We start from the raw sequence: 109775 nt of genomic DNA on the forward strand, positions 1-109775 counted from the left end.
AGCCGCCAGGTGCGGGTCGGTTTCTTCCGCTCCTACGTGGTGTTGTGGGGCACGCTGCGTTCGCTCTGGCGCGACAGCCGGGAGGTACTGCTCTTCCTCGTGGCGAGTGCCGTCTTCCGCGACGGGCTCGCCGGCGTCTTCACCTTCGGCGCGATCATCGCCGCGCAGGTGTTCGGCTTCAGCTCGACGCAGGTCTTGTACTTCGCGGTGGCGGCGAACGTGGTGGCGGGGGTGAGCACGTTCGTCGCGGGCCGCTTCGACGATCGGTTCGGCCCGAGGCGCGTCATCGTCATCTCACTGATCGGACTCATCGTGCTCGGCGGGGCCGTCCTCTTCATCGGGACGTCGCAGGGCGCCTTCTGGATCACCGGCCTCGGCCTGTGCGCCTTCGTCGGCCCCGTCCAATCGGCGAGCCGGTCCTTCCTCGCCCGCGTCGCTCCTGAGGGGCGCGAGGGTGAGATCTTCGGTCTGTACGCCACGACGGGTCGCGCCGTGTCGTTCCTCGCTCCCGGGCTGTTCGCCCTGTTCGTGGGCATCACGGGCGACACGCGTCTCGGCATCCTGGGCATCGTGCTGATCCTCGGCGCGGGGCTGCTGCTGCTCATCCCGGTGAAGGCGAAGCCGGCCGTCATCGTCTGATCCGCCGGGAGAACGACGTCAGTCGCGCGGCCAGGAGTCGGCGAATTTCGCCAGCAGACGCGCGAACTCCACCCGCTCGGCGTCGGTGAAGGATTCGAGCGCGGAGCGCACGGCATCCCGTCGACGTCCGCGGAAACCGGATACGAGCCCCTCCCCCTCGGGGGTGAGCCGCACACGCGTGCGGCGGGCGTCGTCGGGGTCGGGCTCGCGCACGACCAGTCCCATCTGCGCCGCCTGCTGCACGAGTCGCGATGCGCGGGGTTGATCGACGCCGACGGCTTCGCCGATCTCGCTGACGGACAGCGACCCGGATGCCGCGATCAACGCGTCGAGCATGCGCAGCCGCGCGGGGCCTCCGAAGCGCCCGTGCGCGGGATCGGCGACCCACGGCGGAGCGCCCCGCCCCCACGGTCCCCCGTGTCCGCCGCCGTGTTCACCGTGCGGGTGGTGGTGGCCGTCGCCCGCGAAAGGCGGCCGCGGTCGGCGTCCACGCAGGCGCCCGAGGGCGGCGGCGATCTCGTCGGCGGGGTCGGTGGACATGGGGAGATTTTACATGTCGCTTGACAAGCATCCGGAATACATGTCACAGTACATTCGTTGTCACATGACATGCAATGGCGGATCGACCGCCGACGAAAGGACCCCTCCATGAACACCCCCACCCCCTCAGATCCCCGCAGCCTCGCCCACCGCCTCACGACGGTCGGCCACGCGCTGCACCACCGCCTGTTCGCACAGCTGCGCGACAGCGACCTGCACCCGAAGACCGTGATGGTCCTCTCCGTGATCGACGGGCGCCTCGACGCCCCGTGGATCAGCGACCGCATCGCCCGCGGCGGAAAGCGCATCAGCGCCCTCGCCGACCAGGGATGGATCGCCCCCGCCGGCGACGGCTGGACGCTCACCGACGAGGGTCGTCAGATCCTCGATCGAGTGGATGCCGACCGCCAGGCGCTTCTCTCCCAGGTCCCGGCCGACGAGATCGAGCGCCTGAACACCGCTCTCGACGCGATCTCCGCCACCCTCGGGCTCGACGAGGACACCGAGACGGCAGGCCCGCGGGGACCCCGCGGGTTCGGCTTCGGTCCCGGCCCGTTCGGCCCCGGCTCGGGCCGCGGATTCGGCCCCGGCATGCGCGGCGGCCCCCGCTTCGGCGGCGGCGAGCGCGACCACCGACGCGGTGACGGCGGCAACGCCCACCACGGCTTCGGACCCCGGCACGGCGGACACACCGACGGGCACCGGCCCGACGGCGACCACGCAGCCGCGGACGGCTCCGGCGCGCACGGCGAGCACCGCCACGGCCACCCCGGCCATCGGCACGAGCGCGGACATCGCGCAGCGGAGCGCGCCTACGAGCGCGGTTTCGACGCCGGATTCATCCGTGGGCGCGAGTCCGCGGCATCCGAGTGATCATCGAGAACACGACGCGGCGGGACCTCCCTCGGGAGCCCGCCGCGTCGTCGTTTCGTCAGCGTCCCGCGGACCCCGCGTCGGTCGAACCGACGTCGGTACGGTGGAAGTTCAGCGCCGACCGCGAGGCCGTCGGTCCGCGCTGTCCCTGGTAGCGGTTGCCGTAGGGGCCGGAGCCGTAGGGGTTCTCGGCCGGCGAGGTGAGCCGGAAGTAGCAGACCTGCCCGATCTTCATGCCGGGCCACAGCTTGATCGGCAGCGTCGCGACGTTCGACAGCTCCAGGGTGACGTGGCCCGAGAAGCCCGGGTCGATGAAGCCCGCGGTGGAGTGCGTGAGCAGCCCCAGGCGCCCGAGCGACGACTTGCCCTCGAGCCGCGCGGCGACGTCGTCGGGCAGGCTCACGCGCTCGAACGTCGATCCGAGCGCGAACTCCCCCGGGTGAAGGATGAACGGCTCGTCGGGCTCGACCTCGATGAGGCGGGTGAGTTCGGGCTGGTCCTCGGCCGGGTCGATGAAGGGGTACTTGTGGTTGTCGAACAACCGGAAGTACCGGTCGAGGCGCACGTCGACGCTCGAGGGCTGGACCATGGCCGGGTCGAAGGGCTCGAGGCCGAGGCGCTTCGCGTCGAGTTCGGCCCGGATATCGCGATCGGAGAGCAGCACGGCCCCAGCCTAGGGGCGGGGCCCGCGCCGGTGCTGCCTGTTTCACCCCGTTCGCCCGGGTGGGCCGCGTCGACGGGGTTCGTCTCGCGTGTGGTGCGCGAGGACGTATCCGTTCGCCGAGAACGCACGCCCTCGCACGCAAAGGAACGCGCACTCGACGAACGGGTGCGGTTTCGCCGGTGGATGCGGTCTCGGGGCGGATGCCGAGGGATGCCGCGCGGACGCTGTTATGCTGGCCGGGTCGCCGCAAGGCGCACGGGGCTGTAGTTCAATGGCAGAACTTCTGCTTCCCAAGCAGATAGCGCGGGTTCGATTCCCGTCAGCCCCTCAAAGGTCCGGTTCATCGCCTTGGCGATGGAACGGACCTTTTGTGTGGGTGCCGTAGGAACCGAACCCGCAGCGGGTGGGCCCACGCCGCCAGAGGCTCCGCGCGCTGCGCAGCGGCGCGTGGAGAGGCGGTGGGGACGATTCCCGTCAGCCCCTCAAAAGCCCTCACGGGTGGCCATCGGCCGCCCGGGAGGGCTTTCGTGTTGCCGTGAAGCGAACCCTTGGGTGGGCCCGCGTCGACAGAGACGAGGCGGCCGCGCCGCCGCGCGTCAACCCCTCCCGGCCACGTCGCCGCGACCCGCCAGGGTGGGGACCGACGAAGGGGGACGTCATGACAGAGATATCGGAAGATCGAACGGATGCCGCGGGGATCGAGAGGCCGGGACTGCCGTTCTGGGTGAAGGCGCTCGGGTGGCTGCAGGTCGTCGCGATCGCGCTCATCGTGGTGGCATTCATCGCCCTGCAGGTCGTGCAGGCGCAGTCCACCGGTGTGAATTACACCGCTGCGGCGCTGGCGATCATCTTCGCCCTTCCTCTGCTGGTCGTGTGGCAGCAGCCCGTCCTCGCGGCCGTGGTCGCGATCGTGCTCGTCATCGGAGCGGCATTCGGTGTCCGCTTCCGCCGCGGTCGGATGAGCGTGGGCGAGGCGATCTGGGGTTACGCGCTGCTGGCGTGGACGCTGTTCTGGGTCGCGATGTGCGTTCTGGGCGCCTCCAGGATCTTCGGCAGCGTGATGGGCTGAGGCCCGAGGCCGTGGCATCCGGTCGGGGATTCTCCACAGGGCGAAGCGCCGAAAACGACCCGCCGCTCCGCGGAGTTACGCGCGTGTAGTTTCGAACACGTTAACGAATGACGGGCTTATCCACACCTGTTTGCACAGGCGGTGCCGGTTTCCACACACACTTTCCACAAAGTTATCCACAGCTGTGGAGACGACTGTTCGCCGGTGTGCACGACTCGGATGTGCCGCGCCTACCGCATGGGAATCGTGAGGATCCTCGCGGGGCGGATCCGGTGGGCGCACCATCGTTGCGTGCGATCGAACACCGGCTCCCCCTCTCACGTCAGCGGCACCTGGGGCTCGTACGAGCGTCGGCTGAGCGGACACGGGCTCGTCGTCGAGCATCTGCGGGTCCTCCCCCCGAACGGCACCCCCGAGGAGCGCCTCGCCTGGAACGCCGCCGTCATCTGGCCCACCATCGGCTTCTTCTGCGGGATCGCCGCAGCCGTCGTCGTGCACCACGCCGCCTCCGTCTCGGGGAGCGTGGCGTTCGGCGCGGCCGTGTGGCTCGGACCGTGGGCGTGGCTGGTGTGGAGGAGCCGACCGTTCGCGCGTCGCGTGCGCGAGTCCTGGCAGATCAGCGGCGCGGGAGCATGGATGACCGACGCCTCACCGCTGCGCGATCACGCGGAACGACTGGACGAGGCCGGGCGATGGACTGCCGTCACGGGGAGCCGCGCGCACCTGATGCTCACGTGGGGCGACGTCTACACGGCGCTGTCGCCCGCGCCAAGGCGCACTCCCGCCACTCTCGTGGAGCACATGACCGCAGGGCGTCCGGCGGGATCCTGACTCGTGCCGGCCGTCACGTGCGCAGGTGCGAGGCGCCGTTCAGATCGAGGATCGTTCCCGACGCCCACTGCGAGCCGGGCGCGCTGAGGTACACCACGGCATCCGCCACCTCTTCGGGCGTGGCCACACGACCGAAGGGACTTTGATCCCGGATGCCGTCGCCCTCCGCCCCGGTCAGCTTCTGCTGCTGCCGGTCGGTGCCGACGAAGCCGGGGGCGACGCTCGTGACCGCGATGCCGTGGGGCGCGAGGGCGACGGCGAGGGACTGGCCCATCGCGTGCAGGCCCGCCTTCGCCGCACCGTAGGCGGGGAACTCCGGCTCGCCGCGGAAGGCGCCGCGCGAGCCGACGTTCACGATCGACCCCGGCAGGCCCCGCTCGATCAGCGATCGCGCGACGAGGAAGGCCATGTTCGCGGGGGCGTGCAGGTCGACGTCGACCATCCGCTCCCATGTGCGATGCCAGGTGGCGTAGTCGACGGTCGCGATCGGGTGCGAGGTCTCGGGGCTCGGGGCGATCGCGGCGTTGTTCACCAGGACGTCGATGCGTCCGAACGCCGTGAGGACGTCGCCGACCACGCGCTCCGCCGTCGCCGGGTCGGATAGGTCGCCGCCGACGAGCATGTGCCCGTCTCCGGGGAGCAGGGCGAGTGTCTCTTCGGCGGCGGCGCGGTCGTGGCCGTAGTGGACGGCGACGCGGTCGCCGCGCGCGGCGAGGGCGACGGCGATGGCTCGGCCGATCCCGCGCGAGGCGCCGGTGACGAGGGAGTGCAGCATGCCTCCATCCTCTCGGTACCAGCGTCCGGGCGGCACCGCGAAACGGCGGGCCGCCCGAACTGTCCGGGGCTCACGCACCGGGGCGATGAACCGGTCGCGTCCGGTGCGGAGGACCCACGCTACGTCCGAGCGCGGGAGCGGGGGTGGGCTTGACGAGCTCCCCCGCGGGGTGCGGGGGGCGATGGTCGCGAGGACGCGGCCCGGCGAGGGGCGAGCCGCTCAGGCGCGGGTGAACCCGTCGAGGTCGGGGTCCCAGAACGCGTCGGGGTTGGCGTCATCGCTCGGCTGCTCGACGGCGATGGCCGGCGCCTGGGGGAAGCGCTTGTGCTGACGGAGTTCTTCCGCCGCCCACGAGAAGTCGGGCTCCTCACCCGTCCAGTCGGCCGGAGCGCTGAGGACGTCGTTGCCGACGCCGATGACGAGCTCGGCCTCTTCCGCGCCGCCGTCGGTGACGATCGGGATGCTCACGGCCTCCGCCTGCCCTTCGGCGGCGATCGACGCCGTCAGTTGAACCAGAGCCTCCGCCACGTCGTCGGTCGTGGTCACGGTCTCACCGGCATAGGTCACACTGCGCATTCAGCGATGATCTCCTCTCGAGCGCGTCGGCGGGGGCCGGTTGCCGTGGGGCGCCCGCTCCGATAGGGCGCGCGTGTCGGGGGTCCGCGCTAAGGTCCGGTGAGCCGTCGGAAAGGACCGCGATCATGCCTGAAGCCCCCGAACTGATCGTCGACGACGCCGCACGGTGGCGGTCGTGGCTCAACACCCACGAAGACACCAGCGACGGCGTATGGCTGGTGCTCGCCAAGAAGGGCACGACCGCGCCCACGTCCCTCACCTACGCCCAGGCCCTCGACGAGGCCCTCTGCAGCGGGTGGATCGACGGGCGGAAGCAGTCTCGGGATGCCGCCACCTTCCGGCAGCACTTCACCCCGCGCCGCGCCCGCTCGATGTGGTCGAAACGCAACGTCGATCACGTGGCACGCCTCACCGACGAGGGGCGCATGCGCCCGCGCGGGGCCGAAGAGATCGCCCGCGCCCATGCCGACGGCCGCTGGGAGCGCGCGTACGAGGGCTCCGCGGCGATCGAGGTGCCGGCCGATCTGCGCGCGGCGCTCGACGCCGTCCCCGACGCGGCGCGCGCTTTCGACGCCCTGACGAAGGCGGAGCGCTACTCCGTCCTGCACCCCGTGGTCACGGCGGCGACGCCGGCCACCCGTGCGGCGCGCATCGCACGCCACGTCGAACGCCTCTCCGCAGAATCGGTTCCCCTGACCCCCGAGCAGTGATCGCCGCCGAGAATGGGGTCATGCGTGCGCGACGACTCCTCGGCCTGGTCGCCGCGGCATCCCTCCTCCTCGTCTTCTCGGGGTGCGCGGCCCCGACCGCGGCACCGGCCCCCGCCGCGACCGGCCCGGTCGTGTCGTTCTACGGCGATTCGTACACGCGGGGCACGGGTGCGAGCGCCAACGACAAGCGCTGGTCGACGATCATCTCGGCCGAGCGCGGGTGGCAGGAGATCAACCGCAGCGAGAACGGCCTGGGGTTCGTCAATCGCCGCGCCTCGATGGGGCCGGGCCTCGACGACATCCCCGCCCAGGTCATCGCCGACGATCCCGACCTCGTCTTCGTCACGATGGGCCTGAACGACAACTTCAGCTACGACCGCGCGGCCGACCGCATCCGCGAGACGATCGACAGCGACCTCGAGCGCTTGCGCGAGGGCGTGCCCGACGCGCGCATCGTCGTCGTCGAGCCCTTCTGGTACACCGCGGACCGCCCGGCGTCGGTCGACGTCATCGCGGGGTGGGTCGAAGACGCCGCCGCGCGGATCGACGCCGACCACATCGCGGGGGCCAGCCACTGGCTCGACGGTCACTACGCCGATTCGACCGACAGCTGGATGGCCGCCGACGGCTTGCACCCGAACGACACCGGGTATGCGTACATGGCGGAGCGGATGGATGCCGCGCTCCGCGCCCTCGACCCCCCGCTATGACGACGGGGCGCGTCGGGGTCGACGGCCGAGCGCCCAGACCGCTGTGGCCGCGAGCAGGAGCAGGGCCAGGATGCCGACCACGTGCAGGACGAGAGAGGCGAGACCCCGCTCGGGCAGAAGGAAGCCGTAGGGCACCCATCCGTCGGTCGCGCCGCGCGCGAGGACGACCGCGACCCACGCCAGGGGGTACGGCAGCACCCACCAGAGGTGGCGCCACGCGAGTCGGGGACGATCGGGAGCCGTGGCGATGTCGACGACGACGAGCAGCGGGAAGACGAGGTGCAGCACCGCGCTCACCCACGGTGGGGCCGATCCCGTCCCCGGGACGAGACCGTTGTAGACGACGGCGACCACGATGAGGCAGGCCGCCCCGATCGCCCACGCGAGAGCGAGCCCGACGGGCACGGTTCGATCCGCCGCGCCCCGGGCACCCACGGCGATCAGCACGAGCGCCGTCAGACTGCTCGTCTGATTGGTGAAGTATCCGAAGAAGTCGAAGAAGCCGGGGTCGTCCGCCGCGATGCGCAGCCCGTAGGCGAAGAGCACGACCCCGAGCACGCCCACGCCAGCGACGATGCGGGCGACGGAGCGGACGCGTCGGCGAGAGCCCGCGGGGTGGGAGGTCACCCCGCGACGCTACCGCGCCCGACCCGTGGAGGCCCCTGCGTCAGTCGTCGCTCGCCGTGCGCGCGCGGAACCACACGGTGAGTTCGCGCACGGCGCGGATGCTCGCGTCCTCGTCGTCGGCCTCGAGGTCGTCGAAGGTGTCGCGGAAGCCCTCGGGAGCGGGGGTGGCGGGGATGCCGATCGGCTCGTACCCCATCGTCCACTCAGTGAATCGACGGTCGTCGATGTGCTCCGTGAGCAGCACGCGGACATCGGTATGGCGCGGGTCGCGACGGATCTTCGTCATGAGCTCGTCCACGGCATCCTGCGGCCCTTCGAGTACCTGGAAGAAGCGCCCGCGACGGTACAGCAGCATGCCGGTGAGGTCGTGCTCGTGATTCGAGCGGCGGCTCTGCGCGAGCAGGTCGTGCAACCGGTCGTCGTCGAACGGCTCGGCGGCCGCGCTGACGTACGAGATGGAGACGAGGTCGGAGCTCATGAGGCCTTCCCGCCGTCGATCGATCGCGGCGCGGGGACCCGCACCTCGCGAAGGGTGATCTCGGCGTCCTGCGGGGGCTGGTCGTTGGTCACGGCGGCCATGGCGGCGGTGAGCGCGTCGAAGCGGCCGACGAGGCGCGAACGACCGTCGTACGCGAGGAATGCGCCGCCGGCCTGGCGGTCGATGTACCCCAGGAACACACCGTTCCTGCTGCCGACATGGAAGCCGTCTTCGACGCGAGCCCACACGACTCCGGCGCCGGGGCGGTCGTGAGACACCATGGTCGCCCCTCTCTCTACCCGGGATGGAAACGGGCGAGAGCGACCGTACCCGGACCCCCCGACATGCGGCCGCCCTTGACAGATCGCTCGCCGCGAGAGACCCGACCGCACGCGCTCCGACTCAGCCGAGAGCGAGAAGGATCTGCGCGGGGTCGTCGGTGCCGCTCGCCTCGACGATCCGGCCGCGCTCGAGGCGGTACATGGCGAAAGACGCGATGTTCACCCGCCGACGGGTCGGGCTCACATGGCCGAACGAACCCGTGTGCGCTCCCCCGCCCCGCAGGTGCACCGCCAGACGGTCGTCCTCGACGACCAGCTGGATGCGCTTCCACTGCCAATCCGGGAAGCCGTGCCACAGTTCGGCGAGGTCGGCGATCCAGGCCTCCGCCCCCGCGGGAAGGTGCGCACGACGCACGGCCGGGTGCAGCAGCCCGCGGACCGCTTCGAGGTCGTGGCGGTTGAGCGCCTCGAGGTAGTCGGCGAACCACTCGCGCGTCTCCCAGACCTCCACTCCCCCATTATCGGACGGGATGCCACGGTCCCGGCCCGTTCGCGCAGAGCCCTGGGCGATGTCGGCGCCCGACGGTAGCGTGAGGCGTCGATGCGGAAGCCGGGGCCGGCGTCCGGAGCGGAGGAGGGACGATGACGTCACGAACGGCGCTGATCGTGCGCGGCGGGTGGGACGGCCACCACCCCGTCGAGACGAGTGAGATGTTCCTGCCGTTCCTGCGGAGCAACGGCTTCGAGGTGCGGGTCGAGGAGTCCCCCCGCATCTACGCCGACGCCGACGTCATGAGCGGTGTCGACCTCGTCGTCCAGGCCGTGACGATGAGCGAGGCCGACGCCGAGAGCATCGCAGGTCTCCGCGCGGCGGTGGCCGCGGGCACGGGTCTGGCCGGGTGGCACGGCGGCATCGTCGACTCCTACCGCCACGACGCCGCGTACCTGCAGCTGGTGGGCGGGCAGTTCGCCGCACACCCCCGGAAAGACCCGGGGGACCGCGCCGATCCTGCGACCGACGCCTTCGTCGAGCACCTCATCGAGATCACCGACCTCGGGCGCGCGCACGAGATCACGAGCGGGATCGACGCCTTTCCCCTCGTCACCGAGCAGTACTGGGTGCTGCACGACGACCTGAACGACGTGCTGGCCACGACCACGCACCCGGTGCGCGACGACGAGCCGTGGCACCGCCCGGTCGTCTCGCCCGCGGTCTGGACGCGCGAATGGGGGCGGGGGCGCGTCTTCGTCGCGACGCCCGGTCACGACCCCGGCGTTCTGACCGACCCGCACGTGCGGACCATCATCGAGAGGGGACTGCTGTGGACGAGCCGACGCGCATCGGGCTGATCGGCCTCGGGGTCATCAGCGACCAATACCTGCGCACCCTGAGGGATCATCCCGCCGTCCGGATCGTCGCCGTCGCCGACCTGCGCGCCGATCGCGCGACCGAGGTCGCCGAGGCGCTCCCCTCGGCCCGCGCGCTCGGCGTCGACGCGCTGCTCGCCGCGGACGACGTCGACGTGGTCGTCAACCTCACCGTCCCCGCCGCGCACGCCGAGATCGCTCGCGCCGCGATCGCCGCGGGCAAGGGCGTGTTCGGCGAGAAGCCGCTGGCCACGACGTTCGCCGACGCGGAGCGCGTGATGGCGGATTCCACGGCCGCCGGCGTCGCCGTCGGGAGCGCCCCCGACACGGTGCTCGGCACGGGGGTGCAGACGGCCCGGGCGGCCATCGAGAGCGGCCTCATCGGTCGGCCGACGGCGGCCACCGCGACCTGGGTCTCGCCGGGCCATGAGCACTGGCATCCGAATCCCGACTTCTACTACCGCGAGGGCGGAGGGCCGCACTTCGACATGGGGCCGTACTACCTGACCTCTCTCGTGCACCTGCTCGGCCCGGTCGTGTCGGTCAGCGGAGAAGTGTCCCGTGGCCGCACTGAACGCGAGATCGGGTCGGGGCCGCGCGCGGGCGAGCGCATTCCCGTCGAGGTCGACACCCACGTCACCGGCACCCTCCGGCACGCCAGCGGTGCCCTGTCGAGTGTGACGTTCAGCTTCGACGCGGGCGGGACCACGGCCGCGCCGATCGAGGTGCACGGCGAAGCCGGGTCGCTGGCCGTCCCCGACCCGAACGACTTCGACGGCGAGGTGCGTCATCACGCCGTCGGCTCGGACGGGTGGGTCGCCCTGCCGGTGAGCGCGGGGTACATGGGGGCGGGACGAGGGGTCGGCCTCGTCGACATGGTGCGGGGCCACGGGCGGGCGAGCGGCGAGATCGCCCTGCACGTCACCGAGATCGTGACGGCGCTCCCGCTGTCGGCGCGTGAGGGCCGACGGATCGACCTGCGCACGACGCCCGCCATTCCACCGCTCGTCCCACTGACGCCGACGGAGCAGTGGCGCTGAGAGTTATCACACCGACCCGCGGTCGCGCCGCCCCCTCGGCGACCGCCGCTCCGCGTGGAACCGTGAGGGCATGGCATCCCCCCTCGCCCTGCTCCGAGATGACTCGCTCGCTCTTCTGATCCGTGGTTACGGCTTCGGCTCGCACCTGTGGCGTCGGGCCGACCGCGGTGCCCGCGCCGTGCCGTTCCGCCTGCTCGGGCGCGAGGCGCTGTTCGTGCGCGGCGAGGAAGGTGTGGACCTCTTCTATGACGAGTCGCGCATCCGTCGCCACGGCGCCATGCCCGCCTTCATCCAGGAGTCGCTCTTCGGCCACGGCTCGGTGCACAGCCTCGACGGCGCCGAGCACCGCCACCGCAAGGCGACCTTCGTCGACGTGCTGTACGACGACGCCGAGGTGCAGCGCCTGCTCCCCGAGCTCGACCGGCAGTGGCAGGGCGAACTCGACGCCTGGGTCACCGGCGGCGAACGTTCGGCGTACGACGCGGCGGTGGGCGCCCTCGGCCGGTCGATCATGCGCTGGGCCGGCATCCCCGGCACCGCGTCGGCGCAGACCCGCTGGGCGAAGCGCCAGGCGCAGATCGTCGACGGCTTCGGTGTCCCCTACTCCCCCGAGTTCGCGCTCGCGCTCATCAACCGCCGGTGGTCCGACCGTCACGCTGCCGAGCTCATCGACGCGGTTCGCGCCGGCACCCTGCGCCCCGCCGAGAACACGGCCCTGCACGCGTGGGCGCACCACCGCGACCAGGACGGCGAACTCCTCCCCGCGAAGACCGCGGGGATCGAGCTCCAGAACAGCTTCCGGCCCATGATCGCCGTCTCGCGTTTCGTCGCCTTCGCCGCGAAAGAACTGCACGACCGCCCCGAGTGGCGCGAGCGCATCGCCGCCGAGACGACCAAACGCGGGACCCACGTCGGCGGAGAGCTCTCCACGGCTTTCGCGCAGGAGATCCGCCGCACCGCCCCCTTCGTGCCGATGCTGCCCGCGTGGGCCGAGACCGACATCGAGCTCGACGGTCAGCGAGTGCCGGCGGGCGGCCGGGTCGTGCTCGACATCCTCGGCACCGACACCGACACCCGCGAGTGGGAGCGTCCCTCCGATTTCGCCCCCGAGCGCTTCGTCGGCGTCGACGACTACGAGGCCATCCGCGCGTTCGTCCCCCACGGCGGCGCCGACGTCCGCACCGGCCACCGCTGCCCCGGAGAGAAGCTCGCGATCGCCGGGCTCGCGGCATCCATCGCCGTCCTCAGCGACCCGCGCATCCGCATCAGCGGCCGCGGGCTCGACGTGAACAGGCGGCGGATGCCGACCAAGCCGCGCTCGGGTGGACGCGTGCGCCGCGCGGACGCGCCGTCGTCGTGCCCGTTCCACTTCGGTCGTTCCGCGCGCTGACGCGGTGGCCGGGGGCGCTGACGCCGTCCCTCACCGCGCCGCGACGTCACCGCGACAGGCGGATGCCACGGGAACAGGGCCATCCGAGCCGGATCGTCCTGTTCCGGCGACATGCCCGGTTCCGGTGACACGGGCCAGGAAGCGCCGACAGCCGTCGGTCGCCTCCGGATCACTCCTCGCGGGGGCCCGCGGTTTGCGCATCGGTCGCCGACAACACCTCGGAGGCGATGCGGAAGGCCGAATTGGCCGCCGGCACGCCGGAGTAGATCGCCGACTGCAGGATGACCTCGCGGATCTCCTCGACGCTCAGCCCGTTGCGTAGCGCCGCGCGCAGGTGCATCGCGAGCTCCTCGTGGTGACCGTGCGCGATGAGCGAGCTCAGCACCGCGATCGAGCGCGAGCGACGGTCGAGGCCGGGCCGTGACCACACGTCTCCCCACGCGACGCGCGTGATGAAGTCCTGCCAGTCGGCGGTGAGGTCAGTGGTCGCGGCGATCGAGCGCTCGACGTGCGCGTCGCCCAGCACGGCGCGGCGCACGGTCATGCCCTGATCGTGGCGTTCCTGATCGGTGGGCATCAGGCGTCCTTTCGGGAAGACGTCGCCGTCGAGACGGAGGCGAAGAGCGACCGCAGCAGAGCCGCCACGGCCTCGGGTTGTTCGGCCGGGGGAAGATGGCCGGCGTCGTCGACGCGCGCGACGCTGCCGCGCGGCACGCCCTCGGCGATCTGGACGGCCATGGGCTCGGGGGCGACCTGGTCGAAGACTCCCCAGACGGCGAGCACCGGCACCGCGATCTCGCGCAGCGTCGCGCGCACGTCGTACGCGGCGAGCGCCTCGCAGCAGCGGGCGTAGCTGTCGTCGTCGGCGTCCTGCAGTGCGTGCAGCAGGCGGCCGCTCAGCTCGGGGCGGCGCGCCATCGACTCCGGCGCGAACCAGCGCTGGGCCGAGCCGACGATGAGGCTCGAGGTGCTCTGCGACCGCGCCTGGGCGGCCCGCTCGTGCCACGACGCGGGCGCGCCGAGGACGGCTCCGGATGCCACGATAGCGGCGCCCCGCAGGCGGGTGCCGTGACGCCGCGCGAGCTCGAGGCCCGTCGCCCCGCCGAGGGACACCCCGGCGTACAGGAACGTGTCATCGGGGACGGCGGCGGCCACGGCATCCGCGAGATCGGCGACGGTGAACGCCTCGCGTGCGATCGGCCCGGCTCCGTGCCCGGGGAGGTCCCACGCGGCGACGCGGTAATCGTCGGCAAGCAGGGGCACGACGTCGTCCCACAGGATGGTCGAGGTGCCGAGCGAGGGCCCGAGCACGACGAGGGGCGCGTCGGCGGGACCCACGGGTGCGGTCAGCGAGATGAGGCTCATGCGTCGGCTCCTTCGTCGTGCGCGGTGCCTCCGCCGGCGTGGCGGGTGCCGCGGGCGAGGCGAGGGGCGAGGCCGACGTAGGCGGCCGGATCGAGCAGCGCGTCGACGTCGAGGTCGGCCGCCTCGGGCAGCGCCCGCAGGCGCGGGGCGAGGTCGTCGTCGCCGTCGAGCAGGGCCGCGAAGCGCTCGGCGCCGATGAGGGGCACGAGCACGCCCCGCAGACGCTCGCTGACGAGGCGCCCTCCGGTCAGAGCGGCGTTGGCTGCCGCGGCCCCGGCATCGACGCGCAGGTGAGCGAGCAACGACGACCCGTGCGCGGCGGCGCCGACCGCGAGGCGCAGCAGCTCACGCAGCGTCGGCCACTCGGCGTGCCAGGCGCCGTCGGGGCGCTCGTCGACCGCGAGGGCCGAGGCCAGGTGCAGGGTCGCGCCCAGCTGGGGCGCGCGCAGAGCGGCCGAGCGGATGAGCACCGCCTCGGCGGGGTTCTGCTTCTGGGGCATGGCCGACGATTCGCCGCCCACGCCCTCTGCCACCTCGCCGATCTCGGTGCGGCTGAGGGTCGCGACGTCGGCGGCCATCTTGCCGAGCGCGTCGATCGCCTGCACGAGGGCGTCGCCGATCTCGGTCACGGGCCAGCGCGTCACGTGCCAGGGGGCGTCGGGGACGTCGAGCTCGAGCACCCGGGCGAAGGCCGCGGGCAAGGCGTCAGCGGCATCCGTCGATCCCGTGATCTCGACGAACGAGGCGAGCGTCCCGCCCGCACCCGCGAGCTGCGCGGGGAAGACCAGGACGTCGAGTCGCACGACCGCCCGTTCGAGACCGCGCGCCCAGGTCGCGGCGCGCGCCCCGATCGTGGTGGGCACGGCGTGCTGGGTGAGCGTGCGGGCGGCGGCCACCTCGTCGGCGTGCGCGGTGGCGAGCTGTCGCGCCCAGACCGCCGCATTCGCGACCGAGCGTCGCGTCTGCTCGACCGCGCGCTGCGCGACCACCATGAGCGCGGTGTCGAGCACGTCTTGACTCGTCGTCCCGCGGTGGATCCACCCGCGGTGCTCCGCCGGCACCTGGGCCTGGAGCGCGCCCACGAGGGGGATCACCGGGTTGCCCCCGGCGACGGCGTCGCGCACGAGGGCGTCGACGTCGAGCACGCGCGTGGACGCGCCGCCCTTCTCGTCGATGCCGAAGACGTGGTCGATGTCGGCTCGCGCCTCGCGGGGGGCGACCCCGACGGCGACGTACGCCGCGACCAGGGCGCACTCGACGCGGATCATCGTCGCCAGCACGAACTCGTCCGACAGCAGGGCGTCGTGCCCGACGCTCACCGGCGAGAGCAGCCCGAGGTCGATGCGCGGCAGCGGTTCAGAAGGCAAGGAACACCGTCTCGTTCTCGCCCTGCAACCGGATGTCGTGCGACAGGTACCCGTCGGGCGTCCGGGTCGCGACGAGGCTAGCGCGCTCCTCCGACGTGAGGGCGGACAGCAGCGGATCGGCGGCGAGAGCGTCGCCGTCGGCCGGCGAATAGATGCGGGTGTGCAGCTTGTCGGGCAGGCCGCGGGCGAACACGATCGCGGCGAAGAACCCCGCCCGACCCCGGATGCCGCCCGGCTCGCGCGTCCAGAACGAGTAGCGCCCCTCGTCGTCGGTGAAGGCGCGTCCGAACCCGGTGAAGGTGTGGTCGTCACGGCGGAACGCGCCCCGCGCGCGGGGCACCGAGCCGTCGGCATCCGCCCCGAAGATCTCCACGAGGGCGTCGGGGATCGGCGCTCCCGCACCGTCGTACACGGTGCCCGAGACCACGATCGCACCCGGCGAGTGCGGGAACACCACCTCGTGCTGCTTCGGGTACTCCAGCCCGTACGCGAAGAACGGTCCGACCGTCTGACCGGGGGTGGCGCGGTGCGTCTTGGCGGGAATCACTCGTCGCCCTCCTGCTCGAAGGAGGTCGCATCCGGCCCGTCGACCACGATGTCGAAGCGGTACCCCGTCGCCCACTCGGGCGAGGTGAGGTCGTGGTCGTAGACGCCCACGAGGGCGTCGCGGTCCTTCTGGCGGTGGATGGAGTTGTAGATCGGGTCGAGCGCGAACAGCGGGTCGCCCGGGAAGTACATCTGCGTCACCAGCCGCTGCGTGAACGACGACCCGAACACCGAGAAGTGGATGTGTGCCGGACGCCACGCGTTGCGGTGGTTCTTCCACGGGTACGGGCCGGGCTTGATGGTCGTGAAGCGGTACTCGCCGTTCTCGTTCGTGATCGCGCGGCCGGCTCCGGTGAAGTTCGGGTCGAGGGGCGCGGGGTGCTGGTCGCGCTGGTGGATGTAACGGCCGGCCGAGTTCGCCTGCCAGATCTCGATGAGCTGGTTCGCCACCGGGCGCCCCCACGAGTCGAGCAGCCGGCCCTGCACCGTCATGCGCTCGCCCAGCGGTTCCCCCGCGTGCTGCAGGGTGAGGTCCGACTCGATCGCCGCGACGTCGCGCTGCCCGAACGCGGGCGAGAACAGCTCGATGGTCTCGGGATCGACGAGCTTCGGATTCTTGGTCGGATGCCGCAGCACGCTCGACCGATAGGCCGGAAAGTCGTGGGCGGTCGCGGCGACGCGCTCGCCCGCGGCGTCGAGGGCGTCGAGCTCGGCGTGGCGGGCGTGGATCTCGCGGACGATCCCGTCCTGCGTCGCCTGGTCGGGAGCGGCCAGCAGCGATTCGGGGGCCGCGGCGGGGGCGTTCGTCATGGGGTCTCCTTCGACCCCTCCATGCTCCGCCACCCTCTCGCCTCGCGGCGAGACGTTCCCGCTGAATGGGAGTCGTGCCATCCTGGACGCGTGGCGAACTCCCCCTCCGGCGATTCGGTGACCGACCGCCTCGTGCGCATCCTCGAGACCTTCACCCCCACGCGCACCGCGCAGACCACAGCCGACATCGGCCGCCGGGCGGGTCTGCCGAGCTCGTCGGCGCACCGGATCGTGAACGAGCTGGTGGATGCCGGCTTGCTCGAGCGCGACGACGAGCGCCGCGTCCGCGTCGGGATGCGCCTGTGGGAACTCGCGACCCGGTCCTCGCACGCGCTGCGCCTGCGCCAAGCGGCGCTGCCGTACATGGAACGCGTGCAACAGCGCGTGCGCGAGCACACCCAGCTCGCGATCCTCGAGCAGGATGAGGCGCTGTTCCTCGAGCGGCTCAGCGCCCCCGACTCCGGCGCGAACATCACCCGCGTCGCCGGGCGCCTTCCCCTGCACGCCTCGTCGTCGGGGCTCGTGCTGCTCGCCTTCGCCCCGCGCGACCTGCAGGAGCGCGTGCTCGCCGGCCCCCTGGCGCGGGTCACGGCCGATACGATCGTCGACCCCGCAGCACTGCGCCGCACCCTCGCCGAGATCCGCACGCTCGGTCGGGTCGTGGCCCCCGGCTACGTCGACGAGGTCTCCACCGGCGTCGCGGTGCCCGTGCGCGACGAGACCGGAGCGGTCATCGCCGCGCTGTCGGCCGTGCTCCCGCGCGACGCCGAGACACAGTTCGCCCTCGTCGAGCTGCACCGCGCCGCCCGCGACACCGAGCGCGCTCTCGGCTTCCGCCGCTGACCCGCCCACTTCCGTGCCTCCCTCGCGTGAGGGGTCAACACGTGTCGCCTGGGGCGCGTCCAGGCGACAGGAACCGACCCCTCACGCGCAGCGCGCGGGTTCCTGATCAACGGGAATGTGGCGACGAGGAGCGCGGGCGGCGCGCACCATCGACACAGCCACCGTCGAAGGAGACGCCATGACCACCACCGTCCGCACCCGCGTCGCCATCGTCGGCGCCGGCCCCGCGGGGCTCCTGCTCTCGCATCTGCTCGACGAGGCCGGCATCGCCTCGGTCGTCATCGACCAGCGCTCGCGCGACGAGATCGAGAGCACCATCCGCGCCGGAATTCTCGAGCAGGGCACCGTCGAACTGCTCGACACCCTCGGCGAGCACTCGCGCGCGCGCACCGTGGGCCACCGTCACGACGGCATCGAGCTGCGCTTCGAGGGAGAGGGCCACCGCATCGACTTCGCGGCATCCGTCGGCCGTGCCGTGTGGCTGTATCCGCAGCACGAGGTGCTGAAAGACCTGATCGCCGCGCGCCTCGCGGCGGGGCAGGACCTGCGTTTCGGCGTCACCGCCGAGGGCATCGCGGATGCCGAGACCTCGACCCCTCGCGTGATCGCGCGCGACGCCGACGGGCGGCCGTTCGAGATCGAGGCGGAGTTCGTCGTCGGCTCCGACGGGTCGCGCAGCGTCGCCCGGGCCGCCGTGTCGGGATCGCGCCAGGGCGGGTACTTCCGCGAGTACCCGTTCGCGTGGTTCGGCATCCTGTGCGAGGCCCCGCCGAGCGCCGACGAGCTCATCTACAGCAACTCCCGCGACGGCTTCGCCCTGGTCAGCCAGCGCTCCGACACCGTGCAGCGCATGTACTTCCAGTGCGACCCCGACACCGACACCGCGGCCTTCAGCGAGGCGCAGCTGTGGGACGAACTGCAGAAACGCGTGCCCGGAACGACGCTGAAGCAGGGGCCGATCTTCCAGCGCGACGTGCTGCGCTTCCGCAGTTTCGTGGCACATGAGCTGCGTCGCGGCCGCGTCGCCCTCGTGGGAGACGCAGCGCACACCGTGCCCCCGACCGGCGCGAAGGGCATGAACCTCGCGATCGCCGACGTGCGCCTGCTCGCCGACGCCCTGCGGCGCCTGCTACTCGAGGGCGACGAGCGCGGCCTCGACGCCTACCCCGAGAAGGCCCTGCGGCGCATCTGGAAGGCGCAGCACTTCTCGTGGTGGATGACGAGCCTGCTGCACCTGGCTCCGGATGCCACCGACTTCGACCGCCGACGCCAGGTCGGCGAACTGCGCACCGTCGTGGAATCGGAGCACGGCCGCGCCTCCGTCGCCGAGGCCTACTGCGGCTGGCCCTTCACCGACTGACCCGCCGGCTCAGTCCTTCTTGTCGCGCGGCTTCGGGAAGGGGCTCGGCACCACCGGCACCGTGCCCGTGTACCCCTCGCGCTCGGCCGCCAGCTCCGCGATGCGCTTGCGGCACGCGAACCACCCGATCGTGATGGCGATGCTCGCGATGACGGCCACGAGCAGGGTCGCGGGCGAGTCGATGAACACCAGCACGAGCACGATGGCGAGGAACAGCAGCGTCGCGTAGCCGGTGTACGGCGCCCAGAACAGTCGGAAGGCCGGGCGCACCAGCTCGCCGCGGTCGGTGAGGCGCTTGAACTTCATCTGGCAGAGCATGATGGTCGCCCACGTGACCAGGATGCCGACGGCGGCGACGTTCAGCACGGTCTCGAACGCGTCGCTCGGTGCCACGAAGTTGATCACGACACCGAAGAGGGCCACGAACGCGGTGATCGCGATGCCGCCGTACGGCACGCCCGCCTTGTTCATGCGCGCGGCGAACTTCGGCGCCGAGCCCGCGACCGCCATCGAGCGCAGGATGCGGCCGGTGGAGTACAGCCCCGCGTTCAGCGACGACAGCGCGGCGGTCAGCACGACGAGGTTCATGATCACGTCGACGCCGGGAACGCCGATCGAGGCGAAGAAGGTCACGAAGGGGCTCTCGTCCTTCGAGTACGCGGTGAAGGGCAGCAGGAGCGACAGCAAAAGCACCGAGCCGACGTAGAAGACCGCGACGCGGAAGATCACCGAGTTGATCGCGCGGGGCATGACCTTCTCGGGGTTCTTGGTCTCGCCGGCGGCGGTGCCGACCAGTTCGATCGAGGCGTACGCGAACACCACGCCCTGCATGAGGATGATGGCGGGCAGGATGCCGTTGGGGAAGAAACCGCCGTTGTCGGCGATCAGCGAGAACCCGGTGGGCGCACCCGTGGGGGTGCCGAACACGACGAAGTAGATGCCGACGAGCAGGAACGCCACGAGGGCGGCGACCTTGATGAGCGCGAACCAGAACTCCAGCTCGCCGAACACCTTCACCGAGACAAGGTTGACGGCGAGGACCGTCACGAGGGCGGCGAGCGCCCACACCCACTGCGGGACGGCGCCGATCCACGGCACGTACTTGCCGAAGAAGTTCATGTAGAGCGCGGCGGCGGTGATGTCGACCATGGTGGTCGTGGCCCAGTTGATCCAGTAGAACCAGCCCGAGACGAACGCGGCCTTCTCACCGAAGAACTCGCGCGCGTACGACACGAACGACCCCGACGTGGGGCGGTGCAGGACGAGCTCGCCGAGCGCGCGGAGGATGAAGAACGCGAACAGCCCGCAGACGGCGTAGGAGAGCACGATCGCGGGGCCGGCCTGCGCGAGGCGGCCGCCGGCGCCGAGGAACAGGCCCGTTCCGATCGCACCGCCGATCGCGATCATCTGCACCTGACGCGACGTCAGGCGCTTGTGGTACCCGTCGTCCTCGAGCTGCACGGTCGAGGTGGTGCGGGGCGGCTCTGCGGCGTCGCTCGAGCGGGGGGAGGAGTCGGTCACGTACCCATCGTGCGAATTGCGCAGCGTCTGTCCAGCAAGCGCGCCGCAGTGTCGGCATCCCGCATCGGATGCCGTGCCCCCACGCGAGCGCTCAGAGCCAGTGCTTGCGCTTGAACGCGAACCACAGTCCGATCGAGGTGGCGGCCATCAGGGCGAGGGCCATGGGGTACCCGAAGGTCCAATCGAGCTCGGGCATGTTCTTGAAGTTCATGCCGTAGATGCCCCCCACGAGGGACGGCGCGAACAGGATGGCCGCCCACCCCGAGATCTTCTTGACCTCTTCGTTCTGCTTCAGCGAGGTCTCGGTCTGTCGCTGGGTCACCAGCGTCGCGTTGACGGTGAGGGCGTTGTCGAGGATCGCCCGGAGCGCCGTGAGCTTCTCGCACTGTCGCAGGACGTGATCGAGCACGTCGCGCAGCGAGCGCTGCAGCTCGAGGTCCACGCCGTACTTGTCGGCCCCGCGCAGCAGGGCTTCGAGCATGTCGCGCAGGGGTTCGGTCGCCCGCTGGAAGTGGATGACCTCGCGCGCGAGCTCGTAGATGCGCTGCGTGAGATCCGCGCCGCCCTCGCCGAACAGCTGGTCCTCGATCTCGTCGACGTCGTTCTGCAAGCCGCGGGCCACGGGGTCGTACTGGTCGACGACCTCGTCGAGGATCGCGTAGAGCACCGCCTCGGGGCCGCGCGCGAGCAGGTCGGGGTTCTTCTCGAGTCTCCGCCGCACTTGCGAGAGGTCGGGCACCTCGGCGTGACGCACCGTCACGACGTAGTCGGGGCCGATGAAGACGTGGAGCTCGCCGAACTCCACCGTCTCGGTCTCGTCGATGTAGCGCGCGGGTCGGAGCACCGCGAAGAGGTTGCCCCCGTAGCGCTCGAGCTTCGCGCGCTGGTGGCCGGCGAGCGCGTCCTCGACGGCGAGCGGGTGCAGCGAGAACTCGGCGGCGACGCGCTCGAGCTCCTCGGGCGAGGGCCGCAACAGGCCGATCCACGCCATTCCGCCGTGGGCCTCCATGTACTCGAAGGTCTGGTCGAGGCTGGCCGGGTTCTCGATGCGGTGACCGTCGACGTACACGGCGCTGTCGATGATGGGCATGTGTCCGTTGTACCCCGGATGCCTATGCGCCCGGGCCCCGTCGCGCCGACCCTCACGAAGTCCTTACGGGGTCACTTCTTCGGGTCGTTGCCCCAGTTCATGAGCGAGTACCGCCAGTCGGTGTCGGTGATGTCGCCCTTGGGCTTCTGTGCGCTGTGCCGTTTGACGTAGCCGACGACCTTGCGCATGTGCGCGTAGTCGTCGTCGGTGAGGTCGGCCTTCTTCTTCTCGAGGATGCGCACGATGTGCCGCCCGCTCTCGTGCCCGGTCGACTCCCCGCCGTCCTTCTTCTGGCCGACGGACTTCGACTCGTCGGTGTCGAGCCACTTCTTCAGCTCGCTCGCGGTCATGTTGACCGCCTCATCGAAGTCCTTCTTGGTCTGATCGTCGTCGCTCATCCGGTCATCCTCGCCACCGCCCGGGTGCGCGAGAGACCCCTTGCGGAGTCGCCGGGGTCATGGCATCCGCTCAGCCGATCGGCTCGCTGAGGGGTTCTTCGGTGTCCGGTCCCGGATGCCGTGCCCCGGCGCTGCGGCGGGCGGCGGCGAGCACGGCGCCGATGCTGGCCGTGATCACCAGGGCGATTCCGACGAGCTCGAGCCACGACAGGTGCTGACCGAGCAGCAGGAACCCGGCGATCGAGGCGGTGGCCGGGCCGAGGCTCATCAGGATCGCGAAGGCCGACGCCGCCAGACGGCGGAGGGCGACGAGCTCCAGGGCGTAAGGGATGGTCGACGACAGCAGGGCGACCGCGGCGCCGAGGGCGAGGATGTCGGGGCGGAAGAGGGCCGATCCGGCCTGGGCGATGCCGAACGGCAGGGCGATGACGGCCCCCACGGCCATCGCGAGCGCGAGGCCGTCGAGTCGCGGGAACTCCCGACCCACCCGCGCGGAGGCGAGGATGTACAGGGCCCAGCTCACCGCCGCGCCCAAGGCGAAGAGCACGCCGAGGGCGTCGAGGCGGTCCCACCCTCCGGCTCCGAGGGCGACGACGCCGCAGAGCGCGAGTCCGGCCCACACCCAGCGGGCGACACCCGTCGCGGTGAGGATCGACAGGGTGAGGGGCCCGAGCACCTCGATGGTCACGGTCACGCCCAGCGGCAGCCGCTCCAGTGCGAGGTAGAACAGTCCGTTCATGGATGCCAGCACCACGCCGAATCCGACCACGGAGCGCCACGCGGAGCCCGTATGACCGCGCAGACGCGGGCGGGCGATGATGAGCAGCAGGACGGCCGAGAAGAGCAGCCGCAGCATGACGATGCCGAGCGGCCCGGTCTCGGGGAACAGCATCACGGCGAACGACGCGCCGACCTCCTGGCACGCCAGTCCGACGAGCACGAGCGAGGCGGCCGACCCCTGCCCGCCGCGCGCGGTCATCGCGAGGTCATCCGGCGGGAGGAGCGCAGATGGCGTTGCCAGCGATGTTGTCGCGCATCTGCTCGGCGGTCCACGGCAGCCCCGCCTGCGGAGCCGTCTGCCCCTGGGCGGCCGGAGCCTTCGACGCGATCGCCGCGAGCTCCCAGGCCAACCACGCGCCGGTGGTCTTGTTGCCGCCGGAGTTGTTCAGCACGACCGCGATGGACATCCCCGTCGTCGGGTCGGCGAAGGCGCCGACCAGGTACCCCGGGGCCGATCCGTACTGGCCGACGAGCGATCCCGCCTGGAAGGCGCCGCCCGCGGCGGTGAACCACGTGGGCTGATCGCCGCCGACGGGGACGGGGGCGGCGAATCGGTCGTTCCCGGCCGGCAGGAGCGCACCCGTGGCGAGCGCCTGCGCGTACCGCCCCATATCGGTGATGTTCGTCACGGCTCCCGCCGCGGCGCCGCCGTAGCTCGAGGACATGTCGGTGTAATCGCCCGGGTCGGTGCAGTTCCAGGCGCCCTCGGCGTTCTGCTGCGACCAGTAGCCCGAGAGCGAGGCCGCTGCGGGATCGGCCGGGGCGGGGTCGGGGAGTCCGGTCGCGCCGAGGCCCAGGGGCTCGGTGACGCGGTCGGCGATGAGCTGGGAGAGCGGCTCGTTGGCGATGCGCTCGGCGGCGAGACCCGCGAGCACGTAGTCGGTCGCCGAGTCGGAGAAGGCCACACCGGGGGCGTTGGTCCGGGGGCTTGCGATGCCGTAGGTCATGAGCTCGCGCGGGTTCCACACGCGCTCGGGGTTCTTCGCCACCTGGCCGTCGAGCACCGAGGTGTAGGACGCGAGGCCCGAGGTGCCGTCGCAGAGCTGACGGAGCGTGATGTCCTCGTACCCGGGGAGGTTGCTGACCCAGTTGGTGACGGGATCGCTCATCGACGCCTTGCCGTCCGCGGCCAGGCGGTAGAGCACGTCGCACGTCATCGCGCCGGTGACATCGCCCGCGCGGAATGCGAGGTCCGTGGTGACCTCTGCGCCGCCGGGTCCCTGGGTTCCCATGCCCGACACCCACGTGCCGCTCCACGGCGCCCAGACGCCCACGATCGCGCCGGTGGAGCCCGTCGCGGTCATGGCGGCGGTCACGGCGTTCTGCAGTTCGGTCACCGTCGCCTCGGGCAGCGGCGCGTCGACCTGCGCGGGGACGTTGACCGACACCGAGCCTTCCGGCGTGCAGCCGCTCAGGATGACGGCGAGCACGCTCGCGCCCGCGATCGCGATGGCCGCGGAACGACGCCATGCCCGCATGTGAAACCCCCAGCACTTCCGCGCGCGACGAAGCGCCCGCTCCGAAGATTCAAACACACGGCACCTGAACGAAAGGGCCGCTTGCGCTCCCGTTACCGTCACGTCTGCATCACGACGCGGCCGACGCCGAGCGAGCTCGGAGGGAAATAGGGGTTAGGGGAACCTAACTCTGTGCGTAAGATGGCCGCATGAACGCCGTCGTCCCGTTCTCGACAGCTCTGCGCGAGCGTTCCAGCGACGCGCACTCGCCCAGCGAGTGCGACGGTTTCATGACCGACCTGCTCACGGGGGCCGGCACGCGCGACGACTACATCGCCCTCATCGCCCAGCACTGGTTCATCTACGCGGCCCTCGAAGAGGCGGCGACCCGCATGCGGACCGATCCCGTGGCATCCGTGTTCCTCCAGGGCCGACTCTCGCGCCTTCCCGCTCTCGAGGCCGACCTGGCCTTCTTGATCGGTGCCGACTGGCGCGAGCGCATCGCCCCTCTTCCCACGACGCAGGCCTACGTGTCGCGCATCCGCCGCGTGGCCGCCACCTGGCCCGGCGGTTTCGTCGCCCACCACTACACCCGCCTGCTCGGCGATCTGTCGGGCGGTCCGTCGATCGGCCGCCTGATGCGGCGCCGGTTCGGTTTCGAGACCAACGGCATCGGCTTCCTGCTGTTCGGCGACATCGCCGATCCCAAAGCGTTCAAGACCGTCTATCGCGAACAGCTCGACGCCGCGCCGTGGGACGACCGCGAGAAGGAGCGGGTGATCGCCGAGGTGCTCGTTGCGTACCGCTTCACCACGGAGCTGTTCGCCGACCTCACCCGCGCGAAGGCCCACGAGGTCGCGTGAGGCTCACGCTTTCGCGGCGTCCTGCCGCGAGAGCCACGCCTGCTTCATGAAGCGTCGGACGTCCTCGTCGACCCGGATGTCGCTCGGCTTGAGCGGCCGCGTGAGGTAGAGGCCGTCGAGCGAGGTCAGGCGGCTGAGGGCGACGTAGGTCTGCCCCGGGGCGAAGGCCCCCGCTCCGAGGTCGACGACCGCCCGGTCGTAGGTCTTGCCCTGCGACTTGTGGATCGTCACGGCCCACGCCAGGCGCAGCGGGAACTGGGTGAACTCCGCGACGATCTCGCGCGAGAGGTTCTTGGTCCCCGGGTCGTACGCGTAGCGGTACCTCTCCCACACGGCCGGCTCGACATCGTGCTGGATGCCGTCGACCTCGACGCGCACGCTGTCGCCGGCGATGCGGGTCACGGTGCCGATCGTGCCGTTGACCCAGCGCGGGGCCTCGCCGAACTGCGCGCCGTCGTTGCGCAGGAACATCACCTGCGCGCCGACCTTGAGCGTGAGCTCCATCTCGGCCGGATAGTTCGCCTCGCCGCGCCCGAAGTCGCCCGAGATCTCGGCGTTCGCGGTCTGCGTGCGGCCGATGAGCTCGTCGAGGTGCTTGCGGTTGATCGTGTTGACGCGGTCGTTGCGGGTCGCGAGCGTGATGATCGGGTGCTCGCCGTCGGCCGGATGCGGGGGTGTGCGCGCACCCGCGGTGTTGAGCACCCCGGCCATCTCGGCGGTGACCCGGCCGTACCGCACGGCGTTCAGCAGCTGTTTGAACCCGGGGTCGGACTGCCGGTGGATCTCGACGAGCTCGTTCACGTGGAGGTCGGCACCGTGGCGGCCGATGTCGATGAGACCGTCGCTGGCGGCCTCGCCCGACCACACCTTCGCGTCGAAGAACCAGAACGAGCGGTAGTGATCGCGGATGTAGCGCGCCTCGTCCCCTCGCGGCGGCACGGGCGCCAGCTGGTACGGGTCGCCGAACATGACGATCTGAGTGCCGCCGAACGGCTCCGACCGTCGCCCGCGGGCCTGGCGGAGCGAGCGGTCGATGGCATCCATCAGGTCGGCATTGACCATCGAGATCTCGTCGATCACGAGGGTGTCGATGGCGTTCAGGATCTTGCGCGTGGCGTCGTTCTGGTCGATGTCGCCGTTCGCGATGAGCCCGATCGGCAGGCGGAACAGCGAGTGGATCGTCTGTCCCTCGACGTTGAGCGCGGCCACCCCCGTGGGCGCGCAGACCGCGATCTGCTTCTTGGTGTTCCACGCCAGGTGCTGCAGGAGGGTCGATTTGCCCGTGCCCGCGCGCCCGGTGACGAAGACGTGCTCGCGGGTGTCCTCGATCAGCCGGAACAGCGCCTGCTGCTCGGCGGAAAGGGGCGGCGTGGTCACCGGCCCATGCTAGTTCGCGCAGGTCGCCTCGGACGGCGAGCTGGGGACGGGCCCGCCCATCGGCTCGGTGTGGACGAGCAGCCACCGCGCCTCCCCCGATAGCACGTCGGCGACGTGGCTGCGGAAGCGCGGGCACTCGGTGATGTCGTGCGAGCGGCAGCGCAGGGCGTGCTCGGTCATGGCGCGGGCCTGGGCGATGTCGGCCGCACGTCGATCCAACTCCGCGACGTGCTCCTCGAGCACGCGATGCCGATCGGGGGCTCCGTCGTCGAGCAGCACCCGGATCTGGTCGAGCGAGAGCCCCGCGGCCTTGTTCCGCAGGATCACCGCGATCCGCACGCTGGCGCCCTCGGTGTAGCGGCGTCGGCCCGCGGCATCCCGAGCCGGATCCAGAAGTCCCGCGTCCTCCCAGTGCCGCAGAACATGCGTCTCGAGACCGAACCGCGCCGCCGCCTCGCCGATCGACTCGCCGTCCTTCGCCGCGCTTGACTTCATGTCGACATGAAGTCACAGGATGGACGAGAACGCAAACGGAAGGAGCTCATCGTGTACGACGCGATCATCATCGGAGGCGGCCCCGCGGGCCTGCAGGCGGGCCTCACCCTCGGGCGTATGCACCGCCGGACCCTGCTGCTCGACTCGGGCGACTACCGCAACGGCACCGTGCGCCACGCGCACAACCTGCTGACGAACGACGGGCGCGACCCCGCCGAGCTCCGCCGCCTCGGCCGGGAGGAGATCGCCGCCTACCCCGACGTCGAGATCCGGGATGCCACCGTCTCGGCCGTCGCACGAGAGACCGACGTCCTGACCGTCACGGTGGGCGACGAGATCCTCCGCGCCCACGCCGTCATCCTCGCCACGGGGGTCGCCGACCGGCTGCCCGACATCCCCGGCCTCGCCGAGCAGTGGGGCGACCGCGTCGCCAACTGCCCGTTCTGCCACGGTCACGAGTTCGCCGGTCGACCGGTGGCGATCGTCAATGGCAGCGCCCACGCCGCAGTCCTCGGACGCATGCTCGAGCCCGTGGCATCCGAAGTCCATCTCATCGATCCCGCCGACGTCGTCCGCGTCACCGGGACGACCGACGGGCTCGCGCTCGAGCGCGCCGACGGCTCGGTGCTCGAGGTCGCCGGGGCGTTCGTCGCCCCGACGTGGAGCTCGCGTGCCGGCTTCGTCGAGGGGCTCGGCGTGGAGCTGCAGGAGTCGGGGGCCGTGCGCACCGATCCCTTCGGGCGCACGAGCATCGAGAACGTCTACGCGGTGGGCGATCTGGCTCACCCCGATCACCTGCCGGGACCCCTGTTCTCGCTCGCGGCGGCCATCGCCGGCGGTCAGCTGGCGGCTGTCGCGGTCGTGCAGTCGCTCGTCATGGATTGACGCGCGCGGCGCCTCCACAGGAGCTTTTCCTACACTGGAGGCGTGGACACCGCAGGCGGGGGCCCCGCGACGCCCGAAGGCGTTCGCGGCGCGCGCGCACGCCCCGCGGCCACGATCACCGGAATCGTCCTGGTCGGCGTGCTGCTGATCGCCGCGCTCGGGGCGGGAGCCGCCTCGCTGTACCGCGAGTTCTACAGCCCCCGCGCCTTCGTCCAGCACTACCTCGAGCTCCTGCAGGAGCGCCGCACGGCGGAGGCTCTCGCGGTTCCGGGCGTAGCCGTCGACTCCGCCGAGCTGCAGTCGGCGGGCCTGCCGGCCACGGCATCCGAGGCGTTGCTGCGTCCCGATGCCCTGACGTCCTTGACGGATGCCGAGATCACCGGCGAGAGCGCCGACGGCGACGAGACGCAGGTCACGGTCTCGTACACCGCGGGCGGGTACGCCGGAAAGACGACCTTCTCGGTGCAGCACGACACGAACGAGGGCCTGCTCCCCCGGTGGCGGTTCGCCCGCAGCCCGCTGTCGGTGATGAAGCTCACGGTCGAGGGATCGATGCGATTCGCCGTGAACGGGTTCGAGGTCGACAAGCGACAGGTCTCGGTCGACGGGGCCGACGTCGATCCCACGGCCGCTGTCCCGCTCCTGGTGTTCTCGCCGGGGCTCTACTCGGTCGACGTCGACACGGCGATCTCGGCGACCCCCGGTGTCGCCGTGCTCGCCGATGCGCCGCTGGCCGGCATCCCGGTCGACGTGCAGGCGCAGCCGACCGACGAGTTCATCTCGGTCGTGCAGTCGCGCGTCGAGGACTTCTTGACCACCTGCGCCCAGCAGAAGGTGCTGCAACCCACCGGCTGCCCCTTCGGTTTCACGGTGCGCAACCGCATCGACGACGCGCCCACCTGGTCGATCGTGCAGCAACCCGAGGTGACCGTGGTCCCCGACGGCGCCGGGTGGCGCATCCCCTCGGCGAAGGCCGTCGCGCACATCGTCGTCGACATCCGCTCGATCTTCGACGGCAGCGTCCGCACGGTCGAAGAAGACGTCGCGTTCCGCGTCGACGGCGAGATCACGGTCCTGCCGGACGGCACCGCCTCGATCCTCGTCGGCGGATCGTCCGACTGAGTCCCGCGCGTCCCGCCTAGTTGCCGCGGGATGCGACCCGGGCGTCGCGCTCGGCGAGGCGAGCGAGCTCTTCGTTGTACGCGTCGAGCTCGAGATCGCCGACGCGGTCGACGTGACGGTCGCGGCGGCGCTGCTGACGCTCGTCGCTCCGGCTCCACTGGATGGCCACCGCGATCGCCAGGATGAGCGTGGGGATCTCGCCGACCGACCAGGCCACACCGCCGCCGACGTACTGGTCTTGAAGGGGTGTCGCCCCCCAGGTCCTGCCCATCGCGCCGAACCACTCCGCGACCATCAGACCCGAGTTCATCATGATCGCGATGCCGAAGAAGGCGTGCATCGCCATGATCGCGATGAGCACGAGCAGGCGCATGGGGTAGGGCAGGCGGTACGGAACGGGATCGATGCCGATGAGGCTCAGCACGAAGAGGTAGCCCGTCACCAGGAAGTGCGCGACCATCCAGATGTGCCCGACGTGGTCGTACAGCGACCAGCGGAACAGGTCGGTGTAGTAGAACGCCCAGAGCGAGCCGATGAACAGGCCCGCCGCCACGTAGGGGTTGGTCAGCACCTTCGCGACCGGGTTGTGCACCGCCCAGAGGATCCACTCGCGGCCGCCGCGCGTCCCGTCGGTGCGCTTGCGGATGGCGCGCGCCGCGAGCGAGACCGGGGCCCCCGCCACGAGCATGAGCGGGATCGCCATCGACAGCAGCATGTGGCCGATCATGTGCATGCTGAACAGGTAGTCCTGGTACACGTTGATCGGACCGGACGTGACCCAGAACACGCTCAGCATGCCGAGGGCCCACAGCACCGTACGGGAGATCGGCCACGAGTCGCCGCGGCGGAGCAGACGCCAGACGCCGGCGAGGTAGAAGAAGATCCCGAACGCGACCACGAGGGTCCAGAGCAGATCCACGTCCCACGCGGTGAACCAGCGCTCGATGGTCAGATCGGGAGGCAGCGGCGCGCCGGTCAGCACCTCGGCCGGGGTCTGTCCCACCAGCGGGGGCTGCACCGGCGGGGGTGTCCGCGCGAGGGCTGCGGCGACACCGCTGGCGATGCCCATGAACGCCAGCTCGAGGGTGATGACGCCCCAGAAGCGGCGGGAGCCGGGCTCGTCGGCCATGCGCGAGATCAGTCGACGGCGGTACCAGGCGCCCAGGACGCCCATGGCGATCAGCGCGCCCACCTTGACGAGCACGAGGACGCCGTAGGCCGACCAGAGGTTCTGGAGGCCCAGGAGGCCGATCGAAGCGCGGACGGTTCCCGAGATCGCGACGACGATGAAGGCGACGAGGGCGATCGACGAGTAGCGCAGGAGCGCGGTCTGCAGGTGCCCGCGCGACATCGCGGGGCGGACGACCACCAGCAGGATCAGCCCGCCGAGCCACACGGCCGCGGCCATGATGTGCAGGACGAGCGAGGTCACGGCCGCGTTGTGGCTGGCTTCTTCGCCCGCGTGGCCCTGCGTGCCCATGGGGATGAGCGAGGCGAGGGCGAGGATCGCGACGACGAGCGTGGGGATCCACGAGCGGACGGCGAAGGTGAGCACGGTCAGCACGGCGCCGGCGATGGTGGTGATCAGCCACGCCTGCCCGATCGAGCTCTCGACGAGGAAGCGTCCGAGCTGCTGCCCGAACACCGCGTCGAGCGTCGGCTTCGCATTCAGGACGTTGAGGAAGGTCAGATACCCCGTGGTGGCCGCCGAGACGGTGAACACGGCGGCGCCGATGGATGCCGTGTCCAGGGCGATCTCGAAGGGTCGCTCCCCCGCCGTCAGGGCGAACAGCGCCAGGACCAGCGAACCGACCATCGTGGCGGCGGCGAGGTTGACGACGACGGTGGCGATCGGCAAGCCCCACCGGACGACCGGGCCGGGGTCGGCGAGCTGCGTGGGAGCCGCTCCGCCTCCGTACGCGAGCCCCACCGCGACGGCGATCAGCGAGACCACGACCAGGATGACGGGTCCCGCGACGCGGAGCAGGCGGGGATTCACCCCCTCAGCCTACGTCGCGAGAGAACCACAGAGGGGGGATGCCGTGTGGCATCCCCCCTCTGTCGTTCGACGTCGTCTTACTTGACGGCGGCCTTCAGCTTGGAGCCCGCGGTCACCTTGACGCGCTTGCCGGCGGGGATCGAGATCTCCTCGCCCGTCTGGGGGTTGCGGCCCGTGCGAGCCGACGTCGCGACCTGCTCGAAGGCGATCCAACCGGGGATCGAAACCTTGCTGCCCTTGGCGACCGCCTCGGAGACGGTGGAGAAGAGGGAGTCGAGCACGCCCGACACGGCGGACTGGCTCTGCCCGGTCGCGCTGGCGATGCTCGCGACGAGCTCGGTCTTGGTGATGGACTTGTCAGCCATGTGGTTGTCCTCCAGGCGACGACGTAGGTCGCCTCTCGTTACGCGGACGAGGGGGGAATCCTCCTCGGTGGTCGGGAGACCGCCTCGACAGTATCAACCGAACCGCGGAATTACGGGGATTCTGACGGATTTCGACCCATTCTCGACCGGCGTGTCGTGCGACCTATGGGACGCATGAGGCGGATGGGTCGGGTGAGCCCGCCCGCGTCACCGCGCAGCTCCGGGCCCGGAGTCGAGAGTCCGCGCTCGTCCGAGCGTGCCCCGTCGCCGGCCGTCCGCGACGGCGCGACACGCTGTCACGCGTTGTTGACAGCATGCCCCGCTCACGCGCTCGGCGAGACCCACCCGAAGTACATTCGGCCGGATTGCGCTCCGCGCGCACTCCACCCGCTGGGCAGCGACGAAGGGGGAGAGATGCCAGGTTCACCCGCCTCGATGGAGGCACGCGCCATACTCCGCGCGGCCGCCACGACGACGGCCCTGCGATTGCTGCCCGGTCACGGAGTCCCCGCACCCCGCCACCTCGCACTGCTCTCGGAGGCGGAGCTTCCCGAGCCGCCCGCGGTCTGGACCGACTCCACGGCTCTGCCGCTGGCAGCCCTCCTGGCCGCCCGTGCCCGCCGCGACGCCCTCACCGAGGGCACGGCCGCCCTCTCCCGCTACTTCGACGAGGTCCGCCTGCGGCGACCGGCCACGCTGTCGTCCGGCGCGCGGTCCCAGTTGTACGCCTCCGCCGGCGAGTACGGCACCGCCATCGGCTGGCCGCAGGTGGGCGCACGCTTCGGAGTCGAGGCCCTCCTGTTCGCCGACACCGACGCGACCAGGTACCGGGCGCTGTCGGTGAGCGCCCTGGGACACGCACTTAACGGCGAATACCTCACGGCCGAAAGCGCCCGAGCCGAGGCCGCCGAGCTGTTCACGGCTCGGGAATGGGCTGCCGCCGACATCTCCCCCCTGCTTCAGCTCGCCGAGGCTCTCATCGCCGCCGCCGATCTGAACGTCTCGCGACTGCGGGGTGTGGCGGTGACGATGCGATGCGCGCATCCGGACGACCCCTACGCGGGGTACGCGGCACGCGTCGTCGAGGTGATGGCGATGGTATTGGACCGTGACCTGGGCACCGGCCGCGCCGAATGTCAACGACTCCTGCACGGCAGCCGCCGACTCAGCAGCCAACGCATGGTCCGGCATCTCCTCGTCTGCATGCTCGCCGACATCCTCGTCGCGCAGGGCGAACACCGTGAGGCGTTGACCACGCTGGATCCCTTCGAGTCCCCCGAGGGTCACGGCTTCTGTTTCGCGATGCAGCGGACCGGCGCGTTGCTCGGGCTCGGCCGCGAGCGCGAGCTGCTGCTCGAGACCGACGCCTGCGTCGCACCCGGATCGAACCATTGCCTGCGCACCCTGACCCCCGCCCTGGTGAGACGGGCGCTGGCACAGAACCGGCTGGGTTACACCCGGCGGGCACGCCAGAGCATGCAGGCGGCCCTGCATCTGATCGTGCGCACCGGCTCCTCGGCGACGCCGTTCCTCGCTCTGCCGCACGACGAGACCCGGGCGCTGATGGACGCCGTGGCCGACGATGACACCGTGCTCGCCGCGGCCCTCCCGCACCTGCAGGCGACACTCGCGCGCGTCGCCACGTCCGGCTGCGACGCCCACTCGCCGGTCGCGGCGGCTCGTCTCACCCCGACCGAGAGGGCGACGGCCGACCTGTTGCGGCAGTCGCTGAGCCTCGTCGAGATCGCTCGCGAGCGCGGTGTCTCGCTCAACACTGTCAAGAGCCAGGTGCGCTCGATCTACCAGAAACTGGGCGTGCGCGGTCGGACCGACGCCGTCGAGATGCTCGCCGCCCTCGACAAATGAGCGTCGTGCAGCGCCGCGCTCCGGACCCTGATGGAGCCGCCGCCGATCGACGCCGTCAACGACGAGAGGCGAGGGCCCCGCTGGGGCCCCCGCCTCTCGTACGGTGTCTGGTACTTACCAGGACGACTTGGTCACACCGGGCAGCTCGCCACGGTGGGCCATGTCACGGAAGCGGACGCGCGAGACGCCGAACTTCGTGAGGACACCACGGGGGCGGCCGTCGATGACGTCGCGGCTGCGCACGCGCGCGGGCGACGCGTTGCGGGGGAGCTTCTGCAGACCCACGCGGGCGGCCTCGCGGGCCTCGTCGGTCGCGTTGGGGTCGACCAGGGTCTTCTTCAGCTCGGCGCGCTTCGCGGCGTAGCGCTCGACGACGACCTTGCGCTGCTCGTTGCGCGCGATCTTGCTCTTCTTAGCCATGTGCTTAGCGCTCCTCTCGGAAGTCGACGTGCTTACGGACCACGGGGTCGTACTTCTTGAGCACGATGCGGTCGGGGTTGTTGCGGCGGTTCTTGCGCGTCACGTAGGTGTATCCCGTGCCGGCGGTCGAACGCAGCTTGATGATCGGACGAACGTCCTGAGCCTTCTTCGCCATTACAGCTTCACGCCCTTCGCCTGCAGGTCACGGACGACGGACTCGATGCCGCGAGCGTCGATGACCTTGATGCCCTTCGCCGAAACGTTGAGCTTGATGTTGCGACCCAGCGACGGAACGAAGTAGGTCTTCTTCTGCACGTTCGGGTCGAAGCGGCGCTTCGTCCGGCGGTGCGAGTGCGAGATGTTGTGACCGAAGCCGGGAACCGCTCCAGTCACCTGGCACACTGCTGCCATGGTGATGTCTCCTTCTGTACCGTGACACCGGACGGTGTCACCCAAGATCCCTTGTCTGCACCCCGTTCGAGCACGGCGGAAGGCCGGGATCGAGAGGAGGGATGCGAACTGCGTGCTGGAGTGCGCGCAGACAAGGGGTCAGTCTAGCACGGCGTGTCGCCTTGACCTGATCCGGTCATCGAACGCGAGGGCCCCGAGCCTGTCGAGGGAGCGGGAGCTTCGACGGGCTCAACCCCCTCACGCCCCACCCGCCTCCGCCGCACCCCGGCCCCACCGGAACGCCGAGACCGTGGCATCCCCCTCGATCCAGAAGCGCCACGGGAACGCGTCGGTGCCGGCGATACCCGCGACCCCCACGCGCGGCCCCGTCGCCACGACCGGCGGCGGCGCCTCGGGCAGGAGCAGCCGCGCTCGAGCCCCGGCCCGCTCCGCGCCGGTGACCGCGTCGATGCCGTCGTGGATCGGATGCCGAAGACCCACCGCGTCGCCGAATCGTCCGGGACCGCGAGCGAGATCCCGCGACGCCCGCACCGCCCCGCGGCGCTCGAGCCGCCGCCGCTCGGCGATCTCTGCCCCCTCGACGATCTCGCCGCCGCGCAGCAGGACTCCGCCCGCGACACCCTCGGGGCCGCACACGACGTTCACGCACGAATGGATGCCGTGACTCAAGTAGACGTACAGGTGCCCCGGCTCCCCCCACATCGTGGCGTTGCGCGCCGTCGGCCCCATGCGGGCGTGCGAACCCGGATCGGGCTGCTCTCCGGTGCCGAGGCCGTGGTACGCCTCGACCTCGGTGAGCCGGGCCACGACCCGTTCTCCGCCGACCTCGGTCTCGAGCAGGGCGCCCAGCAGCCGGGGAGCGACCTCGACCGGCAGATCGACGAGGTCGGCGCGGGTCGCGGGGCGCATCACTGCGGGGGCACCTGGCACCACGACAGGTCGAAGCCCTGCAGCGCGACGATCTCCTGGCCGGTGTCGACCTCGACGAGGTGGGTGAGCAGGCGCTGCGGAAGGGGCAGCTGGTAGCGGTCGAAGGGGTTGTCGACCGCGCGCGGCGCGACCAGCACCGCGGCGTAGCGCCCGCTCGGCGACACGCAGGTCTGCAGCACGGTGTCGGAGCCCGGCACGCTCAGCAGCTGGCGGACGGTGCCGTCGGTGTCGACGTGCGAGACGATCGTCGATCGCGAGACCCCGTCGGAGCTGATGTCGGCGAACGAACGGATCGTCCCCGCCCCCGCCCCGGGCATCGGCGTCGCCCGTCCCGCCATCCCCGGCGGGTCGACGGGCTCGACGAGCCCCTGCTCTGAGCCGTCGGTCAGATCGATCTCGCGGATGCCCTCGAGCCTCTCGACGATCGCGACCGAAGAACCGCGGGCGATGCCGTCGATCGACACGGCGCTGCCGAGGGGCGCGGCGTTGCCGCCCTGCGCGTCGGTCAGGAGCAGGCGGGAGTCGAAGGTGAGCACCAGCATGCTGTCGGTGTCGGGCACGAAGCGATAGTCGGCGATGCGCACGTCGCCGCCGTTCAGCCCCACCTCGACGGGCGGGGAGTCGTCGGCCGCCGACGCCGTGAACAGGCGGCTCTCGCGACCTCCGGCGGCGCCCAGGTCGGCATCCGAGAAGGTGAATCCGATGCGCTCCCCCCGGTCGGCCGACTGCAGATTGGTCACGTACCCGGGGCCGGGGAGGGCGATGTCGCGCTGATTCTTGCCGTCGGGGTCGGTCACGATCACGCGCGGGGTGTCACCGTCGCGCACCGAGATGACGAGGTGGTTGGCGGTGGCGCGGAAGTCCTCGATGTGCGGGTTCACGAACACCGGGAGCCCCGCCTGACCCTGCAGGTCGGTGCGGAAGATCGTGTCGCCCTCGGGAGTGCCGCGCTGCATCAGGTAGGCCTGCAGCGGAGGGGTGCGGAAGGTCTCGGTGAGCGTCGAGGCCGGACCCGCGCCCAGGCCGTTCACCCCGTTGACGGTGATGCGGTAGTCGGTGTCGTCGCGCAACGGCAGCGTGAAACGCACGCCGACGCTGCGCCCCGAGGTGTCGACCGTGAACGGCGTCGCCGGGTCGACCTCGACCTGCGAGGGGTCGACCTTCTGCAGCGACTGCGTCGTGGTGAGGATCACGCGCGACCCGGATGCCGCGACGGCCGCGGCGGGATCGACCTGCACGTCCGTGACGCGTGGCCCCTGCGCCACCGCGACCACTCCGCCGAGGCCGCCGACGACCACGAGACCGACGAGGACGGCCGCGAACGCGATCGCGAATCCACGCCCGCGCCGGCGGCGGGCGCGCGAACGGCGGGAGTCGCCGCCGCGACGGGAGTCAGTACTCATACGGGTCCGAGGGCTCGTCGATCGCGGCGACCTGATCGGCGTGCACCGCGAGCTTGCCGTCTCCGCTCGAGCGCACCGTCCCGGTGACGGTCACCCACTGGCCGGTCGAGGGGGCACCGGTCGTCGCGGCGATGGGCAGACGCGCGGTCTGCGCATCGATCACGCAGTGCGTGATCACGAGCCGGGTGAGATCGAAGCTCGAGCCGTCGTTCGCCGGGGTGATGAACCCGGTGAGGGTGACGGGCTTGCCGTCGAAGGTCTCGGGGTTGGTGGCGTGCGCGAACACCGCCGACCAGTCGCCGATGCCGAACGTGGAGGTGTCGCCCGAGGCGGCCAGGGTCACCGCGTCGGAGCCGGCGAACAACGGAGGCGCACCCACGTCGCGCGACACCGCCAGCTCGGTCGACAGCGAGGCCGCGGGGGTCAGCAGCACGGCGATCACCGCCCCCGAGGCCAACACGCCTCCGGTGAAGGCGGCGATCCCACCGGGTGTCAGGCGCGGGCGGGCCGCCAGGTGGTCGTTCGCGACGTGATCGTGCTCATCGAGCGGGTCGGCGTGCGCGTGGTCGGCGTGAGCGAACGCCTCGCGGCGGGCGGAGGCCGCGGCGGGGGAATGCCCGTGCTCGTGGTCGTGGCCGTGATCGGCCTCGGCTCCGAGCGGCAGGGCGAACGAGGCGATCGCGCCGATCAGCGCGACGAAGGCCATGCCGACGGCGAACCACGCCGAATCAGGGTTGATGTACAGCGCCATCCGCCCGGTCGCCCACAGCGTGATCGTCGTGATCGACAGGCACGCGGTCAGGCCCACCCCGAGCCAGCGCGTGGCGAGAGCACCCGTTCTAGACAAGGAGGTTCACCACCGTTCCGAGCGTGAAGGCGAAGAGCACGACGACCACCGTCATGCCCACGAGGACCCGTGACGAGAAGGTCGTGCGCAGCAGCGCCATCATCTTGAGGTCGATGATCGGCCCCACCACGAGGAAGGCCACGATCGAGCCGGGCGTGAAGGTCGAGGCGAACGACAACGCGAAGAACGCGTCGACGTTCGAGCAGAGCGAGACCACGATCGCGAGCGCCATCATCGCGGCGATCGACAGCGCGGGGTCGGATCCGATCGCCAGCAGGGCGCTGCGTGGCACGAGCACCTGCACGGCCCCCGCGAGGAGCGAACCGATGATGAGCGCCGGCATGACCGAGCGCAGCTCGACGACGAACTGGGCCAGGGTGCGCCGGCCGCGGTCGCCGCGCTCCTGGACGACGATCTCGCACGTCTCGAGGAAGCGCTCGGTGAGCAGCTTGTCGGGATCGGGATGCCGGCTGTACAGCCAGCCGATGAGGTTGGCGACCAGGTACCCGCCGATCAGACGCGCCACCAGGATGCCGTCGCTGAAGCCGAAGGCGGCGTGAGTGCTGATGATGACGATCGGATTGACGATGGGAGCGGCGACCAGGAAGGTCAGCGTGTCGCTCACCCCGAAACCGCGCATCAGCAGACCGCGGGCGAAGGGCACGTTGCCGCACTCGCAGACCGGGATGAACATGCCCAGCAGCGACAGGACGGCCCGGCGCGCCCACGGCGCGCGGGGCATCCATCTCTCGATCGCCCCCGGGGGCACCCAGACCTGCACGATGATCGACAGCACGACGCCGAGGACCACGAACGGCAGCGACTCGATCAGCACGCTGAGCGCGAGCGTGAGCCCGTCCTGCGCGCGGGTCGGGAGCGATTGCGCGAAGAACGTGGGGGCGAAGGCGTCCACGAGGAACAACGCCGTGACCACGACGACACCCAGGCCGACCGCGACGAGGGTGCGGGAGGCGCCCGAGCGTTGCGGCGGGGGTGCCGTGGTGCGACTACTCGTCGCCACGCTCACGAGCCCGGGCGTGGGCGCAATCGGTGCAGATGCCGAAGATGTCGACCACGTGCTCGGCCTCGCTGAAGCCGTGCTGCGCGGCGGTGCGCTGCGCCCACTCTTCGACGTCGGTCGCTGCGATCTCGACCGCCTTGCCGCACGAACGGCAGATCAGGTGGTGGTGGTGACCGCGCGTCTCGCAGGCGCGGAACAGGTTCTCGCCGTCGGGGCTCTGCAGGGAGTCGGCATCGCCGCGGGCCGCGAGACCCGCGAGGGTGCGGTAGACGGTCGCGAGGCCGATGCCGGTGTTCTCGTCGCGCAGGGTCGCGTGCAGCGACTGGGCGCTGACGAAGCCGGGAGCTCCGGACAGAGCCTCCCGCACGCGTTCGCGCTGCCACGTGTTGCGCTGGACCATGGCCGCGAGTCTAGCGAGGGGATCGGTGAATCGGCTGGGCGCGGGGCGGGTGCGCCCCGCGGGTGAATCTGCGGGTGAAATCCGACCGGGAGGGTGGAGTGCGTCTCACGGCACTCGTTAACATGCCGCTCATGGATTCACGGGGGCGGATCTCGATGAGTGGCGATGCACTCACTGACGTGGCGCGTCGGGTGGACGGAGTTCGATACCAGGCTCCGAGCGGGGTCTCGACACCCCCATCGGTGCACGACGACGATCTGGCGCGAGCGGGGAGCGACGCCGCCGACGCGCTGCGACTGTCGTTGAACGCACGGCGTGCCGATCTCGAGACCCTCGCCACGGGTGTGCGACAGACCGTGGCGCTGTGGCAGGAGCACGAACGAGCGATGGTGTCGCTTCTCGACGGCATCGACGCGAGCCTCGGCGATGCGAGCCCGACGGCGGGTCCGCGGTGAGGTCTCCGGTCGGGCCCCACCGCGCCGAACTCGGAGACACCGACGATCCGACAGCGCTCGTGCCCGGCGACCCGGGGGCGTTGTTCGCATGTGCGCAGCAGTATCGCGACGCGGCGTCGGGGTGCGAGCGAGCCGCGAACGAGCTGGCCGGGTTACGTCAGGTCGACGGGTGGGAGGGCGAGAGCGCGGGTGCCTTCGCCCAACGCGTCACCAACATGGTCACGGCGTGGGACGACCTCGCCGAGAAGATGGGCGCCGCCGCCGGGGCGTGGGAGCAGTACGCGACCGTGCTGGGGTGGGGGCAGCAGAAGGCGGGCGATGCGATCGCCATGTTCGCGCACGCCGCTGCCCTGACCGCTGCGGCGGCCGCGGAAGCGCCGGCGCCGCTCGGGCCGCGCGGCGACACGGGACCGGGTACACGCGCGTTTCCCGACCCCGGTTCAGGCCCGCGGAGCGATGCGCGGGCGCTGCTCGCGTACGCGCGCGAATCGGTCGATGGGGGAAATCCCCATGGGCGATACTTCGATGGTTTATTCAGAAATCCAGATGGAACATACAGCGCATTAGAGGTTAAGAGCGGAACGGGCGGCCTTACCAGGGAACAGAGACTCTTCGATGGCCTTATAAACGGCGGATCCCCGGCGCGGGCGATCCTGAATGGGCAGGAGATCTCGATCGTCAGAGTGTTCACGCGAACCGTGGATTAGGAGAAGGTCATGCAGTTCGGGTATCACTTCACCCCAGGGATCTACTCGGATCTACCTGGCACCGCCAAAGAGAACCAAGCATTTATTCACCGATTGACATCCTTACTCGGAACGGAACATCGCTCCACTCTCTCCATGTGGGCCATCCCAGATTCCGCCGATTTCTCACGAGTAAGGACCCCCAATCTTCCCGGGACCTTCCTTCAAGCCGCAGGCACCGCCGAAGCGATGACGATCGAATGGCGTCGTCTCGACGACGACGGCGAGGAACGCCTCTACGTCCTCGGCCACGGCGGCCCCCGGAACGGGGAACCCACAGTCCGGATTGAGTTCAACGACGGCCAGAACCACACCCTGGTCTACCCCGACGAAGTCTTCGACGCCACCGAGGCCGGCGACATCTTCTTCGCCTATTTCCACACCGAGCGCGTTCCCGCTAGCTACGCGCTCCGCCTGTTCGACCTCGACGCTCCGTTCGAAGACCAACGCGGGAGCGCGAACTGACGGTCGTTGGCCTCTCGCGGGCGTCGCGCGTGACGGAACCCGCACCGCGTGGCATCCCCGAGGAACCCCCTCAGACCGCCCGGGTCGTGCGATCGCGGCGGGCGCCGACCAGGCGGCAGACGAGGTAGATCGCGAACGAGATGGTCGTGATGTAGGGGCTCACCGGCAGCGTTCCGGCGACTGCGAGCAGCACTCCGCCCACGGCCGAGACGAAGCCGAACAGCGCGGCCAGCAGCGGCACCGAGAGGGGACCGGATGCCACGCGCATGGCCGCCGCGGCGGGCGTGACCAACAGCGCCATCACCAGCAGTGCGCCGATGATGTGCACCGCCACGGCGACGATCAGGCCGAGCAGCAGCATGAATGCCAGCGACACGGCGGTGGTGGGCACTCCGCGTGCGGCCGCCGACTGCGGGTCGAGGGAGTCGAAGCGCAGCGGGCGCCAGATGAGCAGCAGGGCGACCAGCACCGCGACGCCGATCACCACGAGCCACCCGAGCTGCTCGCTCTGCACCGACACGATCTGTCCGGTCAGCAGGCTGAAGCGCGTCGCGCTGCGCCCGTTGTAGAGCGAAAGGCACAGGATGCCGACACCCAGGCCGAACGGCATGAGCACGCCGATGATCGAGTTGCGATCGCGCGCGCGGGCGCCCAGCACCCCGATCAGTGCGGCCGCGATAAGGGAGCCCACGATCGAGCCCGACACGACGTCGACGCCGATGAGCAGGGCCACCGCGGCGCCGGCGAACGACAGCTCGCTGATCCCGTGCACGGCGAAGGCCATGTCGCGCTGCATGACGAAGACACCGATGAGGCCGCCCACCAGGCCCAGGACCGCACCCGCGTAGACGGAGTTCTGCACCAGCTCGAGGATCGCGCCGTACTGGCTCACCCCGCCGAAGAGGGCGGTGCCGACGTCGGACCAGTTCATGCGTCGTCCTCGTCGTGGTGATGGTGGTGGGCGTCCTCGGCATCCGGGGCTCCGACGACGATGAGCTGGTCGCCGGCGCGGACGACGAACACGGGGGCGCCGTACAGGGCCGAGAGGGTCGCGGTCGTGAGCACCTCGTCGGGAGTCCCGAGGGTGAAGCGCCCGTTGGCGATGTAGAGGATGCGGTCGACGCGCGACAGCACGGGATTGATGTCGTGGGTGACCAGCAGCACGGCGGCGTCGCGCTCGCGACGGTGGCGGTCGATGAGTCGCACGACGGCTTGCTGGTTGGCGAGGTCGAGGCTCGTCAGCGGCTCGTCGCAGAGCAGGAGGGCGGGGTCGTCGGCGAGGGCTTGGCCCACGCGCAGTCGCTGCTGCTCTCCGCCGGAGAGGAGCCCCACGGGGCGGTCGCCGAACGCGGTGGCCCCCACCGCCTCGAGCAGTTCGTCGATGCGCGCGCGATCCTTCTTGCGCGACAGGGGCAGGCCGAGTCGGTGCCCGTCGACCCCGAGACCGATGATGTCGCGGCCGCGGAGGGGCGTCTCGCGCGGCAGGGGGCGCTGCTGGGGGATGTAGCCGATGCGGCGGTTGCCGGCGCGGCGCACCGGGGCTCCGAGCGCCTCGATCGATCCCCCGCTGAGGCGTTCGAGCCCGAGGATCGCGCGCAGCAGCGTGGTCTTGCCCGAGCCGCTGGGTCCGAGCACGGCGACGAGCTCGCCGGGCTCGACCTCGAGGTCGAGCCCGGCCCAGAGCTCCCGGCCCCCTCTTTCGAGGGCGGCTCCGCGGATGCGCAGCGGTGCGGTCGCGCTCACGCCGCCAGCGCGTCGGACAGCGCCGTGATGTTGCTCTGCATCCACGAGATGTAAGTCTGTCCCTCGGGGAGCGTTTCCGTGAACTCGATCACGGGGATGTTCTTGGACTTCGCTTCGTTCTGCACCTGTGTGACCTCGGCGCCGCCGGTCTGCGGGTTGACGATCATGACGGTGATCTGACCCGAGTCCAACAGCTGGAGCGACTCGAGCAGGGTCGCGGGCGGGACGTCCTGGCCCTCTTCGACCGCCTCGCTGAACTCGTTGGGGGTCGCGTTGTCGAGGCCCGCGGTGGTGGTCAGGTACACCGGCACCGGCTCTGTCACGAAGATCTTCTTGCCGGCATCCTTCGCCTTGATCGCGTCGAGGGAGTCCTCGAGACCGGCGATCTGCTGGGTGAAGGCCTCGGCGTTGGCGTTGAAGTCGGCGACGTGGTCGGGCGCGATCTTGCCCAGTTCGTCGGCGATGGCCTCGGTGAGGTCTTCGATGGTGTGGGGGTCGTACCAGACGTGCTCGTTGAAGCCCTCGATGTGGTCGTGACCGTCGCCCTCGGCGTGCGCGTGATCGTCGGCGCTCTCGCTCGGGGCGGGGCTCGCGTCGTCGTCGGAGTGATCCTTCGACCCGGGGTAGTCGTGGTTGTACTCCACGGCGGTGAGCACGGGAGCCGACGTGCCGCTGGCCTGGATGAGGGACTCCATGAACGCGTCGTAACCGGCGCCGTTCTCGATCACGAGACCGGCGTTCTTCAGCGTCAGCTGGTCTTGCGCGCTCGCCTCGTACTCGTGCGGGTCCTGGCTGGGCGAGGTGATGATCGAGGCCACGTCGACGTACTCGCCGCCGACCGCCTGGGCGATCGAGCCGTAGACGTCGGTGGATGCCACGACCTTGACCTTTCCGGACGAGTCCGACGAAGCGGGCGAGGCGGTGCCTCCGGCGCAGCCGGCGAGCGCGAGAACGGAGACGGCCCCGAGGACGACGGGGGCGAGAATGCGGCGGGTCATAGGGAAACCGTATCGCCGTTGATAATCGTTCTCAAACTCAGGGTGTACCGCATACGAGGTTCTCAGGATCCGGCATCCTGCCGATCTGTCCTCCCCTCACGGGTGCGGTCGCCCGATTGTCGACGGCGGACCCGGGTCGGGATCTCTTTACTGGGATCCATGACCGACCACGACCTCCCCGTCATCGCGCACTGGATCGACGGCGCCGAGAGCGCCCCGACGGGCGGACGCACCGCCCCCGTCTACAACCCCGCCACCGGCGCGGTGCAGGCGCACGTCGCCCTGGCCGGCGAGGCCGACATCCAGGCCGCGATCGCCTCGGCCAGCCGCGGCTTCGCCGAGTGGAGCGGCTCCTCCATCGCGAAGCGCCAGAGCGTGCTGTTCGCGTTCCGCGAGCTGTTGAACGCGCGCAAGGGCGAGCTGGCCGAGATCCTCACCGCCGAGCACGGCAAGGTGCTCTCCGACGCGATGGGCGAGATCGCCCGCGGCCAGGAGGTCGTTGAGCTCGCGACCGGCTTCCCGCACCTCATCAAGGGCGCCTACAGCGAGAACGCCTCCAGCGGCGTCGACGTGTACTCGCTCAAGCAGCCGCTCGGCGTCGTCGGCATCATCAGCCCCTTCAACTTCCCCGCCATGGTGCCGATGTGGTTCTTCCCTATCGCCCTCGCCGCCGGCAACGCCGTCGTGCTGAAGCCGAGCGAGAAGGATCCCTCCGCCTCGCTCTGGCTCGCGCGCCTGTGGAAGGAGGCGGGCCTTCCCGCCGGCGCCTTCACCGTGCTGCAGGGCGACAAGGTCGCCGTCGACGGACTGCTCGAGGCCCCCGAGGTGCAGTCGATCTCGTTCGTCGGCTCCACCCCCATCGCGCAGTACATCTACGAGACCGCGTCGAAGAACGGCAAGCGCGTGCAGGCCCTGGGCGGCGCGAAGAACCACATGCTGGTGCTGCCCGACGCCGACCTCGACCTCGTGGCCGACTCCGCCGTCAACGCCGGCTTCGGCGCCGCGGGCGAGCGGTGCATGGCCGTCTCGGTCGTGCTGGCCGTCGAGCCGGTCGCCGACGAGCTGATCGCCAAGGTCACCGAGCGGATCACGAAGCTCCGCATCGGTAACGGAGCGGATGCCGACGAGCCCGACATGGGCCCCCTCATCTCGGGCGCGCACCGCGAGAAGGTGGCCTCGTACGTCGACATCGCCGAGGCCGACGGCGCGACCATCGTCGTCGACGGCCGCGGATTCTCGGTCGACGGGCACGAGGAGGGCTTCTTCTTCGGCCCCACCCTGCTCGACGAGGTGCCGACCACCTCGCGCGCCTACACCGAGGAGATCTTCGGCCCCGTGCTCTCGGTCGTGCGCGTGAAGACGTACGAAGAGGGCCTCGCCCTCATCAACGGCGGCGAGTTCGGCAACGGCACGGCGATCTTCACCAACGACGGCGGAGCCGCCCGCCGCTTCCAGCACGAGGTGCAGGTCGGCATGATCGGCATCAACGTGCCCATCCCCGTGCCGGTGGCGTACCACTCGTTCGGCGGGTGGAAGAAGAGCCTGTTCGGCGACGCGAAAGCCTACGGCGTGCACGGCTTCGACTTCTTCACCCGCGAGAAGGCCGTCACCAGCCGCTGGCTCGACCCCGCCACCCACGGCGGCATCAACCTCGGCTTCCCCCAGAACAGCTGAGTCGTCGGCACCGGATGCCGCGCCCCCGGGCTCCCCGCGAGCCTGGGGTCGCGGCATCCGTCGTTCCGTCCCGCGCTTCGCGTGAGGGGTCAAGAAGCGTCGCCTGGCGCGCGCCGAAGCGACAGAAGGTGACCCCTCACGCGCGGGCGGGAGGACCCGCCAGCTCCAGTGCGGCCCACAGCTCGGCGCGCGCGGCGAAGCTCGACAGGTCGAGCTCGAGCACCTGCTCGAGCTGCGCCATGCGCGCCCTCAGGGTGTGGCGATGGATGCCGAGGCTCCGCGCCGCGGGATCCCAGGCGCCGTTGGCGTCGAGCCACACCCGCGCCGACTCACGCATGCGTTCTTGCTCGGCGGCCGGCAGTGCCTCGAGGGGCTGCAGAAGGGAGCGCGCGAGCACCTCGCCGCCGCGTTCGCGCAGCGCGCCCATCAGGCCGCGGCCGGCCAGGTCGTCGTAGGCGCGGAGGGTGCCCGCCTCGGCGTCGTGAGCCGCGTGCACGGCACGGCGCAGGTTCTCGGCGAGATCGTCGCCCGCGTCGTGGCGCGCCGTTCCGACGTGAAGACCCCGCCGCTCGACGAGGGCCGCGAGCGCCGACGCCGCTCCGTCTGCCGCGAGCACGATGACGTCGTCGCCGCGCTCGGCCGAGAACATGCGGGCGGGGTCGCTCGAGACGAGGTCGAGCTCGTCGTGCAGTCCCGGAAATGCTGCCGCCCCGCGCACGACCCCGACGAGGTACGGCGCCGCGGGAAGACCCCCGAGCGCCGACGCGGCCACGCGCCGCGCCGTGTCGCCGTGTCCGTCGACGAGCAGGTCGATGACGCCCGCACGCACGCCGCGCAGGGCCGACTGCAGTCCGCGCTGCTGCTCGAGCGCGATGCTCGCGAGCGCCACCACCGAGGCCACGAGATCCCGGCCCGCGGGGTCGAGCGGCTCGGGTCCGCCTACCGCGAGCACGCCGCGCAGTCGCCCGCTCTGCCCGATCGTCTGGACCAGCGCGTGGCCGGCCGAGGGCACGACGAGGCTCGCAGCGGTCCGCCGTTCGAGCAGGCGCCGCACGTCGCGGCCGACCTCGGCCTCGACCTCGGCCGGCGCCCCGCGCAGGCCCGGAGACGACAGGCGACCGCCGACCGCGTCGTACAGCTCGACCCAGGCGTCGAGAAGGCGCGAGAGGGTGGCGAGGATCTCACGCAGGCCGTCCTCGCGCACCGCGGCACGCGCCACCGCGCGCTGGGCGTCGAGCAGCCACGACAGGCGCGCGGCACCCTCGGCGGCGATGATGTCGGCGACGAAGCGGATGATCCGGATGAACGGCGCGCGATCGGCGATCTCGACGATCGGCAGGTCGGCGCCCTCACCCGCGCGCACCACGGCCTCGGGCACGCGGTCGTGGATGATGTCGGTCGCGAAGCCGAGGCCCGCCACCCCGAGCTCACGGAGGCGACGGCAGTAGGCCAGCGCCTCATCGGCATCCGGATCCGGAGAGAACTGCGCCCCGTTGGTCAGAAGCAGGTTGCCGGCCTCCAGGTACGGGGTCGGATCGGGCAGGTCGGAGCTGTGCACCCACGACAGGGGCCGGTCGAGCGCGTCGTCGTCGAGTCGGGTCAGCACGCGCAGGGGGAACGACGGGTCGTCGAGGAGGGTGCGGAGCGTCGCGGGCATGGCGGGCCAAACTGTCGATCGTCCGTCGAGATTACCGACAGATCGGCGCTCCCCGGCACGGCGCGACGCTTTCACACTGGAGGCATGCCGACACCCCTCTCGACTCCCCGCAACGCCGAGATCAGCGACCGCGACCGCACGAGCGTCTTCCACTCGTGGTCGGCGCAGGGCTCGCTCGCACCGCTCCCCCTCGCCGGGGGCTCGGGAGTGGAGGTCTGGGATGCCGACGGCCGACGCTACCTCGACTTCTCGAGCATGCTCGTCAACGTCAACATCGGGCACCAGCATCCGCGGGTCGTCGCCGCGATCCAGGAGCAGGCGGCGCAGCTGACCACGGTCGCTCCCGCACACGCGAACGAGACGCGCGCGCACGCGGCCGAGCTCATCCTCGAGCGGACCCCCGAGGGGTTCTCGAAGGTCTTCTTCACCAATGGCGGGGCGGATGCCAACGAGAACGCCATCCGCATGGCCCGCCTGACCACGGGTCGCGACAAGATCGTGTCGCACTACCGCTCGTACCACGGCAACACCGGGTCGGCGATCGTGGCGACCGGCGACTGGCGCCGTATGCCGAACGAGTACTCGCGCGGGCACGTGCACGTGTTCGGCCCCTACCTCTACCGCTCGGAGTTCTGGGCCGAGACCCCCGAACAGGAGTGCGAGCGCGCCCTCCGCCACCTCGAGCGCACCGTGCAGGCCGAGGGCCCCGACACGATCGCGGCGTTCCTGTTCGAGACGATCCCCGGCACCGCGGGCGTGCTCGTACCCCCGCCCCGATACCTCGAGGGCGTCCGCGCGATCGCCGACCGCTACGGCATCCTGCTGATCCTCGACGAGGTCATGGCCGGCTTCGCCCGCACGGGTGAGTGGTTCGCGTTCGATGCGTTCGACGTGCGGCCCGACCTCATCACTTTCGCGAAGGGCGTGAACTCGGGCTACGTCCCCGTGGGTGGAGTGGCGATCTCGGATGCCGTGGCCTCAGTATTCGACGAACGCGTCTTCCCCGGTGGCTTGACGTACTCGGGTCACCCGCTCGCCGCGGCATCCATCGTCGCCGCTCAGCAGGCGATGGCCGACGAGGGCGTGATCGAGAACGCTCGCCGCATCGGCGAGGAGGTCATCGGCCCGCGTCTGCGCCAGCTGGCCGAGGACTCGCCGCTCGTCGGCGAGGTGCGCGGTCGCGGCGTGTTCTGGGCCGTTGAGCTCGTCGCCGACCAGGCCACGCGCGAGCCTCTGGCCGCCGCACGCATCGGCGCGATCAAGGCCGCGATGCTCGAGAAGGGCGTGCTCGGCTTCACCGCCGACAACCGCGTGCACGTGGTGCCGCCCGCCGTGATCGGCGATGCCGACGCCCACCGCGGCCTCGACGTGCTGGTCGAGGTTCTGCAGGCCGAGGCCGCGCGCGCCTGACGCCCCGCGGGTCAGGCGGCGGCGGTCTTCTCGCTGTAGTCGTAGAAGCCGCGGCCCGACTTCACGCCCAGGTGGCCGGCATCCACGTAGCTCTTCAACAGCTCGCGCGGACCCTCGGGCAGGTGCGGGTTCTCGTCGGCGTAGTGCTGCTCGATGTCGAGCACGACGTCGAGGCCGACCTGGTCCATCATCTGGAACGGGCCCGCCGGGGCGCCGGAGTTGACCCGCCACATCGCGTCGACGTCTTCGGGGGTCGAGACGCCGTCGGCGACGACCGCGAGGGCCTCGCGCTTGATGGCGGCCCAGATGCGGTTGAAGATGAAGCCGGTCGACTCCTGGCGGGCGACGAACGGGAAGACCCCGAAGTTCGGGAGCTGCTCCTGCAGGAAGGCGATGACCTCCGACGCGGTCTGTCCGTCGCTCATGAGGTCGACCGCATTCTGCTGCGGCGGCATGTAGAAGTGCATGTTGAGCACGCGCTCGGGCGCCGAGACCTCGTCGATCATCAGGCGCGACGCGAACGACGACGAGTTGCTGGCGAGGATGGCGTCCGCCGGCGCGAGGCGGTCGAGGTCGCCGAACACCGACGTCTTCAGCTCGATGCGCTCCGGCACGGCCTCGACGACGAGCCAGGCGTTCGAGACGGCGGATGCCAACTCGTCGGCGCCCTGCACGGTTCCGGCGACGGCCCCCTCACGGGCTGCCACCACCGAGGGCAGCGCCTGTTCGACGTAGGCGACGGCGGCGGAGCGCACGGCATCCGCGAGATCGAAGATGCGCACGTCGGCCCCTCCGCTGGCGAACATCAGCGCGATGCGACGACCGAGCGTGCCACCCCCGATCACGGTGACGGGTCGGGTGGCGATGTTCTGGGGCAGCTGGACGCTCATGTCGTTTCCTCTCGTGGAGCAGAGGGTCGCCTTGCGGATGCGAATCTCTCGATACACACTGTACTCAATACACTTCGTACTGAACAGGTGATGACCGATGAACCCCCTCGAGATCCTCCGCCGCGGCACCACGCCGCTGACCGCCCCCGTCTACCCGCTGCGGGCCACGCGCTTCCTGAACCGCGAGTACTTCAACGTCGTCTATCGAACGGATGCCGAGGCGTTGCGCGCCGTGGTTCCGGAGCCGCTCGAGATCGACGAGCCGCTCGTGCGCTTCGAGGTCATGAAGATGGGCGAGGTCGACGGCTACGGCCCCTACGTCGAGTCGGGACAGGCGATCCCCGTCACCCTCGACGGCGAGCGCGGCGAGTACCTGCACGCGATGTACCTCGACAACTTCGCCGCCACCGTGTCGGGGCGAGAGCTCAGCGCCTACCCGAAGGTGACCGGAACCCCCGACCTGCGCGTCGACCAGGGCGCCCTCGTCGGCACCCTCGATCGCGGCGGCGAGCGCGTGGCCACGGCCACCATGGGCTACAAGTGGGAGCCGCTCGACCTCGACGAGGCGAAGGCGCAGATCACGGTGCCGACCTTTATGGTCAAGCTCGTACCCGACGTCTTCACGCAGGGCCTGCGCGCGGCGCACCTCGTGCGCACCGAGATCACCGACATCGTCGTGAAAGAGGCGTGGACCGGACCCGCCCGCCTGCAACTCTTCGAGCACGCGCTCGCCCCGATGGCCGACCTCCCCGTGCGCGAGATCGTCAGCGCCTCGCACATCGTCACCGACCTGACCCTCGCCCCCGTCCGCCCGGTCGTCGATTACCTCGACGAGGTGAACCGCGCCGCCGCTGCGTAACGTGGAGCCCGTGACGACCACCCCCGCAGAGGCGCCGAAGCCCGTGCGACGCCGCAGCAGCACCCGCACCGCACTGATCGCGGCCGCCGAAGCGATCTTCGACGAGACCGGCAGCACCTCGGTGAGCGTCGAGGCCATCACGCGGCGCGCGGGGTACACGCGCGGGGCGTTCTACTCGAACTTCCGCTCGGTCGACGAGGTGTTCTTCGCGGTCTACGAGCAGCAGGCCGAGCTGGTCTTCGAACTGCTCAGCGACATGCTCGGCGACGCCCGCAGCAGCGACGAACCGACCCTCGACGACATCGTGCGCGGCGTCGTCGAGGGTCTCCCTCCCGAGGAGAAGTGGTACGCGATCCGCTCGGTGCTCATCACGCGGGCGCGTCACGACGAGGAGGTCCGGATGCTGCTCACCGCGCACACCGATCACTTCCACGACACGCTGCAGCCGCTGCTCGTCGAGTGCCTCTCGCGCATCGGCCTGCATCCGGTGATCGACCCCGCCCTCTTCACGCGCGCGGTCGTCGCCGCCCACGTCGGGGCGGTGAGCCAGAGCGTGTTGCACGCCGACACCCAGCGGGTGCGGGTCGCCGCGGTCGAGGGCTGCATCCTCGGGCTGACGCGCGGGTCCGCCTCCGCCTGAGCAGGAATCACGGCCGGTCTCGCCCGGCCCGGGCCCGGGGCCATGGCATCCGCCCCTCTGCCGACCGTGAGAGACGCGCCGCCCCCGATAAGGGAGCGGCGCGTCTCAGGCGTTCAGCGGGTGAGCGGCGCGCTCATCACTCGCAGGCCACGCCGTCGTTGTCGCGGTCCAGCTTCGACCGGTAACCCGGCTGGTCCCGATACAGGGGCGCCTTGCCCGCCGCGCGAACGGCGTCGCAGTTGGCGTAGTACGCGTCCTCTGCGGGCGGCGCCGGCGCGGGCTCGGCGGGAGCGGGCTGAGGCTGCGCCGGGGCCGGCTCGGGCGCGACGACGGGAGCGACGACCGGCTCGGGTTCTACGACCGGGGCCGGCGCCGGAGCGGCGAAAGCCGAGGTCGGCACGAGCTGATCGGGACACGCCTCGAGCACCCCCTTCATCGCATCGCGCTCGGCCTCGGTCACCCACAGCCCGTAGGTGGCCTTGACCGCGATCTGCGCGGCCACGTAGGTGCAGCGGTAGCTCTTCTGCGCGGGGAGCCAGGTGGCGGCATCGCCGTCGCTCTTCTGCGCGTTGGCCGCGCGGTCGACGGCGAGCAGGTTGAGGGGGTCGTTGGCAAAGCTGGCGCGCTGGTCGGCGGTGAGCTGCTGCGCGCCCTTCTGCCACGCGTCGGACAGCGCGACAACGTGGTCGATCTGCACGAGCTCCGAGGTGCCCTGGCCGCGGACGAAGGCGATGCTCCGCCCCGTGTACGGGTCGGCGAGCGTGCCGCCGGTCAGTCGGCAGGTTCCGGAGCGCACGGCATCCTTCAGGTCGCGGCCGAGGATGTCGTTGCGGGTGTCGCATCCGTTGCGGTCGACGTCGAGCCAGCGCTGCCCGAACTGGGCGCGGTCGTACCCGGTCTTGGGCGCGCGTCCCTTCACAGCGAGGTTCTCGAGCACCGAGAGCGCTGTCTTGTCGGTGGTCGCCGAGGCGTCGGCGACGGTACCCGGCTGTCCCGCGAACGCGGCGAGCGCGGCCTGATCGTCGGCGAAGGGGGTGGCGGATGCCGTGGGAGTGGGCGACGGCGTCGGAGAAGCCGCCGCGGCCGGCACCGCCTGGGCGACCGGGGTCGCGTGCTTCGGAGAGGTGGCCCCCGTGATGCCTCCCGCGACCGCGAAGGCGACGACGGCGGCGACCGTCCAGATCGCGGCGCTGGAGCGCGAGCGGAACCGCAGCCAGGTCGGGGTGTTGCGCGCGAGCGAGACGATCCCGGTGACGAGCACCACGAGGGCGACCATTGCGACGAACGGGGCGAGCAGCCACAGCGCCACGAGCAGGACGAGGCCGGCCACGATCCGGCCCCACATCGGAACGCGCGAGAACCAGGGGCGCGCCGCGCCCGGTGCCGCCGGCGGAGGGGCGGTGGTCACGGTCGGCGCGGGCGGCAGCGGGGTGAAGTCGTTCGTCCACTGGCGGCCGTCCCACCAGCGCAGGCGACCGGGAGTCTCGGTGTCGGGGTACCACCCCGGCGTCGCATTCGTCACGCGGCCACCGCCGCCTTCGTTCGGACCACTGCATTCCGGAATCGCATGGATTCCCCCTCCCCCGTGTGGACAACCTCGCGAGTCTATTCAGGGGAATGCAGGTCGCCCGACCGCACCGAATGCACCTGGACGGATTACGAATGCAGGATGCGCGGGTGGGAAATGCCGAGACGAAATCGATACCGGGTGCGCTCGGTGGGGCGGGGTCGACCCCGCTGAGTGTCTAAAACACCCGGACGGATTTGAAAATCGCCCGGGTGTTTTGAACACTCAACAGGGGGTGCCGGGGCCCAGAGGGGGCGCGGGATGTGGGATGCGGCTCAGCGAACTCGTCGGCGCGTGCGCCAGGCCTTCCACGCCCCGGTCGACCACAGCGCCCAGATCACCAGCACGGGCTGGAAGAGCAGGCGGATGCCGCGGGCGAGGTCGGTGTCGAGGCCGAAGGCGTCTGTGCCCCGGACGAACTGCTCGATGTTGCCGGGGAAGATCGCGACGAAGAAGGCCGCGACGATCCAGCCGACCGCGACGCGCCAGCGGCCGAGGACGAGGAGGGCGAGTCCGAGGGCGATCTCGACGACCCCGGATGCCACGACCGTCACGTCGACCGGAAGCGGAAGCCACGCGGGCACCTGAGCGACGAACGCGTCGCGGGCGAAGGTCAGATGCGCGGTGCCGGTGAACACGAGTGCGGCACCGAGCAGCCAGCGAGCGAGTGTGCGGGGGAGGCTCATCCTCCGAGGGTAGGCGGGCTGTTCGGCACGCGCGGAGCGCGGGGGCGGACACGCCGCCACCGCGCCCCTCCCCGTCAGCGGCGCAGAACGCGGTGCGCCAGCGCGTTGCCGATCAGCTGGCCCGCCTGCACGATGACGACGATGATCGCCACCGTCACCCACGTCGCCTGCTGGTTGAACTGCTGATAGCCGTAGATGATCGCGAAGTTTCCGAGTCCGCCGCCGCCGATGTACCCGGCCATCGCCGACATGTCGACGACCGCGATGAACATGAACGTGTAGCCGAGGATCAGCGGGGCGAGGGCCTCGGGAATGACCACGCCGAAGAGCACGCCGATGCGGCGCGCGCCCACGGCCCGGGCCGCCTCGACGGTCCCGGGGTCGACGGCCACGAGGTTCTGTTCGACGACGCGGGCGATCACGACCGTGGCCATGATCGTGATGGGCACGATCGCGGCATCCGTTCCCAGGGTCGTCCCCGTCACCGCGCGCGTGACCGGGGCCACGGCGGTGAGGAAGATGATGAACGGGATCGGCCGGATGAGGTTGATCACGAGGTTCGCGACCGCGAAGACCGCCCGGTTCGCGAAGAGATTCCCGGGGCGCGTCGCGTACAGCAACGCCCCGATGACGAGTCCCGCGACGCCCGAGATGAGCAGCGAGACGGCCACCATGTAGACGGTCTCGCCGATCGACTGGATCAGCACCGGGGTCAGGGTGTCCCACTTGTTCACGAGCGCACCTCCCTCGCCGGCAGGACGACGTCGGTGTGCGCGCGCAGTTCCGCGACCACCGCACCGAGGTCGTCGGCGTGCACGCGATAGGTCAGGGTGCCGAGCTGTCGGCCGAGGACGTCGGTCACCCCGCCGTAGACGACGGAATGGCGGACGCCGTGGCGGTGGAACACCGCCGAGACGTCCTCGCTCGAGAACTCGTTGACCTCGACGCTCACGAGCTCTCCCCCGCCCGCGGCGAGCGCCGACAGCGCCTCGCCCGAGGGCACGCCCTGCGTCACGGCGGCCACGAAGCGCTTCGTGAGGTCGGCGCGGGGGTGGGCGAATACGCGGTACGTGTCCCCGCTGTCCACGACCCGTCCGCCGTCCATGACGATCACCTGATCGCACAGCTCGTGCACGATCGAGATCTGGTGCGTGATGACGACGATGGTGATGCCCAAGCGGCGATTGATCTCGCGCAGCAGGTCGAGCACCTCGGCCGTGGTCTGCGGGTCGAGGGCGCTGGTGGCCTCGTCGGCGAGCAGGATCCGGGGGTCCGTTGCGATCGCGCGGGCGATGCCGACGCGCTGCTTCTGCCCGCCCGACAGGCGCCGCGGGTACTGCTTCGCCTTATCGCCGATGCCGACGAAGTCGAGCAGCTCGGCGACGCGCTTGTCGCGGTCCGCCTTCTTCCAGCCCGCCACCTTGAGCGGGTAGGCGACATTGGCCGCCACCGTGCGCGAGGTGAACAGGTTGAACTGCTGGAAGATCATGCCCACGCGGCGTCGCAGGTCGCGGAGCTTCGCCTCCGTGGCATCCCCCACGTTCACTCCCAGCACCTTGACGGTGCCGGACGTCGGCTGCTCGAGCCCGTTGAGCAGCCGGACGAGGGTGGACTTGCCGGCGCCGGAGTATCCGATCACCCCGACGATCGACCCCTCCTCGACCGACAGCGACACGTCGTCGACGGCGGTGGTGGAGGTGCGGCGATCGGTGCGGAAGCTCTTCGTGACGCCCCGCAGCTCGATGACCGCGGTCATCCCTTCTGGGCCTTGAGGGCGTCTTCGAGGCTCGTCAGCTCGTCCTGCAGCTGCGCGCCGGTCCACTCGGTCTTGAACTGCAGGTTGCCCTGGTTCAGCTCGGTGACCGCCGCCTCGACCTCGGTCGAGTGGTACGCCTCGACGAGCTTGGCCCAGCGCGGGTCGTCCTTCTTGTCGTCGCGCGTGACGAACGCGTTGATGTACGGAGCGAGCTGCGGGTTGTTCAGGTCTTCCTTGAAGATGATGAGCTCGTCGCCGAGCCCGCCCTTCTGCGCCTGCGTGTTGTTGACGATCGCGGCCTGGGCGCTGCCGTCCTTGAGCGCGGTGACGGTCTGGTTCGTGTCGACGGGCAGCAGCTCGACCTTGGTCGAGACGATGTCGGCCGGCGTCGAGAAGGCGGTGCCGCCGTCCTTGAGCGTCAACAGCCCCGCCGTCTGCAGGTTGAGCAGACCGCGGGCGAGGTTGGTCGGATTGTTGGGGATGGCGACCTTCGCGCCCTCGGGCAGGTCCTTCACGTCCTGGTACTTCTCGGAGTACAGCGCGAGCGGGTACACCGCCGTCGCACCGACCGGAACGAGCGAGCCGTTGTTCTCGACGTTGAACTGCGACAGGTAGATGAGGTGCTGGAAGAGGTTCACGTCGAGCTCGCCGTCCTGCACGCCCTGGTTGAGCTGCACGCCGTCGTTGATGGTGCGCACCTCGAGGTCGATGCCCTCGTCGGCGAGCTTCTGCTTCAGCACCGTCCAGTGCGCCTCGTTGCCGTCGTCGGCGCCGAGGACGATGCGCGAGGAGTCGTCTCCGGATGCCGCACCCCCGGCGCACCCGGTGAGGGTCAGCATCAGGGCAGCGGCGGAAGCACTGAGGATCGTGGCCAGGCGTGCGGTGCGGCGAGTAGTCATGAGACCACGTCAGCACGTGGCATCCGGGATCGGAATTCGAGGCGTTACGACCGGTAACGGGCTGTCACGCGGAGTAATCGATTGGGTGGATACCGAGGCATCGGCGATGATCGCACGCCTCATCGACCCGCGAGCTCACGGCGGAGGCGTAGCCTGGACAGTGATGTCACGGGATGAAAACGCGCGTAAGAGATTGTCCCGGAACAGCCCTCAGGGTCTGGTTGTCGCGATTCTGGCCCTCGCGGGCTTGTGCTCGTCGTTCATGTTCACCCTCGTGGTGCCGATCCAGTCGCAGCTGCCGCAGCTGCTGAACGCCTCGCGTGACGACACCGCCTGGGTCGTGACCTCGACGCTGCTCGCCGCCGCCGTCATCACCCCGATCGCGGGCCGCCTGGGCGACATGTACGGCAAGCGCCGCATCGTGCTCGTGCTGCTAATCGTGATGATGCTCGGCTCGGTCGTGGCGGCGCTGTCGACCGGGATCATCGGCATGATCATCGGCCGCGCGCTGCAGGGCGCCGTGGTGGGCGTGGTGCCGCTGGGCATCTCGATCATGCGCGACGTGCTGCACGAGAACCGCGTCGACAGCGCGATCGCCCTCATGAGCGCGACGCTCGGCGTCGGCGGTGCCCTGGGCCTGCCGATCAGCGCCCTCGTGGCCGAGAACACCGACTGGCACTGGCTGTTCTGGATCGCCGGAGCCCTCGGCGCGATCGTCTTCGTGCTGATCCTCTGGATCGTCCCCGTCAGCGTGCTGCGCACCGCCGGGCGCTTCGACTACCTGGGCGCCGTCGGCCTCGCGATCGGCCTGATCGGCGTGCTGCTCGCGGTCTCGCGCGGCAACTCGTGGGGCTGGACCTCGCCGCTGACGCTCGGCCTCGCCATCGGCGGCATCCTCGTTCTGCTCGTGTGGGGCTGGTACGAGCTGCGCGTCGAGAACCCGCTGCTCGACCTCCGCGTCGCCGCGCGCCGCCCCGTGCTGCTCACCAACCTGGCATCCGTCGCCATGGGTTTCGCCCTGTTCACCTCGAACGTCGCATACCCGCAGATGCTCGAGCTTCCGGTCGCGACCGGCGTCGGACTCGGCCTGTCACTGCTGGCCGCGAGCCTCGTGGTCATGCCCTCGGGCCTGGTGATGATGGTGCTCTCGCCGATCTCGGGCACCCTGGCCCGGACGATCGGACCCCGTGTGCTGCTCGTGGCCGGCTCGATCTCGCTCATCCTCGCCTACGGCTTCAGCCTGATCTTCTCGACCGAGGTCTGGCACTTCGTCGTCGCGAACATCCTGATCGGCTTCGGCATCGGGTTCGGGTATGCCGCCATGCCCATGCTCATCATGCGCGCCGTGCCGCCGAGCGAGACCGGCGCCTCGAACGGCCTCAACGCCCTCGCGCGTTCCCTCGGCACGAGCACCGCCGCCGCGATCGTCGGCGTCGTGCTCGCGACGCTGTCGACCGGCTCGGGCGAGACGCGCGTCCCGACCTCGCAGGCGTTCCAGGTGTCGTTCCTGATGGGCATCGGGGCCGCGGCGATCGCGCTGGTGCTGGCCCTGTTGATCCCCACGCGGCCGACCCCGGTCGAAAAGCACCCTTCGCTGCCCTGAGCCCCCTGCGCGCCGGCAGTGGCGCGCGCCGCTCAGTCCAGCAGCAGCGCCGGCTCCTCGAGCACGGATGCCACGTCGGCGATGAACCGCGAGATCCCGTCGCCGTCGACCACGCGGTGATCGAACGAGCCCGAGACCGTGGTCACCCAGCGGGGGCGCACCTCGCCGTCGACGACCCACGGCTTCTGGCGGATCGCGCCGAGCGCGATGATGCCGGCCTCACCCGGGTTGATGATCGGGGTCCCGGCATCCACTCCGAACACACCGATGTTCGTGATCGTGAACGTGCCACCGGTCTGGTCGGCGGGGCTGGTCTTGCCCTCGCGCGCGGTGAGGGTGAGGTGCTCGAGTGCCTTGGCGAGCTCGCGCGTGTTCATCGACTGCGCGTCCTTGATGTTCGGCACGAGAAGGCCCCGCGGCGTCGCCGCGGCGATGCCGAGGTTGACGTAGTGACGCACCGAGATCTGCGCGCCGTCCTCCGTGTCGACCCACGCGGCGTTGATCATCGGCGTACGGCGCAGGGCCCAGATCACGGCGCGCGCCATGATGAGCAGCGGCGAGATCTTCACGTCGGCGAAGTCGGGCGAGGCCTTGAGGCGCTTGACGAGCTCCATCGTGCGCGAGGCGTCGACGTCGACCCACACCGACACGTGCGGCGCCGAGTACGCGCTCGAGGTCATCGCGTTGGCGGTCGCCTTGCGGACGCCGCGGACGGGGATCGACTCCTCGCGGGCGCCGGAGGAGGGAGCGGATGCCACGGGGGCGGGCGCCGCGGGAGTGGCCACGGCGATCGTCTCCTCGCGGACGGCACCCCACGCGGGCGTCTCGATGTTGCGGAAGACACTGGCCTGCTCGGCGTGCTTCACGACGTCGTCGCGGGTCACCTCGCCGGCGGGTCCGCTGGGCGTGACGGCCGAGAGGTCGACACCGAGGTCGCGCGCGAGCTTGCGGATCGGGGGCTTGGCGACGACGCCGACCGACGCCTTCACGGGGCGCTCGGCGGGCTTCCGCCGCCGCGACGACACCGCACCGCCCGTGCCGTAGCCGACGAGCACGGCCCCGCCGGGGTCGCTGGGCTCGGGGACGCTCACCGGTTCCGCGGGGGCCGGGGTGCCGGCATCCGCCGATCCGATCGTGATGATCGGGGCGCCGACCTCGACGGTGGAGCCCTCGGATGCCAGCAACTCGCCCACCGTGCCCGAGTAGGGCGAGGGCAGCTCGACGAGCGACTTGGCCGTCTCGATCTCGACGATCACGTCGTTGACGGCGACGGTGTCACCCGGCGCGACGCGCCACTGCACGATCTCGGCCTCGGTGAGGCCTTCTCCGACGTCGGGGAGAACGAAGGTCTGCTCGGTCACGGTGGTGTCCTTTGCTCGCGAGACGTCATCTCGCTGACGAAACGGTGACAGGCTGTCGCGGATTCGTCAGCGAGTTGCAGTCTCGCGGTTCATGGCGGGGAGAGGAAGAGCGGATCAGTACGCCAGAGACCGGTCGACGGCCTCGAGGATGCGGTCGGCGTCGGGCAGATAGGTGCCCTCGAGCTTCGCGGGCGGGAAGGGCACGTCGAACCCCGACACCCGCAGCACGGGCGCCTCGAGCGCGAAGAAGGCTTTCTCCATGACGGTCGCGGCGATCTCGGAGCCGAGCGAGGTGAAGCCCGGCGCCTCCTGCGCGTAGACCATGCGGCCGGTGCGGCGCACCGAGTCGAGCAGGGGGCCGTAGTCGACGGGCGAGAGCGAACGCAGGTCGATGACCTCGCAGCTCGTGCCCTCGCTCTCGGCGAGAGCGGCGGCCTGCAGCAGGGTCGTCACCATCGCGCCGTGACCGACGAGCGTGACGTCGGTGCCGCGGCGGACGATCCGGCTCGCGTGCAGCGGCAGCGCGGGGGCCTCAAGGTCGACCTCGCCCTTCTGCCAATACTTGGCCTTCGGCTCGAGGAAGACGATGGGGTCGGGCGACTCGATCGCCTGCTGGATCATCCAGTAGGCGTCGTTCGCGTTCGAGGGGCTGACCACCCGGAGCCCCGCCGTGTGCGTGAAGTACGCCTCGGGGCTCTCCTGGTGGTGCTCGACCGCGCCGATGTGTCCGCCGTAGGGGATTCGGATGACGACGGGCATGCGCACCGCGCCCTCGTGGCGGTTCGTGATCTTCGCGAGCTGCGAGGTGATCTGGTCGAAGGCGGGGAAGACGAAGCCGTCGAACTGGATCTCGAGCACGGGCGTGAAGCCGCCCATCGCGAGGCCGATCGCGGTGCCGACGATCCCCGATTCCGCGAGCGGGGAGTCGATGACCCGGCGCGGACCGAAGTCCTTCTGCAGGCCCTCGGTCACGCGGAAGACGCCGCCGAGCGGGCCGATGTCCTCACCCATGAGCAGCACGCGGTCGTCGGTCTCGAGCGCGCGGCGGAGTCCGGCGTTCAGCGCGCGGCTGATCGGCATGTTGTCGGTCACTGCGCGCCCCCTTCCATCGAGTTCTCGTAGTCGTCGAGCCAGCGCTGCTCCTCGGCGATCAGCGCGTGAGCCTCGGAGTAGACGCTCTCGAACATGTGCACGCGCGGGATGCCGCCGAGCTCGTTCGTGCGTACGCGCACGTCGTCGGCGAGGGCTGCTCCCTCGGCATCCGCGTCGTCGAAGAACTGCTGCGAGGCGCCGCGTCCCTCGAGGTAGGCGCGCATGCGGGCGATCGGGTCGCGCCCGGCCCACGCCTTCTCTTCGTCGGAGGTGCGGTACTTGGTGGGGTCGTCGCTGGTCGTGTGCGCGCCCATGCGGTACGTCATCGCCTCGATCGCGCGGGGGCCGCCGCCTGCGCGCGCCTCGTCGAGGGCGACCTTCGACACGGCGTAGCTCGCGAGCACGTCGTTTCCGTCGACCTGGAGGCTCGGGATGCCGTAGCCCTCACCGCGCTTGTACAGCGGCGAGCGCGACTGCGTCGCGACCGGCACCGAGATGGCCCACTGGTTGTTCTGCAGGAAGAACACCTCGGGGGTCTGGAAGCTCGCGGCGAAGACCATCGCCTCGTGCACGTCGCCCTGGCTCGAGGCGCCGTCGCCGTAGTAGACGATCACGGCTTCGTCGCGCTCGGGGTCGCCGCTGCCGCTCTTGCCGTCGAACACCAGGCCCATCGCCAGGCCCGTGGCGTGCAGCGTCTGCGCACCGAGCACGAGCGTGTAGATGTGCGTGTTGCCGTTTTTGGGGTCTGTCGGGTCCCACCCGCCGTGGGTGAGTCCGCGCATGAGGCGGATGATGTCGAGCGGGTCGACGCCGCGGATGCGGGTGACCACGTGCTCGCGATACGAGGGGAAGACGTGGTCCTGCGCGCGGGCCGCGCGAGCGGAGCCGACCTGCGCCGCCTCTTGCCCGAAGGACGGCGGCCACAGGGCGAGCTGCCCCTGGCGCTGCAGGTTGGTGGCCTGCACGTCGAACGCGCGGATCGAGACCATGTCGCGGTAGAAGGTCTCGAGTTCGGCGTCGGTCAGGGCGTCGATGAGCGGCAGGTAGCGCTCGGCGGCGGGCGTGGGGGCCAGCGTGCCGTCGGCTGCCAGAACGCGCACGAGAGCGGGGTCGTCGAGCGGGGTCATGAACCCACGCTAACGCGCGACCCATGCGCGAGACCGCATGAGGTGCACAACGGATGCCGTGATTCGGCGTTCGTTGTCGACAAAGGCGCCGCCGCGGATCAGTGTGGGGCGGTGGCCGCGGCGACCTCGACCACGCGGTCGAGCGACTCCTCTTCGCCGATCGAGATGCGGATGCCGTCGCCCGGGAACGGACGCACGATGAGCCCGGCCTCTTCGAAAGCGGTGGCGACCTCGACCGTGCGATCGCCGGCGGCGAGCCACACGAAGTTGCCCTGGGCGTCGGGGACGTCCCACCCGGCCTCGCGAAGGCGGCCGACGAGGCGGTCGCGTCGCTCGGCGATGACCTTCACGCGGTGCAGCAGCTCGCTCTCGGCATCGAGGCTCGCGATCGCCGCGGCCTCTCCGGCCGCCGTGACCGACAGCGGGATGGCGGTGCTGCGCGAGGCATCGAGCACCCCGGTGTGGCCGATCGCGTAGCCGATACGCAGACCCGCGAGCCCGTACGCCTTCGAGAAGGTGCGCAGGACGACGACGTTCGGGCGACCGAGCACCGCGCGCACCCGACTGCCCTCGACCGACGCGGGGTCGGTCACGAATTCGGCGTAGGCCTCGTCGAGGACGATGAGCACGTCGCGCGGCACGGCGTCGACGAACGCGGCGAACTCGTCGTAACCGACGGTCGGCCCCGTGGGGTTGTTGGGGCTGCACACGATCACCAGGCGCGTGCGCTCGGTGACGGCGGCGGCCATCGCGGGGAGGTCGTGACGAGAATCGGCGGTCAACGGCACCTGCACGCTCTTCGCCCCGGCAACCGCGACGAGCGAGGGGTAGGCCTCGAACGAGCGCCAGGCGTAGACGACCTCGTCGCCGGGGCCCGAGGTCGCCAGCAGGAGCTGCGCCAGCACCGAGACGCTGCCGGCTCCGACGTGCACCTCGTCGGGCGAGACGCCATACCGCGCGGCCAGGCGTTCGCGCAGGCGGGCGGCCGTGGCATCCGGGTATCTGTTGAAGGCTCCCGCGGCGACGACCGCGTCGAGGACGCCGGGAAGCGGCTCGAAGGGGTTCTCGTTGCTGGAGAGCTTGAAGGCGTCGGGGCTGGCCTGTCGTCCCTGCCGGTACGCGGGCAGCGCGGCGATCTCGGGGCGGATACGGGGCAGGACCGGCTCTTCACTCACCCCGCGAGCCTAACCGGGGCCCGCCGTGCGCGTCAGTCCCACTTTCGGGGGCATCTCCCCCGGCGAGTCCTCCCCAGGCCTCGAGCGCGCGGGGCGTTCTCCACAACCCCGTGGCGCGACGGCGGGTGCGTGCCACGATGGGGGCATGCGCTTCGTCGTCCGCGTCGCCGTCAACGCCTTCGCCATCTGGATCGTCACTCTGCTGCCCGCCCTGCAGCTGCGGCTCATCCCCTTCGCCCCGGGCGAGTGGTTCCAGGTCCTGCTCACGCTGCTCGTGGTCGGGCTCATCTTCGCGCTGGTCAACACGATCATCGGCACCGTCGTCAAGATCGTCGCGATCCCGCTCTACATCCTGACGCTCGGGCTCATCTCGCTGATCATCAACGGTTTCCTGCTGTGGCTCACGGGCGTCATCACCGAGAACTGGGACTGGGGCCTGCGCACCGGCGAGTTCTGGTTGACGGTCGTGGCGGCGCTGCTCATCGGCATCATCAACGCCGTCCTGGGCGGCATCCTGCGTCCGCGGCGCGAGGAGCGCGAACGCCGCTGATGCGTTCGAGGCCCATCACCGCCATGATGGGGGGATGACCGCGAACCCCGACGCGCCGTTCCGCGTCGTGTTCGTATGCAGTGGCAACATCTGCCGCTCGCCGATGGCCGACGTCGTGTTCCGCCGTATCGCCGACACCTCGGGCCTCGGGGCGCACATCGCGTCGAGTTCGGCCGGCACCGGCGACTGGCACGTCGGCGAGCGCGCCGACCACCGCACCCTCGCGGCTCTCGACCGCCTGGGCTACGACGGCTCCTCGCACCGCGCCCGGCAGTTCCAGTACGCCGACTTCGAGCGCAACGACCTCGTCGTCGCCCTCGACCGCAGCCACGAGCGCGTGCTGCGCGGGTGGGCGCGCGACGACGACGACGCCGACAAGATCGCCCTGCTGCAGTCCTTCCTTCCGGATGCCGAGACCCTCGATGTCCCCGACCCGTACTACGCCGGGGCCCCGATGTTCGACGAGGTGCTCGGTATGATCGAACGCGCCAGCAGGGCCCTGTTCCGACAGCTCGAGCCCGCCATCCGTTCCGCGGGCTGACCCGTTCGCGCAACCCCCGGGAGACCCGTGTCCTCTCTGCCCCCGCAGCCCCTCAGCCCGCTCGACGGACGGTACTTCGCCACCGTCGCGGACCTCGGCGACTACCTGTCGGAGGCCGGTCTCAACCGCGCCCGCGTCGAGGTCGAGGTCGAGTGGCTGCTCGCCCTGACCGACCGCTCGCTGTTCGGCACCTCGCCCGTCTCCGACGCCGACCGCACGCGCCTGCGCGCCCTCTACGAGGAGTTCGGCGCCGACGAGATCGCGTGGCTGAAAGAGAAAGAAGCGGTCACCCGCCACGACGTCAAGGCCGTCGAGTACCTCGTGCGCGACCGCCTCGACACCCTGGGCCTCACCGCCCTCGCCGAGCTGACCCACTTCGCGTGCACCAGCGAAGACATCAACTCCACCGCCTACGCCCTCACCGTGCAGCGCGCGGTCGAGCGCGTGTGGCTGCCGAAGCTCCGCTCGGTCACCGCCGCCCTCGCCGAGCTCGCGACGCAGCACCGCGACGCCGCGATGCTCTCGCGCACGCACGGGCAGCCGGCCACGCCCACGACCATGGGCAAAGAGATCGGCGTGTTCGCGTGGCGCCTCGAGCGCGTCATCCGTCAGCTGGATGCCGGGGAGTACCTCGCCAAGTTCTCGGGGGCCACCGGAACCTGGTCGGCGCACGTCGCCGCCGAGCCCGACGTCGACTGGCCCGAGCTGACGCGCGCGTTCATCGAGTCGCTCGGCCTGGGCTTCAACCCGGTCACCACGCAGATCGAGTCGCACGACTGGCAGGTCGAGCTGTACGACCGCGCGCGTCACGCGGGCGGCATCCTGCACAACCTCGCCACCGACATCTGGACCTACATCTCGCTGGGCTACTTCACGCAGATCCCCGTCGCGGGAGCCACCGGTTCGTCGACGATGCCGCACAAGATCAACCCGATCCGCTTCGAGAACGCCGAGGCGAATCTCGAGATCGCCGGCGGGTTGTTCAGCACCCTGGCATCCACCCTCGTCACCAGCCGCATGCAGCGCGACCTCACCGACTCGACCACGCAGCGCAACATCGGCGTCGCCTTCGGACACTCGCTGCTCGCGCTCGACAACCTGCAGCGGGGCCTGACCGAGATCTCGCTCGCCGAAGACGTGCTGCTGGCCGACCTCGACGTGAACTGGGAAGTGCTCGCCGAGGCGATCCAGACCGTCGTGCGCGCGGAGATCGCCGCGGGTCGCTCGCAGATCACCGACCCCTACGCGCTGCTGAAGGACCTCACGCGCGGACGCCGCGTCGGCGGCCCCGAGCTCGCGGAGTTCGTGCGCGGCCTCGACATCGGCGACGCCGCGAAAGAGCGCCTGCTCGCGCTGACCCCCGCCGCGTACGCGGGCCTCGCGTCGCAGGTGGTCGACGCGCTGTAACGCGCTGCGGGCGCGGTACGCGCCGCCGCCCGCCCCCTCCGTGAGTGTCCAGAACACCGGGACGATCTTCGGAAACGTCCGGGTGTTCTGGACACTCGACGTGTTCTCGCGCCCGCGTCGTGCCGGCGCGGCGTTCGCGTCGGCGAGCACCCACCGCGAACTGCCCCTGGACGTCGCGCACCGGTGCCCCATAGTGTTGACGTCAACATCCCCCACCGCGGCCCCCGGGCCGTCGTGCGCCGCACCGTCGCGGCGCAGATCGGAACAGACGCGATGACGCCTCGACGCCCCTCTTCCTCTTTCGTGCGCACGTTCCTCGCGGCCGTGACCGCTGCCGTGGTCGCCGGAGCCCTGGCATCCCCCCTCGCGGCGAGCGCCGCGGGCGGCGTGCCGACCGATCCGAACGACGGCGTGCCCCGGATCGACCCGCCCGTCACCTACACGAACTTCCAGCCGCTCGCCGACCCCGGCCTCGGCGCGGCCGACTACTTCCAACCGGCGTGGTACGACACCGACGGCCGGCACATCCAGGCGCACGGCGGACAAGTGGTCACGACCGAAGAGAACGGCCAGACCGTCTCCTACTGGTACGGCGAAGACCGCACGAACGGCTACTGGAACAGCCCCGGCGTCGCGGTGTATCGATCGACGGATGCCAAGAACTGGACGAACCTCGGAGACGCGCTCCGCAGCATCTCGACGCGCGACGACCTGCTCACGCCCTACTTCGAGGATCTGTACGACACCGTCGACGAGAACGGCCAGCCGCGCACCGAGAAGATCGACGCCCTCGCGTACCACCTCAACTCGACGCAGAACTCGGATTACACCGCGATCTTCGAGCGCCCCAAGGTGCTGCACAACGCCAAGACCGGCAAGTGGGTCATGTGGTGGCACGCCGACGGGCGCACCGAGCCCGGCGGCAGCACCTACGCGCGGTCGATGGCGGCCGTCGCCGTATCGGACTCGCCCGCGGGCCCGTTCCGCATGACGGGCGCCTTCCGCATGCCCAACCGCACGGACTACCAGGCCTGCACGCAGTACGCGGTCCCCGGTCAGGCGCGCGACATGACGGTGTTCCAGGACGACGACGGCAAGGCCTACATCTCGTACTCGTCGGAGGAGAACTACAGCCTCTACGTCGCCGCCCTCGACGACGCCTACACGAACGTCACCCACACCACCGATCGCGACACCCTCGACGTCAACCAGTACTCCGAAGACGGCCGCTACCCCTACGTCTTCGCCGACGGGACCCCCGCGGCGCCCGAACGGGGGAAGGACTTCCAGATCGTCAAGGAGTGCGGCCACCTCGAGGCGCCCGCGATCTTCGAGCGCGACGGCACCTACAGCGTCGTCACCTCGGGCGCGACCGGCTGGGCGCCCAACCCGCAGACGTACTACACGACGAAGAACCTGATGGGCACGTGGATCCGCGGTGTCGACGCGAACGACGTGAACGAGACCGTCTCGTACAACGCCATCCCCGACGGGGGTGACGGCCTGCTCTCGATCGGCGACGTGCGCCGCTCGACGTTCGGCTCGCAGACGACGAACGTGTTCGAACTCGAGCCGGGCAAGTTCGTCTACATGGGCGACCGCTGGAACGAGGGCAAGTCCGACTCGACCTACGTCTGGCTCCCGCTCACGGTGGGCGAGAACGGACGCCTCGAGATGCACAACCCCGCCGCCGAGGACCCCGCGCGCTACGGCAAGGGATGGGACGCCTCGTACTGGGATGACAAGGGCTTCGGCCACGGCACCTGGCGCGCCGTGACCACCGGTCTGCCCGAGACAGTCCGCCGCGGCGCCACCCCGCAACTGCCCACCAGCGTCCCCGTCGACACCTCCGCCGGCACCGCCCCGGTCGCCGTCACCTGGTCGACGATCGACACGAGCGTGCTCGGCCCGCAGACGATCACCGGCACCCTCGCCGCCGACGCGAACTTCACCGCCGGTCGCTCGTTCCAGCGCACGATCACGGTCGCCGAGCCCGGCATCGCCGACATCGCCCCCGAGGCGACGGTCACCGCGTCGAGCCGCTCCGACCTCGTCGCCACCCTCACCGACGGCAACCCCACGGCCAAGGGCTGGGACGACTGGACCGGAAACGGCTACCCGCGCGACAGCTGGCTGCAGTTCGACTGGGGCACCGACCGCACGTTCGACTCGATCGTCGTGCACACCTACAAGGACGGGGCGACGGCGACCTGGCCCTCGCGCATCCAGGTGCAGTACCGCGACGCCTCGGGCGCATGGAAGGACACCGCGATCGAGGCGACCCTCGCTCAGGATGCCAGCGCCCCGGCCCCCACGGCCGTGATCGACGCCCGCACGCTTCCGGCGGCCAGCGCCCTGCGGCTCCGGCTGACGAGCCAGGCGAACACGTGGCAGTCGATCTCTGAGGTCGACGTGTGGGGCAACGCCTCGGCCGTGAACGTGTGCCGCGATATGGGCACGACGGTGTCGGCATCCTTCCACCAGACGAAGTGGGCCACGATGCCCGCCTCCAACGCGTGCGACGGCCGACTCGGCACGGCGTGGTCGACCTGGACCGACGCGGGCTACAAGGACTCCGCGACCTTCACGATGGAGACGTTGGAGATCCACCGTCTGAACGAGGTGCGCTTCACGAACCTCGAGGGATCGATCGCGGGTGTCTCGCTCGAGTACCGGGACGACCACGACAACCAGTGGAAGCCGCTGCCCCTCACCGGTGACGCGCCCACGGTGACGAACGACGTCGAGACGACGTTGTCGTTCCAGAAGGTCCTGGCGACGGGCCTGCGTTTCACCTTCGCGACCCCCGGGTCGTACCTGAAGATCCCCGAGTTCTTCGTGGCCGAGGCCGGCGGGATCGCGCACATCGAGCCGTTCCTGCGGACGCAGCCCAACGCCGCCGGCTGGTACACCGCCGCTCCCGTACCGGTGAGCCTGTCGCACGACGGCAACACCGACGTCGAGGTGCAGTACCGCATCGACGGCGGGGCGTGGCAGACGGGGCCGGACTTCGACGTCACCACCGACGGCGACCACACCGTCGACTACCGCGCCCTGTGGAACGGCACCGAGGTGCCCGAGGTCGCCGGATCGCTCCCCATCCGCATCGACACGGCCGCCCCGACCACCGAGGCCTCGACCGAGAAGCCCTCGACGCTGCTGCGCCTCATGCAGCCGGCCGCGGTGTTCCAGGCCCTGGCACCCGCCGAGGCGACGGTGGTGTTCCAGGCGACGGATGCCACCTCGGGCGTCGCCCTGACCGAGTACTCGCTCGACGGCGGGACGACGTGGACCGCGGGCTCGAGCGTGACGCTCACCGGCGCCGGAGACCACCTCGTGCAGTTCCGCTCCACCGACGTGGCCGGCAACCTCGAGCAGGCGCGGTCCGCGACCGTCACGGTCGTGGCGGGGGCCGCACCGGGGGAGGGCGCGGGAGCGGGCGACGGCTCCGGAACGGGCACGGGTACCCCCGGCACCCCGGCGGGCACGATCGGCGGATCCGGCGGGACCGCGGCGTCCGGCGGCGGTCTGGCCGCCACCGGCTCCGAGATGCCTCTGGCCCTCGGCATCCTGGCCCTGGTCTTCGGGGGTCTCGGCGCGGGTCTGCTTCTTCTGCGCCGCCGCCGGCACGCCTGACGTCGCCGCTCACGCGACGTGAGTGTCCAGAACACCCGGACGAAGTCCCGAAGCGTCCGCGTGTTCTGGACACGCGACGGGCGGGCGGCGCGCGAGGCGCTGTCCGCGGGCGTGAACCCCCGCGCGCGGGCCGCGCACGCGGAGCGGGAGAATGGATGCCATGCGCGCGATGATCATGGATGCCCTGGCCGAACCCCTCGAGGTGCGCGAGGTCGAGGCCCCGAGCGCCCCCACCGGCGGGGTCGTCGTCGAGGTGCACGCGACGGGCCTGTGCAAGAGCGACTGGCACGCGTGGGTCGGGCACGATGACGTCTTACTCCCCCACGTTCCGGGGCACGAGCTGGCGGGCGTGATCGTCGAGGTCGGCGAGGGCGTGCAGCGCTGGAGCGCCGGCGACCGCGTGACGGTGCCCTTCGTGATGGGCTGCGGGGCCTGCGAGTGGTGCCTCGGCGGCAACGCACAGGTCTGCCCCGACCAGCAGCAGCCGGGCTTCACCCAGTGGGGGAGCTTCGCCGAGCACGTCGTGCTGCGCGCGGCCGACACGAACGTCGTGCGCATTCCCGACGACGTCTCGTTCGAGGCCGCGGCCGCCCTCGGCTGCCGCTTCGCCACCGCCTACCGCGCGCTCACGGGGCGGGCGCGCGTGCAGGCGGGCGAGTGGATCACCGTCGTCGGCGCGGGCGGCGTGGGCCTCAGCGCCGTGATGATCGGCGCCGCCCTGGGCGCGCGCGTCATCGCGGTGGATCGCACCCCGGCCGCTCTCGGCGCGGCGAAGCGGCTCGGGGCCGAGCACACGCTGGTCGCCGACGGGTCCGACATCGCCGCGGCCGTGCACGAGATCACCGGGGGCGGCAGCCACGTCTCGATCGACGCGGTCGGCAGCGCCCAGACGGCGCGCGACGCGGTGCTGAGCCTGCGTCGACGCGGGCGGCACGTGCAGATCGGGCTGCTCCCGACCGCCGACGGCATGACCTCGATGCCCATGGCCCGCGTGATCGCGTGGGAACTCGACCTGCTGGGCAGCCACGGCATGGCCGCGGTGGACTATCCCGAGATGCTCTCGCTCATCGAGAGCGGCGCCCTGCGACCGCAGGAGCTCATCGAGCGCGTGGTGGGACTCGCCGAGGCGGCCGACCTGCTGCCGACGATGGACTCGGCGTCACCCGCGGGGATGACGATGATCGACCCGCGCCGGTAGTCGCGGGGCGCGATCGGCGCGTCAGGCGCGCGGCTCGGTGGGGCCGTCGTCGGCGCGCGGAGACTCGGGCGCGGCCGCGGCCTCGGGGGCGTCGGCATCCGGAGCGTTCTTCGGAACAAGCAGCGGACGGTCGACCGTGGCGGTGACCTTGGAGGGGTCGACGGCCAGCAGCAGCAGCGCCAGCGAGACGAGAGTGACGATGAACGTCGCTCCTGCGGCGATCAGGCCCACGATCAGCGCGCGCTGGATCTGGTCGGCGGGCCGCGTCTGGAAGAAGCCCATCGACATGAGCGTGACGAACCCGGCGAACAGGGCGGCGATGAAAGCCAGACCGAGAAGCTGAACGGGCTTCATCAGGTCGCGGCGGGTGGTGGGCTTGTCGGTCATGACGCGGCCTCCTCGGAGGGTACGGCCGGAACGGGCTCGGTGCGGCGCGGAGAGAACCCCGCGATCGCGAGGAACACGGCGACGACCGCCGCGTACCCGCCGAAGAGACCCACGGCGATGGTGATGCCGGTCAGCGTGAACGAACCCGCCCCGGCGATGCTGTAGTCGAGCGCGTACTGCTGGATCGGGAGCAGCAGCACGACCCCGAGGACGAGACTCAGGATGCCGATGAGCACGCCGTCGCGCGCACCCGCGGCCCCGATTGTCTTGCGCTGGCGCAGGGCGCCGATCAGCTCGATCGCACCCGAGACGAGAGCCCACGCGATCACGACGCCGAAGAAGACGCCGGTCGTGCGCCAGGTGCCGACGCTGGCGACCATGCCCGCGACGATCGAGACGATCGCGAGGAGCGCCGGGATCAGGCGCTCGCCGCGCGGGTGGACGAGCCACACCGACAGGGCGAAGACGAGCCCGGTCGCGAGCGCGAAGCCGCTGAACACTCCCAAGCCGAGGGGTGCGGAGTGGTCGGACGAGAAGGTGACCATGACGGCGGCCAGCGCCGCGAAAAGGGCGCGCGCGAGCTGAACGTGGCGAACGTCGAAGGCGCGCTCGGAAGAAGGAGTGGTCACGGAGGGTCCCGGAGAGACGGTGTCGATGTCGCCCAGTCTATTCCTCGGCGCCTGAGCGGACTTTGTGGACGCTCGACGTCGAGATGCCTGCCCGGGACGCCCCCTCAGACCGCTCGGGCGGGCACCGCGTGCCGCGCGGGCGCGGGCGGGCGGAGCATGGCCATCGGCGAGGCCCCGCGGATCCCCGGGATCGGCGCGATCTCTTCGAAGCCGAGGCGGCCGTAGAGGCGGCGGTTGTCGGGGGTCGACGACTCGAGGTAGGCGGTCGTGCGCGTGACGTCGAGCGTCTCGAGGCGGGAGCGCAGGAGAGCACCGCCCACACCGAGTCCGCGCGCGGCGGGCGAGACGCCGATCTGGGCGAGGTACCAGTGCGGCGACCGCGGGCGGTGACGCGCCAGCCGCGACGACAGGGCCGCCGCCCGGACGATGCCGGCGACGCCGAGGGCCGACAGGTAGCCGGGGAGCTGGCGCCAGGGGAGGGATGCCGCGCCGGGGCCTTGCCACGCGGCCACCCCGAGGATCTCGTCCCCGTCGGAGCGACGAGCGAGGTCGACGCTGCCGGTCTCGAAGGCGGCGCCCCGCAGGAGCGCGGTGAACAGGGTCGTGAGCCGCTCGATGCGGCGACCGCCCGGAAGGATCGCGGCCATCACGGGATCGTCGCGGAAGGCCTCGGCGAGCACGCGCGCGGCGGCGGGGAGGTCGGCCTCTCGAGCGGGGGTGATGTGCAGGTCGGTCATCTCGTCTCCAATTGGTCCGTGTGGATATATTCAGTATGCGAGACTCGACCGCCCCGATCGCTTGGAGAACGCCGTGAACGCCGAGGCCCCCACCCGTGACTACCTCCCCCTCGAAGAGCGCCGCGAACGCCTGCTCGACGCCGCCCTCGCCGTCGTGGCCGATGCGGGCGCGTCGGCACTGAGCCTGCGCCGGGTCGCCGAGCGCGCCGGCGTCGCGCATCGCGTGGTGACCTACGCCTTCGGATCCAAGACCGCCCTCGTCGAGGCCGTGCTCCACCGCGCATCCCAGCGCACCCTCGAGGCCGTGTGGGCCGACGACCTCGCCCTCGACGACTTCGCCGCGGCCGTGCGTCTCGCACTGCGCGGACTCGCGCGCGACCTGCGCCGACACGAGAGCGAGTACCGCGTCGTGAGCGAGCTGACGGCATCCGCCCGCTCCCATCCCGACCTGCGGGCCGCCGCGCAGAGCGAGATCGAAGCGAGCATCCGCGCCATCTCGGACAGCATCGAGCGCTGGTCGACGGCGACGGGGCGGACGCTCGAGACTCCGATCCCGATCGTCGCCGCCGCCCTGCGCGCAAGCGTGGACGGGCTGGTCGAGTGGTGGCTGAGCAGTCGCGACGACGCGGCTCTCGACGACGTGGCGGATGTCGTGGCGTCGGCGTTCGAGGGCCGGGAAGCGGGTCGGACGCCCGCACCGAGGGGGTAGCCGACGGCGTTCTCAGCCGATTGCTCACCTTCGCGTAGGTTTTTCACCATACGATCGTCTTGCCGAACCGATCGAAGGAGAAGCCGTGATCCCCCCGTCCGTGAGCCCCGCCCGATCATCCCGTCTCGCCGTCGTCGCCGTCGTCCTTGGGGCGCTGCTGACCGTCGGCCCCGCCGTCACCGCCGCGATCGTGCCCGCCACCGTCCAGGCGGAGGTCATCCACTACCGGCCCGCGACACCGATCGCGCACGGGCCGTCGATCCACTTCTGACCGCCCGATACGCGACCGAGGGACCGAGCCGAGGGGCCCGGTCCCTTCGTCGTCCTCACGTCGCGGATCGTTCCCGTGTGCGTTCCGTGAGGAACCCTCGCCCCACCCCGGGGCGGCGGCAGAATCGCCGGGTGAGTGAAGCAGACGGTTCCGATCACCCCGCCCTCGCGTCTTCGGACGTCGACCTCGAATCGGGCGTGATCCTCGGGTACAACTGACGCTCCGGCGGGTCACCGACGTCGATCCCCATGACGAGGTCGATGACCCGCCGGTCACTCGACGAGCTGGCGCTCCTTCTCGGCCAGCGTGCGCTCGACGGCGGCGGCCACGCGCTCGTCCTCCGCCTGCTGGGCCCGGCGACGGCGCTCGCGCAGCAGACGCGGACCGAAGACCGCCCCCGCGACGATCAGCACGACCAGGAGCAGCAGCGGCCACGGAATCGCCCACCCGAACGTCGACACCTCGATCGGATCGAGGGTCGAGATGGAGCCCGCGGCATCCGTCACGATCGGGGTCGCCGACACCGACGCGATCAGTACACCCATCGCGGCCACCGCGGGAACCCGCACGTCGCGCTCCCAGCTCTCGCCGGGCAGCAGGGTGGGGGCCGCGTCGTCGGGCGCGGAATCGAGACGCGCGAGCCCGAACGGACCCATGACCGCGTCGGCCTCTTCGGCCGCGAGCGAGACGTTCCCGGTGTTGTGCAGGCGGTAGTGCACGGTGGCATCGCCGAAGAGGAAGGGCACGAAACCGCCGTCCCACCCGACGCGCAGGTCGTCGACGGCGAGCGCCGGGGCGAGGTCTCCCCCGACACGGATGCCGGTGCGGATGCCCAGGCGACGATCGACGTTGACGTTCGCGGAGGCGTCGGCGACCGTGAGCGAGGTGACGACCCCGCCCGCGTAGTCGCCCGGAGTGGCGTTCTGGGGCACGTCGACCGCGAACGGCACCTCGACCGTCTGACCGGCCGGGACGGTCACGTGACGCTGCGGCACGGTGACCCACGCGCCCACGCCCACCGACTGCTCGCCGGCGACGCGCAGATCGAGAGCGCCGGTCGAGGTGGTGTAGCCGTCAGCGGCGTACACGTCGAGCTCGACGGCCTCGGCGCCGCGGTTGGCGACCACGAGGGCGTCGTCGAGGTGGGCGCCGGGGTTCAGCGCGTAGCTGTAGTTCGTGCGATCGGCGCCGAGCGCGTTCGAGGCGGTCCGCACGGTCCAGGTCACGTCGTCGGTCGCGGCCAGGGCGGGCGCGGCACTCCACGCGCCCCCGGCGATCACAGCGGCGGCGAGGGCGAGGGCGGCGACCCGCGACAGGGAGGGCAGTCGAGTCATGGGGGATCCTTCGAGAGGGTCGCCGGCGGGGAGACGAGCTCCCCGCCGGCGCTGTTCGCTCTGGTCAGCCGGCCAGGGCGGTGAGGGTCAGGGTCGCGCGGTAGCTTCCCTTGTCGATGGTGTTGGGGATCTTCAGGTCGAGGTCGGCGCCGACGACTCCGGCGCTGCGGTCGTGACCGGTGGGAGCCGAACCGAGCAGGCGGGAGACCGACAGACCGTCGCCACCGTCGTACCCGGAGTTCACCGCGGCACCCGCGACGGCTCCGGCACCCGGGGTGACGACCTTCGGCGCCCATCCGAGGAACGAGCCCTTGAAGGTCTTGCCGTCGTCGACGAAGTCGCCCACCGACGCCGAGACCGACCACGGCGACTTGCTCGCGCGGGTGTCGGTGACGGTGATCGGGTTGATCTGACCGGTGGCCTCGAAGTACTGCAGGTTCTTCTCCTGCGCGGTGCCCATGTCGACGAGGCCGTTGTGGCCGTTGATGGTCCACCCGAACTCACCGGGAGCGCCCGTGGGGACGTCGACCTGGATGTCCTGACCGTCGCCGTGGTTGGGGTGGATGGTGACCTCGTCCTGGATCGTGCCCACGGCTTCGGCGGGCTTCGAGCCGTTCTCGGGGCCGCACCAGAGCACCTTCTTCAGCTCGACGGCCGCGTTGGGCGCGTCGCAGGTTCCGGAGCGGATGTTCTGCACGACCAGCTGGTCCTTCTTCACCTGGACCTTCACGTACGAGCGCACGTGCTCCTGGTTCTGCACGGAGTTGTACCAGTAGTTCGCCGGGTTGAGCGGGTCGGCGCCGTTGCCGGCACCGCTCGTTCCGCTGCTGTCGGGCGTGGTGATGTCGTAGTACTTCGATCCGGATGCCGTGTTGGCGGTGACGTACACGACGCCGCCGGGGCCCTCGAAGACCTCGTCCTGACCGGGCTTCTCGTCGGCGTTCGCCTTGGCGCCGTTCTTGATCTCGTACGAGCGCGAGTAGCTGTGGTCGTGGCCCTGGAGCACCAGGTCGACGCCGAGCTTCGAGAACGCGGTGGGGAAGTCGGTGCGACGCACCTTGTTGTCGGAGTCCTTCGCGTGATCGGCCGGCGAGTAGATCGCGTGGTGGTACACGAGCACCGTGTACTTGGCATCCGCCCCGTGGGTGTTCACGACGTCGGTGACGTACGAGATGTGCGCGTCGTCGCCGCCGCCGCCCTGGGAGGTGGCGTAGCTGTTGCTGTTCAGGTCGATGTACAGCACGTCCTTATAGATGAACCAGTAGTCACCGCCCGACTCGGTACCGATGCTGCCCGAGCCCTTGCGGTAGTAGGCGCCGGAGCGATCGGTGTTGGGGGTGTACAGGTGCTGCTCGTAGGCCTTGCCGCCCACGTCGTGGTTTCCGATGGTGGCCGCCCACGGGATCTGCCGCAGGGCGTCGGGGGCGAGGAAGGCGTTCCACTGGTCCTCGCGGTTCGCGGAGTCGACCTGGTCGCCGCCCGAGACGAGCATCTCGGCGTTCGGGTTGGCCGAGACGGCGACGTTCATCGTGTCCTGCCAGCCGGCCTGGTCCTTCGCGATGTCGCCCGAGGACCCGATCTGGGGGTCGCCGAAGAAGAGGAAGTCGTAGTCGCCCTCGAACGACTGCGTCTTGAAGGCGTAGGTGTCCGACCAGTTGCCCTCGGAGCCGACGCGGTACGAGTACGCCGTGTTCTCGGCGAGGCCGGTGATCGTGGCGTGACGGTTGAAGCCGCCGCTCGTGGCGATGTTCGCCGTTCCGGATGCCGAGAAGGTCGTCGCCGACGCCGGGAACTGGCCGCCCGTCAGCGCCGAGGTGGGCGCGAGCTGCACCGTCTGGGCGGTGTCGGCCGAGGAGTACCAGGTCACGATGCGCTGCGACTGGTCGGCACCGACGCCGAGGATGACGCCGGTGAGGGTGGCCGTGGTGTCGGCCATCGCCGCCGGGACGCTCGCCACGCCCGTGAGGACGAGGGAGGCGCCGACCGCGGCGGTTGCGATCCACGAGACACGGCGACGCGTGCGCGTCCCGTGCGACGTCGATGCGGTGAGGAACATGGCTGTCCGTTTCTTTCGAGGGGGTCTCTGGTGCACACTCACCGATGGCGAGCGCATCCCACGCTCCGCCCGCCGGGTGTCGTCCGAGTGAATTGTTGACTCAGCACACGTATCGGCTGCGCCAACACCCGTCACTCGATGCCGAGGATGCGCTGCACGAACCAGACGAGTCCCGCGACGGTGACCACGACCGCTATCGCGGCGCTGACCCACATCCCCACGCGCGGGGCGCGACGGCGCAGCAGCACCAGCAGGGGGAAGACGATCACGATGATGCCGATCTGCACGGCCTCGATGCCCACGTTGAACACGAGCAGCGACCACAGCAGCGTCCACGACCAGGGCTCGTCGATGCCGAGCGCCGAGGCGAAGCCGAGACCGTGCACGAGACCGAAGACGAACACGACCGCAACGCGCAGCCAGCCCGCGCGGTCGAGCCGCAGGAAGCCGTGGGCCTTCGACAGGTCTTCGTCGGCCTGATCGCGGCGGATCAGACGCCAGAGGTACCACGCCGCGACGACCGCGATCGAGAGGGCGATGGTCGGCTCCACCACCTCGGGGGGAGCGGCGATCACCCCGGTCGCGGCGAGGATGAACGTCACCGAGTGCGCGATGGTGAACGTCGTCGCGGCGATCACGATCTCGCGCAGGCGCCGGGATCCGACGATCAGCGCGAGCAGGAAGAGGATGTGGTCGATCCCGGTCAGCAGGTGCTCGGCGCCGAGGCGGAAGAACTCCCAGAACCGCTCCAGCGGCGACTGCGCGGTGGTGAACGAGGGGTGCTCGGCATCCAGCACCGTGCTGCCCTCGTGCAGGTCGAGGTTGTACGTGAGGATCGTCTTGGTGTCGGTGACGTAGCCCTCGGCGTCGGGGAAGAGCGAGGCCGCGATCTCGTGCCCGTTCTCGGACGGCGGGCAGGCGTCTTCGAGGGTGACGACGGCGTAGGGCACTCCGTCCTGCCGCGTCATCGAGATGTCGTCGTCCATGCGCGCGGTGCACGCCGCCCCGGACGCGGTGATCCGGAACCGCTCGCTGACGTAGCGGGCGATCGTGTCGCGGTGCGAGATGAGCACGGCGGCCTGCGCTGTCGCGTCGCCGTCCTGGAACGCGGCCATCCCCTCCTGGTAGAGCGGGTCGTCCTTCTCGGCGTCGGCGGCCGAGACGACGAGCAGGTCGTACTCGAGCTGCAGCTCGGCGCGCACGACGCCGGTGCCGCCGCTCTCGAGGTTCGCGTAGACGACCGACAGGATGCCGTGGGCCGAGGCCGGAGCCGCCAGGGACAGCAGCGCCACGATCCCCGCGGCCACGAGCAGGACGCGCGAGAGGACGCGTCGAACAGAGTCAGACATGTGCACCTTTCCGTCGGAGATCGTGCGCGCTCGTCGTGAACGGTTGCCCGCGGTGGGGCGAACGGAAACGAAACGTGCGGGCGGTGTTCTCCTGCGCGCCACCTGCACGGTTCAGGGTGAGGGGGTGAAGCGACGGGTCCTGGCCGCGGTGTCGGCGGCGGCGATGGTGGCGGTCCTGGCGGGCTGCGCGAGCGACGAGGGCTGGTCGGCGATGCGTCCCGCTCCCGCGGCCGTGGGGTCCCCCGCGCCGGGCTTCGCCCCCGCGACCGCTCCGGCGCCCGAGTCGACGCACACTCCCGCCCCCGGCTCGTGGAACGGGGTGTCCGCCCCCGCGGGGTACCGGGTCGCCCTGCTCACCGTGGGCGATGACGCTCCCACCGCGACCCTCGTCGCCGCGGTGCGCGACTGGGCGGAAGAGACCCACGCCGACCTGCGCGTCGTGCACGCCGACGACGACATGATCGACGGGGCCGTGCGCGCGATGGAGCTCAATCCCGACCTGATCATCAGCGCGGGAGACGCCCTCGTCGACCCGCTCGCGACGGTGACCGCGAATCACCTCGACCGCCAGTTCCTCATCGTCGGCGCCGAGCTCGCCGAGCCGACCGAGAACGTCACCGCGGCGGACTGGACCGGGGCCGCCTACCGCGGCGAGGGTCTGGGCACCGCCGCCGCGTACGATCCGTCGACGTTCACACCCGAGCGCGCGGGCGCGGCGGTGCGCGCGGGAGTCGCGGCCGTGCTCACGGGTCTTCGCGGCATCGTGCTCTGGATCGACTGAGCGGGCGCCCCGCTCCGGCGTTCGCGCTCCGTGGCACACGCTCAGGAATCCTCCGAACCTCTGTCGCCGGCGCCGTGCCAGGGCTGAGGTTGTGCGAATCGCTGAGATCGGGTGCGTCGCGGCCGCGGTCGAACCCCGCGCTGCGGGTGCGACCGGGAGCACAGGCTCAGGGATTCGCACGATCTCCGTTGCCGGAGCCTGATTCGGGCTGAGGTTGCGCGAATCACCGAGCCGGGGGGCGGGGATGCCGCGCGTCGCAGGGCCTCAGGCGCGGCGCCGCCGCGAGCGGATGGCCACGCCCGCCACCACGGCCGCGACGGCCAGGGCCGCACCCCACAGCGCAACCTCGGCCCCCGTGGCGGGAAGCGCACCGGGGCGGGGGGTCGTAGCATCCGGAACCGCGCTCGAGGCGGGCGTCGGCGTCGGAGTGGTCGGGGCGCCCGTGCGCGCGGGCACCTGCACCTGGATGACCATCGAGTCATCGCTCGGCGCGGCGCCGTCCGCGGCCAGGGGGAGCCAGACGGCGGATGCCACGAGCACCGCCGCCGTCGCCTTGAAGGGGATCACGGAGCCCAGTGTGGCGGCCGCGGGTGAGCGCGAGGCGACCGGAGAGTGAACGGCGGACCGCGTATCGAGCCCTTGCCGTATCTGTCAGGGTTCTCTGCGATCGCCGCCCAGACGGGGCACTGAACCGCTGGCGCCACCCCCTCCTCGACCCTCGCGGTATCATGATGCAACCAGAGAGGGAGGACGCCACCATGGTCATGACGGTTCGCCTGTCAGACGAGGCGGAAGCGCGCCTCGAACACCTCGCCGCCGTGATGCAGATGAGCAAGAACGCCGTTATCGAGCAGGCAGTCCTGCACATGGACGAACGCGCCGAACGGCGCCGCCGGTTCCGCGACGCCATCGCCCAGGTGGACAACCGAGACGCCGAGCTCCTCGACCGACTCTCCCAGTGACCGAATACCTCCATCCCGAGGACGTCGACGAGCTCATCGCGGATAAAGGCTTCCACTACCGAGATCGGGGCGGCCTGCTCTCCGCCCTCGCCGCCCCCATGCCGGTTTTCGGCGAAGAGGTCCACGAAGGCATCCACCGCAAAGCCGCCATGCTCTTCACCGCGATCAACCACAACCATCCACTCCTGGACGGCAACAAACGGCTGAGCTGGTACCTCACCGCAGTGTTCTACGACTTCAACGGGTACACCCTGACGGCCGACCCCGACGAGGGCGACCGCTTCGTTCGGACGGTCGCTGGCGAGAATCCGCCCTCACCCAGCAATGTCCAGCGGTGGTTCGAGGAACACACCCTCCGCACGGGCTGACACCCAGGGATCTGAGCCAGCCGACCAAAGAGGGGCGGCCGTCCTCCGCTGCCCGGCGCCGAGCACGCTCGAGCGGACCTCATGCGTGCGATCTCTGCGGGCGAAAAGACCAACTCGGAGAGTGAACGACAGATCGATCCCGAGGACGACGCGGATACCTCGCGGGACGGACGCCCCGGGTGGCCCGGATCGCTGGGATGGAACCATGACCTCCTCACCTGTGCTCACCGCCTCCGGCCTCGTCAAGCAGTACGGCGAGCTGCGCGCCCTCGACGACGTCTCGCTCACGATCCGCGCCGGCGAGTCCGTCGCCGTGATGGGCGCCTCGGGCTCGGGCAAGACCACCCTGCTGCACTGCCTCGCGGCGGTCATCGCCCCCGACGCGGGCTCGATCGTGTTGAGCGCCCCCGGCACGGCCCCGCGCGAGCTCGTCGGACTGAGCGAGGGCGAGCGGGCTCGGGTGCGCCGCGAGTCGCTCGGCTTCGTCTTCCAGGAGCACCTGCTGCTGCCCGAGCTCACCGCGGTCGAGAACGCGGCGCTCCCCCTGCTGTTGAAGGGCATGCGCCGGCCGGATGCCGAGCGGCACGCGGCCGTCTGGCTCGCCGCCCTGGGGCTCGCGGGACTCGAGGGCCGGCGCATCGGGCAGCTGTCGGGTGGTCAGGCGCAGCGTGTCGCGATCGCGCGCGCCCAGGTGACCGGCGCTCCCGTCGTGTTCGCCGACGAGCCGACCGGGGCCCTCGACTCGGCCACCTCGTCCGAGGTGCTCGACGCCCTGCTGCGCGCGACCACGGGCCAGGGCCGCACCCTGGTGATGGTCACGCACGATGCCGACGTCGCCCGCCGCTGCTCGCGGATCGTGCGGGTGAGCGACGGGCGGATCGTGGGCGATTCGGCTCGGGATGCCGCGGAGCCGGCGGGTCCGGCGAGCGCGACGCCGGAGGCGGCTCCGCTCAGGCCCGCCCCCGCCGCGACCTCGGCCCAGGCCCCTACCTCCGCCCCCACCTCCCCCTCCACCTCGACGGAGGCGACCCGATGAGCACCGTCCTGCCTCTCGCCCGCCTGCTCTCGCGCCCCGCGCGCCAGGGCCGGGCGGCGATCGCCCTCCCCGTCGTCGCGTTCGCCGTCACCACCGCGCTGCTGCTGGTCGTCGCCGGCGGCGCGCGCATGTTCCTCGTGGATCCCCGGGCCGGAGCCGAGGGCGGGATGTACGGCATCCTGGCCGTCCTCGCCCTGGTGCTGCTCGCGGTGCCCCTGATCACCCTGGGCGCTGCGGCGGCTCGTCTGACGAGTCGTCGCCGCAACGACCGGCTCGCGACCCTCCGCCTGCTCGGTGCGAGCACGCGCGAGCTGTGGTCGCTGACCGTGCTCGAGGCCACCGCGATCGCCGCCGCCGGAGCCGTCGCGGGGGTCGCCCTCTACGCTGCGCTCCTCCCCCTCGTCGGGTTGCTGCCGTTCTTCGGCGGCCCGGTGGGCGTCGGGGCCGTGGTCGTCGATCCGCTGCTGGGCGCCGGGGTGGTGGCATCCGTGGTGCTCATCGGTGCGGTCAGCGCGGCCGCGAGCCTGCGCAAGGTCGCCGTGACTCCGCTCGGTGTGCGCACCCGCAGCGAGGCGCCCGCGAAGAGGACGACCGCCTTCGTCGTCGGCGGCGTCTTGATCGTCGGGGTCGTGATGCTCGTGTCGAATCTCGGAGCCCTCGGTCAGCTGCTCGGGCCGGCCGTGACCATGGCCGTGCTCTTGGGACTGTTCGCCGGGGCCCTCGCGCTGCTCAACCTCATCGGCGCGCCGATCGTCGCCGCCCGCGGTCGGGCGATGGCCCGTCATGCCCGCACCGCCGCCCAGCTGGTCGCCGGTCGCGAGCTCGCCGCGCACGCGGGACCGGCGTGGCGCCGGGTGTCGGGCATGGCGCTCGTGTCGTTCATCGCCGTCGTGGCCGGATGCGGTCTCTCGATCGCGGATGTCGCGAGCGACGCCGGGCCGCTGATGTCCGACATCCGCACGGGGGTCCTCGTGACCCTCGGCATCGCCTTCGTGCTGCTCGCGTGCGCGGTGGGGGTGACACAGGCGGCGTCGGTGCTCGAGGAGCGCGAGCTGATCGTGGGTCTCGACCGGCTCGGCATCCCGGATGCCGAACTCCGCCGCGCCCGCCGCATCACCGTCATGGTGCCGCTGCGATGGGCCTCGGTGGGCGGCGCCGCGCTCGGCCTGATGCTCGCGTTCCCGATCGTCGGGATCAGCCTGATCGTGGCGCCCCTGTCGGTGCTGACGATCGCGCTGACCTTCGCCGCGGGCTTCGCGCTGGTCGCCGCGGCCCTGGCGTCGACGCGGCCGATCGTGACCGGCATCCGGCGCGGCGCGCTCTGACCCGGGGTCACCCCCGTGCGTGAGTGTCCACGACACCCGGACGATCTCGAGAGACGTCCGGGTGTTCTGGACACTCGACGCGCTCGGGCCCTCCCCCGCCCGAGTGCTACCGTGCCCAAGTGATCCCGGATGCCCCTCCCCCGCGCCGCATCCACGTCTCGGCCGCGGTCATCACCGACGCCGACGGGCGCCTGCTGCTCGTGCGCAAGGCCGGCACGACGGCGTTCATGCAGCCCGGCGGCAAGCCCGAGGCCGGCGAGACGCCCGCCGAGACCCTCGCGCGCGAGCTGGCCGAAGAGGTGGGTCTGCGCGTCCGCGCCGACGAGCTCGAGCCCCTCGGGTCGTACGCCGCGAGCGCCGCGAACGAACCGGGGTTCGAGGTCGTGGCCGAGGTCTTCCGCGTCGACATCGGCGACCAGCAGCCGATCCCGGATGCCGAGATCGCCGAGCTCCGCTGGGTCACCGCGGCCACGGCATCCGGTCTCGAGATCGCGCCCCTCGCTCGCGAGTACTTCCTGCCCGCGGGCTGATCCGTTGCCCGGCGCGCACCCGGCCGCCACGCGCCCGCGTCACCCCCCCTATTGAAGGTCCAGAACACCCGGACGCTCCGAGAATCCGCCCGAGTGCTCTGGACACTCGATGCGCCCTCGGCACCGGGTGGGAGCGCGCGCGTCGACCTACCAGCTGCCCTTGCTGTAGTCCTTCAGGAAGATGCCGAACAGGTCTTCGCCGGCCTCGCCCCGCACGATCGGGTCGTACACGCGGGCCGCGCCGTCGACGAGGTCGAGCGGGGCGTGGAAGCCCTCTTCGGCCAGGCGCACCTTGGTGAAGTGCGGGCGCTCGTCGGTGATCCAGCCGGTGTCGACGGCGGTCATGAGGATGCCGTCGGTCTCGAACATCTCTCGCGCGCTCGTGCGCGTCAGCATGTTCAAAGCGGCCTTGGCCATGTTCGTGTGGGGGTGGCCCGGGCCCTTGTATCCGCGGCCGAACACGCCCTCCATCGCCGACACGTTGACGATGTACGTGCGACGAGCGGTCGATGCGGCCATCGCGGGGCGCAGGCGGCTCACGAGCAGGAACGGCGCGGTCATGTTGGCGAGCTGCACCTCGAGCATCTCAAGGGGTTCGACCTGGTCGACGTGCTGCGTCCAGCTGTTGATGCGGTCCTCGTCGGGCACGAGACCGCCCGCGTCGATCGCCGTGCCCGCGGCGAGACGCTCGAGCGAGGACGATCCGGCGGCCATCGCCTCGGCGGTCAGTTCGTCGGCGGTGCGCGCGGCCGCGGCGAGGATCGGGTGCGCCGAGACCGACTGCGCCAGCGCCAGCGGGTGGGCGTCGTTCGTGTGGCCGAAGGTGACCAGCTCGGGCAGGGGGCCGTCCGGGAGCGGTGCGATTTCGGCATCCACCAGGGGTTTGTACGCCCCCGGTGAGCGCCGGACCGTCTGCGCGGCGTTGTTGATGAGGATGTCGAGAGGACCGTCGGATGCCACGGACTCGGCCAACCCAATCACCTGGGCCGGGTCGCGCAGGTCGATGCCGACGACCTTGAGCCGGTGGATCCAGTCGGCGCTGTCGGGCAGCGACGAGAAGCGGCGCACCGCGTCGCGCGGGAAGCGCGTGGTGATGGTGGTGTGCGCGCCGTCGCGCAGCAGCCGCAGCGCGATGTACATGCCGATCTTGGCGCGGCCGCCGGTGAGCAGGGCGCGCTTGCCGGTGAGGTCGGTGCGGGCGTCCCGCTTGGCGTGGCTCATGGCCGCGCAGTCGGGGCAGAGCTGGTGGTAGAACGCGTCGACAAGCGTGTAGTCCTGCTTGCAGATGTAGCAGGCGCGCGCCTTGATGAGCTCCCCCGCGAACGGCGTGGTCGTGCGCGTGGCGAGCGGGATGCCGCGCGTCTCGTCGTCGATGCGGTCGGCGGCTCCGGTCGCGGTGGCGGCGACGACGGCGCGATCCGCGTCGGCGATGCGCTGGCGCTTCTCTTTGCGCGACTGACGCTTGACGTCTTTGTAGAGCTTGCCGGTCTGGCGCCGCAGGGCGATGTACGCGGGGTCTTCGGGGTCGAGCGAGGAGGCGGCGTCGATGACGCGCAGCGCGATCTCGAGCTCGGTCGGATCGATGGATGCCGCCGACGCGGCGTCTCGATCGGGGCTCAGGGGTGTTTCGGGCACAGGGAAGTGTACCGAGGCGACTCTGAACGATCGGTGGACCGGACCGCGCCACCCCTCCTCATGACTTCAGGATCGCTTCGGCTGCTTCGACGAGTCGACGAGCGTGACGCACCAGACGCTCGGCGTCGGCGTGCGTCGGTAAGCGATCGCCGTAGGACTGCGTCGACTTCGCCCCGATCAGAACCTCGAGATGTTTCGCGACCGATGCACTCGATGCCTCCCGCAACGCATTCACCGCGTCGCGGTGAGATTCCGCGGCGATCTTGTACCCGAGCACGCGACCGCAGGCGGCGTCGCTCGCCGCTATCCCCGCACTCACCGCGATCTCGGCTGCATGTTTCCCTTCATGCGGGCTGTCACCGCCCAGTTGCAGCTCCGCGGAGTCCAATCGGATCTGGGCGTCCCTCATCCGAATGCTCACGGCAGCGGCGTCCATCGCCTGACGCCGCGGGCTGATTCGAGGACTCATCAGCACGCCCACTCTTCGGGTCTCGGACCACACAGATAGATGCCGTCGCGCAGCACGTTAGCGAGGAAATCGTCACCGTCCATCTCTCGTCGCGCGAACTCGCCGCGATCCATCGGGTTGACCTGAGCGGCGCTTCCGGTGAGTTCTTCGATGCGCTCAGCGAGACCCAGGATCAACCGCGCACGTGAATCATCGTCGTACCCATCGGGGAAGACGAGAAGTACGTCGACATCGGAATCCTCCGTCGAGGTCCGGCGCGCGACCGACCCGTAGAGAATGGCGGTGACCCGCCATTCCGCGGGCACCTCATCGGGGGCATCTTCAGCGAGAAAGAGCCGGATTCCATCGAGCGCGCGGTCGCGCGCTCCCAACGCCGACTCCACGGCCGCCCAGAGAACGTGGGTGCGGTTGGGCCGGTAAATCAGGGATGGGGGTCGAGATTCGACGGAGACGAGCCCGACGCGAGCTAGCGTTCCGAGCGTACGATTCACCCCCGACGCCGACCCTGCATGGGCCACGGCGTGGACTTGCCGACCGGATAGACCGGCGTCCGTTCGACTGAGCACGCGCAGGACGGCAGCGGGGACGGGGCCGACGAGGCTCTCGAGGGGCTCCGAGAGGTTCATGTCTCAATTTTGACTCATTTGAGTTGATAGTGAAACAACCCGCTCCGGGCAAGTCGGCAGCCGGGCGCAGTCCGCGTCAGCGCTGGCCGGACTCGACCCAGCGCGTGTGCGACTTCAGCGCGTGCAGCACGGCGAGGCGCACCGCGACGTACAGCACGGCCCCGACGGCGACCAGGGCCACGCCCCACACGAGAAAGAGGTAGAGGAAGTGGGCTCCGAACATTCCGCGAGCCTAGCGAGAGGCGGCGCGAGCGGCCGTCGACGCGCCCGACGTCGCTCCGCCGACGGCAGCCCCGGTGCCTTCGGACACGCGCCGCGAGCGGTCGTAGCGCAGCAGCCACTTCTGCGCGGGGATCTCGACGGCCCGGTGCAGCACCCACGCGATCGCGAGGGCGATGGCGAACGCGGCGAGCGCGAGCAGCAGAGCGCGCCGCCACGGCAGCTGCGGATGCCCCTCGGGCCACGACGACGACACCGACGCGATCACGAGCAGGTGCACGAGGTAGAAGGCGAACGACACGCGTCCGAGCTCCTGCCAGAGCGGGCGGGCGAGGAAGGTCGAGCGACCGTGCGCGTCGGCCGCGGCGAGCGAGGCGACCAGCAGTGCGAACGACCCGACGGTGGCGGCGAGGCCCGGGTGGATGTCGGTGCCGGGGATCGGGGGCGCCTCCGACAGGGCGTAGCCCGCGACCGCGAGGGGAAGCGTGTAGCGCAGCTTCCACGGCATCCAGCCTCCGCTCTTCATGAGCAGCGCGAGGGTGACGCCCAGCACGAACTCGGGCAGGCGCAGGAGTGGAGTGGATGCCGCCGACATCGGAACGGGCGAGATCGCGGCGATCTGGGGGGCCAGGGCGACGAGCACGAGCGCGGCCACGACCACGCCGCCGCGCGCGCGGTCCGACAGGCGCACGAGGGGGCGGATGAGGAACGGGAAGCTCAGGTAGAAGAACGCCTCGCACACGAGCGACCAGCTGGCGGGGTTGCCGGCCTGCCACCAGTCCGGCACCCAGCCGTTGACGAGGAAGACGTTCGCGACCAGGGGCGCTCGTCCCGCGGTCTGGATCTCCGGCACGAGGGTCGTCGCGGCGACGAGGGCGAGCCCCACCCCGACGAGGTGCAGGGGGTAGATGCGGGCGAAGCGGTGCCAGTAGAACGACCCGGCGCTCTGGTGCGGCTTGTGACCCCAGGCGAGCACGAAGCCCGACAGGATGAAGAACAGGGTGACGCCGGTCTTGCCGGCCTCGAAGAGGAAGGCCCAGACGGTCCCGGCGGTGCCGCCGAAGTACTCGACCGCCATGAGGTGGTGCCCGAAGATCAGCATCGCCGTCGCCCAGCGGAGCCCCGTCAGAGAGGGCAGGTGACGGGCGGGATTCGCGGGACGGGATGCCGTCGGCGCGGCCGTCACGCGAGCCACGGGTGCCGTCATGGTGCTGATGGTCGTCGCCTCCGTGTCGTCTCTCGCGCCGGCGATGAGCGACCCGTGCGGGGCGCACGAGTCCACACCGACCCGGGAGAAGTTACCGGTCGAGTGTCAAGAAATGCCTGGAAGGGCCGGGGCTTGACGGCGACGGCATCCCTTCTCGTGCACGGAAAGGGCCGCGATCCTGGCCCCCGCGGGGCGTCGTGGCTACGCTGGCGGTTCCCGGCCGCGAGCCGGGACGAGCGAGAGGGATGCCGATGAGCACGGGCTATCGGGGCGATCTGCCGCCTACGACGCGGGTCCGCCGAGCGCGGATCCTGGCCATCGCCGCGGCCGTGGTCTTCACGGCGTTCGGGATCCTCTTCCTGTCGTTCTCGGGGGACACCCCCCTCTTCCTCCTGGGCGGGAGCGCCACGATCGTTCAGGCGGCAATCATGATCCTCGCCGTCTGCCGCGCGTCCGCCGCGATCCGGACCCTCTCGATCGGCGTGGCCGTCCTCGCCGTCGCGGGCGGGGCGGCCATCGCCTTCACGTCGTCGGCGACCGACGGCGGCTCGGCGGTGGCATCCCTCTTCGGATTGGCCGCCATCCTGGCGGGCGAGGCCTTCCTCGTCCACATGCTCTCGCGCGCCGTCGAGGTGCACCGCACCTGACCCCGCTCGCGCGGCGGCAATCCGATCGGCGTCTTCCTCCGAAAAATGCGTGACGGTCCCCCACCCGAGGACCGTGCACTCGCCCGGAGGAATGATGTTCGAGACGCACACGCCCGCTTTGGCGAGCCTGGACGCGTTCACCAACGTGACCGATCTGCTCGTCCGCCGCGCGGAGGAGGCGCCCGATCACATCGCCTTCGAGGTGCCGGGCAACGGAGGGTGGAAGCCCGTCACCACCGTCGCGTTCCTCGACGCGGTCCGCGCCCTCGCGAAGGGAATGGTGGGTGCGGGGCTCCAGCCCGGCGACACCGTGGCCATCATGGCGCCGACGCGCTACGAGTGGGCCGTCGCCGACCTCGCCGCCTGGTTCGCCGGGGGTGTGGTCGTTCCCGTGTACGACTCGTCGTCGGCCTCGCAGGTCGAGGCGATCGTGCGCGACGCCCGTGTGCGCCTCGCCGTCGCCGGAACGCGCGCCCACGCCGACCTGCTCGCCGACGCCCTCGCGCAGGCCGGGGGCGAGACGCTCGGCACCTGGGCGATGGCGGGCGTCGACGGCGTCCCCTCGCTCGACGAGCTCAGCGCTCGGGGCGCGGACATCTCGGATGCCGAGCTCGAGGGCCGACGCACCCTCGCCGGCCACGACGACCCGGCGACGATCGTCTACACCTCGGGCACCACGGGTGAGCCCAAGGGGGCCGTGCTCACGCACGCGAACTTCCTCGGCCAGGTGCTGAACATCGCCGCCGCCTACCGCGAGGTCGTCAACCCGCAGGGCAACACGATCATCTTCCTGCCGCTCGCGCACGTGCTCGCCCGCGGCCTGCAGCTCATCTGCATCGCGAGCGGCATGCGCATCGCGCACCTCTCCGAGCCGGCGCAGGTCGTCCCCGCTCTCGCCGTGCTGCGTCCCACCTTCCTGGTGGCGGTTCCGCGGGTGCTGCAGAAGATCCGGTCCGCCGCCGCCGACAAGGCCGCCGACAAGAACCTCGACCGGGTCTGGGCCCGCGCGGTCTCGACCGCGATCCGCGGGGGTCGCTTCGCCGAATTCCAGGATGCCGGCTACCCGCGCCGCGTTCCGTTCGGCTTCCGCGTGCGAAAGGCCGTCTTCGACGCCCTGTTCTACTCGCGCCTGCGCGCGGTGATGGGTGGTCGCGTGGGGTACATCCTGTCGGGCGGGGCGACGCTCGACCGCGATCTGTCGTTGTTCTTCCGGGGGATCGGTGTTCCGGTCATCGAGGGCTACGGCCTGACCGAGACAACCGCGCCGCTCACCGGCAATCTCCCGGGGCGCATCGCCTCGGGCACCGTGGGGCTCCCGCTCCCCGGCTCGACCGTGCGCATCAGCCCGCAGGGCGAGGTGCTCGCGCGGGGTGTGGGCGTGTTCTCGGGGTACCGCGATCCGCGGCACGACGCCGAGGCGTTCGTGAACGGGTTCTTCCGCACGGGTGACCTCGGGCGCATCGACGACGCGGGGCGCCTCATCCTCGAGGGGCGTCTGAAAGACGTCATCGTCACCTCGAACGGCAAGACGGTGGTGCCCGCCCGCTGGGAGGGCGCGATCGAAGCGAGCCCGCTCGTGCAGCACGCCGTCATGGTCGGGGAGGGCAAGCCCTACCTCTCGGCCCTGTTGATCCTCGATCCCGAACAGTCGGCCGCGTGGCTGGCCGCGAACGGTTCAGCGCTCGAGCCCGGCACTCCCGGGGCCCTCCGCGCGGTCGACGATCCGCGCCTGACCGCGCACCTGCAGACCGCCGTCGACGCGGCGAACGCCCTCGTGTCGCGCAGCGAGCAGGTGCGTCGCTTCACCCTCGTGCTCGCCGACCTCGACGACCGCGAGCTCGTCACCCCCACTCTCAAGATCAAGCGCCGCGAGGTCCTGCACCGCGCCGCCGAGACGATCGACACCCTGTACCGAGGAGCCGCATCATGACCGCACCCGTTCCCTCCACCTCGGAACGGTCGCCCGCGACCCGGAACCGGACGGCGCTCGTCGCGGTCGTGGTGGCCCTCGTCGTCGGCGCGGGGCTCGCTGTCGCCGGAAGCTTCCGCGGAGCGCAGGTCGGTGGCATCCCGGTCTTCGCGATCGCCGTGACGGCCGCTTTCGTGATCCAGTTCCTCGTCTTCATCCCCTCAGCCGTGCGTCGCACCGAGCGTTTCTTCGACCTGACCGGCAGCCTCACCTTCATCGCCGTCTCGATCGCCCTCGCCCTGCTCGCCCCCGCGCAGGACACCCGCGGGTGGATCCTCGCCGCGATGGTCGTCGTGTGGGCGGCGCGTCTCGGCTCGTTCCTCTTCGCTCGCGTGCACCGCGCGGGCACCGACGGACGCTTCGACGAGATCAAGACGAACCCGCTGCGCTTCTTCCAGGTGTGGTGCATCCAGGGGCTCTGGGTGGCCCTCACCGCCTCGGCAGCCTGGATCGCCATGAGCGCGGATGCCGCCGACCGGGCGCCCCTCGACGGATTCGCGGTCGCGGGAATCGTCGTGTGGCTCGCCGGGATGGTGTTCGAGGTCGTCGCCGACCTGCAGAAGCAGGCGTTCCGCGCCAACCCCGCGAACAAGGGCGAGTTCATCCGCACGGGCCTGTGGTCGCGGTCGCGCCACCCCAACTACTTCGGCGAGATCCTCGTGTGGGTCGGCGTCTTCGTCGTCGCCGTCCCCGTGCTGCAGGGCTGGCAGTGGGTCGCCGTGCTGTCGCCGCTGTTCGTGGTGCTGTTGCTGACCCGGGTCAGCGGCATCCCTCTGCTCGAGAAGCGCGCCGACGAGCGCTGGGGCGACCGGGCCGACTACCGCGCCTACCGCGATCGCACCCCGGTGCTGATCCCGGCGCTGACCGCGCGGTCCTGACGGGCGCGGCGCTCAGGCGGCCACGAGCTGCGCGGCCACCGTCGCGATGCGCGAGCGCAGCTCGGAGACGGTCGTGTCGAACGCCTCGACGCTGCCGGTTTTGGCGGGGTCGCGGATGGACCAGTGCACGTCGTCGCGACCGCGCATCTGCTCGTGCGCCTGGTCGCAGACGCTGATCAGGAAATCGCCGGGACGCGCCACCTGGTCGAGTGATCGGGGCACGGCATCCGGGTCGAGGGGAATGCGATGTCGGGTGGCCGCATCGATCGCTCCGGGATTCACGCGATCGGCGGGATGCATTCCGGCGGAGGCGGCGGGAATGTCGCTGTGGTCCGCCCAGATCGCCTGGGCGAGCTGTGACCGCGCGGAATTGGCCGTGCAGACGAAGACGACGCGCCCCGCGACCGGGGTGGGCACGGCCCCGAGCGCCGAGAACGCCTCGGGAATCAATTGCAGGTACGTGCGGCGCCCGTCGGATTCGGATCGCACCCTCCGCACGATTCCCCGCTCGTGCAGCACATTGGTGTGGAAGGCCACGAGGTTCGATTTCATCCCGAGGGCGGCGGCGATCTCGCTCGACGACATGTCACCGACCGCCAGAAGGTCGACGATTCGCAGACGACCGCGGTCTCCGAGCGCCGCGAAAGCGTCGACTCTGCGCTGAAGGTCGTCCATTATGCACCCCGGGAATGCGCCGCGCCATCGGTCGCAGCAAAAGCGTTTCGCTCAGTAACGTTTGAGCGATCGCGACCGGTGAAGGTCCAAATCACCGGTTGCGATCCCTAGACAAGCACAGCAACGAGGGAGTTTCCCATGGGTATCGGCAGCGGCATCGCACTTTTCGTGATCGGCGCGATCCTGGCCTTCGCGGTCAATCTCGACCTCGGTGGCGTGGCGAATCTCCAGACCATCGGGTACATCCTGATGGCCGCGGGCGTCGTGATCTTCTTGATCAGCCTGGTCTTCATGTTCCGTCGTCGTTCGGTCGAGTCCACGACCCGCTCGACCGTCGACCCGGCCAGCGGCCAGAGCGTCACCACCCGTCGCACCAGCGACAACGGCGACCCCCTCGTGTGACGACCCTGTCCGAGCTCCACCCGCACGGCGACCGGCCTCTCCACGAAGATCCGATGAGCACCCCCGACGCGACGCTCCCGTCGCTCGGGGGTGCCTTCGCGGGGCGCTACCGGCTGATCGAGCCCCTCGGCTCCGACCGCGAGGGCACCGTCTACCGTGCGCGCGACGACGTGCTCGCGCGCGATGTGGCGGTGAAGGTCTTTCCGCTCGACCCCGACGAGGTCGCTCATCCCCGGCGGCGACTCGCGGCCGCGCGCATCCTCACCGCCCTCGATCACCCGTCGCTCGTGACGCTGTACGACGCGCACCTCACGCGCGAGGGGCATGGCTACCTGGTCATGGAGCTCATCCCGGGTCCGACCCTGCGCCAGCATCTCGACGACCACGGCGCGCTGGCTCCCGACGTCGCCGCGGGACTGCTCCAAGACGTGGCCGAGGGCCTCGCCGCGATCCACGAGGTCGGCATCGTCCACCAGCACCTCGAATCGTCGAACGTGCTGTTGCGCCCCGAGCGCGCCGCGCCCCGCCCCTTCACCGCCGTCCTCGCGGACTTCGGCGTGACGCAGGTGCTCGGCGCCCGGCCCGCCACCGCGCAGACGCATCCGGATGCCGAATACCTCCCGCCCGAGCGACTGCACGGAGAGCCCGCGACCCCGGCATCCGACATCTACGCCCTGGGGTTGTTGGCGCAGGAGATGCTCACGGCCGAGGGCCCGTTGAGCGGCGGTGCGATGCAGGAGCTCGTGCTCGGCCCCCTGGACTACGACCCCGAAGTGCCGCAGGGCTTCGGCTACGGCTGGGAGGTGCTGCTCACGGCCATGACCGACCCGAACCCCGCGGGGCGTCCGACCGCCGGCGAGGTGGCCGATCTCGCGCGCGAGCTGCGGAGCGGGCCCGTGCCGGAGGATTCACCGGCTGTCGCCGCCGTCTCGGCGGATTCCACCGCCGTGGCCGCCGTCACCGCCGATGCCGAGCCGGTCACCGCGCTCCGCGCCGTGAACCAGGCCCGGGAGACGTCGGCGCGACGCCGTCGGCCCCCGCTGTGGGCCTGGGTCACGCACTACCACTGAGCCGCGTTCAGTCCTCCGCGGGCAGCGCGCGCTGGGCGACCAGGCGCCGTGCCTCGACCGCGGCGGCGGCGAAGTCGGCATCCGGGTCGTCCATGATGATCGCGGTGGCCCGCGCGTGCGCGCTGACGACGTCGTACGGCGAGGCCGCCGCGCGTTCGACGGTGGGCTCGGCGCGCCAGCCGATCGCGGCGAACGCCCGGCTGAGGCTCCGCTGCGTGTCGTGGTCGCCCCGGCCGAACTGCGTCGACAGCTCGTCGGCGAGGCGTTCGCGCTGATCGTCGGGAACGAGTCCGGATGCCGTCCGCCAGGCCGCCCGGGCCACCTCGGGGTGTCTGTCGCGCAGCACCGCGGGCGTGATCGCCGTGTAGGCGACCGGGTCGCCGATCTTCGACAGGGTGTGCAGGGCCTGGCTCCGCGCCTGGGGGATCTCGGACCCCACCGCGGGGAGCAGGGCGGGCACGGTGCGCGCGGGGTCGTGGCGCGTGAGCGCCCACGTGAGCATGTCGCGCACGAAGAAGTCGGATTCGACCGCGCAGCGCGCCACGAGAACGTCGACGTAGCGATCATCGGGTCGCGTTCCCGCGGCGAGCGCGGCCTGCAGCCGGGCCGAGGCGTCGGAGTGCTCGAGGGCCGCGCGCAGCCGGTCGGCGGGTGTGGGGTCGGTCATGGTCGATCCCTCCTTCGAATCCAGCGTTTCACGGCCCGGGGCGGGGTGGGCCGTGCTCAGTCGACGCGCGTGAACCGCCAGCTCTTGCCGTTCTCGCCGCACTCGGGCATGCGCGGGCTGTTCCAGTCGGGGTCGCGCAGCACCGAGCCGCCCTTGCCCGCGCGCAGGATGAGCGACGAATCGTCGAACTGCACCCGGATCCCCCACTCGCCGACGACCTCCCAGGTGGCGGGCCCGGTGTAGGCGCCCGTCCCCGCGGGCGCGAAGCAGAGGTGCCGGCGGCCGTTGCGGTTCTGCCGGGCCTCGTCGCGGTCCTGACGCGTCACGTCTCCGCGCGGGGCGTCGACGACCTCCGCCGTACCGTCTCGCTGCAGCCGGATGCGCATCTCGCTCCCGGGCGCGGCTCCGTCCAAGGCCCCGCGCCATTCGACGGGAGCGACGGAATCGCGCACCGCGTGATCTTTGGCGCTGGTGAGACTCGCCCCCGCGACGACCGCGATCACGAGCACCACGATCGCCAACAGCAGGCCCCGGCGTTCCCGGAACACACGTGGAAGCCGCGGGGCGCGATCTGACGAGGACATCACGTGGAGCGTACGACGGCGAGCGTATGTCAGGCGTATCCTCTCGCCATGAGCACAGGGGCGATCATCCTCGCCGTCGTCGGTCTCGCTTTCATCCCCATCCTCGCCCTGTGCGGGCGCGGGGTCATTCCGAGGGGCTGGGGAGTCGGCATCCGGCTTCCCGCCATCCAGCAGAGCGACGCGGCGTGGCGGGCCGGGCACCGCGCCGCAGTGCTCCCCTATGCCGTGTTCGCTCTCGTGGCGGTCGGTGTCGCGGTCCTGCCGCTGGCGGTTCCGGCCCTGTCGGACGCCGATCCCGCCCTGACCGCGCTGGTCATCATCGCCGGACTCGTCGCGGGCGGCATCGTCGGCAGTCGCGCGGCCGACCGGGTGGCGTCGGACCCCGATCTGCGCGACGCCTGAGCGGCCGGCGGGCTTATGAATCCGCCCAGCGTCGACCGCCGTCGCCACGAATCCGACCTCGAGGTCAGTACCTAACGATCAGGTGCGTACGTGTGCGCGCGACGGGATCTTGCGATCCTGCCGGTACTCCACGAGCCGCCGATCGCGTGCTCGTGTCTCGACCGGTCACCGTCGCCGAGAGGACCACGAGTCGACGGAACGGTGACTCGAAGATCCGCACTGCGTAGGAGAACACCATGCCCCCCTTCACCCCCCGAATCACCCGCGCGGCCGCCCTGGTCGCCGGGGCGGCCATCGTCGCCGGACTCGTCGTCGCCGCACCCGCCAACGCCGCACCCACGACCGGATCGCCCGCGTCCACGGCCTCCTCCGACGACCGGCAGAACGTCGGCGCCGAGGAGTTCAACGCCTGCCTCATCCGCACGCTCTTCGCCACGACGTTCGCCGATCCCGACAGCCCGTTCGTGCAGGCGATCGCGGGTCAGCTCGTGGCTCCGGATGCCATCGCCCACGGCAGCGGAACGGCATCGGGCCCGCAGGGGCTCCTCGCCCAGTTCGCGGCCGACCGGGAACGCCTCCCCGGCGCTCAGGCCGTGATCAAACACCTCGCGTCCGACGGAGACCTGGTCGCGGTGCACTGGCAGATCGCCCCCGACCCGAGCGATGAGCGCCGCGGTGACGCGGCCGTCGATCTGTTCCGCCTGCAGGACGGCAAGATCGTCGAACACTGGTCGCTCGACCAGGCGATACCGACCGGCACCCCGGCCAGCGGGAACACGAACACGATGTTCAGCGACCTCTACCGCCCGTCGCAGCCCACCCCGCCCCCGACCGAGCAGCAGGAGGAGAAGAACCGCGTCTTCGCCGTCTCGGCCTACAACACGCTGTTCCGCGACAAGGACGTGTCGATCCTCGACCGGGCGTTCGACCCCGCGTACCTGCAGCACAACTCCATCGCCCCGAACGGGACGGCCGCGCTGAAGCAGCTCTTCGGGAGCGGCGTCGCCTTCCCGGCGCAGCAGTCGGTCATCTCGCTGTCGGACGGCGACATCGTCTGGACGTTCTCGCAGGCCGTGGGCGCCAAGCCCGACGACCCGCTGCTGGCGGCCGACCTGTTCCGCGTCGACGGCGGTCTGATCCGCGAGCACTGGGACGTAGTTCCGACGAGCTGAGAAACCCTCGGGTGGTGGGCCCGTCGGGGGCCTGCCGCCCGAGGGTCAGCGCTTCGTGACGCGCCGCTCCACGAGCTTGCGTGCGACGTCCATGAAGCTGGGCGCGTACTTCGCCCACTCCTGATCGAGCTTGCGCACGTCGATCTTGCCGGTGTGCAGCAGCTCGCAGATCTTCAGCCAGCTCTCGCCGGTCGCCGCGGTCAGCGCCCCCGCCACCGCGGCGTTCACGACGATCCCGGCACCGGGGATGAGCTTGAGGAAGCTCGTCGCGAGCGCCCGCCCCGCCACCTGCACACCGAACTGCGCGAGCGCCCCGGCCGAGAGCATCGTCTTGACCTCGAGGTCGTAGATCGCGGCGATGCGGCCCATCATCGTCAGCTGGATCGGCGCCAGCGTGACAGCATCCGAGACAGGAAGCGGAACGGTCGCAGCCCCCGCTGCGGCCGCGGCCGCCGCGGCGATGATCGGCCGCGCCATCTCCCTCTTCCACGGGAGGTTGAGCCGCTGTGCGATGCGAAACGCGTCCTTGTCGCGCTCGGGGGCGAGCTCGAGGGTCTGCGTGACAAGGTCACCGAGGCCGTGCCCCTTGCCCTTCCCGTTCTTGTCGCGGGTCGAGGTGAGGACGACCTGCCGGTAGGGGATGCGCAGTCGTTCACCGGTGTTCGGGTCGACGGGGTCGTTGAGCCACTCGACGAACGCCTCCAGATCCTTCGCGATGCCCTGGTGCCCGGTGAGGGGGTTCTTGATCCAGTCGACCTTCGTCAACACCAGGATCACCGGCAGCCCCCGCGCGTCGAGCTCGCGGATCATCGCGATGTCGGCCGGGGTCAGCCGATCGTCGGCGGCCCGCACGCAGTACCAGACGACCGAGATCTGGTGGTCGCCGGGGTGGGCGGCGATCGCGTCGAGGTGGGTGCGCAGCTGCTGATCCGGCGGAACGGGCGAGCCGATCTCGAACCCCTCGACGTCCCAGATACCGAGCGAGTCGTCGCTGTAGAAGTGCACGCCGCGCGTGACCGGCAAGCCGCGCCCGACCTTCGCCCAGTCGCGCCCGAACACCGCGTTGACGAGCGACGACTTGCCCACGCCCGAAGCGCCGACGATCGCGAGGTTGAACCGGCCGTACCGCGACTTGGCCTCGGACGTCGCCTGGACGAACGCCTTGTCGTCGAGCTGACGCGCGTCGGTGTTCTTCTTCGCCATGATCTGGCCCTACCCCCGATGATTCGCGTCGCGACCCGCGTGTGCGGGATGGATCGAATCTACGGGGCGAGGCGGCGCGAGGGACTTTCGGGAGCGCCCCTTGCGCGACGACCCGGTACAGGTCACGGTTGCCGCCGCTGCCCCACCCACCCGTCGTCATCCCGCGTGAACACGACCCGATCGTGCAGCCGCGACCGCCGGCCCTGCCAGAACTCGATCTCGCGCGGCTCGACCCGGTACCCGCCCCAGTGCGGAGGCCGCGGCACGACCTCATCGTCGGCGAACCGGGCGGTGACCTCCGCCATCTGCTCTTCGAGAGCGGCTCGGGATGCCACGGGCTCCGACTGATGGCTCGCCCACGCCGACAGTTGGGAGCCGCGCGGCCGCGAGGCGAAGTACGCGTCGTCGCGCTCCGGCGGCAGCGGCGTGGCCGTACCGAGCACGATGACCTGTCGCTGCAGCGCGTACCAGGGGAACAGGATCGACACCGCCGGGTTCCCGGCGAGCGCGCGGCCCTTCCGCGACTGCCGGTTGGTGAAGAACCACAGGGCGCCGTCGTCGTCGATCCCGCGCAGCAGGACCGTCCGCGACGTGGGCCGGCCCTCGGCATCCACCGTCGACACGACCATCGCGTTCGGCTCGGGCTGGTCCGCGGCATCCGTCAGCCACTGCTGCAGCAACTCGAAAGGCGAGGCCGAGAGGGCGTCATCCAGCTCGGCGAGCGTGTAGTCGAGCCGGTGGGCGAGGGGGTTCTCGGTCATCGCGGGTCCTCCGGTGAGTGGCTGGGACCCCAGCGTATGGCTGCGCGGCGGAGACCGGATCGCCGACAACAGGGACATATCGGCCCCCGGTGACCCTCCGCGTCCGAGGCCCCGGCCTAGCGGCCGATAGAATCGCCGCATGGAAGAGGGGGGAACGCGGCAGCAGATTCTCGTGCACGCGGCCCGCCTGTTCGGCCGTCACGGGTATCACGGCACCACCACGCGAGAGATCGCCGATGCCGTCGGCATCCGACAGCCGTCGTTGTTCTACCACTTCTCTGCGAAGCACGTCATTCTCGCCGAGCTGGTCGACGCCGACCTCGCGCAGACGTTCGGTCGGTTGCAAGAGGCCCGCGATCTCGACGCGTCGTGGGCGGAGCGCTTCCACTACTTCTTGACGATCAGTTCGCACGACTATCTGACGCTGCCGTACGACGCGCGCGGGTATTACAGCGATGCGATCTTCACCGAGCCGGAGTTCGAGACCCAGCGTGGCGAGATCTCGCGCTTTCACGACGAGGTGCGCGCCCTCGTCGAGCACGGCATGACGGCGGGCGAGTTCATGGCGATGGATGCCGAGTTCGTGCAGCGCGCGATCACCGGCCTGCAATTCGAGGGCATGCGCGAGCGCGAGACGAATGCGTCGGCGCCGGTCGCCCACCGCCCCCTTCAGGTGTCGGATTTCATTCTCCGCGCGGTGCTCGTCGATCCTTTCCGTCTCGACGACGTGCGTTCTGCGACCCAATCGCGCCTCGAGGGCGCGGTCTCTTTCTCGCAGTAGTCCCAGCCCCTTCCCCCTGACTTTTCTCGGGGGTGACACCGTCGCGAAATGCGGGCGCAACACGCGCCCTCTATCAATTGATAGACGCATTACCTATCACTTGATAGCCTGCTCCGCACGTCACTCCCGAGGTGGCGGAGCATCGAGCATCGACGGAGATTTCCATGCACACCACCACTCGCATCGCCGCTGTCGCCGCGGTCGCCGGTATCGCCGCCCTCGGCCTGGCCGCGTGCTCCTCGAGCCCGGCGCCGGCAGCAGACACGGCATCCGCCATCACGACCGTCGCTCCCACCGCCCTGCGGTCGGCCGACACGTTGTCGATCTGCACCACCAACCTGGGGTCGCCCCCGAACATCAGCACCGACGAGTCCGGCAACCTCGTCGGCAGCGAGATCGACCTGGCCAAAGCGGTCGCGGGTCGCCTCGGCCTCACGCCCGATTTCGTCACGGTCGACTTCTCGGCGCTCATCCCGAGCCTGCAGGCCACGCAGTGCGACGTCATCATGGCCTCGCTCTACATCAAGCCCGAGCGCAAAGAGGTCGTCGACTTCGTGCCGTACCTCACCTCCGCCACCGGCGTCGCGGTGAAGCAGGGAGCGGATGCCGGCATTACCGGCCTCGACGACTCGCTCTGCGGCAAGAAGGTCATGGTGACCGTCGGAACCACCGCTCAGGATCTCGCAGAGAAGCAGTCGACGACCTGCACCTCCGAGGGCAAGAAGCCCCTCGACATCAGCACGAACAACCAGGCCACGGTGGGCTTCCAGCAGCTGGTCAGCGGGCAGCTCGACGCGTACCTCGATGCGGCCGAGCTGATCGGGTACTACCAGAAGCAGGGCACCGCGGGCATCGAGATGGTGGGCGACCCGACCGACGCGATCGACATCGGCGCGGCCACCCTCAAGGACAACACCGCGCTGCACGACGCGATCCAGAAGGCCTTCGACGACCTCGTCTCGACGGGCGACTACGAGAACATCCTCAGCACCTGGGGACAAGAGGCCCTCGCGTACAACGGAAGCAACTGACGATGAACTTCGACTGGGGCTTCTTCTGGAAGAACCTGCTCACCCCGGGCGCGCCATTCCTGCAGGGTCTCGCGCTGACGGTGCTCATCTCGGTGCTCGCGATGGCCGGCGCGCTCGTCGTCGGTCTCGTGATCGCGATGATGCGGCGCTCGACGTTCGCGCCGTTGCGCGTGATCGCCAGCCTCTACATCTGGTTGATCCGCGGAACACCGCTGCTCGTGCAGCTCGTGATCATCTACACGGGCTTCGCGGCGGCGAACGTGTTCCGCTTCCAGGACGTCGATCTCGGCGGCATCCTGGTCAAAGCCGCCATCCAGGCCGCGATCGTCGGGCTGATCATGAACGAGAGCGCGTACATCTCCGAGATCATCCGCGCGGGCCTCGATTCGGTGCCGATCGGTCAGACCGAGGCGGCGCAGGCCCTCGGCATGTCGGGCATGTCGGCGATGCGGTGGATCATCCTGCCCCAGTCGCTGCGGCTGATGGTTCCCCCGCTCGGTAACTCGTTCAACGGGCTCATGAAGAGCACGTCGATCCTGAGCGTCATCGGCGTCTCGGAGATGTTCCTGGTCACCCAGAGCATCAGCGCGGCGAGTTTCCGCACCTTCGAGATCTTCGCGGTCGTCGCGATCTACTACCTCGCCCTCACCACGATCTGGACGGTGATCCAGAGCGCGATCGAGAAGAAACTCAACGCCCGCGTCGGCATCGTGACCACGGCGTCGCCGTGGCAGCGGCTGTTCGGGGGCCGTCGGTCGGCGCCCCTCACCCCCGTCACCGCCCTCTCCGATCCGGGAGTCCTGAAATGACCGCACCCATCGTCAGCGCGAAGAACGTCACCCGCGAGCTCGGCGGGCGCCAGGTGCTCGACAACGTGTCGTTGGACGTGCAGCCGGGCGAGGTCGTCGTGCTCGTCGGTCCCTCGGGTGCCGGCAAGACGACGTTCCTCCGCACGATGAACGGCCTCGAGAGCATCGACGGCGGCGACCTGACGGTCGCGGGCCAGCCGATGGGCTACCGGATCGCGCCGAACGGTCGTCGCATGCCCGCGACGAAGTCGGCCCTGCGGCAGCAGCGGCAGGAGATCGGGTTCGTCTTTCAGCACTTCAACCTCTTTCCGCACATGACCGCGCTCGAGAACATTTGGCACGCGCCCGTGCGCGTCCGCGGTGTCGACAAGCGCGAGGCCGTCGCCCAGGCGCAGGCCCTGCTCGAGCGCGTCGGGCTGGGCGACAAGAGCGACGCGCGGCCGAGCAAGCTCTCGGGCGGTCAGCAGCAGCGCGTCGCGATCGCACGGGCTCTGGCGATGAAGCCGCGGCTGATGCTGTTCGACGAGCCGACCAGCGCCCTCGATCCCGAGATGATCGGCGAGGTGCTCGACGTCATGCGCGAGCTCGCTGCCGACCACATGACCATGGTCGTGGTCACGCACGAGATGGGCTTCGCCCGCGAGGTGGCCGATCGCGTCGTGGTGATGGATGCCGGAGCGATCATCGAGGTCGCCCCGCCCAGCCAGCTGTTCGCCGCGCCCGAGCATCCACGCACGCAGGCGTTCCTCTCGAAGATCCTGTGACGCCCTCCCCCGCACCCGCATCTCCCCGCACGACCGATCGAGGAACACCCATGTCTCGCACGCCCCTGACCGGCGCCATCGCCACCCCGCACGTCGACGCCACCCGCTCCGCGGAGCAGGCATTCGCCCGCGGCGGCAACGCGATCGATGCCGCCCTCGCGGCCGCTGCCACCCTCAGCGTGGTCTACCCGCACAACGTCAGCATCGGCGGCGACCTGATCGCTCTCGTGCGCGACCCCTCGGGGCGCACGCGCTGTGTGAACGCGTCGGGCCCCGCGGCATCCGCTGTCGATCGTGCGGCGATGCGCGAAGCGCACGGCGAGGTGCTGCCGTATCGGGGCATCGACACGGTGACGGTGCCGGGGGCGGTCCGCGGGTGGGAGGTGCTGCGGCGCATGGGCGGTCAGCGCGAGTGGGGAGAGATCTTCACGGATGCCGTGGCTGCAGCCCGCGACGGAGTGCCGGTGTCGCGCTCGCTCGCCGCCGCCTTCCGCGAAGAAGAGGCCGCGATCGGGTTCGACGCGGGCTTCCGCGACACGTTCCTCGCGCAGGGCCCGCCCGTTCAGGGCGATGCCCTCGTGCAGCCCGTGCTGGCCCGCACTCTCGAGGCGATCCGCGACGGGGGCGCCGCGGCCCTGTACGACGGCGAGCTCACCGCCGGGTTCGTCGACGGCCTCGCGCGCCTCGGCTCGCGCATCGGTGCGGCCGACCTCCTGCTCTTCCACCCCGAGGTCGTCGAGCCGCTGACCACCTCGTTCGGCACGTATCGCGTGCTGACGAGCCCGCCCAACACGCACGGTTTCGTGCTGCTGCGGGTGCTCGGCGAGCTGGAGCGGCAGGGCATCACCGACCCCCTGGGGACGGACTTCGGCCGCATGATGGAGCGCTTCTTCGCCGCGAACCTCGTGCGCGACGAGCTGCTCGCCGACCCGCGGGTCACCTCGGGAGACGTCACCGAACTGCTCAGCGGCGACGCGACCGCACACGGCGACGAGCCCGTGCTGCCCGGCTTCCGCCGCCCCCGCGGCGACACGGTCGGCATCGCGGTGTCGGACTCGTCGGGGTGGTCGGTGTCGCTCATCCAGAGCGTTTACCACGCGTTCGGAGCCGCCGTCGTGGAGCCCAGCACCGGCATTCTGCTGCACAACCGCGGCACCGGATTCTCGCTCGACCCCTCGTCGCCGAACGCCCTCGCACCCGGCAAACGCCCGCTCCACACCCTCATGCCGGTCATGGTCGACGACGCGAAGGGCCTGCGGTTCGTCTCGGCGACGATGGGCGGCCAGGGTCAGCCGCAGATCCACGCGCAGACCTTGCTCCGGGCGATGGCGGGAGCCACCGCTCAAGAGGCGGTGTCGGCTCCGCGCGCCATCGTGGGCCCGCAGCGCGACGGCGACAGCCCCTCCGACGTCTACGTCGAGAGCGACCTGCCCACCCTCGCCCGCGATGCGCTCGAGGCGACGCGGCTGCACATCATCGAGACTCCGGATGCCGACGAGCTCGTCGGCCACGCCAACCTCGTCATCGTGGCCGCCGACGGTGGCCTGGACGCCGGCAGCGACCCCCGCTCGGATGGCGCGGCGAGCGTGCGGGGGTATGGGGGCTGAGGCGACGCCCCGATCTGCCGCTGTTGACGAGCGAGACCACAGCCGAGCGCCGGTCGGGGACAGATAGCGACAGCGACGGCAGCGAGAAACAAGTCTGAAATCGCGCGACAACCACCGTCACCGCGCCTGCAGTGGCGCAATCAGACGCGATGCGCGCAAGAGCCGGATCGCGAACTTCGCTTACGCGTCGCGGCCCCCTCGCATACGGTGAAGAAACGCGTACCTGCCCCCGGGCCGTTCGCAACACCCATCTATTGAGACCGAAGTGAAAGATCATTCATGAAGAAGAAATCGTTGCTATCCGTTTCGGGTGGCGCAATGCTCACCGTACTCGTCGCCTCTTCCCTGTCAGCGGCGCCTGCAACCGCCGCGTCCCCCTCGGAGATCGATTTATCGCCGGCGATATCGACAATCTCCGGCGGGACCGTGCTTGAGTCCGTCGGAGCCACGCAAGCGGAATGGGAAGCGGAGATCGAATCCCTCGTTGCTAGCGATCTGCCCCGGTCCGTCACCGAACAGGACGGCGTCACCCGCTACTCGTTCGAGCTCACGCCTCAGGGCGAGGGCGTACCCACGGGGTACGTGATGGATTACACGGTGGAGGTGCGTGACGATGGAGCCATCGTGCCGATGCTGGCTGGCGGCTCCAACCAGCACGGCCCTTATCTGGACCTGAACCAGTTCGATCAAGATCTGGTCATCAGTGGTGGCGCTGCCGCTATCGGGCTGGCCGCGTGCGCGATCCCGGCCGTGGGATGGGTCAGCTGCGCCGCGATCACCGCTGCATTGACGATTGCCGCGGTCGCTCTTGCACACAACGGAAAATGCAAGGGCGAGTTCCGCATCTATCTGAATCGCGCTCGGGACGAACCGCAGTACGCCTGCGTGACCTAAGCGCCATTTCGTCGGAAGCCGTCCGGGCCGAGCATCGTGTCAGACGACACGATGCTCGGCTCCGTCGTTGAGACGGAATACGTCGTGGACGGAGGCGCCGAGCGCTTCGCTGATGCGCAGGGCGAGAACTAGAGAGGGATCGTGTTGACCCGCCTCGAGCGACACGATGGTCTGGCGAGAGACGATGCAGAGGGCGGCGAGGGCCTCCTGGGTGAGCCCACGCTCTCGGCGAGTAGCTCGCACGGTGTTGACGGTCTTCACCTCACGCTCTCCTCGGCCGAGTCGCGGCGATGCGGATCCAGTAGTCCCCGAGGGCGATGATCAGGAGACCCGCGAGCCAGACCCAGCTCGCGATGCCTGCCAGCAGGACCGCGGCGAGGAGAAGAATCGGTGCCGCGACCAGCACATCGCGAAAAGCCGATGCCCGTGCTTTACGATCCAAATCGGCTTCGATCCCCTCCTCGGCGAAAGATTGAGTCGCGGCTTCTCGCTTCTTCCGGACGGCCACGATGGCTAGCCCCGCCACAGGGATGACAGCGAAAGCGGCGTACCGCAACCATTCTGCGCCAGTGGCCTCCCCCACACCGATAAGAACGGCGATCAGGGCAATACCGATGGCGAGAACCACCACGGGTGCGAAGCGTTTCATAGGGCATCCCCTCAAATGTCAGACGTACTTGTCATTCCACGATGTCGCATCGATTCGACATTTGCAAGAAGCTGCCTCCGCGAAGCAACGCGACCGTCGCGCGACACCCGCCGAGGGACACACAGACCTCGGCCCCGTGAGCCGCGAACGGGAGGCGATGCTCCCAGGCTCCAACCCGGGCGAGCGATCAGACACGCACCCGCGCGCACGTCGACACGCCGCCACTCTGCGTGCACGGAATACCGGTTGCGCGCGGCGGGTTGGAAGGCACGGCCCTGTTCCCCCACGAAAGGACACCCATGAGCCTGTTCGCCCCCACCACCGTCGGAGAGATCGGCGTCCGCAACCGCGTCTCGCTCGCCCCGATGACCCGCCTGCGCGCCGGCGCCGACGGAGTCCCCGGACCGATCGTCGCGAAGTACTACGCGCAGCGCGCCGGCATCGGCCTGCTGGTCACCGAGGGTGTCTTCCCGAGCGACGAGTCGCGCGCGTACCCGGGTCAGCCCGGCATCGTGACCGACGCTCAGGCCGCGGGCTGGGCCAAGGTCGCCGACGCGGTGCACGCCGAGGGCGGCACCGTCTTCATGCAGCTCATGAACGGCGGACGCGTCACGCACCCCGAGATCACGGGCACCGACCGTATCGTCGCCCCCTCGGCGATCGCGATCGAGGGTGACACGCGCCTCGCCGACGGCACGAAGGTCGCCTACGCGGTGCCGCACGCACTCGAGACCGCTGAGCTCGCCACGGTTCGCGACGAGTTCGTCGCCGCTGCCCGCAAGGCCGTGGATGCCGGCTTCGACGGCGTCGAGCTGCACGGTGCCAACGGCTACCTGCTGCACGAGTTCCTCTCGCCCGCGTCGAACCAGCGCACCGACGAGTACGGCGGATCCCCCGAGGCCCGCGCCCGCTTCGTCATCGAGGTCGCGCAGGCCGTCGTGGCCGAGGTCGGCGCGACGCGCGTCGGCATCCGCATCTCGCCCGCGCACAACATCCAGGACGTCTGGGAGACCGACGACGCCGAGACCCGCGCCACCTACGAGGCGCTCGTGTCGGGCCTCGCTCCCCTGGGCCTGGCGTACCTGAGCGTGCTGCACGCCGACCCCGCCGGCGACCTGATCCAGGACCTCCGCCGCACCTTCGGCGGCACTTTCATCATCAACTCGGGCTTCTCGAGCGTCACCACGCGCGACGAGGCCGTCTCGGTGGTCGAGAAGGACCTCGCCGACCTGGTCGCCGTCGGCCGCCCCGCCATCGCCAACCCTGACCTCGTCACCCGCTGGGAAAAGGGCGCCGACGAGAACGAGGTCGACCAGGCCTCCGTCTACGGCGGCGACGAGCGCGGCTACACGGACTACCCGTTCCTGCAGGGCTGATCAGTCCCGCTTCAAGGGCCCCGCGCGACTCGTTCGCGCGGAGCCTTTTCGCTCTACACCGGTCGGTAGCGCTGCACGCTGGCGCCCGACCGGAACTCTCGCCGCTCCACGAGCTCGAGCTGGATTTGGTCCCGGATGCCATCCAGCAGCCGCGGCTCGCGCCCTGCGACAACCGGATGCACGACGAACGTGGTTCCTATTTGGGAGCCGCGCACCGTTGAATCGGCGTCGAAGTCTAGCTTTGCGATTTCTTTGCGGATCCTTTGGCTTAGATTTGGCCAGCCTTGAGCTTGGACATAGAAGGTGAGGCCATGAGCACGCGCCGCATCGGCACACCACACACGTAAGAGCGCCATTCATCCAGGGCGCTGAGGGGAGCTGTATCCATGTCCGACCCACGCCCGAATCTTGGTGGCTTCATCCGCTTCGCCAATGCTGTCGGCCCGCGTCGCGCCACTGTGTTGTCCGCGTTGCGTCAGGAAAGCAAATCCGATTACTCCCCCATGACGGATCACTGGAAGCAGATGCGGGAGGCAGTGAAACGTGACCGTAGAACGACCCGGGACGGTGCCGAAGTTCGAAAGTCGGCTGAGCTCGTCACGGACCGCAAAAAGCCGTCCTACCAGCGCGTAGCCCACCACTGGGACGAGGTCATCGGCCGATGGGCGGACTCGCGGTACGAACCGCCCCTCTCAGGGGACGCGGACGTGTTCGGGTTGTCGGTTCACGTCGTCCCGGCGTTTTTCGAGCAGTACCGGGATGGGAGCCACGACGTTGTGCTGACCTATTTCAACGCCGAGCCCCTCGCAGAGTCGACCGTGAATGACGTCCTTCGCGTGGTCTCGTTCGCCATTCAGGGCCGCTCCTTCATTCCCACACTCGTTGATCTCGGCCGCGGGAAGGTCTACAGAGAAATCAGCGAGACTCTCGACGACGTGGACGACCGGCTAGCGCGGTTATCCGGACTCTTCCAGAGGAGTTGGGCAGCGTAGCCGCGTCGATCAGCCGATCCACAATCCGTCCCCCCGCGCTTTTCGTCAGCGTCCCCAGGGCCGCTCCCGCAGCGCCGAAAAATCCCCCCGTATGAACTCGTCGGCAATATCGAGGCGTTCCTTATCGCTTAGCCCCCGCAGTCGCCCGACTTCTCTGCCACCGACCTCGACGTTCTCGAAGAGCAGCCAATCCGGATAAAACTCGAGATTCCATGCGTCCGAGTCGGACACCGAGATACTGCGGTGCTCGTCATCCCCGTCGTAGACGGCGATTGTCGCCAGCAATTCAGCGAGGCGGTCGAGCGTAGTGTCGTGGTGTTCCTCTGCGCCGTATCGGTCCGTGAAACTCACCCATCGCATCCGAACCCCCTCCTCTGTCGAACCTCAATCTTGCTCCGCCGGCCGATACCGCTGCACGGTCGCGCCCGATGACAGCTCTCGGCGCTCGACGAGTTTCAGGCTCAGCTGATCCCGCACGCCCTCAAGCAGCCGCGGCCCTCGCCCCGCAATCACCGGATGCACCACGAAGGTGAACTCGTCGATGAGCCCCTCCGCCGCTAGCGCAGCAGGAAGCTTCACCCCGCCGAGCGCGATCCCTCTCCCCGGTTCCTCCTTGAGCCGCCGAACAGCCTCGACCACATCCCCCCGGACAAGCTCGGCGTTCCAGTCGACGGCCTCGAGAGTCCCGGATGCCACGACCTTCCGCATCGGATCCATCACTTCCGAGAACGCGACCTCACTGGCATCCATCCAGTCCGGCCACTCCCCCAATTCCGGTCGGCGCCACGCGCCTTCCATCAGCTCGTGCGTGACGCGGCCGTAGAGGAGGGTGTCGGAGCGGCGCAGCTCGTCGGTCCAGAACGCCATGGACTCAGCGTCCGGCGGCAGGCCAGCCTCGTGGTGGACGCAGCCGTCGAGGGTGACGTTGATGGCGTAGCGGAGGGGCTGGGTCATGACATGAACCTTCTAATCCACTATTAGTTAGCGATCTACCGGGCGAGGACAACCTTCGGCGTCGGACATGTCGACATTTCGAAGCTTCTCGGATGACGGTGTGTAGCCTGTCAAACCAGCCGCGGATTGGCCGGCCTGCGCAACTCTGTAGACGTAGTTCAGCACATTGTCCGATGCCGAGTGATACCCGTAGACGGCGTCATCCACGGCCGTCGTCGGAGCCTCCCAATTGCTCTTAGCGCCAATAGCTGCGCCCATAAGGTGAGCCGCCTCATTTCTCGGGCTACCCGGCTTGGTGGTAGGCATCTGCGCCGCGACAACCATCACGCGCGCCCGAGGCTGTGGCCGATGAGAACGTAGGACTCGGCCTCGTTACGTGCGAGCAGATTACCGAGAATCACGCCGGTCTCATCAGCACAACCTTTCGCGATGTGATGCTCCCCCGCCGAGGAGCGCCAAGCCGCGCTGGCTCTAATCCCTCCCCACGCCTGACCGAAGTGCGCCCAGTAGATGCCGCGTCGTCAGTCACCCACAACTGTCGCGGCGTCGTGCTCGTCGACTCTCGAAAGGGACAACAAGCCCATTGGCTCGAAAGCGTAGACATCGCGGTCGAGCGACCGGCGAGCACAAGCGGCGGCGCTGTGGATGGCTGCTGGGGCGCCAGGCGCCTGACAAACCAGCACGGGTCACTGCCCCCGCGAGCGTGCGACTTGTGACATTCTGATGCGGCTGCCGCATAGTGAGTTGGGGGAATCATGGACTTTGATCGGTTGAGCAGGGACCTTGAAACGGGGTCACCTGTCGAACCGCGCGAACTTTACGAACAGCTACCTTCAAAAGCCGCCGGTTACGGCTATTTGCGCGACGTGCAGGCGCAGATCCTCACTAAGTGGCACGAAGAGAAGCGCGCTGCGCGCGACATTGTGATCAAGGTGAACACGGGTGGCGGGAAGACGATTGACGGGCTCGTCATTCTTCAGAGTTACCTGAATGATGGAGCCGGTCCGGCGCTGTACGTCGCCCCAAGCAACTACCTAGTCACGCAGGTAGTCGCCGAGGCCGGGAAGCTGGGGATTGCGGTGACCACCGACCCTGACTCGCTCGCGTACCGAGCTGCCGAGAAGATCGGGGTCGTTACGGCAGCGAGGGTCTTCAACGGGCGCTCTATCTTCTCGGACGCCCGACCCCCCGGGACTCGAGTACCCATAGGCGCCGTCGTAGTCGATGACGCACACGCTGCGGTCGACACCATTCGTCAGCAGCTGTCGCTAGCGATCCCCCGCTCGAGCAATACCTTCGACGACCTCCTCCAGCTGTTTAAGACGGACATCGCCTCGCAAGCACCCGAGGTTCTCCTGGACATACAGGACAACCGAGGAAGCGGCATCGCCCGAGTTCCGTTCTGGTCGATTCGCTCGTCGATCGACGACATGCGCGCCGCGCTCCGAAGCTACGTGCCTGCCAACGAGAAAGACTTCTCGCACGAAGCCACTCGGGATGTGCTCCACCTTTGCCGCGTGGTTTTCACCCGGTCCGCCGTCACCATCACGCCGCCCGTGCCCCCGATCGGAAGGATTTCGAGCTTCACTTCGGCTGCACACCGTGTGTTCCTCACCGCGACCCTCGCCGACGACAGCGTGCTCGTCTCCCATTTCGGTGCTGACCCCGCCCTCGTTTCACAGCCCGTGCAACCCATCTCAGCCGGTGACATCGGCGAACGCATGATTCTCGCACCGCAGGAGATCAACTCGACCATCACTGCCGACGCGATTCGCGCTGAGGTGGTGAAGCTGAGCGCCTCGGTCAATGTGCTCGTTATCGTGCCCAGCGACCGCGCAATGGAACAATGGCCGACCGCGACACGCGCGAACGCGGACAACCTCCAGACGGTCGTCGGACAGATGCGCGACGACCCAAAATTCGGACTGGTGGTTGTAGCGAACAAGTACGACGGTATCGACCTCCCACAGGACGCATGTCGTGTTCTCGTTCTAGATGGGCTGCCAGAGGCCTACAGCGGGGACGAGCGCCTTGAGTCCCTGATGAACTCCTCCTTCGCGAGAGTCGACGACCGGCAGATTCAACGAATCGAACAGGGGATGGGACGCGGAGTCAGGAGCAACGAGGATCACTGCGTGGTCTTCCTAATCGGACGCCGCCTTGCGCAATTGACCGTCGATCCACGCAGCCTCGAGCGGTTCAGCCCAGCCACACGCGCACAACTGAAAGCGTCACGGGCCATCGCCCGCCAAATGGAGAACACACCGCTCTCCCGCGTAATGGAGACCGTTCAGCAGGCACTCGACCGTGACCCGGGTTGGGTTCGGTACGCCAAGTCAGGGCTCCGAGGCATCGCGCCCGAGCCAGCGCGCATTAGCACCCCCGCAGTGGCCGAGCGTCGCGCGTTTGACCGCGTCTTACTCGGTGACACGTCGGGAGGCGTGAAGCTCCTCCGTGAGGCCGCTGCCTCCTGTGACGATCCCAAACGGAAGGGCCAGCTCCTCGAACAAGCCGGCGCCTACGTCGACCCCGTCGATCCGGTTCAAGCGCAGCAGCTTCTGGCGCTGGCCAGGGAAGACAACATCTATGTTCTGCGCCCGCTCAGCGGCATTGTCTTCACGCCGCTCAATTACGCCGGTTCGCAGGCCGACATCGTCGCCGCTCGACTCACAGGTATGTACGGAACGCCAGCAAGTATGCGGGTTGCTGTCGAGAACATGCTCGACGCCCTGGTCTTCGATCCGCTTCGAACCGATGAGTTCGAGGAGGCAATGTACGAGCTTGGACTGTTCTTGGGGTTCAATTCGCAGCGGCCCGAGCGTCAACTTAATCCTGGTCTACCCGACAACTTGTGGGCGCTTGAGCCTGGACGGTTTTGGGTTATCGAAGCCAAGACGGGAGCTACGAGCGAGTTCATCGCGAAGAGGGACGTCGGTCAGCTCTCACAGGGTCAGACATGGTTCGGGAATCACTACTCCCCCACCGACGTTGCCACCCCGGTTATGGTGCACCATTCGCGCAAGCTCTTCAAAGATGCCAGCGCCATCCCCGGCATGCGGATAATTGACGAGCGGGTACTCGGCGAACTCGTTGCATCGGTCCGCGCATACAGCGAGGGTCTCGTCCCAACAGGATGGTCCGATATCGCTGTTGTCGACCGCCTCCTGGAAGGGCATGGGCTGCGCCCAACCCAGCTCGAGGCCCGGCTGCGAACCAGCACAGGCGGGGCGATCTAACATCGCAACTTCTAAACCGCCACGAGCAATCGACGCATTCCACCCAGTCCTTCTCGAGATGCCCCGCTGGTTCATGGGCGGTAGCCCCAAAGGGCTTGAAACCCTCTGCGGATGGCAGCTTGCCCTGCAGAATGAAGCCGACTGGATCTGGGAGGTTCAGACCGTCGAAACGGTGTCGGGGACGATCCCGTCGCTCGTGAACTGCCGCCGGTTGACGGGCGCAAGCGCTGAGCAGTCCGAGTCACTTTACGACGCGCTCCTAGACCTACAGCCACGTGACCATCTGCAGCCCACCACGGTGTGGGACTTGGCTTTGTTTCGAGACGCTCGGTTGGTCACTGAGGAGGGCCGAACATTCGCACTGTCGCTCCGAAACGTGCGTGAACTCATCATGTCGGCGCCTACCGCCGAAACGCTTCGGGTGCTGATGCCGCAACTGGTCACAGAACGTCTACGACCCGCTCTGCCTCGATCTTCGGTGTGGTTCATCGACACCCCGAATGACTGGCTGCCGTCGCGTTTTGCAGTCGCGCGCGCGCTACTGCGCGGCCTCGAGCGTCCAGACGCGCAAAGCCCGATGGGCTCACACTTCCGAAGCTCGCAGTACCTGTTTAACGACACCACACTGGGTCTGGGGGCGTTTCTCACTCCGCTTTTTACGAGCTTGACCCCGGAGGTTTGGGGGTACACGGCCCTCCGGGTCGGCGGCGTCGTCGCCTTCGATTTCGGAGAATTGATACACGGCGACGCGCACTCGAAAGATCGCCTGCTGCGGCACTTTTCTTCCCGCGACCGCGAAGGGGATCCATCACCATCCAAAGGCGAGGCGCCGCGCAGACGTGCTTACAGCGCGGCTATCAAGTGGTGGTGCGAGCGTCTGAACCTGCTATTTGCAGAGGCGACCAACCTCGCGAACTACGCGAACCGAGAGGGCATCCTCTCTCCAGCAATGCTCGCCGAGAAGCTGCTCAGCCT

The 109775-nt window shown here is 70.1% G+C and carries 119 protein-coding genes and 1 tRNA gene (2 of these 120 cut by a window edge); 54 read left to right on the plus strand and 66 right to left on the minus strand.

Annotated elements, in window-relative coordinates; all coding sequences use genetic code 11:
- Positions 1 to 639: the end of an MFS transporter gene (locus AB6V31_RS01480; protein WP_369364116.1), read on the plus strand. It extends 732 nt beyond the left edge of the window; only the last 639 of its 1371 coding nucleotides appear in the window; its start codon lies off the left edge, out of view; its stop codon occupies positions 637 to 639.
- Between the two features lie 18 nt (positions 640 to 657).
- On the opposite strand, the gene AB6V31_RS01485 is transcribed toward AB6V31_RS01480, so the two are convergent.
- A complete protein-coding gene (locus AB6V31_RS01485; RefSeq protein WP_268102636.1) occupies positions 658 to 1179 on the minus strand; it encodes a MarR family winged helix-turn-helix transcriptional regulator in 522 nt (173 codons plus the stop codon).
- A gap of 108 nt (positions 1180 to 1287) precedes the next feature.
- Between AB6V31_RS01485 and AB6V31_RS01490 the strand changes: the two genes are divergently transcribed.
- Complete coding sequence (locus AB6V31_RS01490; protein ID WP_369363595.1) at positions 1288 to 2052, plus strand: hypothetical protein; 765 nt, start codon at positions 1288 to 1290, stop codon at positions 2050 to 2052.
- 58 nt (positions 2053 to 2110) lie between these two features.
- Here AB6V31_RS01490 and dcd read toward each other — a convergent pair whose 3' ends face one another.
- Positions 2111 to 2716, minus strand: a complete 606-nt coding sequence (dcd, locus tag AB6V31_RS01495; RefSeq protein ID WP_056224730.1) for a dCTP deaminase — start codon at positions 2714 to 2716, stop codon at positions 2111 to 2113.
- 257 nt (positions 2717 to 2973) lie between these two features.
- On the opposite strand from dcd, the gene AB6V31_RS01500 reads away from it, so the two are divergent.
- From AB6V31_RS01500 to AB6V31_RS01510, 3 genes are all read left to right on the plus strand, one after another.
- Positions 2974 to 3044: transfer RNA gene (locus tag AB6V31_RS01500), tRNA-Gly, on the plus strand.
- 330 nt (positions 3045 to 3374) lie between these two features.
- Positions 3375 to 3785 carry a hypothetical protein gene (locus AB6V31_RS01505; RefSeq protein WP_369363598.1) on the plus strand — a complete coding sequence of 137 codons (411 nt, stop codon included), beginning with the start codon at positions 3375 to 3377 and terminating at the stop codon, positions 3783 to 3785.
- A 291-nt stretch (positions 3786 to 4076) separates the two neighbouring features.
- Positions 4077 to 4616 carry a DUF6611 family protein gene (locus tag AB6V31_RS01510; RefSeq protein ID WP_369363599.1) on the plus strand — a complete coding sequence of 180 codons (540 nt, stop codon included), beginning with the start codon at positions 4077 to 4079 and terminating at the stop codon, positions 4614 to 4616.
- Positions 4617 to 4629: 13 nt separating this feature from the next.
- Here AB6V31_RS01510 and AB6V31_RS01515 read toward each other — a convergent pair whose 3' ends face one another.
- On the minus strand, positions 4630 to 5391 hold the full coding sequence (locus AB6V31_RS01515; RefSeq protein WP_369363601.1) for an SDR family NAD(P)-dependent oxidoreductase: 762 nt from the start codon (positions 5389 to 5391) through the stop codon (positions 4630 to 4632).
- Positions 5392 to 5610: 219 nt separating this feature from the next.
- Positions 5611 to 5967: a hypothetical protein gene (locus AB6V31_RS01520; RefSeq protein WP_056224738.1), complete on the minus strand. Its 357-nt coding sequence runs from the start codon at positions 5965 to 5967 to the stop codon at positions 5611 to 5613.
- A 125-nt stretch (positions 5968 to 6092) separates the two neighbouring features.
- On the opposite strand from AB6V31_RS01520, the gene AB6V31_RS01525 reads away from it, so the two are divergent.
- Both AB6V31_RS01525 and AB6V31_RS01530 read left to right on the plus strand, forming a co-directional pair.
- The gene (locus tag AB6V31_RS01525; RefSeq protein WP_369363603.1) at positions 6093 to 6677 is read left to right on the plus strand and encodes a YdeI family protein; all 585 of its coding nucleotides are present in this window, start codon (positions 6093 to 6095) and stop codon (positions 6675 to 6677) included.
- Between the two features lie 20 nt (positions 6678 to 6697).
- Positions 6698 to 7387, plus strand: coding sequence for an SGNH/GDSL hydrolase family protein (locus AB6V31_RS01530; RefSeq protein WP_369363605.1), 690 nt, complete (start codon positions 6698 to 6700; stop codon positions 7385 to 7387).
- Here the strand turns inward: AB6V31_RS01530 and AB6V31_RS01535 are convergent.
- From AB6V31_RS01535 to AB6V31_RS01550, 4 genes are all read right to left on the minus strand, one after another.
- Positions 7382 to 8014, minus strand: coding sequence for a Pr6Pr family membrane protein (locus AB6V31_RS01535; RefSeq protein WP_074694618.1), 633 nt, complete (start codon positions 8012 to 8014; stop codon positions 7382 to 7384). The genes AB6V31_RS01530 and AB6V31_RS01535 overlap by 6 nt on opposite strands.
- A 40-nt stretch (positions 8015 to 8054) precedes the next feature.
- Positions 8055 to 8492, minus strand: coding sequence for a BLUF domain-containing protein (locus tag AB6V31_RS01540; RefSeq protein WP_369363607.1), 438 nt, complete (start codon positions 8490 to 8492; stop codon positions 8055 to 8057).
- The gene (locus AB6V31_RS01545; protein WP_056224746.1) at positions 8489 to 8773 is read right to left on the minus strand and encodes a hypothetical protein; all 285 of its coding nucleotides are present in this window, start codon (positions 8771 to 8773) and stop codon (positions 8489 to 8491) included. Before AB6V31_RS01545 ends, AB6V31_RS01540 begins: the two co-directional genes overlap by 4 nt.
- A 121-nt stretch (positions 8774 to 8894) precedes the next feature.
- Positions 8895 to 9284, minus strand: a complete 390-nt coding sequence (locus tag AB6V31_RS01550) for an ester cyclase (RefSeq protein WP_056224748.1) — start codon at positions 9282 to 9284, stop codon at positions 8895 to 8897.
- A gap of 131 nt (positions 9285 to 9415) precedes the next feature.
- Between AB6V31_RS01550 and AB6V31_RS01555 the strand changes: the two genes are divergently transcribed.
- The 3 genes from AB6V31_RS01555 (at position 9416) to AB6V31_RS01565 (ending at position 12571) form a co-directional block, all read left to right on the plus strand.
- Positions 9416 to 10123 carry a ThuA domain-containing protein gene (locus AB6V31_RS01555; protein ID WP_369363610.1) on the plus strand — a complete coding sequence of 236 codons (708 nt, stop codon included), beginning with the start codon at positions 9416 to 9418 and terminating at the stop codon, positions 10121 to 10123.
- Positions 10096 to 11181, plus strand: coding sequence for a Gfo/Idh/MocA family protein (locus AB6V31_RS01560; protein WP_369363612.1), 1086 nt, complete (start codon positions 10096 to 10098; stop codon positions 11179 to 11181). Before AB6V31_RS01555 ends, AB6V31_RS01560 begins: the two co-directional genes overlap by 28 nt.
- 70 nt (positions 11182 to 11251) lie before the next feature.
- Positions 11252 to 12571 (plus strand): cytochrome P450, encoded by a 1320-nt coding sequence (locus tag AB6V31_RS01565; RefSeq protein WP_369363613.1) that lies wholly within the window; start codon positions 11252 to 11254, stop codon positions 12569 to 12571.
- 169 nt (positions 12572 to 12740) lie between these two features.
- Here the strand turns inward: AB6V31_RS01565 and pcaC are convergent, their stop codons facing one another.
- From pcaC to pcaH, 5 genes are read right to left on the minus strand one after another with little or no spacing between them, the layout of a single operon-like run.
- Positions 12741 to 13148, minus strand: coding sequence for a 4-carboxymuconolactone decarboxylase (gene pcaC, locus AB6V31_RS01570; RefSeq protein WP_369363615.1), 408 nt, complete (start codon positions 13146 to 13148; stop codon positions 12741 to 12743).
- Positions 13148 to 13936, minus strand: coding sequence for an alpha/beta fold hydrolase (locus AB6V31_RS01575; RefSeq protein ID WP_369363617.1), 789 nt, complete (start codon positions 13934 to 13936; stop codon positions 13148 to 13150). Before AB6V31_RS01575 ends, pcaC begins: the two co-directional genes overlap by 1 nt.
- Positions 13933 to 15303, minus strand: coding sequence for a lyase family protein (locus AB6V31_RS01580; RefSeq protein ID WP_369363618.1), 1371 nt, complete (start codon positions 15301 to 15303; stop codon positions 13933 to 13935). Before AB6V31_RS01580 ends, AB6V31_RS01575 begins: the two co-directional genes overlap by 4 nt.
- Positions 15293 to 15850, minus strand: coding sequence for a protocatechuate 3,4-dioxygenase subunit alpha (pcaG, locus tag AB6V31_RS01585; protein ID WP_369363620.1), 558 nt, complete (start codon positions 15848 to 15850; stop codon positions 15293 to 15295). The genes AB6V31_RS01580 and pcaG overlap by 11 nt, the downstream gene beginning before the upstream one ends.
- Positions 15847 to 16659 (minus strand): protocatechuate 3,4-dioxygenase subunit beta, encoded by an 813-nt coding sequence (gene pcaH / locus AB6V31_RS01590; RefSeq protein WP_369363622.1) that lies wholly within the window; start codon positions 16657 to 16659, stop codon positions 15847 to 15849. The genes pcaG and pcaH overlap by 4 nt, the downstream gene beginning before the upstream one ends.
- Before the next feature lie 90 nt (positions 16660 to 16749).
- On the opposite strand from pcaH, the gene AB6V31_RS01595 reads away from it, so the two are divergent.
- Complete coding sequence (locus tag AB6V31_RS01595) at positions 16750 to 17502, plus strand: IclR family transcriptional regulator (protein ID WP_056224762.1); 753 nt, start codon at positions 16750 to 16752, stop codon at positions 17500 to 17502.
- Between the two features lie 178 nt (positions 17503 to 17680).
- The gene (locus AB6V31_RS01600; protein ID WP_369363624.1) at positions 17681 to 18862 is read left to right on the plus strand and encodes a 4-hydroxybenzoate 3-monooxygenase; all 1182 of its coding nucleotides are present in this window, start codon (positions 17681 to 17683) and stop codon (positions 18860 to 18862) included.
- Between the two features lie 9 nt (positions 18863 to 18871).
- On the opposite strand, the gene AB6V31_RS01605 is transcribed toward AB6V31_RS01600, so the two are convergent.
- The 5 genes from AB6V31_RS01605 to AB6V31_RS01625 form a co-directional block, all read right to left on the minus strand.
- The gene (locus tag AB6V31_RS01605) at positions 18872 to 20323 is read right to left on the minus strand and encodes an amino acid permease (protein WP_056228097.1); all 1452 of its coding nucleotides are present in this window, start codon (positions 20321 to 20323) and stop codon (positions 18872 to 18874) included.
- Between the two features lie 151 nt (positions 20324 to 20474).
- The gene (corA, locus tag AB6V31_RS01610) at positions 20475 to 21473 is read right to left on the minus strand and encodes a magnesium/cobalt transporter CorA (RefSeq protein ID WP_056224766.1); all 999 of its coding nucleotides are present in this window, start codon (positions 21471 to 21473) and stop codon (positions 20475 to 20477) included.
- Between the two features lie 71 nt (positions 21474 to 21544).
- Positions 21545 to 21871: a DUF3140 domain-containing protein gene (locus tag AB6V31_RS01615; RefSeq protein ID WP_074694607.1), complete on the minus strand. Its 327-nt coding sequence runs from the start codon at positions 21869 to 21871 to the stop codon at positions 21545 to 21547.
- A gap of 70 nt (positions 21872 to 21941) precedes the next feature.
- The gene (locus AB6V31_RS01620; protein WP_074694606.1) at positions 21942 to 22850 is read right to left on the minus strand and encodes a DMT family transporter; all 909 of its coding nucleotides are present in this window, start codon (positions 22848 to 22850) and stop codon (positions 21942 to 21944) included.
- A gap of 7 nt (positions 22851 to 22857) precedes the next feature.
- Positions 22858 to 24129, minus strand: coding sequence for a serine hydrolase domain-containing protein (locus tag AB6V31_RS01625; protein WP_369363626.1), 1272 nt, complete (start codon positions 24127 to 24129; stop codon positions 22858 to 22860).
- Between the two features lie 188 nt (positions 24130 to 24317).
- Here AB6V31_RS01625 and AB6V31_RS01630 point away from each other — a divergent pair, with 188 nt between their 5' ends.
- The gene (locus AB6V31_RS01630; RefSeq protein WP_369363627.1) at positions 24318 to 24971 is read left to right on the plus strand and encodes a heme oxygenase (biliverdin-producing); all 654 of its coding nucleotides are present in this window, start codon (positions 24318 to 24320) and stop codon (positions 24969 to 24971) included.
- A 3-nt stretch (positions 24972 to 24974) separates the two neighbouring features.
- Here the strand turns inward: AB6V31_RS01630 and AB6V31_RS01635 are convergent, their stop codons facing one another.
- Together AB6V31_RS01635 and AB6V31_RS01640 are read right to left on the minus strand one after the other, a co-directional pair.
- Positions 24975 to 26348, minus strand: a complete 1374-nt coding sequence (locus tag AB6V31_RS01635) for an ATP-dependent RecD-like DNA helicase (RefSeq protein WP_056224774.1) — start codon at positions 26346 to 26348, stop codon at positions 24975 to 24977.
- A 9-nt stretch (positions 26349 to 26357) separates the two neighbouring features.
- Positions 26358 to 26843: a MerR family transcriptional regulator gene (locus tag AB6V31_RS01640; protein WP_369363629.1), complete on the minus strand. Its 486-nt coding sequence runs from the start codon at positions 26841 to 26843 to the stop codon at positions 26358 to 26360.
- A 51-nt stretch (positions 26844 to 26894) separates the two neighbouring features.
- On the opposite strand from AB6V31_RS01640, the gene AB6V31_RS01645 reads away from it, so the two are divergent.
- Both AB6V31_RS01645 and AB6V31_RS01650 read left to right on the plus strand, forming a co-directional pair.
- Positions 26895 to 27728, plus strand: a complete 834-nt coding sequence (locus tag AB6V31_RS01645; protein WP_369363631.1) for an NAD(P)/FAD-dependent oxidoreductase — start codon at positions 26895 to 26897, stop codon at positions 27726 to 27728.
- A 42-nt stretch (positions 27729 to 27770) separates the two neighbouring features.
- The gene (locus AB6V31_RS01650) at positions 27771 to 28850 is read left to right on the plus strand and encodes a hypothetical protein (protein ID WP_056224777.1); all 1080 of its coding nucleotides are present in this window, start codon (positions 27771 to 27773) and stop codon (positions 28848 to 28850) included.
- 16 nt (positions 28851 to 28866) lie between these two features.
- On the opposite strand, the gene AB6V31_RS01655 is transcribed toward AB6V31_RS01650, so the two are convergent.
- Both AB6V31_RS01655 and AB6V31_RS01660 read right to left on the minus strand, forming a co-directional pair.
- Positions 28867 to 30849, minus strand: coding sequence for a cytochrome c oxidase assembly protein (locus tag AB6V31_RS01655; RefSeq protein ID WP_369363633.1), 1983 nt, complete (start codon positions 30847 to 30849; stop codon positions 28867 to 28869).
- A gap of 77 nt (positions 30850 to 30926) precedes the next feature.
- Positions 30927 to 31214: an HU family DNA-binding protein gene (locus AB6V31_RS01660; protein WP_013584778.1), complete on the minus strand. Its 288-nt coding sequence runs from the start codon at positions 31212 to 31214 to the stop codon at positions 30927 to 30929.
- A gap of 414 nt (positions 31215 to 31628) precedes the next feature.
- Between AB6V31_RS01660 and AB6V31_RS01665 the strand changes: the two genes are divergently transcribed.
- Positions 31629 to 33080, plus strand: a complete 1452-nt coding sequence (locus tag AB6V31_RS01665; RefSeq protein ID WP_369363635.1) for a LuxR C-terminal-related transcriptional regulator — start codon at positions 31629 to 31631, stop codon at positions 33078 to 33080.
- Positions 33081 to 33194: 114 nt separating this feature from the next.
- On the opposite strand, the gene rpsN is transcribed toward AB6V31_RS01665, so the two are convergent.
- The 8 genes from rpsN to AB6V31_RS01705 form a co-directional block, all read right to left on the minus strand.
- The gene (rpsN, locus tag AB6V31_RS01670; protein WP_022878196.1) at positions 33195 to 33500 is read right to left on the minus strand and encodes a 30S ribosomal protein S14; all 306 of its coding nucleotides are present in this window, start codon (positions 33498 to 33500) and stop codon (positions 33195 to 33197) included.
- A 4-nt stretch (positions 33501 to 33504) separates the two neighbouring features.
- A complete protein-coding gene (gene rpmG, locus AB6V31_RS01675; protein WP_013584775.1) occupies positions 33505 to 33675 on the minus strand; it encodes a 50S ribosomal protein L33 in 171 nt (56 codons plus the stop codon).
- Positions 33675 to 33911 carry a 50S ribosomal protein L28 gene (gene rpmB, locus AB6V31_RS01680; protein WP_055832508.1) on the minus strand — a complete coding sequence of 79 codons (237 nt, stop codon included), beginning with the start codon at positions 33909 to 33911 and terminating at the stop codon, positions 33675 to 33677. The genes rpmG and rpmB overlap by 1 nt, the downstream gene beginning before the upstream one ends.
- A gap of 237 nt (positions 33912 to 34148) precedes the next feature.
- Positions 34149 to 34820, minus strand: coding sequence for a DNA-3-methyladenine glycosylase (locus AB6V31_RS01685; protein ID WP_369363636.1), 672 nt, complete (start codon positions 34818 to 34820; stop codon positions 34149 to 34151).
- The gene (locus AB6V31_RS01690; RefSeq protein WP_056224784.1) at positions 34820 to 36244 is read right to left on the minus strand and encodes a hypothetical protein; all 1425 of its coding nucleotides are present in this window, start codon (positions 36242 to 36244) and stop codon (positions 34820 to 34822) included. Before AB6V31_RS01690 ends, AB6V31_RS01685 begins: the two co-directional genes overlap by 1 nt.
- Positions 36234 to 37091 carry a DUF1980 domain-containing protein gene (locus AB6V31_RS01695; protein WP_369363638.1) on the minus strand — a complete coding sequence of 286 codons (858 nt, stop codon included), beginning with the start codon at positions 37089 to 37091 and terminating at the stop codon, positions 36234 to 36236. The genes AB6V31_RS01690 and AB6V31_RS01695 overlap by 11 nt, the downstream gene beginning before the upstream one ends.
- Positions 37084 to 38118 (minus strand): permease, encoded by a 1035-nt coding sequence (locus AB6V31_RS01700; RefSeq protein WP_369363640.1) that lies wholly within the window; start codon positions 38116 to 38118, stop codon positions 37084 to 37086. Before AB6V31_RS01700 ends, AB6V31_RS01695 begins: the two co-directional genes overlap by 8 nt.
- Positions 38099 to 38512 carry a Fur family transcriptional regulator gene (locus AB6V31_RS01705; RefSeq protein WP_056224791.1) on the minus strand — a complete coding sequence of 138 codons (414 nt, stop codon included), beginning with the start codon at positions 38510 to 38512 and terminating at the stop codon, positions 38099 to 38101. Before AB6V31_RS01705 ends, AB6V31_RS01700 begins: the two co-directional genes overlap by 20 nt.
- A 242-nt stretch (positions 38513 to 38754) precedes the next feature.
- On the opposite strand from AB6V31_RS01705, the gene AB6V31_RS01710 reads away from it, so the two are divergent.
- Genes AB6V31_RS01710 through AB6V31_RS01720 form a run of 3 tightly spaced genes read left to right on the plus strand, consistent with a single transcriptional unit; the run spans position 38755 to position 40178 of the window.
- Positions 38755 to 38967: a hypothetical protein gene (locus tag AB6V31_RS01710; protein WP_369363642.1), complete on the plus strand. Its 213-nt coding sequence runs from the start codon at positions 38755 to 38757 to the stop codon at positions 38965 to 38967.
- Positions 38964 to 39674: a WXG100 family type VII secretion target gene (locus AB6V31_RS01715; RefSeq protein WP_369363644.1), complete on the plus strand. Its 711-nt coding sequence runs from the start codon at positions 38964 to 38966 to the stop codon at positions 39672 to 39674. The genes AB6V31_RS01710 and AB6V31_RS01715 overlap by 4 nt, the downstream gene beginning before the upstream one ends.
- A gap of 9 nt (positions 39675 to 39683) precedes the next feature.
- Entirely contained in the window at positions 39684 to 40178 is a 495-nt protein-coding gene (locus AB6V31_RS01720; protein WP_369363646.1) for a hypothetical protein, read from the plus strand.
- Between the two features lie 70 nt (positions 40179 to 40248).
- Here the strand turns inward: AB6V31_RS01720 and AB6V31_RS01725 are convergent, their stop codons facing one another.
- The 3 genes from AB6V31_RS01725 to AB6V31_RS01735 are packed head-to-tail and all read right to left on the minus strand — an operon-like array spanning position 40249 to position 42919.
- Positions 40249 to 41109: a metal ABC transporter permease gene (locus tag AB6V31_RS01725; RefSeq protein ID WP_056224793.1), complete on the minus strand. Its 861-nt coding sequence runs from the start codon at positions 41107 to 41109 to the stop codon at positions 40249 to 40251.
- Complete coding sequence (locus tag AB6V31_RS01730) at positions 41106 to 41921, minus strand: metal ABC transporter ATP-binding protein (RefSeq protein ID WP_074694596.1); 816 nt, start codon at positions 41919 to 41921, stop codon at positions 41106 to 41108. Before AB6V31_RS01730 ends, AB6V31_RS01725 begins: the two co-directional genes overlap by 4 nt.
- The gene (locus tag AB6V31_RS01735; protein WP_074694595.1) at positions 41918 to 42919 is read right to left on the minus strand and encodes a metal ABC transporter solute-binding protein, Zn/Mn family; all 1002 of its coding nucleotides are present in this window, start codon (positions 42917 to 42919) and stop codon (positions 41918 to 41920) included. The genes AB6V31_RS01730 and AB6V31_RS01735 overlap by 4 nt, the downstream gene beginning before the upstream one ends.
- 159 nt (positions 42920 to 43078) lie before the next feature.
- Here AB6V31_RS01735 and AB6V31_RS01740 point away from each other — a divergent pair, with 159 nt between their 5' ends.
- Positions 43079 to 44593 carry a CoA-acylating methylmalonate-semialdehyde dehydrogenase gene (locus AB6V31_RS01740; RefSeq protein ID WP_369363649.1) on the plus strand — a complete coding sequence of 505 codons (1515 nt, stop codon included), beginning with the start codon at positions 43079 to 43081 and terminating at the stop codon, positions 44591 to 44593.
- A gap of 136 nt (positions 44594 to 44729) precedes the next feature.
- Here AB6V31_RS01740 and AB6V31_RS01745 read toward each other — a convergent pair whose 3' ends face one another.
- The gene (locus AB6V31_RS01745; protein ID WP_369363650.1) at positions 44730 to 46250 is read right to left on the minus strand and encodes a PucR family transcriptional regulator; all 1521 of its coding nucleotides are present in this window, start codon (positions 46248 to 46250) and stop codon (positions 44730 to 44732) included.
- A gap of 84 nt (positions 46251 to 46334) precedes the next feature.
- Here AB6V31_RS01745 and AB6V31_RS01750 point away from each other — a divergent pair, with 84 nt between their 5' ends.
- Positions 46335 to 47660: an aspartate aminotransferase family protein gene (locus AB6V31_RS01750; protein WP_369363651.1), complete on the plus strand. Its 1326-nt coding sequence runs from the start codon at positions 46335 to 46337 to the stop codon at positions 47658 to 47660.
- An 11-nt stretch (positions 47661 to 47671) separates the two neighbouring features.
- Here AB6V31_RS01750 and AB6V31_RS01755 read toward each other — a convergent pair whose 3' ends face one another.
- Positions 47672 to 48550 (minus strand): 3-hydroxyacyl-CoA dehydrogenase family protein, encoded by an 879-nt coding sequence (locus AB6V31_RS01755; protein ID WP_369363653.1) that lies wholly within the window; start codon positions 48548 to 48550, stop codon positions 47672 to 47674.
- Positions 48551 to 48647: 97 nt separating this feature from the next.
- Between AB6V31_RS01755 and AB6V31_RS01760 the strand changes: the two genes are divergently transcribed.
- Together AB6V31_RS01760 and AB6V31_RS01765 are read left to right on the plus strand one after the other, a co-directional pair.
- Positions 48648 to 49409 (plus strand): acetoacetate decarboxylase, encoded by a 762-nt coding sequence (locus AB6V31_RS01760; RefSeq protein ID WP_369363655.1) that lies wholly within the window; start codon positions 48648 to 48650, stop codon positions 49407 to 49409.
- Positions 49410 to 49419: 10 nt separating this feature from the next.
- Positions 49420 to 50049, plus strand: coding sequence for a TetR/AcrR family transcriptional regulator (locus AB6V31_RS01765; RefSeq protein WP_369363657.1), 630 nt, complete (start codon positions 49420 to 49422; stop codon positions 50047 to 50049).
- Positions 50050 to 50185: 136 nt separating this feature from the next.
- Here AB6V31_RS01765 and AB6V31_RS01770 read toward each other — a convergent pair whose 3' ends face one another.
- The 5 genes from AB6V31_RS01770 to AB6V31_RS01790 all read right to left on the minus strand — a co-directional run bounded on the left by AB6V31_RS01770 (position 50186) and on the right by AB6V31_RS01790 (position 54957).
- Positions 50186 to 51571 carry a DUF1524 domain-containing protein gene (locus tag AB6V31_RS01770; RefSeq protein WP_369363659.1) on the minus strand — a complete coding sequence of 462 codons (1386 nt, stop codon included), beginning with the start codon at positions 51569 to 51571 and terminating at the stop codon, positions 50186 to 50188.
- Positions 51572 to 51891: 320 nt separating this feature from the next.
- The gene (locus AB6V31_RS01775) at positions 51892 to 52302 is read right to left on the minus strand and encodes a hypothetical protein (RefSeq protein ID WP_056224811.1); all 411 of its coding nucleotides are present in this window, start codon (positions 52300 to 52302) and stop codon (positions 51892 to 51894) included.
- A gap of 74 nt (positions 52303 to 52376) precedes the next feature.
- Positions 52377 to 53036 carry a methionine ABC transporter permease gene (locus tag AB6V31_RS01780; RefSeq protein WP_369363661.1) on the minus strand — a complete coding sequence of 220 codons (660 nt, stop codon included), beginning with the start codon at positions 53034 to 53036 and terminating at the stop codon, positions 52377 to 52379.
- Positions 53033 to 54058, minus strand: coding sequence for a methionine ABC transporter ATP-binding protein (locus AB6V31_RS01785; RefSeq protein ID WP_369363663.1), 1026 nt, complete (start codon positions 54056 to 54058; stop codon positions 53033 to 53035). Before AB6V31_RS01785 ends, AB6V31_RS01780 begins: the two co-directional genes overlap by 4 nt.
- Positions 54055 to 54957: a MetQ/NlpA family ABC transporter substrate-binding protein gene (locus tag AB6V31_RS01790; protein ID WP_268102754.1), complete on the minus strand. Its 903-nt coding sequence runs from the start codon at positions 54955 to 54957 to the stop codon at positions 54055 to 54057. The genes AB6V31_RS01785 and AB6V31_RS01790 overlap by 4 nt, the downstream gene beginning before the upstream one ends.
- 163 nt (positions 54958 to 55120) lie before the next feature.
- Here AB6V31_RS01790 and AB6V31_RS01795 point away from each other — a divergent pair, with 163 nt between their 5' ends.
- A complete protein-coding gene (locus AB6V31_RS01795) occupies positions 55121 to 56560 on the plus strand; it encodes an MFS transporter (protein ID WP_369363666.1) in 1440 nt (479 codons plus the stop codon).
- Positions 56561 to 56592: 32 nt separating this feature from the next.
- Here the strand turns inward: AB6V31_RS01795 and AB6V31_RS01800 are convergent, their stop codons facing one another.
- From AB6V31_RS01800 to AB6V31_RS01815, 4 genes are all read right to left on the minus strand, one after another.
- Positions 56593 to 57921 (minus strand): dihydrolipoamide acetyltransferase family protein, encoded by a 1329-nt coding sequence (locus tag AB6V31_RS01800; RefSeq protein WP_369363668.1) that lies wholly within the window; start codon positions 57919 to 57921, stop codon positions 56593 to 56595.
- A 114-nt stretch (positions 57922 to 58035) separates the two neighbouring features.
- Positions 58036 to 59001, minus strand: a complete 966-nt coding sequence (locus tag AB6V31_RS01805; RefSeq protein WP_279367882.1) for an alpha-ketoacid dehydrogenase subunit beta — start codon at positions 58999 to 59001, stop codon at positions 58036 to 58038.
- An 8-nt stretch (positions 59002 to 59009) separates the two neighbouring features.
- Positions 59010 to 60140 carry a thiamine pyrophosphate-dependent enzyme gene (locus AB6V31_RS01810; RefSeq protein ID WP_056224824.1) on the minus strand — a complete coding sequence of 377 codons (1131 nt, stop codon included), beginning with the start codon at positions 60138 to 60140 and terminating at the stop codon, positions 59010 to 59012.
- Positions 60141 to 60238: 98 nt separating this feature from the next.
- Complete coding sequence (locus AB6V31_RS01815; RefSeq protein ID WP_074694584.1) at positions 60239 to 61315, minus strand: histidinol-phosphate transaminase; 1077 nt, start codon at positions 61313 to 61315, stop codon at positions 60239 to 60241.
- Positions 61316 to 61460: 145 nt separating this feature from the next.
- Here AB6V31_RS01815 and AB6V31_RS01820 point away from each other — a divergent pair, with 145 nt between their 5' ends.
- The 5 genes from AB6V31_RS01820 to AB6V31_RS01840 all read left to right on the plus strand — a co-directional run bounded on the left by AB6V31_RS01820 (position 61461) and on the right by AB6V31_RS01840 (position 68647).
- On the plus strand, positions 61461 to 61865 hold the full coding sequence (locus tag AB6V31_RS01820; protein WP_369363671.1) for a phage holin family protein: 405 nt from the start codon (positions 61461 to 61463) through the stop codon (positions 61863 to 61865).
- 34 nt (positions 61866 to 61899) lie between these two features.
- On the plus strand, positions 61900 to 62406 hold the full coding sequence (locus AB6V31_RS01825) for a low molecular weight protein-tyrosine-phosphatase (RefSeq protein ID WP_074694583.1): 507 nt from the start codon (positions 61900 to 61902) through the stop codon (positions 62404 to 62406).
- Positions 62407 to 62433: 27 nt separating this feature from the next.
- A complete protein-coding gene (gene purB, locus AB6V31_RS01830) occupies positions 62434 to 63813 on the plus strand; it encodes an adenylosuccinate lyase (RefSeq protein ID WP_056224831.1) in 1380 nt (459 codons plus the stop codon).
- Between the two features lie 183 nt (positions 63814 to 63996).
- A complete protein-coding gene (locus AB6V31_RS01835; RefSeq protein WP_369363674.1) occupies positions 63997 to 67449 on the plus strand; it encodes a discoidin domain-containing protein in 3453 nt (1150 codons plus the stop codon).
- 160 nt (positions 67450 to 67609) lie between these two features.
- The gene (locus tag AB6V31_RS01840) at positions 67610 to 68647 is read left to right on the plus strand and encodes a zinc-dependent alcohol dehydrogenase family protein (RefSeq protein WP_369364118.1); all 1038 of its coding nucleotides are present in this window, start codon (positions 67610 to 67612) and stop codon (positions 68645 to 68647) included.
- A gap of 21 nt (positions 68648 to 68668) precedes the next feature.
- On the opposite strand, the gene AB6V31_RS01845 is transcribed toward AB6V31_RS01840, so the two are convergent.
- The 3 genes from AB6V31_RS01845 to AB6V31_RS01855 form a co-directional block, all read right to left on the minus strand.
- Positions 68669 to 69034: an amino acid transporter gene (locus AB6V31_RS01845; RefSeq protein WP_369363676.1), complete on the minus strand. Its 366-nt coding sequence runs from the start codon at positions 69032 to 69034 to the stop codon at positions 68669 to 68671.
- Entirely contained in the window at positions 69031 to 69663 is a 633-nt protein-coding gene (locus AB6V31_RS01850) for an acyl-CoA synthetase (protein ID WP_081349683.1), read from the minus strand. Before AB6V31_RS01850 ends, AB6V31_RS01845 begins: the two co-directional genes overlap by 4 nt.
- Positions 69664 to 69767: 104 nt before the next feature.
- The gene (locus AB6V31_RS01855; RefSeq protein ID WP_369363678.1) at positions 69768 to 70400 is read right to left on the minus strand and encodes a GNAT family N-acetyltransferase; all 633 of its coding nucleotides are present in this window, start codon (positions 70398 to 70400) and stop codon (positions 69768 to 69770) included.
- Positions 70401 to 70473: 73 nt separating this feature from the next.
- On the opposite strand from AB6V31_RS01855, the gene AB6V31_RS01860 reads away from it, so the two are divergent.
- Positions 70474 to 71109, plus strand: coding sequence for a TetR/AcrR family transcriptional regulator (locus AB6V31_RS01860; protein WP_162234483.1), 636 nt, complete (start codon positions 70474 to 70476; stop codon positions 71107 to 71109).
- An 85-nt stretch (positions 71110 to 71194) separates the two neighbouring features.
- Positions 71195 to 71380 carry a hypothetical protein gene (locus AB6V31_RS01865; protein ID WP_056224839.1) on the plus strand — a complete coding sequence of 62 codons (186 nt, stop codon included), beginning with the start codon at positions 71195 to 71197 and terminating at the stop codon, positions 71378 to 71380.
- A 272-nt stretch (positions 71381 to 71652) separates the two neighbouring features.
- On the opposite strand, the gene AB6V31_RS01870 is transcribed toward AB6V31_RS01865, so the two are convergent.
- The 3 genes from AB6V31_RS01870 to AB6V31_RS01880 all read right to left on the minus strand — a co-directional run bounded on the left by AB6V31_RS01870 (position 71653) and on the right by AB6V31_RS01880 (position 76119).
- Entirely contained in the window at positions 71653 to 72714 is a 1062-nt protein-coding gene (locus tag AB6V31_RS01870) for a DUF916 domain-containing protein (protein WP_369363681.1), read from the minus strand.
- A 64-nt stretch (positions 72715 to 72778) separates the two neighbouring features.
- Positions 72779 to 74770, minus strand: coding sequence for a metallophosphoesterase family protein (locus tag AB6V31_RS01875; protein ID WP_074694578.1), 1992 nt, complete (start codon positions 74768 to 74770; stop codon positions 72779 to 72781).
- A gap of 131 nt (positions 74771 to 74901) precedes the next feature.
- Complete coding sequence (locus tag AB6V31_RS01880; RefSeq protein ID WP_369363683.1) at positions 74902 to 76119, minus strand: HupE/UreJ family protein; 1218 nt, start codon at positions 76117 to 76119, stop codon at positions 74902 to 74904.
- Positions 76120 to 76243: 124 nt separating this feature from the next.
- On the opposite strand from AB6V31_RS01880, the gene AB6V31_RS01885 reads away from it, so the two are divergent.
- Positions 76244 to 76900: a hypothetical protein gene (locus tag AB6V31_RS01885; protein WP_256335534.1), complete on the plus strand. Its 657-nt coding sequence runs from the start codon at positions 76244 to 76246 to the stop codon at positions 76898 to 76900.
- 264 nt (positions 76901 to 77164) lie between these two features.
- On the opposite strand, the gene AB6V31_RS01890 is transcribed toward AB6V31_RS01885, so the two are convergent.
- Positions 77165 to 77467 (minus strand): LPXTG cell wall anchor domain-containing protein, encoded by a 303-nt coding sequence (locus tag AB6V31_RS01890; protein ID WP_074694576.1) that lies wholly within the window; start codon positions 77465 to 77467, stop codon positions 77165 to 77167.
- A 191-nt stretch (positions 77468 to 77658) separates the two neighbouring features.
- On the opposite strand from AB6V31_RS01890, the gene AB6V31_RS01895 reads away from it, so the two are divergent.
- The 5 genes from AB6V31_RS01895 to AB6V31_RS01915 all read left to right on the plus strand — a co-directional run bounded on the left by AB6V31_RS01895 (position 77659) and on the right by AB6V31_RS01915 (position 81121).
- Positions 77659 to 77862 carry a ribbon-helix-helix protein, CopG family gene (locus tag AB6V31_RS01895; protein WP_074694575.1) on the plus strand — a complete coding sequence of 68 codons (204 nt, stop codon included), beginning with the start codon at positions 77659 to 77661 and terminating at the stop codon, positions 77860 to 77862.
- Positions 77859 to 78230, plus strand: a complete 372-nt coding sequence (locus tag AB6V31_RS01900; RefSeq protein ID WP_369363685.1) for a type II toxin-antitoxin system death-on-curing family toxin — start codon at positions 77859 to 77861, stop codon at positions 78228 to 78230. Before AB6V31_RS01895 ends, AB6V31_RS01900 begins: the two co-directional genes overlap by 4 nt.
- 205 nt (positions 78231 to 78435) lie before the next feature.
- Positions 78436 to 79266 (plus strand): ABC transporter ATP-binding protein, encoded by an 831-nt coding sequence (locus AB6V31_RS01905; protein ID WP_369363687.1) that lies wholly within the window; start codon positions 78436 to 78438, stop codon positions 79264 to 79266.
- Positions 79263 to 80591 carry an FtsX-like permease family protein gene (locus AB6V31_RS01910; protein ID WP_369363689.1) on the plus strand — a complete coding sequence of 443 codons (1329 nt, stop codon included), beginning with the start codon at positions 79263 to 79265 and terminating at the stop codon, positions 80589 to 80591. Before AB6V31_RS01905 ends, AB6V31_RS01910 begins: the two co-directional genes overlap by 4 nt.
- A 119-nt stretch (positions 80592 to 80710) precedes the next feature.
- Complete coding sequence (locus AB6V31_RS01915; RefSeq protein WP_056224856.1) at positions 80711 to 81121, plus strand: NUDIX domain-containing protein; 411 nt, start codon at positions 80711 to 80713, stop codon at positions 81119 to 81121.
- A gap of 147 nt (positions 81122 to 81268) precedes the next feature.
- On the opposite strand, the gene AB6V31_RS01920 is transcribed toward AB6V31_RS01915, so the two are convergent.
- The 5 genes from AB6V31_RS01920 to AB6V31_RS01940 all read right to left on the minus strand — a co-directional run bounded on the left by AB6V31_RS01920 (position 81269) and on the right by AB6V31_RS01940 (position 85277).
- Positions 81269 to 82756, minus strand: coding sequence for an SDR family NAD(P)-dependent oxidoreductase (locus tag AB6V31_RS01920; protein WP_369363691.1), 1488 nt, complete (start codon positions 82754 to 82756; stop codon positions 81269 to 81271).
- Positions 82757 to 82814: 58 nt separating this feature from the next.
- Complete coding sequence (locus tag AB6V31_RS01925; RefSeq protein ID WP_369363693.1) at positions 82815 to 83231, minus strand: hypothetical protein; 417 nt, start codon at positions 83229 to 83231, stop codon at positions 82815 to 82817.
- On the minus strand, positions 83225 to 83851 hold the full coding sequence (locus AB6V31_RS01930) for a nucleotidyltransferase family protein (protein ID WP_369363695.1): 627 nt from the start codon (positions 83849 to 83851) through the stop codon (positions 83225 to 83227). Before AB6V31_RS01930 ends, AB6V31_RS01925 begins: the two co-directional genes overlap by 7 nt.
- Positions 83852 to 83927: 76 nt before the next feature.
- Complete coding sequence (locus AB6V31_RS01935; protein ID WP_279365755.1) at positions 83928 to 84074, minus strand: hypothetical protein; 147 nt, start codon at positions 84072 to 84074, stop codon at positions 83928 to 83930.
- 9 nt (positions 84075 to 84083) lie between these two features.
- Positions 84084 to 85277, minus strand: a complete 1194-nt coding sequence (locus AB6V31_RS01940) for an acyltransferase family protein (protein WP_369363697.1) — start codon at positions 85275 to 85277, stop codon at positions 84084 to 84086.
- A gap of 251 nt (positions 85278 to 85528) precedes the next feature.
- On the opposite strand from AB6V31_RS01940, the gene AB6V31_RS01945 reads away from it, so the two are divergent.
- From AB6V31_RS01945 to AB6V31_RS01955, 3 genes are all read left to right on the plus strand, one after another.
- Entirely contained in the window at positions 85529 to 85924 is a 396-nt protein-coding gene (locus AB6V31_RS01945) for a hypothetical protein (protein WP_369363699.1), read from the plus strand.
- Between the two features lie 94 nt (positions 85925 to 86018).
- The gene (locus AB6V31_RS01950; protein ID WP_369364119.1) at positions 86019 to 87854 is read left to right on the plus strand and encodes a long-chain fatty acid--CoA ligase; all 1836 of its coding nucleotides are present in this window, start codon (positions 86019 to 86021) and stop codon (positions 87852 to 87854) included.
- The gene (locus AB6V31_RS01955; protein WP_369363701.1) at positions 87851 to 88771 is read left to right on the plus strand and encodes a DUF1295 domain-containing protein; all 921 of its coding nucleotides are present in this window, start codon (positions 87851 to 87853) and stop codon (positions 88769 to 88771) included. Before AB6V31_RS01950 ends, AB6V31_RS01955 begins: the two co-directional genes overlap by 4 nt.
- A gap of 12 nt (positions 88772 to 88783) precedes the next feature.
- Here the strand turns inward: AB6V31_RS01955 and AB6V31_RS01960 are convergent, their stop codons facing one another.
- Positions 88784 to 89446, minus strand: coding sequence for an ArsR family transcriptional regulator (locus AB6V31_RS01960; protein ID WP_369363703.1), 663 nt, complete (start codon positions 89444 to 89446; stop codon positions 88784 to 88786).
- Between the two features lie 138 nt (positions 89447 to 89584).
- Here AB6V31_RS01960 and AB6V31_RS01965 point away from each other — a divergent pair, with 138 nt between their 5' ends.
- Positions 89585 to 89848 (plus strand): DUF6458 family protein, encoded by a 264-nt coding sequence (locus AB6V31_RS01965; RefSeq protein ID WP_056224881.1) that lies wholly within the window; start codon positions 89585 to 89587, stop codon positions 89846 to 89848.
- 53 nt (positions 89849 to 89901) lie between these two features.
- Positions 89902 to 90918, plus strand: coding sequence for a serine/threonine-protein kinase (locus tag AB6V31_RS01970; protein ID WP_369363705.1), 1017 nt, complete (start codon positions 89902 to 89904; stop codon positions 90916 to 90918).
- Between the two features lie 7 nt (positions 90919 to 90925).
- Here AB6V31_RS01970 and AB6V31_RS01975 read toward each other — a convergent pair whose 3' ends face one another.
- Together AB6V31_RS01975 and AB6V31_RS01980 are read right to left on the minus strand one after the other, a co-directional pair.
- Positions 90926 to 91585: a HEAT repeat domain-containing protein gene (locus tag AB6V31_RS01975; RefSeq protein WP_369363706.1), complete on the minus strand. Its 660-nt coding sequence runs from the start codon at positions 91583 to 91585 to the stop codon at positions 90926 to 90928.
- Positions 91586 to 91641: 56 nt separating this feature from the next.
- The gene (locus AB6V31_RS01980; protein WP_369363708.1) at positions 91642 to 92169 is read right to left on the minus strand and encodes a hypothetical protein; all 528 of its coding nucleotides are present in this window, start codon (positions 92167 to 92169) and stop codon (positions 91642 to 91644) included.
- A 48-nt stretch (positions 92170 to 92217) separates the two neighbouring features.
- On the opposite strand from AB6V31_RS01980, the gene AB6V31_RS01985 reads away from it, so the two are divergent.
- Positions 92218 to 92571 carry an SdpI family protein gene (locus AB6V31_RS01985; RefSeq protein WP_369363709.1) on the plus strand — a complete coding sequence of 118 codons (354 nt, stop codon included), beginning with the start codon at positions 92218 to 92220 and terminating at the stop codon, positions 92569 to 92571.
- Positions 92572 to 92807: 236 nt separating this feature from the next.
- A complete protein-coding gene (locus tag AB6V31_RS01990) occupies positions 92808 to 93743 on the plus strand; it encodes a nuclear transport factor 2 family protein (protein ID WP_369363711.1) in 936 nt (311 codons plus the stop codon).
- 45 nt (positions 93744 to 93788) lie between these two features.
- On the opposite strand, the gene AB6V31_RS01995 is transcribed toward AB6V31_RS01990, so the two are convergent.
- A complete protein-coding gene (locus AB6V31_RS01995; RefSeq protein ID WP_369363713.1) occupies positions 93789 to 94946 on the minus strand; it encodes a GTPase family protein in 1158 nt (385 codons plus the stop codon).
- Between the two features lie 122 nt (positions 94947 to 95068).
- Entirely contained in the window at positions 95069 to 95707 is a 639-nt protein-coding gene (gene pdxH / locus AB6V31_RS02000; protein ID WP_369363714.1) for a pyridoxamine 5'-phosphate oxidase, read from the minus strand.
- 139 nt (positions 95708 to 95846) lie between these two features.
- Between pdxH and AB6V31_RS02005 the strand changes: the two genes are divergently transcribed.
- The 6 genes from AB6V31_RS02005 (at position 95847) to AB6V31_RS02030 (ending at position 101593) form a co-directional block, all read left to right on the plus strand.
- Positions 95847 to 96488: a TetR/AcrR family transcriptional regulator gene (locus tag AB6V31_RS02005; RefSeq protein ID WP_279365707.1), complete on the plus strand. Its 642-nt coding sequence runs from the start codon at positions 95847 to 95849 to the stop codon at positions 96486 to 96488.
- Positions 96489 to 96652: 164 nt separating this feature from the next.
- A complete protein-coding gene (locus tag AB6V31_RS02010; protein WP_268102801.1) occupies positions 96653 to 97519 on the plus strand; it encodes an ABC transporter substrate-binding protein in 867 nt (288 codons plus the stop codon).
- Positions 97520 to 97521: 2 nt separating this feature from the next.
- Entirely contained in the window at positions 97522 to 98328 is an 807-nt protein-coding gene (locus AB6V31_RS02015; RefSeq protein ID WP_144783779.1) for an amino acid ABC transporter permease, read from the plus strand.
- Entirely contained in the window at positions 98325 to 99092 is a 768-nt protein-coding gene (locus AB6V31_RS02020; RefSeq protein WP_369363717.1) for an amino acid ABC transporter ATP-binding protein, read from the plus strand. The genes AB6V31_RS02015 and AB6V31_RS02020 overlap by 4 nt, the downstream gene beginning before the upstream one ends.
- A gap of 50 nt (positions 99093 to 99142) precedes the next feature.
- The gene (locus AB6V31_RS02025) at positions 99143 to 100699 is read left to right on the plus strand and encodes a gamma-glutamyltransferase family protein (protein ID WP_369363719.1); all 1557 of its coding nucleotides are present in this window, start codon (positions 99143 to 99145) and stop codon (positions 100697 to 100699) included.
- A gap of 279 nt (positions 100700 to 100978) precedes the next feature.
- On the plus strand, positions 100979 to 101593 hold the full coding sequence (locus AB6V31_RS02030) for a hypothetical protein (RefSeq protein WP_369363721.1): 615 nt from the start codon (positions 100979 to 100981) through the stop codon (positions 101591 to 101593).
- A 39-nt stretch (positions 101594 to 101632) separates the two neighbouring features.
- Here the strand turns inward: AB6V31_RS02030 and AB6V31_RS02035 are convergent, their stop codons facing one another.
- Positions 101633 to 101854 carry a helix-turn-helix transcriptional regulator gene (locus AB6V31_RS02035; RefSeq protein ID WP_369363723.1) on the minus strand — a complete coding sequence of 74 codons (222 nt, stop codon included), beginning with the start codon at positions 101852 to 101854 and terminating at the stop codon, positions 101633 to 101635.
- Position 101855: 1 nt separating this feature from the next.
- Positions 101856 to 102242 (minus strand): hypothetical protein, encoded by a 387-nt coding sequence (locus AB6V31_RS02040; protein WP_268102807.1) that lies wholly within the window; start codon positions 102240 to 102242, stop codon positions 101856 to 101858.
- 299 nt (positions 102243 to 102541) lie between these two features.
- On the opposite strand from AB6V31_RS02040, the gene AB6V31_RS02045 reads away from it, so the two are divergent.
- Positions 102542 to 103618, plus strand: a complete 1077-nt coding sequence (locus AB6V31_RS02045) for an alkene reductase (RefSeq protein ID WP_369363725.1) — start codon at positions 102542 to 102544, stop codon at positions 103616 to 103618.
- Positions 103619 to 104121: 503 nt separating this feature from the next.
- The gene (locus AB6V31_RS02050; RefSeq protein WP_369363727.1) at positions 104122 to 104610 is read left to right on the plus strand and encodes a hypothetical protein; all 489 of its coding nucleotides are present in this window, start codon (positions 104122 to 104124) and stop codon (positions 104608 to 104610) included.
- Positions 104611 to 104655: 45 nt separating this feature from the next.
- On the opposite strand, the gene AB6V31_RS02055 is transcribed toward AB6V31_RS02050, so the two are convergent.
- Genes AB6V31_RS02055 through AB6V31_RS02065 form a run of 3 tightly spaced genes read right to left on the minus strand, consistent with a single transcriptional unit; the run spans position 104656 to position 105888 of the window.
- Positions 104656 to 104961 carry a hypothetical protein gene (locus AB6V31_RS02055; RefSeq protein WP_369363729.1) on the minus strand — a complete coding sequence of 102 codons (306 nt, stop codon included), beginning with the start codon at positions 104959 to 104961 and terminating at the stop codon, positions 104656 to 104658.
- A gap of 33 nt (positions 104962 to 104994) precedes the next feature.
- Entirely contained in the window at positions 104995 to 105564 is a 570-nt protein-coding gene (locus AB6V31_RS02060; protein ID WP_369363731.1) for a dihydrofolate reductase family protein, read from the minus strand.
- 27 nt (positions 105565 to 105591) lie between these two features.
- On the minus strand, positions 105592 to 105888 hold the full coding sequence (locus AB6V31_RS02065) for a DUF726 domain-containing protein (protein WP_369364121.1): 297 nt from the start codon (positions 105886 to 105888) through the stop codon (positions 105592 to 105594).
- Positions 105889 to 106319: 431 nt separating this feature from the next.
- Here AB6V31_RS02065 and AB6V31_RS02070 point away from each other — a divergent pair, with 431 nt between their 5' ends.
- Positions 106320 to 108800: a helicase C-terminal domain-containing protein gene (locus tag AB6V31_RS02070; RefSeq protein WP_369363733.1), complete on the plus strand. Its 2481-nt coding sequence runs from the start codon at positions 106320 to 106322 to the stop codon at positions 108798 to 108800.
- Positions 108801 to 108858: 58 nt separating this feature from the next.
- Positions 108859 to 109775: the 5' portion of a hypothetical protein gene (locus AB6V31_RS02075; RefSeq protein ID WP_369363735.1), read on the plus strand. Its footprint extends 568 nt past the window's final position; only the first 917 of its 1485 coding nucleotides appear in the window; the start codon lies at positions 108859 to 108861; its stop codon lies off the right edge, out of view.

Source organism: Microbacterium sp. 16-032 (assembly GCF_041079455.1).
Lineage (GTDB): Bacteria > Actinomycetota > Actinomycetes > Actinomycetales > Microbacteriaceae > Microbacterium > Microbacterium testaceum_A.

Bases quoted from the DNA above. Each gene is read 5' to 3' on its own strand.
- AB6V31_RS01795 (WP_369363666.1), top strand. From the start codon at position 55,121: ATGTCACGGGATGAAAACGCGCGTAAGAGATTGTCCCGGAACAGCCCT.
- AB6V31_RS01870 (WP_369363681.1), bottom strand. From the start codon at position 72,714: ATGACTCGACTGCCCTCCCTGTCGCGGGTCGCCGCCCTCGCCCTCGCC.
- AB6V31_RS01905 (WP_369363687.1), top strand. From the start codon at position 78,436: ATGACCTCCTCACCTGTGCTCACCGCCTCCGGCCTCGTCAAGCAGTAC.
- AB6V31_RS01640 (WP_369363629.1), bottom strand. From the start codon at position 26,843: ATGAAGTCAAGCGCGGCGAAGGACGGCGAGTCGATCGGCGAGGCGGCG.
- AB6V31_RS01625 (WP_369363626.1), bottom strand. From the start codon at position 24,129: ATGCGGGCATGGCGTCGTTCCGCGGCCATCGCGATCGCGGGCGCGAGC.
- AB6V31_RS01910 (WP_369363689.1), top strand. From the start codon at position 79,263: ATGAGCACCGTCCTGCCTCTCGCCCGCCTGCTCTCGCGCCCCGCGCGC.
- AB6V31_RS01895 (WP_074694575.1), top strand. From the start codon at position 77,659: ATGGTCATGACGGTTCGCCTGTCAGACGAGGCGGAAGCGCGCCTCGAA.
- AB6V31_RS01950 (WP_369364119.1), top strand. From the start codon at position 86,019: ATGTTCGAGACGCACACGCCCGCTTTGGCGAGCCTGGACGCGTTCACC.
- AB6V31_RS01775 (WP_056224811.1), bottom strand. From the start codon at position 52,302: ATGAGCCTCCCCCGCACACTCGCTCGCTGGCTGCTCGGTGCCGCACTC.
- AB6V31_RS01985 (WP_369363709.1), top strand. From the start codon at position 92,218: ATGAGCACAGGGGCGATCATCCTCGCCGTCGTCGGTCTCGCTTTCATC.
- AB6V31_RS01565 (WP_369363613.1), top strand. From the start codon at position 11,252: ATGGCATCCCCCCTCGCCCTGCTCCGAGATGACTCGCTCGCTCTTCTG.
- AB6V31_RS01990 (WP_369363711.1), top strand. From the start codon at position 92,808: ATGCCCCCCTTCACCCCCCGAATCACCCGCGCGGCCGCCCTGGTCGCC.
- AB6V31_RS02040 (WP_268102807.1), bottom strand. From the start codon at position 102,242: ATGAAACGCTTCGCACCCGTGGTGGTTCTCGCCATCGGTATTGCCCTG.
- AB6V31_RS01960 (WP_369363703.1), bottom strand. From the start codon at position 89,446: ATGGACGACCTTCAGCGCAGAGTCGACGCTTTCGCGGCGCTCGGAGAC.
- AB6V31_RS02060 (WP_369363731.1), bottom strand. From the start codon at position 105,564: ATGACCCAGCCCCTCCGCTACGCCATCAACGTCACCCTCGACGGCTGC.
- AB6V31_RS02045 (WP_369363725.1), top strand. From the start codon at position 102,542: ATGAGCCTGTTCGCCCCCACCACCGTCGGAGAGATCGGCGTCCGCAAC.
- AB6V31_RS01970 (WP_369363705.1), top strand. From the start codon at position 89,902: ATGAGCACCCCCGACGCGACGCTCCCGTCGCTCGGGGGTGCCTTCGCG.
- AB6V31_RS02005 (WP_279365707.1), top strand. From the start codon at position 95,847: ATGGAAGAGGGGGGAACGCGGCAGCAGATTCTCGTGCACGCGGCCCGC.
- AB6V31_RS02020 (WP_369363717.1), top strand. From the start codon at position 98,325: ATGACCGCACCCATCGTCAGCGCGAAGAACGTCACCCGCGAGCTCGGC.
- AB6V31_RS01690 (WP_056224784.1), bottom strand. From the start codon at position 36,244: ATGAGTACTGACTCCCGTCGCGGCGGCGACTCCCGCCGTTCGCGCGCC.
- AB6V31_RS01930 (WP_369363695.1), bottom strand. From the start codon at position 83,851: ATGAACCTCTCGGAGCCCCTCGAGAGCCTCGTCGGCCCCGTCCCCGCT.
- AB6V31_RS02015 (WP_144783779.1), top strand. From the start codon at position 97,522: ATGAACTTCGACTGGGGCTTCTTCTGGAAGAACCTGCTCACCCCGGGC.
- AB6V31_RS01805 (WP_279367882.1), bottom strand. From the start codon at position 59,001: ATGCCGATCAGCCGCGCGCTGAACGCCGGACTCCGCCGCGCGCTCGAG.
- AB6V31_RS01720 (WP_369363646.1), top strand. From the start codon at position 39,684: ATGCAGTTCGGGTATCACTTCACCCCAGGGATCTACTCGGATCTACCT.
- AB6V31_RS01620 (WP_074694606.1), bottom strand. From the start codon at position 22,850: ATGACCGCGCGCGGCGGGCAGGGGTCGGCCGCCTCGCTCGTGCTCGTC.
- AB6V31_RS01820 (WP_369363671.1), top strand. From the start codon at position 61,461: ATGCGCTTCGTCGTCCGCGTCGCCGTCAACGCCTTCGCCATCTGGATC.
- AB6V31_RS01515 (WP_369363601.1), bottom strand. From the start codon at position 5,391: ATGCTGCACTCCCTCGTCACCGGCGCCTCGCGCGGGATCGGCCGAGCC.
- AB6V31_RS01790 (WP_268102754.1), bottom strand. From the start codon at position 54,957: ATGACTACTCGCCGCACCGCACGCCTGGCCACGATCCTCAGTGCTTCC.
- AB6V31_RS01520 (WP_056224738.1), bottom strand. From the start codon at position 5,967: ATGCGCAGTGTGACCTATGCCGGTGAGACCGTGACCACGACCGACGAC.
- AB6V31_RS02010 (WP_268102801.1), top strand. From the start codon at position 96,653: ATGCACACCACCACTCGCATCGCCGCTGTCGCCGCGGTCGCCGGTATC.
- AB6V31_RS01760 (WP_369363655.1), top strand. From the start codon at position 48,648: ATGAACCCCCTCGAGATCCTCCGCCGCGGCACCACGCCGCTGACCGCC.
- AB6V31_RS01735 (WP_074694595.1), bottom strand. From the start codon at position 42,919: ATGACCCGCCGCATTCTCGCCCCCGTCGTCCTCGGGGCCGTCTCCGTT.
- AB6V31_RS01615 (WP_074694607.1), bottom strand. From the start codon at position 21,871: ATGAGCGACGACGATCAGACCAAGAAGGACTTCGATGAGGCGGTCAAC.
- pcaH (WP_369363622.1), bottom strand. From the start codon at position 16,659: ATGACGAACGCCCCCGCCGCGGCCCCCGAATCGCTGCTGGCCGCTCCC.
- AB6V31_RS01785 (WP_369363663.1), bottom strand. From the start codon at position 54,058: ATGACCGCGGTCATCGAGCTGCGGGGCGTCACGAAGAGCTTCCGCACC.
- AB6V31_RS01880 (WP_369363683.1), bottom strand. From the start codon at position 76,119: ATGTCTGACTCTGTTCGACGCGTCCTCTCGCGCGTCCTGCTCGTGGCC.
- AB6V31_RS01980 (WP_369363708.1), bottom strand. From the start codon at position 92,169: ATGTCCTCGTCAGATCGCGCCCCGCGGCTTCCACGTGTGTTCCGGGAA.
- AB6V31_RS01845 (WP_369363676.1), bottom strand. From the start codon at position 69,034: ATGACCGACAAGCCCACCACCCGCCGCGACCTGATGAAGCCCGTTCAG.
- rpmB (WP_055832508.1), bottom strand. From the start codon at position 33,911: ATGGCAGCAGTGTGCCAGGTGACTGGAGCGGTTCCCGGCTTCGGTCAC.
- rpmG (WP_013584775.1), bottom strand. From the start codon at position 33,675: ATGGCGAAGAAGGCTCAGGACGTTCGTCCGATCATCAAGCTGCGTTCG.
- AB6V31_RS01755 (WP_369363653.1), bottom strand. From the start codon at position 48,550: ATGAGCGTCCAGCTGCCCCAGAACATCGCCACCCGACCCGTCACCGTG.
- AB6V31_RS01485 (WP_268102636.1), bottom strand. From the start codon at position 1,179: ATGTCCACCGACCCCGCCGACGAGATCGCCGCCGCCCTCGGGCGCCTG.
- AB6V31_RS01530 (WP_369363605.1), top strand. From the start codon at position 6,698: ATGCGTGCGCGACGACTCCTCGGCCTGGTCGCCGCGGCATCCCTCCTC.
- pcaC (WP_369363615.1), bottom strand. From the start codon at position 13,148: ATGCCCACCGATCAGGAACGCCACGATCAGGGCATGACCGTGCGCCGC.
- AB6V31_RS01545 (WP_056224746.1), bottom strand. From the start codon at position 8,773: ATGGTGTCTCACGACCGCCCCGGCGCCGGAGTCGTGTGGGCTCGCGTC.
- AB6V31_RS02065 (WP_369364121.1), bottom strand. From the start codon at position 105,888: ATGGTTGTCGCGGCGCAGATGCCTACCACCAAGCCGGGTAGCCCGAGA.
- AB6V31_RS02025 (WP_369363719.1), top strand. From the start codon at position 99,143: ATGTCTCGCACGCCCCTGACCGGCGCCATCGCCACCCCGCACGTCGAC.
- AB6V31_RS02030 (WP_369363721.1), top strand. From the start codon at position 100,979: ATGAAGAAGAAATCGTTGCTATCCGTTTCGGGTGGCGCAATGCTCACC.
- AB6V31_RS02070 (WP_369363733.1), top strand. From the start codon at position 106,320: ATGGACTTTGATCGGTTGAGCAGGGACCTTGAAACGGGGTCACCTGTC.
- AB6V31_RS01725 (WP_056224793.1), bottom strand. From the start codon at position 41,109: ATGAACTGGTCCGACGTCGGCACCGCCCTCTTCGGCGGGGTGAGCCAG.
- AB6V31_RS01740 (WP_369363649.1), top strand. From the start codon at position 43,079: ATGACCGACCACGACCTCCCCGTCATCGCGCACTGGATCGACGGCGCC.
- corA (WP_056224766.1), bottom strand. From the start codon at position 21,473: ATGCCCATCATCGACAGCGCCGTGTACGTCGACGGTCACCGCATCGAG.
- AB6V31_RS01855 (WP_369363678.1), bottom strand. From the start codon at position 70,400: ATGACCGACCTGCACATCACCCCCGCTCGAGAGGCCGACCTCCCCGCC.
- AB6V31_RS01490 (WP_369363595.1), top strand. From the start codon at position 1,288: ATGAACACCCCCACCCCCTCAGATCCCCGCAGCCTCGCCCACCGCCTC.
- AB6V31_RS02050 (WP_369363727.1), top strand. From the start codon at position 104,122: ATGACGGATCACTGGAAGCAGATGCGGGAGGCAGTGAAACGTGACCGT.
- AB6V31_RS01810 (WP_056224824.1), bottom strand. From the start codon at position 60,140: ATGACCCCGCTCGACGACCCCGCTCTCGTGCGCGTTCTGGCAGCCGAC.
- AB6V31_RS01965 (WP_056224881.1), top strand. From the start codon at position 89,585: ATGGGTATCGGCAGCGGCATCGCACTTTTCGTGATCGGCGCGATCCTG.
- AB6V31_RS01705 (WP_056224791.1), bottom strand. From the start codon at position 38,512: ATGGTCCAGCGCAACACGTGGCAGCGCGAACGCGTGCGGGAGGCTCTG.
- AB6V31_RS01525 (WP_369363603.1), top strand. From the start codon at position 6,093: ATGCCTGAAGCCCCCGAACTGATCGTCGACGACGCCGCACGGTGGCGG.
- AB6V31_RS01665 (WP_369363635.1), top strand. From the start codon at position 31,629: ATGCCAGGTTCACCCGCCTCGATGGAGGCACGCGCCATACTCCGCGCG.
- AB6V31_RS01750 (WP_369363651.1), top strand. From the start codon at position 46,335: ATGCCGACACCCCTCTCGACTCCCCGCAACGCCGAGATCAGCGACCGC.
- AB6V31_RS01945 (WP_369363699.1), top strand. From the start codon at position 85,529: ATGAGCACGGGCTATCGGGGCGATCTGCCGCCTACGACGCGGGTCCGC.
- AB6V31_RS01825 (WP_074694583.1), top strand. From the start codon at position 61,900: ATGACCGCGAACCCCGACGCGCCGTTCCGCGTCGTGTTCGTATGCAGT.
- AB6V31_RS01975 (WP_369363706.1), bottom strand. From the start codon at position 91,585: ATGACCGACCCCACACCCGCCGACCGGCTGCGCGCGGCCCTCGAGCAC.
- AB6V31_RS01840 (WP_369364118.1), top strand. From the start codon at position 67,610: ATGCGCGCGATGATCATGGATGCCCTGGCCGAACCCCTCGAGGTGCGC.
- AB6V31_RS01955 (WP_369363701.1), top strand. From the start codon at position 87,851: ATGACCGCACCCGTTCCCTCCACCTCGGAACGGTCGCCCGCGACCCGG.
- AB6V31_RS01660 (WP_013584778.1), bottom strand. From the start codon at position 31,214: ATGGCTGACAAGTCCATCACCAAGACCGAGCTCGTCGCGAGCATCGCC.
- AB6V31_RS01505 (WP_369363598.1), top strand. From the start codon at position 3,375: ATGACAGAGATATCGGAAGATCGAACGGATGCCGCGGGGATCGAGAGG.
- AB6V31_RS01935 (WP_279365755.1), bottom strand. From the start codon at position 84,074: ATGTTCGGAGCCCACTTCCTCTACCTCTTTCTCGTGTGGGGCGTGGCC.
- AB6V31_RS01745 (WP_369363650.1), bottom strand. From the start codon at position 46,250: ATGCCCGCGACGCTCCGCACCCTCCTCGACGACCCGTCGTTCCCCCTG.
- AB6V31_RS01540 (WP_369363607.1), bottom strand. From the start codon at position 8,492: ATGAGCTCCGACCTCGTCTCCATCTCGTACGTCAGCGCGGCCGCCGAG.
- pdxH (WP_369363714.1), bottom strand. From the start codon at position 95,707: ATGACCGAGAACCCCCTCGCCCACCGGCTCGACTACACGCTCGCCGAG.
- AB6V31_RS01875 (WP_074694578.1), bottom strand. From the start codon at position 74,770: ATGTTCCTCACCGCATCGACGTCGCACGGGACGCGCACGCGTCGCCGT.
- AB6V31_RS01555 (WP_369363610.1), top strand. From the start codon at position 9,416: ATGACGTCACGAACGGCGCTGATCGTGCGCGGCGGGTGGGACGGCCAC.
- AB6V31_RS01995 (WP_369363713.1), bottom strand. From the start codon at position 94,946: ATGGCGAAGAAGAACACCGACGCGCGTCAGCTCGACGACAAGGCGTTC.
- AB6V31_RS01575 (WP_369363617.1), bottom strand. From the start codon at position 13,936: ATGAGCCTCATCTCGCTGACCGCACCCGTGGGTCCCGCCGACGCGCCC.
- AB6V31_RS01940 (WP_369363697.1), bottom strand. From the start codon at position 85,277: ATGACGGCACCCGTGGCTCGCGTGACGGCCGCGCCGACGGCATCCCGT.
- AB6V31_RS01600 (WP_369363624.1), top strand. From the start codon at position 17,681: ATGACCACCACCGTCCGCACCCGCGTCGCCATCGTCGGCGCCGGCCCC.
- AB6V31_RS01630 (WP_369363627.1), top strand. From the start codon at position 24,318: ATGAACGCCGTCGTCCCGTTCTCGACAGCTCTGCGCGAGCGTTCCAGC.
- rpsN (WP_022878196.1), bottom strand. From the start codon at position 33,500: ATGGCTAAGAAGAGCAAGATCGCGCGCAACGAGCAGCGCAAGGTCGTC.
- AB6V31_RS01685 (WP_369363636.1), bottom strand. From the start codon at position 34,820: ATGCGCCCCGCGACCCGCGCCGACCTCGTCGATCTGCCGGTCGAGGTC.